The sequence below is a fragment of the Rufibacter sp. JT20002 genome, assembly GCF_056491185.1.
Genome location: NZ_JBSZJY010000003.1, coordinates 173,015 through 288,357, shown reverse-complemented (window position 1 = coordinate 288,357; position 115,343 = coordinate 173,015). Strand labels below are relative to the sequence as shown.

General features: G+C 48.7%; 97 protein-coding genes, 4 tRNA genes and 1 riboswitch (1 of these 102 cut by a window edge). Of the genes, 38 read left to right on the top strand and 63 right to left on the bottom strand.

What is annotated here, in order from left to right; genetic code table 11:
* The 18 genes from fusA to ACW9SV_RS14985 all read right to left on the bottom strand — a co-directional run.
* On the bottom strand, positions 1-1,430 hold the 5' portion of the coding sequence (gene fusA, locus ACW9SV_RS15070; RefSeq protein WP_479557594.1) for an elongation factor G. It extends 670 nt beyond the left edge of the window; only the first 1,430 of its 2,100 coding nucleotides appear in the window; the start codon lies at positions 1,428-1,430; the stop codon falls past the left edge of the window.
* A 2-nt stretch (positions 1,431-1,432) separates the two neighbouring features.
* Complete coding sequence (gene rpsG / locus ACW9SV_RS15065) at positions 1,433-1,900, bottom strand: 30S ribosomal protein S7 (RefSeq protein ID WP_462633475.1); 468 nt, start codon at positions 1,898-1,900, stop codon at positions 1,433-1,435.
* A 13-nt stretch (positions 1,901-1,913) separates the two neighbouring features.
* Complete coding sequence (rpsL, locus tag ACW9SV_RS15060; RefSeq protein ID WP_048919295.1) at positions 1,914-2,330, bottom strand: 30S ribosomal protein S12; 417 nt, start codon at positions 2,328-2,330, stop codon at positions 1,914-1,916.
* A gap of 102 nt (positions 2,331-2,432) precedes the next feature.
* Positions 2,433-2,747, bottom strand: a complete 315-nt coding sequence (locus tag ACW9SV_RS15055) for a DUF3467 domain-containing protein (protein ID WP_149092178.1) — start codon at positions 2,745-2,747, stop codon at positions 2,433-2,435.
* A 1-nt stretch (position 2,748) separates the two neighbouring features.
* Positions 2,749-7,068, bottom strand: a complete 4,320-nt coding sequence (gene rpoC, locus ACW9SV_RS15050) for a DNA-directed RNA polymerase subunit beta' (protein ID WP_479557593.1) — start codon at positions 7,066-7,068, stop codon at positions 2,749-2,751.
* A 123-nt stretch (positions 7,069-7,191) separates the two neighbouring features.
* Positions 7,192-11,064, bottom strand: a complete 3,873-nt coding sequence (gene rpoB, locus ACW9SV_RS15045; RefSeq protein WP_479557592.1) for a DNA-directed RNA polymerase subunit beta — start codon at positions 11,062-11,064, stop codon at positions 7,192-7,194.
* 156 nt (positions 11,065-11,220) lie between these two features.
* On the bottom strand, positions 11,221-11,601 hold the full coding sequence (gene rplL, locus ACW9SV_RS15040) for a 50S ribosomal protein L7/L12 (protein WP_149092175.1): 381 nt from the start codon (positions 11,599-11,601) through the stop codon (positions 11,221-11,223).
* A 38-nt stretch (positions 11,602-11,639) separates the two neighbouring features.
* The gene (gene rplJ / locus ACW9SV_RS15035; protein ID WP_479557591.1) at positions 11,640-12,167 is read right to left on the bottom strand and encodes a 50S ribosomal protein L10; all 528 of its coding nucleotides are present in this window, start codon (positions 12,165-12,167) and stop codon (positions 11,640-11,642) included.
* A 9-nt stretch (positions 12,168-12,176) separates the two neighbouring features.
* Positions 12,177-12,866: a 50S ribosomal protein L1 gene (gene rplA, locus ACW9SV_RS15030; protein WP_479557590.1), complete on the bottom strand. Its 690-nt coding sequence runs from the start codon at positions 12,864-12,866 to the stop codon at positions 12,177-12,179.
* A gap of 11 nt (positions 12,867-12,877) precedes the next feature.
* A complete protein-coding gene (gene rplK / locus ACW9SV_RS15025; protein ID WP_062543970.1) occupies positions 12,878-13,321 on the bottom strand; it encodes a 50S ribosomal protein L11 in 444 nt (147 codons plus the stop codon).
* A gap of 12 nt (positions 13,322-13,333) precedes the next feature.
* Entirely contained in the window at positions 13,334-13,891 is a 558-nt protein-coding gene (nusG, locus tag ACW9SV_RS15020) for a transcription termination/antitermination protein NusG (RefSeq protein ID WP_479557589.1), read from the bottom strand.
* A 15-nt stretch (positions 13,892-13,906) separates the two neighbouring features.
* On the bottom strand, positions 13,907-14,098 hold the full coding sequence (gene secE / locus ACW9SV_RS15015; protein ID WP_479557588.1) for a preprotein translocase subunit SecE: 192 nt from the start codon (positions 14,096-14,098) through the stop codon (positions 13,907-13,909).
* Positions 14,099-14,121: 23 nt separating this feature from the next.
* A tRNA-Trp gene (locus tag ACW9SV_RS15010) sits at positions 14,122-14,194 on the bottom strand.
* Positions 14,195-14,303: 109 nt separating this feature from the next.
* Positions 14,304-15,491 carry an elongation factor Tu gene (gene tuf, locus ACW9SV_RS15005; RefSeq protein WP_479557587.1) on the bottom strand — a complete coding sequence of 396 codons (1,188 nt, stop codon included), beginning with the start codon at positions 15,489-15,491 and terminating at the stop codon, positions 14,304-14,306.
* A 64-nt stretch (positions 15,492-15,555) separates the two neighbouring features.
* Positions 15,556-15,627: transfer RNA gene (locus ACW9SV_RS15000), tRNA-Thr, on the bottom strand.
* 42 nt (positions 15,628-15,669) lie between these two features.
* Positions 15,670-15,742 (bottom strand) — tRNA-Gly (locus tag ACW9SV_RS14995).
* Between the two features lie 74 nt (positions 15,743-15,816).
* Positions 15,817-15,899, bottom strand: a tRNA-Tyr gene (locus ACW9SV_RS14990).
* Between the two features lie 115 nt (positions 15,900-16,014).
* Positions 16,015-18,549 carry a M1 family aminopeptidase gene (locus tag ACW9SV_RS14985; protein WP_479557586.1) on the bottom strand — a complete coding sequence of 845 codons (2,535 nt, stop codon included), beginning with the start codon at positions 18,547-18,549 and terminating at the stop codon, positions 16,015-16,017.
* Between the two features lie 81 nt (positions 18,550-18,630).
* Here ACW9SV_RS14985 and ACW9SV_RS14980 point away from each other — a divergent pair, with 81 nt between their 5' ends.
* The 3 genes from ACW9SV_RS14980 to frr all read left to right on the top strand — a co-directional run bounded on the left by ACW9SV_RS14980 (position 18,631) and on the right by frr (position 20,602).
* Positions 18,631-19,125, top strand: coding sequence for an acyl-CoA carboxylase biotin carboxyl carrier protein subunit (locus tag ACW9SV_RS14980; protein WP_479557585.1), 495 nt, complete (start codon positions 18,631-18,633; stop codon positions 19,123-19,125).
* Positions 19,126-19,213: 88 nt separating this feature from the next.
* Positions 19,214-19,921, top strand: a complete 708-nt coding sequence (pyrH, locus tag ACW9SV_RS14975; RefSeq protein WP_479557584.1) for a UMP kinase — start codon at positions 19,214-19,216, stop codon at positions 19,919-19,921.
* A 117-nt stretch (positions 19,922-20,038) separates the two neighbouring features.
* Positions 20,039-20,602, top strand: a complete 564-nt coding sequence (gene frr / locus ACW9SV_RS14970) for a ribosome recycling factor (RefSeq protein ID WP_479557583.1) — start codon at positions 20,039-20,041, stop codon at positions 20,600-20,602.
* Between the two features lie 90 nt (positions 20,603-20,692).
* Here the strand turns inward: frr and ACW9SV_RS14965 are convergent, their stop codons facing one another.
* From ACW9SV_RS14965 to ACW9SV_RS14945, 5 genes are all read right to left on the bottom strand, one after another.
* On the bottom strand, positions 20,693-21,109 hold the full coding sequence (locus tag ACW9SV_RS14965; RefSeq protein WP_479557582.1) for a hypothetical protein: 417 nt from the start codon (positions 21,107-21,109) through the stop codon (positions 20,693-20,695).
* A 445-nt stretch (positions 21,110-21,554) separates the two neighbouring features.
* Positions 21,555-22,133, bottom strand: coding sequence for a nicotinate (nicotinamide) nucleotide adenylyltransferase (nadD, locus tag ACW9SV_RS14960; protein WP_479557581.1), 579 nt, complete (start codon positions 22,131-22,133; stop codon positions 21,555-21,557).
* Between the two features lie 2 nt (positions 22,134-22,135).
* Positions 22,136-22,723, bottom strand: a complete 588-nt coding sequence (gene gmk / locus ACW9SV_RS14955) for a guanylate kinase (RefSeq protein ID WP_479557580.1) — start codon at positions 22,721-22,723, stop codon at positions 22,136-22,138.
* Positions 22,724-22,744: 21 nt separating this feature from the next.
* Positions 22,745-23,020: a hypothetical protein gene (locus tag ACW9SV_RS14950; RefSeq protein WP_479557579.1), complete on the bottom strand. Its 276-nt coding sequence runs from the start codon at positions 23,018-23,020 to the stop codon at positions 22,745-22,747.
* 29 nt (positions 23,021-23,049) lie between these two features.
* Entirely contained in the window at positions 23,050-23,646 is a 597-nt protein-coding gene (locus tag ACW9SV_RS14945; protein WP_062543958.1) for a sigma-70 family RNA polymerase sigma factor, read from the bottom strand.
* Positions 23,647-23,810: 164 nt separating this feature from the next.
* On the opposite strand from ACW9SV_RS14945, the gene ACW9SV_RS14940 reads away from it, so the two are divergent.
* Complete coding sequence (locus tag ACW9SV_RS14940; RefSeq protein ID WP_479557578.1) at positions 23,811-25,346, top strand: glycosyltransferase family 2 protein; 1,536 nt, start codon at positions 23,811-23,813, stop codon at positions 25,344-25,346.
* A gap of 94 nt (positions 25,347-25,440) precedes the next feature.
* Here the strand turns inward: ACW9SV_RS14940 and ahcY are convergent, their stop codons facing one another.
* Positions 25,441-26,748, bottom strand: a complete 1,308-nt coding sequence (gene ahcY, locus ACW9SV_RS14935; protein WP_479557577.1) for an adenosylhomocysteinase — start codon at positions 26,746-26,748, stop codon at positions 25,441-25,443.
* A gap of 165 nt (positions 26,749-26,913) precedes the next feature.
* On the opposite strand from ahcY, the gene ACW9SV_RS14930 reads away from it, so the two are divergent.
* Both ACW9SV_RS14930 and ACW9SV_RS14925 read left to right on the top strand, forming a co-directional pair.
* Positions 26,914-28,098: a THUMP-like domain-containing protein gene (locus tag ACW9SV_RS14930; RefSeq protein ID WP_479557576.1), complete on the top strand. Its 1,185-nt coding sequence runs from the start codon at positions 26,914-26,916 to the stop codon at positions 28,096-28,098.
* Between the two features lie 138 nt (positions 28,099-28,236).
* Positions 28,237-28,503 carry a hypothetical protein gene (locus tag ACW9SV_RS14925; RefSeq protein ID WP_479557575.1) on the top strand — a complete coding sequence of 89 codons (267 nt, stop codon included), beginning with the start codon at positions 28,237-28,239 and terminating at the stop codon, positions 28,501-28,503.
* 62 nt (positions 28,504-28,565) lie between these two features.
* Here the strand turns inward: ACW9SV_RS14925 and ACW9SV_RS14920 are convergent, their stop codons facing one another.
* The 3 genes from ACW9SV_RS14920 to ACW9SV_RS14910 form a co-directional block, all read right to left on the bottom strand.
* The gene (locus ACW9SV_RS14920) at positions 28,566-29,192 is read right to left on the bottom strand and encodes a DNA-3-methyladenine glycosylase (protein ID WP_479557574.1); all 627 of its coding nucleotides are present in this window, start codon (positions 29,190-29,192) and stop codon (positions 28,566-28,568) included.
* Between the two features lie 11 nt (positions 29,193-29,203).
* Positions 29,204-29,659 carry a hypothetical protein gene (locus ACW9SV_RS14915; protein WP_479557573.1) on the bottom strand — a complete coding sequence of 152 codons (456 nt, stop codon included), beginning with the start codon at positions 29,657-29,659 and terminating at the stop codon, positions 29,204-29,206.
* A 99-nt stretch (positions 29,660-29,758) separates the two neighbouring features.
* Positions 29,759-30,478 carry a DUF4919 domain-containing protein gene (locus tag ACW9SV_RS14910; RefSeq protein ID WP_479557572.1) on the bottom strand — a complete coding sequence of 240 codons (720 nt, stop codon included), beginning with the start codon at positions 30,476-30,478 and terminating at the stop codon, positions 29,759-29,761.
* 358 nt (positions 30,479-30,836) lie between these two features.
* Positions 30,837-31,037, top strand: a riboswitch (cobalamin riboswitch).
* Positions 31,038-31,141: 104 nt separating this feature from the next.
* Between ACW9SV_RS14910 and ACW9SV_RS14905 the strand changes: the two genes are divergently transcribed.
* The 3 genes from ACW9SV_RS14905 (at position 31,142) to ACW9SV_RS14895 (ending at position 35,420) form a co-directional block, all read left to right on the top strand.
* The gene (locus ACW9SV_RS14905; protein WP_479557571.1) at positions 31,142-33,088 is read left to right on the top strand and encodes a TonB-dependent receptor; all 1,947 of its coding nucleotides are present in this window, start codon (positions 31,142-31,144) and stop codon (positions 33,086-33,088) included.
* Between the two features lie 23 nt (positions 33,089-33,111).
* Positions 33,112-34,182 (top strand): DUF5074 domain-containing protein, encoded by a 1,071-nt coding sequence (locus tag ACW9SV_RS14900; protein WP_479557570.1) that lies wholly within the window; start codon positions 33,112-33,114, stop codon positions 34,180-34,182.
* 149 nt (positions 34,183-34,331) lie between these two features.
* Positions 34,332-35,420 (top strand): DUF5074 domain-containing protein, encoded by a 1,089-nt coding sequence (locus ACW9SV_RS14895; RefSeq protein WP_479557569.1) that lies wholly within the window; start codon positions 34,332-34,334, stop codon positions 35,418-35,420.
* An 87-nt stretch (positions 35,421-35,507) separates the two neighbouring features.
* On the opposite strand, the gene ACW9SV_RS14890 is transcribed toward ACW9SV_RS14895, so the two are convergent.
* A complete protein-coding gene (locus ACW9SV_RS14890) occupies positions 35,508-35,840 on the bottom strand; it encodes a hypothetical protein (protein ID WP_479557568.1) in 333 nt (110 codons plus the stop codon).
* A gap of 235 nt (positions 35,841-36,075) precedes the next feature.
* On the opposite strand from ACW9SV_RS14890, the gene ACW9SV_RS14885 reads away from it, so the two are divergent.
* The 11 genes from ACW9SV_RS14885 (at position 36,076) to ACW9SV_RS14835 (ending at position 45,391) form a co-directional block, all read left to right on the top strand.
* Positions 36,076-36,621, top strand: a complete 546-nt coding sequence (locus ACW9SV_RS14885; protein ID WP_479557567.1) for a hypothetical protein — start codon at positions 36,076-36,078, stop codon at positions 36,619-36,621.
* A 180-nt stretch (positions 36,622-36,801) separates the two neighbouring features.
* Complete coding sequence (locus ACW9SV_RS14880) at positions 36,802-37,431, top strand: thioredoxin family protein (protein WP_479557566.1); 630 nt, start codon at positions 36,802-36,804, stop codon at positions 37,429-37,431.
* Position 37,432: 1 nt separating this feature from the next.
* Positions 37,433-37,756: a hypothetical protein gene (locus ACW9SV_RS14875; RefSeq protein WP_479557565.1), complete on the top strand. Its 324-nt coding sequence runs from the start codon at positions 37,433-37,435 to the stop codon at positions 37,754-37,756.
* Positions 37,757-37,879: 123 nt separating this feature from the next.
* Complete coding sequence (locus ACW9SV_RS14870; RefSeq protein ID WP_479557564.1) at positions 37,880-38,449, top strand: AraC family transcriptional regulator; 570 nt, start codon at positions 37,880-37,882, stop codon at positions 38,447-38,449.
* A gap of 140 nt (positions 38,450-38,589) precedes the next feature.
* Positions 38,590-38,919, top strand: coding sequence for a four-helix bundle copper-binding protein (locus ACW9SV_RS14865; protein WP_479557563.1), 330 nt, complete (start codon positions 38,590-38,592; stop codon positions 38,917-38,919).
* 219 nt (positions 38,920-39,138) lie between these two features.
* Entirely contained in the window at positions 39,139-40,083 is a 945-nt protein-coding gene (locus tag ACW9SV_RS14860; protein ID WP_479557562.1) for a cation diffusion facilitator family transporter, read from the top strand.
* A gap of 108 nt (positions 40,084-40,191) precedes the next feature.
* The gene (locus ACW9SV_RS14855; RefSeq protein WP_479557561.1) at positions 40,192-40,569 is read left to right on the top strand and encodes a four-helix bundle copper-binding protein; all 378 of its coding nucleotides are present in this window, start codon (positions 40,192-40,194) and stop codon (positions 40,567-40,569) included.
* A gap of 355 nt (positions 40,570-40,924) precedes the next feature.
* Entirely contained in the window at positions 40,925-42,001 is a 1,077-nt protein-coding gene (locus ACW9SV_RS14850; protein WP_479557560.1) for a flavin-containing monooxygenase, read from the top strand.
* A 98-nt stretch (positions 42,002-42,099) separates the two neighbouring features.
* Positions 42,100-44,343: a heavy metal translocating P-type ATPase gene (locus tag ACW9SV_RS14845; RefSeq protein ID WP_479557559.1), complete on the top strand. Its 2,244-nt coding sequence runs from the start codon at positions 42,100-42,102 to the stop codon at positions 44,341-44,343.
* Between the two features lie 64 nt (positions 44,344-44,407).
* Positions 44,408-44,620: a heavy-metal-associated domain-containing protein gene (locus ACW9SV_RS14840; RefSeq protein ID WP_479557558.1), complete on the top strand. Its 213-nt coding sequence runs from the start codon at positions 44,408-44,410 to the stop codon at positions 44,618-44,620.
* A 222-nt stretch (positions 44,621-44,842) separates the two neighbouring features.
* Positions 44,843-45,391, top strand: a complete 549-nt coding sequence (locus ACW9SV_RS14835) for a hypothetical protein (protein WP_479557557.1) — start codon at positions 44,843-44,845, stop codon at positions 45,389-45,391.
* A 301-nt stretch (positions 45,392-45,692) separates the two neighbouring features.
* Here the strand turns inward: ACW9SV_RS14835 and ACW9SV_RS14830 are convergent, their stop codons facing one another.
* Positions 45,693-47,252 (bottom strand): protein adenylyltransferase SelO, encoded by a 1,560-nt coding sequence (locus ACW9SV_RS14830; RefSeq protein WP_479557556.1) that lies wholly within the window; start codon positions 47,250-47,252, stop codon positions 45,693-45,695.
* Positions 47,253-47,676: 424 nt separating this feature from the next.
* Here ACW9SV_RS14830 and ACW9SV_RS14825 point away from each other — a divergent pair, with 424 nt between their 5' ends.
* On the top strand, positions 47,677-48,423 hold the full coding sequence (locus tag ACW9SV_RS14825) for a proteasome-type protease (protein WP_479557555.1): 747 nt from the start codon (positions 47,677-47,679) through the stop codon (positions 48,421-48,423).
* Positions 48,420-49,262 carry a transglutaminase-like domain-containing protein gene (locus ACW9SV_RS14820; protein ID WP_479557554.1) on the top strand — a complete coding sequence of 281 codons (843 nt, stop codon included), beginning with the start codon at positions 48,420-48,422 and terminating at the stop codon, positions 49,260-49,262. The genes ACW9SV_RS14825 and ACW9SV_RS14820 overlap by 4 nt, the downstream gene beginning before the upstream one ends.
* 309 nt (positions 49,263-49,571) lie before the next feature.
* On the opposite strand, the gene ACW9SV_RS14815 is transcribed toward ACW9SV_RS14820, so the two are convergent.
* Positions 49,572-52,211, bottom strand: coding sequence for a cation-translocating P-type ATPase (locus tag ACW9SV_RS14815; protein WP_479557553.1), 2,640 nt, complete (start codon positions 52,209-52,211; stop codon positions 49,572-49,574).
* Positions 52,212-52,452: 241 nt separating this feature from the next.
* On the bottom strand, positions 52,453-52,743 hold the full coding sequence (locus ACW9SV_RS14810) for a YciI family protein (RefSeq protein WP_479557552.1): 291 nt from the start codon (positions 52,741-52,743) through the stop codon (positions 52,453-52,455).
* 210 nt (positions 52,744-52,953) lie between these two features.
* On the opposite strand from ACW9SV_RS14810, the gene ACW9SV_RS14805 reads away from it, so the two are divergent.
* A complete protein-coding gene (locus ACW9SV_RS14805) occupies positions 52,954-54,702 on the top strand; it encodes a hypothetical protein (protein ID WP_479557551.1) in 1,749 nt (582 codons plus the stop codon).
* Positions 54,703-54,873: 171 nt separating this feature from the next.
* Here the strand turns inward: ACW9SV_RS14805 and ACW9SV_RS14800 are convergent, their stop codons facing one another.
* The gene (locus ACW9SV_RS14800; RefSeq protein WP_479557550.1) at positions 54,874-55,929 is read right to left on the bottom strand and encodes a DUF748 domain-containing protein; all 1,056 of its coding nucleotides are present in this window, start codon (positions 55,927-55,929) and stop codon (positions 54,874-54,876) included.
* Between the two features lie 247 nt (positions 55,930-56,176).
* On the opposite strand from ACW9SV_RS14800, the gene ACW9SV_RS14795 reads away from it, so the two are divergent.
* Positions 56,177-58,384 carry a B12-binding domain-containing radical SAM protein gene (locus ACW9SV_RS14795; protein ID WP_479557549.1) on the top strand — a complete coding sequence of 736 codons (2,208 nt, stop codon included), beginning with the start codon at positions 56,177-56,179 and terminating at the stop codon, positions 58,382-58,384.
* Between the two features lie 52 nt (positions 58,385-58,436).
* Here the strand turns inward: ACW9SV_RS14795 and ACW9SV_RS14790 are convergent, their stop codons facing one another.
* Positions 58,437-58,970 carry an N-acetyltransferase family protein gene (locus ACW9SV_RS14790; protein WP_479557548.1) on the bottom strand — a complete coding sequence of 178 codons (534 nt, stop codon included), beginning with the start codon at positions 58,968-58,970 and terminating at the stop codon, positions 58,437-58,439.
* Positions 58,971-59,203: 233 nt separating this feature from the next.
* On the opposite strand from ACW9SV_RS14790, the gene ACW9SV_RS14785 reads away from it, so the two are divergent.
* The 3 genes from ACW9SV_RS14785 to ACW9SV_RS14775 are packed head-to-tail and all read left to right on the top strand — an operon-like array spanning position 59,204 to position 63,108.
* Positions 59,204-59,860, top strand: coding sequence for a (2Fe-2S)-binding protein (locus ACW9SV_RS14785; protein ID WP_479557547.1), 657 nt, complete (start codon positions 59,204-59,206; stop codon positions 59,858-59,860).
* Positions 59,857-60,840: an FAD binding domain-containing protein gene (locus ACW9SV_RS14780; RefSeq protein ID WP_479557546.1), complete on the top strand. Its 984-nt coding sequence runs from the start codon at positions 59,857-59,859 to the stop codon at positions 60,838-60,840. Before ACW9SV_RS14785 ends, ACW9SV_RS14780 begins: the two co-directional genes overlap by 4 nt.
* Before the next feature lie 12 nt (positions 60,841-60,852).
* A complete protein-coding gene (locus tag ACW9SV_RS14775) occupies positions 60,853-63,108 on the top strand; it encodes a xanthine dehydrogenase family protein molybdopterin-binding subunit (protein ID WP_479557545.1) in 2,256 nt (751 codons plus the stop codon).
* Positions 63,109-63,207: 99 nt separating this feature from the next.
* On the opposite strand, the gene ACW9SV_RS14770 is transcribed toward ACW9SV_RS14775, so the two are convergent.
* Together ACW9SV_RS14770 and ACW9SV_RS14765 are read right to left on the bottom strand one after the other, a co-directional pair.
* A complete protein-coding gene (locus ACW9SV_RS14770) occupies positions 63,208-64,206 on the bottom strand; it encodes a hypothetical protein (protein WP_479557544.1) in 999 nt (332 codons plus the stop codon).
* A gap of 80 nt (positions 64,207-64,286) precedes the next feature.
* Entirely contained in the window at positions 64,287-64,535 is a 249-nt protein-coding gene (locus ACW9SV_RS14765) for a hypothetical protein (protein ID WP_479557543.1), read from the bottom strand.
* On the opposite strand from ACW9SV_RS14765, the gene ACW9SV_RS14760 reads away from it, so the two are divergent.
* On the top strand, positions 64,507-65,868 hold the full coding sequence (locus ACW9SV_RS14760) for a T9SS type A sorting domain-containing protein (protein WP_479557542.1): 1,362 nt from the start codon (positions 64,507-64,509) through the stop codon (positions 65,866-65,868). The two genes, ACW9SV_RS14765 and ACW9SV_RS14760, sit on opposite strands and share 29 nt — an antisense overlap.
* A 96-nt stretch (positions 65,869-65,964) precedes the next feature.
* On the opposite strand, the gene uvrB is transcribed toward ACW9SV_RS14760, so the two are convergent.
* The 13 genes from uvrB to ACW9SV_RS14695 form a co-directional block, all read right to left on the bottom strand.
* Positions 65,965-68,001, bottom strand: coding sequence for an excinuclease ABC subunit UvrB (uvrB, locus tag ACW9SV_RS14755; protein ID WP_479557541.1), 2,037 nt, complete (start codon positions 67,999-68,001; stop codon positions 65,965-65,967).
* Between the two features lie 175 nt (positions 68,002-68,176).
* Positions 68,177-68,533 (bottom strand): hypothetical protein, encoded by a 357-nt coding sequence (locus tag ACW9SV_RS14750; RefSeq protein ID WP_479557540.1) that lies wholly within the window; start codon positions 68,531-68,533, stop codon positions 68,177-68,179.
* A 55-nt stretch (positions 68,534-68,588) separates the two neighbouring features.
* A complete protein-coding gene (locus ACW9SV_RS14745; RefSeq protein WP_479557539.1) occupies positions 68,589-68,804 on the bottom strand; it encodes a hypothetical protein in 216 nt (71 codons plus the stop codon).
* A gap of 89 nt (positions 68,805-68,893) precedes the next feature.
* Positions 68,894-70,537: an outer membrane beta-barrel protein gene (locus tag ACW9SV_RS14740; RefSeq protein ID WP_479557538.1), complete on the bottom strand. Its 1,644-nt coding sequence runs from the start codon at positions 70,535-70,537 to the stop codon at positions 68,894-68,896.
* Positions 70,518-71,093, bottom strand: a complete 576-nt coding sequence (locus ACW9SV_RS14735) for an RNA polymerase sigma factor (protein ID WP_479557537.1) — start codon at positions 71,091-71,093, stop codon at positions 70,518-70,520. Before ACW9SV_RS14735 ends, ACW9SV_RS14740 begins: the two co-directional genes overlap by 20 nt.
* A 216-nt stretch (positions 71,094-71,309) precedes the next feature.
* Entirely contained in the window at positions 71,310-72,047 is a 738-nt protein-coding gene (locus tag ACW9SV_RS14730) for a shikimate dehydrogenase family protein (RefSeq protein ID WP_479557536.1), read from the bottom strand.
* 36 nt (positions 72,048-72,083) lie between these two features.
* Positions 72,084-72,728 (bottom strand): DedA family protein, encoded by a 645-nt coding sequence (locus tag ACW9SV_RS14725; protein ID WP_479557535.1) that lies wholly within the window; start codon positions 72,726-72,728, stop codon positions 72,084-72,086.
* A 19-nt stretch (positions 72,729-72,747) separates the two neighbouring features.
* Positions 72,748-73,530: a phosphosulfolactate synthase gene (locus ACW9SV_RS14720; protein WP_479557534.1), complete on the bottom strand. Its 783-nt coding sequence runs from the start codon at positions 73,528-73,530 to the stop codon at positions 72,748-72,750.
* Positions 73,531-73,537: 7 nt separating this feature from the next.
* Positions 73,538-74,938, bottom strand: a complete 1,401-nt coding sequence (locus ACW9SV_RS14715) for a tetratricopeptide repeat protein (protein ID WP_479557533.1) — start codon at positions 74,936-74,938, stop codon at positions 73,538-73,540.
* A 77-nt stretch (positions 74,939-75,015) separates the two neighbouring features.
* Complete coding sequence (locus tag ACW9SV_RS14710) at positions 75,016-75,990, bottom strand: NAD-dependent epimerase/dehydratase family protein (protein ID WP_479557532.1); 975 nt, start codon at positions 75,988-75,990, stop codon at positions 75,016-75,018.
* A gap of 20 nt (positions 75,991-76,010) precedes the next feature.
* Entirely contained in the window at positions 76,011-76,763 is a 753-nt protein-coding gene (locus ACW9SV_RS14705; RefSeq protein WP_479557531.1) for a tyrosine-protein phosphatase, read from the bottom strand.
* 5 nt (positions 76,764-76,768) lie between these two features.
* Positions 76,769-79,207, bottom strand: coding sequence for a GumC family protein (locus ACW9SV_RS14700; RefSeq protein WP_479557530.1), 2,439 nt, complete (start codon positions 79,205-79,207; stop codon positions 76,769-76,771).
* Between the two features lie 8 nt (positions 79,208-79,215).
* Positions 79,216-79,956: a polysaccharide biosynthesis/export family protein gene (locus ACW9SV_RS14695; RefSeq protein WP_479557529.1), complete on the bottom strand. Its 741-nt coding sequence runs from the start codon at positions 79,954-79,956 to the stop codon at positions 79,216-79,218.
* 465 nt (positions 79,957-80,421) lie between these two features.
* On the opposite strand from ACW9SV_RS14695, the gene ACW9SV_RS14690 reads away from it, so the two are divergent.
* The 4 genes from ACW9SV_RS14690 (at position 80,422) to hpf (ending at position 83,119) form a co-directional block, all read left to right on the top strand.
* Entirely contained in the window at positions 80,422-81,561 is a 1,140-nt protein-coding gene (locus tag ACW9SV_RS14690) for an acyl-CoA dehydrogenase (protein WP_479557528.1), read from the top strand.
* Positions 81,562-81,645: 84 nt separating this feature from the next.
* Positions 81,646-81,840: a 30S ribosomal protein S21 gene (rpsU, locus tag ACW9SV_RS14685; RefSeq protein ID WP_149092115.1), complete on the top strand. Its 195-nt coding sequence runs from the start codon at positions 81,646-81,648 to the stop codon at positions 81,838-81,840.
* 75 nt (positions 81,841-81,915) lie between these two features.
* Entirely contained in the window at positions 81,916-82,794 is an 879-nt protein-coding gene (locus ACW9SV_RS14680; RefSeq protein WP_479557527.1) for a tyrosine-type recombinase/integrase, read from the top strand.
* A 25-nt stretch (positions 82,795-82,819) separates the two neighbouring features.
* A complete protein-coding gene (gene hpf, locus ACW9SV_RS14675) occupies positions 82,820-83,119 on the top strand; it encodes a ribosome hibernation-promoting factor, HPF/YfiA family (RefSeq protein ID WP_479557526.1) in 300 nt (99 codons plus the stop codon).
* A 75-nt stretch (positions 83,120-83,194) separates the two neighbouring features.
* Here hpf and metK read toward each other — a convergent pair whose 3' ends face one another.
* Positions 83,195-84,499 carry a methionine adenosyltransferase gene (gene metK, locus ACW9SV_RS14670; protein ID WP_479557525.1) on the bottom strand — a complete coding sequence of 435 codons (1,305 nt, stop codon included), beginning with the start codon at positions 84,497-84,499 and terminating at the stop codon, positions 83,195-83,197.
* Positions 84,500-84,791: 292 nt separating this feature from the next.
* Between metK and ACW9SV_RS14665 the strand changes: the two genes are divergently transcribed.
* The gene (locus tag ACW9SV_RS14665) at positions 84,792-85,601 is read left to right on the top strand and encodes a phosphatase PAP2 family protein (protein WP_479557524.1); all 810 of its coding nucleotides are present in this window, start codon (positions 84,792-84,794) and stop codon (positions 85,599-85,601) included.
* Positions 85,601-86,440, top strand: coding sequence for a phosphatase PAP2 family protein (locus tag ACW9SV_RS14660; protein WP_479557523.1), 840 nt, complete (start codon positions 85,601-85,603; stop codon positions 86,438-86,440). The genes ACW9SV_RS14665 and ACW9SV_RS14660 overlap by 1 nt, the downstream gene beginning before the upstream one ends.
* Before the next feature lie 76 nt (positions 86,441-86,516).
* Here ACW9SV_RS14660 and ACW9SV_RS14655 read toward each other — a convergent pair whose 3' ends face one another.
* The 8 genes from ACW9SV_RS14655 to ACW9SV_RS14620 all read right to left on the bottom strand — a co-directional run bounded on the left by ACW9SV_RS14655 (position 86,517) and on the right by ACW9SV_RS14620 (position 101,277).
* A complete protein-coding gene (locus tag ACW9SV_RS14655; RefSeq protein WP_479557522.1) occupies positions 86,517-88,904 on the bottom strand; it encodes a prolyl oligopeptidase family serine peptidase in 2,388 nt (795 codons plus the stop codon).
* A gap of 44 nt (positions 88,905-88,948) precedes the next feature.
* Complete coding sequence (locus ACW9SV_RS14650; RefSeq protein WP_479557521.1) at positions 88,949-90,622, bottom strand: amidase; 1,674 nt, start codon at positions 90,620-90,622, stop codon at positions 88,949-88,951.
* 94 nt (positions 90,623-90,716) lie between these two features.
* Positions 90,717-91,238, bottom strand: coding sequence for a DUF4843 domain-containing protein (locus ACW9SV_RS14645; protein ID WP_479557520.1), 522 nt, complete (start codon positions 91,236-91,238; stop codon positions 90,717-90,719).
* Between the two features lie 12 nt (positions 91,239-91,250).
* Complete coding sequence (locus tag ACW9SV_RS14640; protein WP_479557519.1) at positions 91,251-92,768, bottom strand: RagB/SusD family nutrient uptake outer membrane protein; 1,518 nt, start codon at positions 92,766-92,768, stop codon at positions 91,251-91,253.
* 11 nt (positions 92,769-92,779) lie between these two features.
* On the bottom strand, positions 92,780-95,815 hold the full coding sequence (locus ACW9SV_RS14635; RefSeq protein ID WP_479557518.1) for a SusC/RagA family TonB-linked outer membrane protein: 3,036 nt from the start codon (positions 95,813-95,815) through the stop codon (positions 92,780-92,782).
* Between the two features lie 741 nt (positions 95,816-96,556).
* Positions 96,557-97,660, bottom strand: coding sequence for a DUF6588 family protein (locus tag ACW9SV_RS14630; protein WP_479557517.1), 1,104 nt, complete (start codon positions 97,658-97,660; stop codon positions 96,557-96,559).
* Positions 97,661-97,834: 174 nt separating this feature from the next.
* Positions 97,835-98,593, bottom strand: a complete 759-nt coding sequence (locus ACW9SV_RS14625; RefSeq protein WP_479557516.1) for a sulfite exporter TauE/SafE family protein — start codon at positions 98,591-98,593, stop codon at positions 97,835-97,837.
* 116 nt (positions 98,594-98,709) lie between these two features.
* Complete coding sequence (locus tag ACW9SV_RS14620; RefSeq protein WP_479557515.1) at positions 98,710-101,277, bottom strand: lamin tail domain-containing protein; 2,568 nt, start codon at positions 101,275-101,277, stop codon at positions 98,710-98,712.
* 175 nt (positions 101,278-101,452) lie between these two features.
* Here ACW9SV_RS14620 and ACW9SV_RS14615 point away from each other — a divergent pair, with 175 nt between their 5' ends.
* The gene (locus ACW9SV_RS14615) at positions 101,453-102,442 is read left to right on the top strand and encodes an aspartate-semialdehyde dehydrogenase (protein WP_479557514.1); all 990 of its coding nucleotides are present in this window, start codon (positions 101,453-101,455) and stop codon (positions 102,440-102,442) included.
* An 85-nt stretch (positions 102,443-102,527) separates the two neighbouring features.
* On the opposite strand, the gene ACW9SV_RS14610 is transcribed toward ACW9SV_RS14615, so the two are convergent.
* On the bottom strand, positions 102,528-102,875 hold the full coding sequence (locus ACW9SV_RS14610; RefSeq protein ID WP_479557513.1) for a DUF6970 domain-containing protein: 348 nt from the start codon (positions 102,873-102,875) through the stop codon (positions 102,528-102,530).
* A gap of 402 nt (positions 102,876-103,277) precedes the next feature.
* Between ACW9SV_RS14610 and ACW9SV_RS14605 the strand changes: the two genes are divergently transcribed.
* Both ACW9SV_RS14605 and ACW9SV_RS14600 read left to right on the top strand, forming a co-directional pair.
* Positions 103,278-106,406, top strand: a complete 3,129-nt coding sequence (locus tag ACW9SV_RS14605) for a SusC/RagA family TonB-linked outer membrane protein (protein WP_479557512.1) — start codon at positions 103,278-103,280, stop codon at positions 106,404-106,406.
* A 78-nt stretch (positions 106,407-106,484) separates the two neighbouring features.
* Entirely contained in the window at positions 106,485-107,927 is a 1,443-nt protein-coding gene (locus ACW9SV_RS14600) for a RagB/SusD family nutrient uptake outer membrane protein (RefSeq protein WP_479557511.1), read from the top strand.
* A gap of 139 nt (positions 107,928-108,066) precedes the next feature.
* Here ACW9SV_RS14600 and ACW9SV_RS14595 read toward each other — a convergent pair whose 3' ends face one another.
* Positions 108,067-109,116: a hypothetical protein gene (locus ACW9SV_RS14595; RefSeq protein WP_479557510.1), complete on the bottom strand. Its 1,050-nt coding sequence runs from the start codon at positions 109,114-109,116 to the stop codon at positions 108,067-108,069.
* A 322-nt stretch (positions 109,117-109,438) separates the two neighbouring features.
* On the opposite strand from ACW9SV_RS14595, the gene ACW9SV_RS14590 reads away from it, so the two are divergent.
* Positions 109,439-109,882, top strand: coding sequence for a response regulator (locus ACW9SV_RS14590; RefSeq protein ID WP_479557509.1), 444 nt, complete (start codon positions 109,439-109,441; stop codon positions 109,880-109,882).
* 112 nt (positions 109,883-109,994) lie between these two features.
* Here the strand turns inward: ACW9SV_RS14590 and ACW9SV_RS14585 are convergent, their stop codons facing one another.
* The 4 genes from ACW9SV_RS14585 to ACW9SV_RS14570 form a co-directional block, all read right to left on the bottom strand.
* Positions 109,995-112,904, bottom strand: coding sequence for a WD40/YVTN/BNR-like repeat-containing protein (locus ACW9SV_RS14585; protein ID WP_479557508.1), 2,910 nt, complete (start codon positions 112,902-112,904; stop codon positions 109,995-109,997).
* A gap of 239 nt (positions 112,905-113,143) precedes the next feature.
* The gene (locus ACW9SV_RS14580; protein WP_479557507.1) at positions 113,144-113,959 is read right to left on the bottom strand and encodes an alpha/beta fold hydrolase; all 816 of its coding nucleotides are present in this window, start codon (positions 113,957-113,959) and stop codon (positions 113,144-113,146) included.
* A 56-nt stretch (positions 113,960-114,015) separates the two neighbouring features.
* The gene (locus tag ACW9SV_RS14575) at positions 114,016-114,564 is read right to left on the bottom strand and encodes a hypothetical protein (protein ID WP_479557506.1); all 549 of its coding nucleotides are present in this window, start codon (positions 114,562-114,564) and stop codon (positions 114,016-114,018) included.
* A 192-nt stretch (positions 114,565-114,756) separates the two neighbouring features.
* Positions 114,757-115,011: a hypothetical protein gene (locus tag ACW9SV_RS14570; protein ID WP_479557505.1), complete on the bottom strand. Its 255-nt coding sequence runs from the start codon at positions 115,009-115,011 to the stop codon at positions 114,757-114,759.
* Positions 115,012-115,343 lie beyond the last annotated feature (332 nt).

The window sequence follows — 115,343 nt, the reverse complement described above, 5'->3', positions numbered from 1 at the left end:
TTCAACTCAACCTTGAACTCACGTTTCATACGGTCAATGATGATCTCCAAGTGAAGTTCACCCATACCTCTCAAGATGGTCTGACCAGTTTCCTCGTCAGTATTTACTTGAAGGGTTGGATCTTCTTCTACCAGTTTCGCGATTGCCATACCCATCTTATCTGAGTCAGCCTGAGTTTTAGGCTCGATAGCATATCCGATTACCGGTTCTGGGAACTCCATTGACTCCAATACGATTTTCGCATTTTGGTCGCAAAGGGTGTCACCAGTTTTGATGTCCTTAAAGCCTACTACCGCTCCAATGTCACCAGCACCCAATCTTTCGATTTGGTTTTGCTTGTTGGCGTGCATCTGGAAGATACGGGAGATACGCTCTTTGTTATTGGAACGTGTGTTGAACACGTAAGAACCTGATTCAAGAACACCTGAGTAAGCACGTACGAAGCACAAACGTCCTACGTAAGGGTCAGTAGCAATTTTGAAGGCCAGACCAGCGAAAGGCTCGCTTTCACTTGGTTTACGGGCTACTTCAGCTCCTGTATCTGGGTTTGTACCAATAATGCTTTCTTTATCCATAGGTGAAGGGCAAAGCGCCATCACGTAGTCAAGCATTGTTTGTACACCTTTGTTTTTGAAAGAAGAACCGCAAAGCATTGGCACGATAGCCATGTCAATAGTTGCTTTACGAAGAGCGTTCATGATTTCTTCTTCGGTGATGGTTTCAGGATCATCGAAGTATTTTTCCATCAAAGACTCATCGTAATCCGCTACTGCTTCCAGTAACTTCTCGCGGTACTCAGTTGCTTCCTCCAGCATATCGTCAGGAATTGGAACTTCTCTAAAGGTCATCCCTTTGTCGTGCTCATTCCACTCAATACCTCTGAAGTTTACCAAGTCAACCACACCTTTGAAGTCATCTTCAGCACCAATTGGTAACTGTAGCGCTACGGCGTTGCTGCCCAGCATTTCTTTTACTTGCTTACAAACAGCAAGGAAGTCAGCGCCTGAACGGTCCATCTTGTTAACGAAACCGATGCGGGCTACTTTGTAGTTATCTGCAAGTCTCCAGTTAGTCTCAGACTGTGGCTCAACACCATCTACTGCACTAAACAAGAAAACCAGACCATCTAATACACGCAGGGAACGGTTTACCTCTACGGTAAAGTCAACGTGACCTGGAGTATCAATGATGTTGATGTGGTATTTGTCACCTCTGTATTCCCAGTTTACAGTAGTAGCAGCAGAAGTAATAGTGATACCTCTTTCCTGCTCCTGCTCCATCCAGTCCATGGTGGCAGCTCCATCGTGTACCTCTCCTATTTTGTGGCTAACACCAGCATAGTAAAGGATACGCTCAGTCGTTGTGGTCTTACCGGCATCAATGTGCGCGGCAATACCTATGTTTCTGGTAAATCTTAAGTCTCTAGCCATTCTTAGAATCTGAAATGCGAGAAAGCCTTGTTGGCTTCTGCCATTCTGTGAGTATCATCTTTCTTCTTCACAGCAGCACCTTCTCCTTTGGCGGCGGCGATAATCTCACCAGCCAGTTTATCCATCATGGTCTTCTCACCTCTTTTACGAGCGTAAGAGATCATCCATTTGATACCAAGAGAAATCTTTCTATCCGGGCGTACCTCAGTTGGTACTTGGAAAGTAGCACCACCTACACGGCGGGATTTTACCTCTACACCTGGCATGATGTTGTTCAATGCTTTTTTCCAAGTATCTAACCCGTTCTCTTTAGTTCTTTTCTCAACTAAATCGCAAGCATCGTAAAAAATCTTGTATGCCACACTCTTTTTACCGTCTACCATCAGGTAGTTCACAAAACGGGTAACCAGAGTTTCTTTGTATTTTGGATCAGGAAGAAGAATTCTCTTCTTTGGTTTCGCTTTTCTCATTGTCTTAACTCAATTATTTTTTCTTACCGCCTTTTCCTGCAGCTGCTGCTGGCTGACCTGGTTTAGGACGTTTTGCACCGTATTTAGAACGGGACTGTAGACGGCCATTTACACCAGCAGTGTCCAAAGCACCACGGATGATGTGGTATCTTACACCTGGTAAGTCTTTCACACGACCACCTCTGATAAGCACAATAGAGTGCTCTTGCAGGTTGTGTCCTTCACCCGGGATATAGGCATTGACTTCTTTACCGTTTGTCAAACGCACACGAGCCACTTTTCTCATCGCTGAGTTTGGCTTCTTAGGTGTGGTTGTGTAAACGCGTGTGCACACGCCACGTCTTTGCGGGCATGAGTCAAGAGCCGGAGACTTAGACTTTGATGTTAGCGCTTCTCTTCCCTTTCTTACTAATTGTTGTATAGTAGGCATTTACTAACTTTTTAAACTGATTTCTCTCTTCAAAAAATGGTTTGCAAAGGTATAAAATTCACTTTGCAAATTCAAAGTTTTAATTCATTAATTATTAATGGCTTAGGCTTCGCCAATAGTTCCCCCAAAATTGAGCGGAAAGCTTGGGGCTTCCGGCGTTTGCTTGATAGCCCCAAAACTTTGCTCATATTTTAGGATGTTTTCCTCCAAAGCAGCCAAGAAACGCTTGGCATGCTCTGGAGTAATCACCACTCTTGACTTCACTTTGGCCTTTGGGATACCCGGCATCAGACGAATAAAATCAATCACAAATTCACTGTGGGAATGCGCGATCATGGCAAGATTTGCATACTCGCCCTCGGCAATCTCCTCTGTCAACTCAATGTTGATCTGTCCTTGTTGTTCTGCTGCGGCCATTTTATTTCTCTTGCAATTCGCCTTGTCTTGCTGCCTTTACTCCAGATTGTCTGCTGCTGGTAAGAGCTTCGTACTCTTCTTTGGAGCCGACAATGATTTTTGAGTATTCGCGCAGACCAGTACCCGCTGGGATCAGGTGACCAACGATTACGTTCTCTTTCAAGCCCAGTAATTCGTCTGCCTTTCCTTTGATAGCAGCTTCGCTCAACACCTTGGTAGTCTCCTGGAAGGAAGCTGCCGAGATAAAGCTCTGCGTACCTAAAGAGGCCTGTGTGATACCTTGCAAAGTCGGTCTAGATACAGCCGGTTGTGCGTCACGTACCGTTACCAGACGCAAGTCACGACGCTTCAAGCTGGAGTTCTCATCGCGTAGACGACGAGCCGTCACAATCATACCTGGTTTCATGGCAGTTGAGTCTCCTGCATCTTCCACTACTTTCATGTCAATGATCATGTCGTTCTCTTCCATGAACGTTACCTTATCCACCGTCTGGTTCTCCAAGAAGCTGGTGTCACCTGGGTCAATCACGTTCACTTTCTGCATCATCTGACGAACCACTACCTCTATGTGCTTGTCATTGATCTTCACCCCTTGCAAACGGTATACCTCTTGAATCTCGTTCACTAAGTATTCCTGCACGGCACCTGGACCTTGGATGTTCAGGATATCGTTTGGTGTGATAGCACCGTCTGATAATGGAACACCCGCACGTACGAAGTCATTGTCCTGCACCAGGATGTGCTTGGAAAGAGGCACCATGTACTTCTTCTTCACGCCATCCTTAGACTCGATATAGATCTCACGGTTACCGCGTTTTACGCCGCCGTAAGTTACCACACCATCAATCTCGCTCACTACTGCTGGGTTAGACGGGTTACGGGCTTCAAAGAGCTCGGTAACACGTGGTAGACCTCCGGTGATGTCACGGGTTTTTCCAATCGCACGTGGGATCTTGGCAATGATCTGACCCGCTTTGATACGCTGACCATCTTCTACTGTCAAGTGGGCACCTACCGGAATGTTGTAACCTTTCGGCTCACCATTGGTTGGGTTTACCACAATAGCAGGGTTCTTGGTCTTATCTTTGGTCTCGATGATCACTTTCTCACGGTGACCGGTCTGCTCATCAGATTCCTCACGGAAGGTGATACCCTCCACAATAGATTCGTAAGCAATGGAACCGTCAAACTCAGAAAGGATAACCGCGTTGTATGGATCCCAGTTACATAGCTCGTCACCTTTAGCAACGGTTTGTCCTTCATTCACCAATAAGAATGAACCGTAAGGCACGTGGTTGCTGATCAGGAGTTTTCCAGTAGTTGGTTCTACTATCTTTACCTCACCTGAACGACCCATCACTACTTTCACTGGTTCGCCTTCTGCGTTACTAGTTTCAATGGTCCGAACGTCTTCGAATTCAATCACGCCGTTGAACTTGGCACGGATAGCGGCATCTACGGCAATGTTTGACGCAGTACCACCCACGTGGAAAGTACGAAGTGTTAACTGAGTACCTGGCTCACCGATAGACTGAGCCGCAATAACACCAACAGCTTCCCCTTTCTGCACCATACGGCCAGTAGAAAGGTTACGACCGTAGCATTTCGCACAAATACCGCGCTTGGTCTCACAAGTCAACACGGAACGGATCTCCACGCTCTCGATAGCCGAGTTCTCAATGATTCTGGCTACCTCTTCGGTAATTTCGTGTCCAGACTCATGGATCAGTTCACCGGTGATTGGGTCAATGATGTCATGTACGTTCACACGTCCCAAGATACGCTCAGACAGAGACTCCACGATATCCTCGTTGTCTTTCAAAGCACTTACCTCAAGACCACGCAAAGTACCGCAGTCAGACTCGTTTACAATCACATCTTGAGAAACGTCTACTAAACGACGAGTCAGGTAACCCGCATCCGCCGTTTTCAAGGCTGTATCCGCAAGACCTTTACGAGCACCGTGGGTAGAGATGAAGTACTCAATTACATCCAGACCTTCTTTGAAGTTAGATAGAATTGGGTTTTCAATAATCTCCCCTACTGATCCTTGCAATGATTTCTGCGGTTTCGCCATCAGACCTCTCATACCACCTAACTGACGGATCTGCTCTCTTGAACCACGGGCTCCTGAGTGCATCATCATGAAGATGGAGTTGAAACCTTGGTCATCTTTCTCTAGACGGCTCATCAAAGTCTCAGTGATTTGGTTGTTGATACGCGTCCAGATATCAATTACCTGGTTGTAACGCTCGTTGTCCGTGATAAGACCCATGGAGTAGTTTGCCCAAACAGCATCTACATCTTTTTTGGCCTCTTCCACTAGGATATCTTTCTCCTTAGGGATCACGATGTCACCCAAGCCCATGGACAGACCGCCTTTGTAAGCAGACTGGAATCCTAGGGTTTTGATATCATCCAGGAACTGAGCAGTTCTCGCCATACCGGTTACTTTGAACACGCGGGAGATAATCTGCTGCAATTTCTTCTTAGAAAGAAGTTCGTCTACGTACCCAACTTCCTCTGGCACGAACTGGTTGAAAAGAACTCTACCAGCAACGGTCTCAATAAGTTTCGTTACTAATTGGTTGTTCTCATCCAATACTTTCACCCGCACCTTAATGAATGCGTGCTTAGATAAGCGGCCTTCATTGATGGCAATGATTACTTCTTCGGCAGAGTAGAAAGACATGCCTTCGCCTTGAATTTTCTCATTCTCGGTTGAGCGCTTGCCTTTGGTTACGTAGTATAAGCCCAACACCATGTCCTGAGAAGGTACCGCAATTGGCGCACCGTTGGCAGGGTTCAGGATGTTGTGCGAAGCCAACATTAACATAGAGGCTTCCAGGATTGCAGCCGGTCCTAGTGGAACGTGTACCGCCATCTGGTCACCGTCAAAGTCGGCGTTGAATGCTGTGGTTACTAATGGGTGTAACTGGATTGCTTTTCCTTCAATCAGTTTCGGCTGGAAAGCCTGAATACCTAATCTATGGAGCGTAGGAGCACGGTTCAACAGAACTGGATGTCCTTTCAGCACGTTTTCCAAAATATCCCATACAACCGGGTCTTTTCTGTCTACGATTTTCTTCGCAGATTTTACCGTTTTCACAATACCGCGCTCAATAAGCTTACGGATGATGAACGGTTTGAAAAGCTCAGCTGCCATGTTCTTAGGCAGACCGCACTCGTGTAGCTTCAGTTCTGGACCTACCACGATTACGGAACGACCAGAGTAGTCCACACGCTTACCAAGCAAGTTCTGACGGAAACGTCCTTGCTTACCTTTCAGCATGTCAGAAAGTGATTTCAGGGCACGGTTACCTTCTGCCCGAACAGCGTTCACTTTACGTGAGTTGTCAAACAGGGAGTCAACGGCTTCCTGCAACATCCGCTTCTCGTTACGGAGAATCACCTCTGGCGCTTTGATCTCGATCAGACGCTTCAGACGGTTGTTACGGATGATAACGCGACGGTATAAGTCGTTCAAGTCAGAGGTAGCGAAACGGCCACCATCCAACGGAACTAATGGACGCAATTCTGGTGGAATCACAGGCACCATGCGGATAACCATCCACTCAGGCTTGTTCTCAATTCTGGTTGCGGCATCACGGAAAGCCTCTACTACACGCAGACGCTTTAACGCTTCCGCTTTCCGCTGCTGAGAAGTCTCATGGGCAGCAGAATAACGCAGGTCGTAAGAAAGGTCATCCAGGTTGATGCGCTCCAATAACATTTGAAGGGCTTCAGCTCCCATTTTCGCGATGAACTTGTTTGGATCATGGTTGTCCAACATTTGGTTCTCGCGTGGCAGCTTGTCAATCATGTCCAGGTACTCATCTTCGGTTAAGAAGTCCAGCATGTTCACGCCGTCTTCACCCAAAATACCTGGCTGGATTACTACGTACCGCTCATAATAGATGATCTGGTCAAGCTTCTTGGTTGGTAAGCCTAACAGATAACCAATTTTGTTTGGCAATGATTTGAAGTACCAGATGTGTGCAACCGGTACAACTAGCTCAATATGGCCCATGCGCTCACGACGCACTTTTTTCTCAGTTACTTCAACCCCGCAACGGTCACAGATAATCCCTTTGTAACGGATTCTCTTGTATTTACCGCAGTGGCACTCCCAGTCCTTCACTGGCCCGAAGATCCGCTCGCAGAACAAACCACCCATTTCTGGCTTGTAAGTTCTGTAGTTGATGGTTTCAGGTTTAGTTACCTCCCCGTTAGATCTTTCCAGAATAGATTCTGGAGAAGCCAAAGAGATGGTTACTTTAGAGAAGTCTTGGATTAATTTTTTATTTCTTGCTAACGCCATGTTATGTGTTGCTAGATATGTAAATTTCCTTTTTACTAAACGGCTCAACTAACGCGTAAAAGGGAGATTTCAGTATAGAGCCTTTTGGGCTTCCTTTCCTGAAATCTCCTCTGAAACAGCTTATTAGTCTAGCGTAATCTCCAAGGCCAAGCCTCTGAGCTCGTGAATTAACACGTTGAATGACTCAGGGATATTTGGCTTCGGCAACACGTCACCTTTTACTATGGCTTCGTATGCTTTCGCACGACCGATCACGTCATCAGACTTCACAGTCAGGATTTCCTGCAGCACGTTAGCGGCACCGAAGGCCTCCAACGCCCACACTTCCATCTCACCGAAACGCTGACCACCAAATTGGGCTTTACCACCCAATGGCTGCTGCGTGATGAGTGAGTATGGACCGATGGAACGAGCGTGCATCTTATCGTCAACCAAGTGACCCAGTTTCAGCATGTAGATAACACCTACCGTGATTGGTTGGTCAAAACGGTCACCGCTCAAACCATCGTACAGATAAGAACGTCCGAATTTAGGCAAGCCTGCTTCAGCCAATTCTGCAGAAACCTGCTCTTCAGTAGCACCGTCAAAGATTGGGGTTGCATAGGTGCGTCCCAACTTCAAACCAGCCCATCCAAGAACGGTCTCGTAGATCTGACCGATGTTCATCCTTGAAGGCACCCCTAGTGGGTTCAATACGATGTCCATTGGTGTTCCGTCTTCCAGGAACGGCATGTCTTCCTCACGAACGATACGGGCTACTACCCCTTTGTTACCGTGACGACCCGCCATCTTATCACCCACTTTTAGCTTACGCTTCTTAGCGATGTAAACTTTGGCTAACTGCACGATACCGGCTGGTAACTCGTCTCCTACCTCTAAAGTAAAGCGGTCGCGTTTGAAGCGGGCAGAGATCATGTTACGGCGCTTGGTGTAGTTTTTCACCAGTTCCAACAACATCTTGTTCGTCTGCTCGTCAGCAGTCCATCCTTCCAGGATCAGATCCTTGAACATATTCACCTCTTCCGGAACAGCGTAATTGCTTTCGTCCTTGTAAGGGTTCTTGTCAGGGAAAAGTGCCTCAGAGATGTTCTTCTTGCCAAACTTCGCGCCTTTGGTCAGGATTTCGTCCCCGAAACGGTGACGGACCCCTTGGCTTGTTTTGCCTTCCAGCAAAGTCACCAGCTTCTCAATCATCACGTTCTTCACGGCTTTGAGTTCACTGTTGTATTTTGCTTTCAGCTCTTCTACCTCTTTCTTCGCTTTCGCGCGGAGGTTTTTATCTTTCTTAGGACGAGAGAATAACTTCGTCTCGATTACCACACCATTCAATGAGGGCGGCGCCTTCAAGGAAGCATCCTTCACATCACCAGCTTTGTCCCCGAAGATGGCACGAAGAAGTTTTTCTTCCGGAGTTGGATCAGTCTCTCCTTTTGGAGTGATTTTACCAATCAGGATATCTCCTTCACGTACTTCAGCACCAATTCTGATAATACCGTTTTCATCCAGGTTACGAACGGCTTCTTCGCTCACGTTCGGGATCTCAGAGGTTAATTCCTCTTCACCACGCTTCGTTTCACGAACTTCCAGTTCAAACTCCTCAATGTGGATGGAAGTGAACACGTCATCTCTTACCACACGCTCAGAGATTACAATCGCATCCTCAAAGTTATATCCTTGCCAAGGCATGAACGCCACTTGCAAGTTTCTACCTAAGGCAAGTTCACCTTGGTTTGTAGCATATCCTTCGCACAATGGTTGACCTTTGATTACCCGCTCGTTCTTCTTCACTAATGGAGTCAGGTTGATACAGGTATCCTGGTTTGTGCGACGGAACTTGATTAAGTCGTAGGTTACGTATTCAGCGTCAAAGCTAACCAGCTTCTCTTCCTCTGAAAGGTCATAGCGGATGATGATCTTGTCAGCGTCCACAAAATGAACGTATCCGTCACCTTCGGCTCTCACCAAGGCTCTTGAGTCAAGGGCTGCTCTCAATTCCAGACCAGTACCAACTATAGGAGCCTGTGGCTTCACCAATGGCACTGCCTGGCGCTGCATGTTAGATCCCATCAAAGCACGGTTCGCATCATCATGCTCCAGGAAAGGAATCAACGAGGCGGCTACGGACACGATCTGGTTTGGAGCAACGTCCATATAAGTATAGCGCTCTGGCTCTACTACCGGGAAGTCACCCTCAAAACGACCTTTCACTTTGTCATTCACAAAGTTTCCGTTCTCATCAATGATGGCGTTGGCCTGTGCGATGTGGTGTGTATCTTCTTCTTCGGCGGTCAGGTATTTCACACCATGGTCGATATCTACTTTACCTTCCACTACATTGCGGTAAGGTGTTTCGATGAAGCCCATGCTGTTCACGCGAGCGTGCACGCAAAGAGAAGAGATCAAACCAATGTTTGGACCCTCAGGTGTCTCAATAGTACAGAGACGACCATAGTGGGTATAGTGAACGTCACGAACCTCGAAACCAGCACGCTCACGAGATAGACCTCCTGGCCCCAGAGCAGACACACGACGTTTGTGCGTGATTTCTGCCAGCGGGTTGGTCTGGTCCATGAACTGAGACAACTGGTTAGTTCCGAAGAACGAGTTGATCACAGAAGAAAGCGTACGGGCGTTGATCAGGTCAACTGGTTTGAATTCTTCGTTATCACGTACGTTCATACGCTCTTTGATGGTTCTTGCCATACGGGCCAGACCTACACCAAATTGCGCATATAACTGTTCACCTACCGTTCTTACACGACGGTTACTTAAGTGGTCAATATCATCAACAACTGCTCTTGAGTTGATCAAACCAATCAGGTACTTCACAATAAGAACAATGTCCTCATTGGTCAATACTTTGGCATCCCAGTTTTTGTCAAGACCTAATTTCTTGTTGATTCTGTAACGTCCTACATCACCTAGGTCATAACGCTTATCACTGAAGAACAACTTCTGGATAATGTCACGGGCAGTCTCCACGTCTGGCGCTTCGGTGTTCCGAAGCTGACGGTAGATTTGTTCAACGGCTTCCTGCTCAGAGTTAGAGTTATCTTTCTGCAGGGTGTTGTAGATGATGTTGTAGTCAGCGATGTTTACGTTCTCACGGTGCAGGATGATGGATTTCACACCTGAGTCAATGATCACGTCTAAATCATCCTCTGTTACCTCAGAGTCACGCTCCAACAGAACCTCGTTACGGTCAATAGATACTACTTCACCGGTATCCTCGTCCACGAAGTCTTCTGTCCAAGTACGCAGCACCCTTGCAGCAAGCTTTCTACCTACTACATTCTTCAGGGTCTTCTTATCAGCAGGTACTTCTTCAGACAACCCGAACAGGTCTAAGATGTCTTTGTCTGTACCGTAACCAATAGCCCGCAGAAGCGTTGTAACAGGAAACTTCTTCTTACGATCGATATACGCGTACATTACGTTATTCACGTCTGTCGCGAATTCAATCCAAGAACCTTTGAAAGGAATAATTCTGGCAGAATATAATTTAGTACCATTTGTGTGCTTGCTTTGTGCGAAGAACACACCTGGTGAACGGTGCAATTGAGATACAATCACGCGCTCGGCGCCATTGATCACAAATGAACCCTTCTCTGTCATGTAAGGAATGTTTCCTAAGAAAACTTCCTGTTCAATTGTTTCAAAATCTTCGTTATCAGTATCATTACAGATCAAACGAAGCTTTGCCTTTAACGGCACTGAATATGTCAATCCCCGGTCGATACACTCATCAACTGAGTATTTTGGTGGATCTACGTGGTAGTCTACGAATTCCAGAACGAAATTCTCTCTTGAATCAGAGATCGGAAAGTTTTCAGCAAACACTTTGAAAAGACCTTCTTCCGTGCGGTTCTCGGCAGCGGTTTCCAACTGGAAAAAGTCCTGAAAAGATTGTAGCTGAACGTCCAGAAAGTCTGGGTAGTCTATGACCGACTTAATGGACGCAAAATTGATCCGCTCTGTCTTTTTATTTGTAGCCAAAGTTGTCAGAATTTTACGTTTAAACTTTGTCGTGCCCCTGATTAGTTCGCTCAGAAGCAGAAATTTCTAGAAAAATCATTTCTAGGTACAAACAGGAAAAGACCTGACGAAAATGCCAGGTCTAACCCTTTGTGGTAATGGAAGGTAGTGGGTGGATTACTTAACCTCCACTTCAGCACCAGCTTCTTCCAATTGCTTTTTCAATGAATCAGCTTCATCTTTAGCAACACCTTCTTTCAATGGTTTTGGAGCACCATCAACCAATTCTTTCGCTTCTTTCAAGCCAAGACCGGTAAGTTCTTTCACTAGCTTCACAACTGCTAGTTTAGAGGCACCTGCTGACTTAAGGATTACATCAAAAGAAGTTTTTTCCTCAGCAGCGGCTCCAGCGTCTCCACCGGCGGCACCAGCTACCATTACAGGAGCAGCAGCTGCTGGCTCAATACCATACTCATCCTTAAGAATAGTAGCAAGTTCATTAACTTCTTTAACAGTTAAGTTAACCAACTGCTCAGCGAATGCTTTCAAATCTGCCATTTTTATTAGTAATTAAAAGTTGTTTTAAAATTGAAATGTTATTGTTCTTTCTCTGATAATGTTTTCACCAAGCCAGCCAAGATATTTCCACCGCTCTGAAGTGCAGAAATAACGTTTTTGGCAGGAGATTGAAGTAAGCCGATGATTTCACCAACCAGTTCTTCTTTAGACTTGATCTTGCTCAGGGTATCTAATTGATCGTCGCCTAAGTAAATGCTGGCGTCGATGTAAGCTCCTTTTAAAACTGGCTTCTTAGCGCCTGTTTTGCGGAAATCAAGCAATAATTTAGCAGGTGCGTTACCTGTAGTGGCTTCAAACAAGATTCCTGAAGAACCTTTCAAAGCTACATCTAAAGAAGATGTATCTACGTCTAAAGTATCAAGCGCCTTACGAATCAGAGTGTTCTTGTAAACTTTGTACTCAATGCCTCTATCAAAGCATAGTCTTCTGAATCTGTTGATAGTTTCAACGGTCAATTCTGAAGCGTCTGTGATGTAGACGAAGGAGTTTTGAGCTAATTTCTCACTCAGGTCACGTACAATGATTTCTTTCTCTTCCCGTGTCATCTCTTCTCGTTAAATTGAGGTTTTATCAACTACTACACCAGGACTCATTGTGCTTGACAATGTGATGCTCTTAATATAAGTTCCTTTTGCAGAAGAAGGCTTTAAACGGTTAAGGGTAGCAATTACCTCAGAAGCGTTTGCCGCGATTTGATCTGGACCGAAAGACACTTTACCAATGCTAGTGTGAATGATACCAGTTTTGTCAACTTTGAAGTCAATTTTACCAGCTTTCACTTCTTTCACCGCTTTGGCTACGTCTGTAGTAACAGTACCAGCTTTAGGGTTTGGCATCAGGTTACGAGGTCCCAAGATACGGCCTAATCTACCTACTTTTGCCATTACGGCTGGCATGGTGATGATCACATCTACATCCGTCCAACCTTTTTCAATTTTCTGGATATACTCATCCAGACCTACGAAGTCAGCACCAGCGTCTTTTGCTTCCTGCTCTTTGTCAGGAGTGCAAAGCACCAATACACGCACGTCTTTACCAGTTCCATGAGGAAGTGTTACTACACCTCTCACCATTTGATCAGCCTTTCGCGGGTCAACACCTAAGCGCACATCAATGTCAACGGATGCATCAAACTTAGTGAAAGTGATTTCTTTTACTACGCCTGCTGCATCTAACAGAGAGTACTCTTTTTTAGGGTCGTACTTTGCTAAGACTGCTTTTCTGTTTTTAGAAATTCTAGCCATTTGCTTTTTAATTACTCACTCCAAGGAGCAGTTCCTTTTACCGTGATACCCATGCTACGCGCGGTACCAGCTACCAATTTCATTGCCGCCTCAACTTTGAATGCATTCAGGTCAGGCATTTTGATTTCAGCGATCTCGCGAATTTGATCCCAAGTCACAGAACCTACTTTGTTACGGTTGGGCTCTTTAGATCCGGATTTGATTTTCGCAGCGTCCATCAACAATACTGGAGCGGGAGGAGTCTTAATTACGAAGTCAAACGACTTGTCTGTGTACATTGTAATCAAAACTGGGCATACTTGGCCGGCCTTATCCTGGGTTCTAGCATTGAACTGCTTACAGAACTCCATGATGTTAAGACCTTTAGATCCAAGTGCAGGTCCAATCGGCGGTGCTGGATTAGCGGCGCCTCCCTTTACCTGAAGTTTCAGATAACCTTTTATTTCTTTTGCCATTACTATTTATTACTACTGTTCTTTTTCTACCTGCATGTAGTTCAGTTCTACCGGCGTGTTTCGCCCGAAGATCTTTACCATCACGTTCAATTTGCGGCGCTCCTCAAATACTTCTTCTACCGTACCAGAGAAACCGTTGAATGGACCGTCCATTACTTTTACAGTTTCGCCAACAATAAAAGGAGTCTCTAAAGTTTCCACTTGCTCATCTGTTTCGTCAACCTTTCCTAAGATTCGGTTTACTTCAGAAAGACGCAAAGGAACTGGTTTCTCATCAGCCCGACCATTGCCAGAACCAAGGAACCCAATCACACCCGGAGTACTGGTAATCAAGTGCTCTACTTCCCCATTAGAGATATCAGCGAACACCAAAACATAACCCGGAAAAAAACTACGCTCTCTCACGCGTTTCTTTCCGTTCCGCATTTCGTATACTTTCTCTGACGGAATAAGCACCTGCGGCACCATCTCCGTTAAATTATGACGTGCTACTTCGTTCTCAAGATAAGACTTTGCTTTCTTCTCTTGACCAGAAACCGCACGCACTACATACCATTTTAAATCTGCCATTTTCTCCAGCTTAAATTAGAACTGGTTGTAAAACCATTCCAGGGTGGAGTCGTAAACAAAATCCATAGCACCTACAATGACCGCAAACACAACAGATCCTACCAATACTAGGAGAGAGCTTTTCTGAAGCTCTGAGTAGGTTGGCCAGGTAACCTTGTGCTGCATCTCTTCTACAGCGTCATTGAAAAATTTTGTCAGCTTTCCCATTCTGATGCTATTAACTCTATTTGCACGGGAGGTAGGACTCGAACCTACAACCAATGGTTTTGGAGACCACTACTCTACCAATTGAGCTACTCCCGTAAAAAAATGCACGCCATTCGTTCAAATGGAGTGCAAATGTATTATTCTTTTCTTAAAAAAACAAGTCCGCCCTACATTTTCAGCAAGGCGGACTTATATTTTTAACTAATTAGTCAAGGATTTCAGTTACCTGACCGGCACCTACAGTTCTACCACCCTCACGGATAGCGAAACGCAGACCTTTCTCCATCGCTACTTTGTTGATCAACTCAACAGTGATAGTGATGTTATCACCAGGCATAACCATTTCAACACCTTCTGGCAGAGTGATCACACCAGTTACGTCTGTAGTTCTTAAGTAGAACTGTGGACGGTAGTTGTTGAAGAATGGAGTGTGACGTCCACCTTCTTCTTTAGAAAGAACGTAAACCTCAGCTTTGAAACGTTGGTGAGGAGTTACTGAACCTGGCTTGCAGATAACCATACCACGACGGATATCGGTTTTCTCAATACCACGTAGCAATAGACCTACGTTGTCACCAGCTTCACCTCTGTCAAGGATCTTACGGAACATCTCAACACCAGTTACTGTAGACTTCAAGCCTTCAGCACCCATACCTAAGATATCCACTTGCTCACCAGAGTTGATGATACCACGCTCGATACGGCCAGTAGCTACTGTACCACGACCAGTGATAGAGAACACGTCCTCAACTGGCATCAAGAATGGAAGGTCAGTTAAACGAGCAGGAATTGGAATGTAGCTATCAACAGCTGCCATCAATTCTTCAATGGTTTTCACCCATTTCTCGTCACCGTTCAAGCCACCAAGAGCAGAACCTTGGATAACTGGAATATTGTCACCGTCGAAATCGTAGAAAGAAAGAAGCTCTCTGATTTCCATTTCAACAAGCTCTAACAATTCTGGATCGTCTACCATGTCCACTTTGTTCATGAACACAACAAGAGCAGGAACACCTACCTGACGAGCCAAAAGGATGTGCTCACGAGTTTGTGGCATTGGACCATCAGTAGCAGCAACTACCAGGATAGCACCGTCCATCTGAGCAGCACCAGTAACCATGTTTTTCACGTAGTCAGCGTGACCTGGGCAGTCAACGTGTGCATAGTGACGGTTTTCAGTGGCGTACTCTACGTGAGAAGTGTTAATTGTAATACCACGCTCTTTTTCTTCTGGAGCGTTGTCAATAGAAGAGAAATCTCTTTTTGCGGCTAGACCTTTGCTCGCTAAAACCTGAGTAATAGCAGCAGTCAAGGTTGTTTTGCCGTGGTCAACGTGCCCAATAGTACCGATGTTTACGTGCGGTTTGGAACGATCAAATGTTTCTTTAGCCATTTTAGAAAGTTATTTAGTTCTTGGGTGAAACGGTGTATTGTTTGTTAAAATAAAATACCGCTTGAGCCAACGATGGGAATTGAACCCACGACCCCTTCCTTACCAAGGAAGTACTCTACCCCTGAGCTACGTCGGCATAATGAAATGATGCAGCTTGCGCTGCATCATTCTTTTAAAGAGCGGGAGACGAGGTTCGAACCCGCGACCTACAGCTTGGAAGGCTGTCGCTCTACCAACTGAGCTACTCCCGCTTATTTTCTTTAAAGAGTCAAAAACCTTTTATGAACAACCTGTAACCTTGCCCGGCTTTTGACTTGTGTTGGTGTGGGGAGAGAAGGATTCGAACCTTCGAAAGCTTACGCTAACGGAGTTACAGTCCGTCCCATTTGGCCACTCTGGAATCTCCCCAATACTTGTTTCAAAGAACCCTTTTAACTACTTCCGTTGCCGTTTTCGTTCTTAGGAGCTGCAAAACTAGTGGCTTTTTTTTCCATGTCAAATATTTCTGCAAATATTTTTTCAATCATTTTATTTCGGAGCTCATTAACTGCCCCAATTTTGGGTCTTTTTGGACTAGAATTTGGAGCTTTTCTCTTCGTTCATCAGTCTCGGCCAGGAGCGTAAGCATTTGAAACGCTGATTGTTTTGCTTGCTCTAAGGTCTCTTGTTCCACTATCCGCACAAGGGCCTCCCACCCCCTCTCCTGCCGGTCAATATTTTTTTTCAACAGGAAGGCTCCAAAGCTCTGCACAAAGAAATATAAGTCTCCGCCCCGTAGTTTTCTGCTGTTTTGTAGATACCAACTGTAAAGCTCCTCTTCTTCACTGGTGGTAAAAGCAGAAGCCAGGGCATTCACGACATCCGGGTTTTTGAAAGCCAGGAAGGGCTTTAACCTGTTCAGGTCATGCCCTCCTCGGTTCCAGGCAAAGATGGCTGCACTCACTACTTGGTAGGAACTATCTTGCAACCTGCGCTCAATAATGTCTTGCGGCAATCCGTTCAAGGTGCTCATGACATACGTTGCCGTTGCCCGTACGGCACTGTTCTGGTCTGTCTCGGCCATCTCCTGAATTTGTTCCTGCACCTGGGGGTTCTCCATGGCATTGGTTGCCACCAGTAACTCTAATCCTGTCGCCCGCACTCTCCAGAAAGGATCTTTCATTGCTTTTTGCAGCACTTGGTTTACCAGCACATGGCTGGTATCCCGTAGGTGTTCCAAGGCATTAGACTTTGCTGCATAAGCGGTGCTATGAAGAAACTGGGCAGACCATTCTTCCAAGGATTTCTCATGGGCAATGTTGGCCAGCAATTTTTGCGTAGGATCCACCACCACTGTTTGCGGGGCACTCTGCAGAGGGAAGGTAAACGTCTGGTCAGCTTTCAAAAGCTCTACTTGTTCTTCCTGCCATTTGCCTTCACTTAGAATAGCAATCGTCAGGGGTAGTTTGTACACGGTGGCACGGGTGGTATCCTGGGTTTGGGTTATCTGCACTGCCAAGGCTCCATTCTGATAGGTATGCTGCACTTTCAGTTCCGGGTGGCCTGGGGTTAGGAACCATTGTTGAAAAAACGGCCGTAAATCTCGGCCAGTGATTTCTTCAAAAGCGAGTCTGAGCTTATCAATCTCTACAGCGGTGTATTTGTTTTGGGAGAGGTACAACTGAAGGGAAGCGAAGAAAGCCTCGTCTCCAACCTCCTGCCGAAGCATGTGCAGCACACGTCCGCCTTTGGCGTAGGAGTGGCTGTCAAACATGTCTTCTTTGTCCAGGTAATGGTATCTGATCAAGGGTTCCTGTTTGGTTCTGGCCTCCCCTAAATACTCTAATAACGCGTTTTGATGGGTCAAAGCTGCCTCATCGGGGCCATACCGATGCTCGGCCCACAGATATTCAGAATAATCGGCAAATGACTCGTTTAATGGAAGATTTGCCCAAGACTCAGTGGTCACCAAGTCCCCGAACCATTGGTGAAAGAGTTCGTGGGCTATGATATGGTCCCAGTTCTTATCCAGCAGTTCGCGGCGGTCTTGCTGCACGGCCTCCATAAAGGTGGAAGCAGTGGTGTTCTCCATTGCCCCGGAAACGAAGTTGCGGACCACTACCTGGGCATACTTATCCCAAGGAAAGGAAACGCCTAGCTTTTGGGAGAAAAACTCCAACATGGCCGGGGTCCGGCCGAAGGTGGCTTTTGCGGTACCGGCGTATTCAGACTCCACCCAGTAACTTACTTCTTTGTTCCGCCATTTGTCTTTCACTACGGAGAACTCACCGATGGCCATCATGACCAGGTAAGGCGCATGTGGTTTGGTCATCTGCCAATGGTCTGTTTTCAAGCCGTTTTTCAAATCTTTTGACGAAACCAAGACTCCGTTAGACAAGGTCTTAAATCGGTTTTCCACGGTGATGAACAGGTCCTGTGTCATTCGCTCGTTAGGCTTGTCTATGGTAGGAAACCAGGCCGAGTTCGCCTCTGTTTCGCCCTGGGTCCAGATTTGCTGGGGCAGGCCTTCCTCTGTACCTAGCGGATTGATGAAGTACAGTCCCTTATCGGCTTGAATTGCTTCACTGCCCTTAACCTTTAGCTCATTGGGTTTGGCGGTGTAAGCGATGAAGAGTTGCAGGGTATCGGTGCGGGTATAGGTTTTATCTAACTGTAAGGTTAGTTTCTGCTGATCATATTCGTACTTGAGGGGCAGTTCCTGCTTTCCCTTCCGTAAGGTTACTTTGTGCACGTCAAAGCCTTTGGCATCTAACACCACTTGGTTCTGCGGATAGAAATAAGGCTTGAGCGTAAGGGTCGCCTCACCCAGCAAGTGCTGCTTTGCCCAGTCAAATCGCACGTTCAATCTGGTGTGCACCAAATCCATCAGGCGTTCCGCGGCAGGTTGGTAAGGTCCACGACTGGTAATGGGAGTAACTTCGGCAACGGCGGTGGTATCAGGGGCATTGACGGCAACTTCTGAAGACACGCCAGGAGGTACTGGCTTCTTCACAGAGCAGCCCGCGGTGGCACTGCACAACAGAAAGAACAAGAAGCCGCGCGAAACGATATGATTCATGTAATGATTTATTAACTTTGGGAACTCAAGTTGTGAATTTATCTCACAGGTACGGTACTTACTGTCTATAACCCTGCAAACATGCTACAGGTAAAATCGGCCACTTCCACCTGGCAAGTAGTCCTGGAGAAAAACCAGATTCTTCTCAACAATACTCCTTTTACCTGGGATTTGCTTCCCCTCAGCCCTACTTCTTTCCATATCTTAAAAGACGGACGCTCTTACACGGCCGAGCTGCTGGATGCTGATCCTGAGACCAAAACCTTCCGGATAAAGATCAATGGCAATGTGCATACCCTACAGGTACAAGACCGGATGGACTTGCTGCTGGAGAGCTTAGGCATGGGGCAGGCCCTGGCACATAAGATCAACGACATCAAAGCCCCTATGCCCGGCCTTATCATTGACATCAAGGTTGAACCCGGTCAGGAAGTGAAAAAGGGAGATCCTATCCTTATTCTGGAAGCGATGAAAATGGAGAACATCATAAAGTCTCCCGGCGATGGCGTGGTAAGCGAGGTTAAGGTAAACTTACGGCAGAACGTAGAGAAGAACCAAATCCTGGTTGTGTTTTAAAAATACCGTATTGGGCCTGTTTTGAAAAAGACAGGCCCAATACGTGTCAATACATACGTCAATAACTTTCATTATCTAATAAGTAAGCATGCGATTCAAAAGAATTCTATTGAAGCTCAGCGGTGAGTCCTTGATGGGCGAGCAGCAGTATGGCATTGATACCAACATGCTGGTGCAATACGCCGAAGAAATTAAATCTGCCGTTGACCTTGGCGCAGAGGTTGCCGTAGTAATTGGCGGAGGAAACATTTTCAGGGGCGTGCAGGCCGAGGCTGTAGGGTTGGACCGCGTGCAGGGCGATTACATGGGAATGCTAGCTACTGTGATCAACAGCATGGCGCTGCAAAGCGCACTGGAGAAAGTGGGCATCTTTACCCGTCTGTTATCAGGCATCAACATTCAGCAGGTATGTGAGCCGTACATCCGCCGCCGGGCCATGCGTCACTTGGAGAAAGGCCGCGTGGTGATCTTTGGAGCCGGTACTGGAAACCCGTATTTCACCACTGACTCAGCAGCCAGTTTGCGAGCCATTGAGATTGAGGCCGATGTGGTATTGAAAGGTACCCGCGTAGACGGTATTTACACCGCCGATCCGGAGAAAGATTCTTCTGCCGTGCGGTACAATGACATCACGTTTGAAGAGGTTTTTGAAAAAGGCCTCAACGTAATGGACATGACTGCGTTTACCCTTTGCAAGGAGAACAATTTACCAATTGTGGTGTTTGACATCAACAAGAAGGGCAACTTAGCCAAATTGATCCAGGGCGAGAGAGTTGGAACCTTGGTTTCTATGTAAATAAAGGTCGCACTGCCCCGGAAGTGGATTTTAATAAATTAAATTAGAAATTTGTGCTGCCCTTTGGCGTTTGCTACGGTGGTACCGTTTAGTCATCTTTCTTAATTAGAAAACCCAATGACCGAAGAAATTAACTTTTATTTGAGCGAAGCCGAGGAATCGATGCAGAAATCGGTGCAGCACACTAGTGTAGAATTAACTAAAATCAGAGCAGGCAAAGCCTCTCCTGCTATGGTAGAAGACCTGCGCGTAGATTACTACGGCACGCCTACCCCTATTTCCCAAGTAGCCAACATCATGACCCCAGATGCCCGTACGCTGATGATCAAGCCTTGGGAGAAAAACATGGTGGCTGAGATTGGCAAAGCCATTAAAAACAGTGACCTCGGCCTGAACCCTTTGACCGAGGCTGATGGCATCCGTCTGAACATTCCGGCCTTAACGGAGGAGCGTCGTCGTGATTTGGTGAAACAAGCCAAAAACGAGACCGAAAGTGGCAAAATCAGAGTTCGTAACATCCGGAAAGACGTGAACGACTCTTTGAGAAAGCTTCAGAAAGAAGGTACTTCTGAAGATGCAGTGAAGGATGCTGAAGGCAAAGTACAGAAATTGACTGATGCCTACATTGTGAAATTAGATGAGCTCTTGTCTAAGAAGGAAGCTGAAATCATGACCATCTAAGCAAACTGCGCTTTAAGACTAATTTCTTTAAAACTGCTTAAAAGAGAAGGCCCCGTACTGGTGAGTACGGGGCCTTCTCTTTTCTATCTCTTAACTTAAGATCTTACCTGGGGTGGTAGTCAACCATTCTATGGCTTCTTCCACGCTGTCAAACACTTCAATGCCGGTGGTGTCATAGGTGAAGCGCAACGACTTGTCTGTAGACAGGCGACTGAACATGCTAGGAGAATATACCCAGGCAAAGGAAGTCATACCAGCCTGCCGCATCCGGGGGAACCAGTCAGAACCCACCCACTCAGCTGCGCTGGACCAGATTCCCTGCACATGGGTATTATCATTTAAAATCTTGTAGCACTCAAACTGCCCCATAGATTCCAGAATCCGTTCGCACCCATCCTGCACCGACTGCTTTGTCTGAAAACCCGTCCAGTCGGCGTGGATATGCTGCGATTCTTGGTGATAGGAAATGGATATACAGGAGTCTTGATATATGATGGTATTATTCATTGTCTCAGAAAATCCCTCTGTTGTTGTCTGTCTGGAAGGATGAGCAAATTACATCCCATAGCTGACCTAACCAAGCTTAAATGCAGTAAAAAAGTGGATTATTTAAATACACATAAAAGTGCAACTTCTTGTTAACGAAGATATACCTGAAAGGTTTTCTACATTTTTCCACACCCTGTAATTAGACCTTATGCAGAGCCATTTTTCAAGAACAAAGAGGTGCCAATTATCTGGCCACACTCTTTAATGCTTTAAAAGAAGATTGATGAATAAGGAGAAAAAAATTTCTCTTGAGTAAGAGAAAAATGAGGACCACCCTCAAAACAGAACCGGGCTTTGGGCTTACTTTTCTTAAAGTAAGCCCAAAGCCCGGTTCTGTTTTGTAACTACTAAATGCTCCCCTAAAGAGCAGAATCAAAAATTAGGACATCCGAAAATTGGTTTTCTACAGGTATAACTTCTTGGCTTGCACGTACTCTGCGACAGGCTCGGGAAGCAAATAGCGGGTAGACTTACCTTCTCTCAAACACTGCCTGATAAAAGTTGCGGAGATATCCAGCAGTGGAGCCGGGACTACCGTGATTTTAGCGTGTTCTTTCAACGCATCTGGCACTTTGCCGCTACCAGATCTGGGGTATACTAATACCTCATAGTGCTCCAAAATCTGCTCGTAGTTTTTCCACTTAGGGAGGGTTGCCAAATTGTCTTCCCCCATGATGAGCACGAACTGGTAACGTGGGTACTTTTCCTTCAGATAGGTAAGGGTGTCAATGGTGTAACTGGGCTTGGGCATCCGGAACTCGATGTCAGTGACACCCAAATCAGCGTTATCAGCTATAGCCAAACGCACCATGTGCAGACGGTCAAACTCGTGTAATAGGCTACTGCTGGGCTTGAACGGATTTTGCGGGCTCACTACCAACCAGACAGTGTCTAAGGTGGTATTGGTGGCCATGTAATTAGCCAGGATCAGGTGCCCAATGTGAATGGGGTTGAAAGACCCAAACAGCAATCCTACCCGCATGGTTACAAAATGTCTTCTGCTTGGGTATAAATGAAGTCGCGCACCAGTTTTTCAGCTTTGGCGAAAGCCTCTTCCAGGTTCTCGTTTACAATGACTTCATCAAACTGGTCCTCAAAGCTCAACTCAAACTTGGCTTTGAACACTCGGCTGGAGATGCTGGAGGCTGAATCGGTATTACGGGCCACCAAGCGTTTAGAAAGCTCTTCAATGGAAGGAGGTTTCACGAAAATGGCCAGTGCACGGTCTTTGTAAAAGTTCTTGACGCTAAGACCTCCTTTGACATCCACGTCCAAGATGGCGTGTTTGCCTTCGGACCAGATGCGCTCAATCTCAGATTTAAGGGTACCATAAAAAGCCCCTTCGTAAACTTCTTCCCACTCCACAAATTCATCATTCCCGATTTTCTCGCGGAACTCTTCTGGAGTAATAAAATAATAATCTTTGCCGTTGACTTCACTGCGGCCCCGGCGGTCGCGGGTACAGGCTGAGATAGAAAAACTTAGTTCTGGGAGAACGTTTACTAAATGACGGACAATTGTGGTTTTACCGGCTCCGGAAGGGGCCGAAAAAATAATGATTTTACCTTGCATCCGGGATTTGGAGGCTTAAAACTAAGCGGTTTGGTGGATTCTTGATTTGATGGTGTCTGCTAACGTAGCGGGTGTTCCTGGCCGGCGAAGTGTTGCGTTAAGGAACTGCACAAATAAACGTTGTTTGTCAACGCTTTCAAAACAGGGAGAACATTCATCTGCCCGTTCTGCCAGAAAAGCTTCATCTTCACTAGTGGCTACGCCTTCAAGCCACTTTTCAAACACGCCCTGTACCTTCTCACAATCCGATTCATGGCTCTCATCAGAGGCATTTGCCCCCATCAATTCTTCTGTCATTGTAGTAGTCCCCATCATTTTAATTTCTGTTATCCATTATAACCCATTGACTTTGCGTATTTCTCCAACTTCTCCTTCAGGAAGTGCCGTGCCCGGTGCAAACGGCTTCGTACCGTACCAATAGGAATGTCCAGGATCTTGGCCATCTCCTCATAGGTAAACCCTTCTAAGTCGCATAAGATAATAACGGTTCTGAAGTCTACCGGCAATGAGTTCAAGGCACCTGCCACCTCATCGCCTATCAAGTCCTGCACACTTTCCATGCGCAGGTCAGTAGTACCGCCAGAACTGTCACCCTCCGCGTCCACATCCTCGGAATTGTAGTAGCCTTCCACCTCAGAGTAGTCTACTTTGGCGGGCTGCTTGCTCTTTTTCCGGAAGTCGTTGATGAACGAGTTCTTCAGGATGCGGAACAGCCACGCTTTTGCATTAGTTCCGGGTTCAAAATAATCGAAGAAGCGATAGGCCTTCAGGTAAGTCTCCTGTACCAGGTCGTTGGCGTCATCTTCGTCCAGGGTTAGACGGTACGCGAAGTTGTAGAGAGGCGAAATAACCGGCATCAACTCCGCCTCAAACCGGGCGTCTTTCTCCTCTTTAGTCATTGAATTCGCTCTCTGTTCGCTCATTGGTCTTGATTTTGTACTTTTACACTTGGGATAAAAATACCTATACGCAAATATAGAAATTAAATATACATAGGTACATACGAATATTCGGGCAGATGTTTACATTCCTCTGCCGGAAGGTACCTTTTCAGGCATTGTCTCCCTCCTTTTTGTTTCAGCGCTCCATGCCTCAACCTATCTCTGTTACCATACTTGCCAAGAACAGCCAGGAGCTGCTCCCGCAATGCCTGAAGGCACTGGCGGCCTTCCCGGAGGTGATCTTACTGGACAACGGCTCCACCGATGCCACCGTGGCCATTGCCTCCCAGTACTCCAACGTGAAGGTCTTCCATTCGCCTTTCATTGGGTTTGGTCCCTTAAAGAACCTGGCTGCTTTTTACGCCTCTTATGACTGGGTCTTGTCTATAGACAGTGACGAGGTGCTCACCCCAGAACTAACCCAAAACATCTTAAACCATCCGTTAGAGAACGCCAAGGCTTACCGGTTCTTGCGCCACAACTTCTATGGGAAACGTCTAATTAACGCTTGTGGTTGGGAAAATGATTATGTACTGCGGCTTTTTAACCGCAAATTCACTTGTTTCACCGACCGGGAGGTACACGAAGGCATCAAGACAGAAGGGCTTACCCTTGAAACCTTGCCAGGCATCTTAAACCATTACTCGTTCAAAAACACCGCTGAGCTGCTGCAGAAACTAAACCAGTACACCACGCTCTTTGCCCAGGAGAACCGGTTTAAGAAGAAATCATCGGCCTTTAAGGCCTCTTACAAAGCTAGCTGGACGTTTATTCGCAACTACTTTTTGAAAAGAGGTTTCCTGTACGGCTTTGAAGGATTCCTGATCTCGGCTTGTAACGCCAACGGTGCCTTCTACAAGTATATGAAATTGCACGAGGCGAACCGCTCCATGACTACCAGCCTCATCATCTCTACCTACAATTGGCCCGAGGCGCTAGAAGTGGTGCTAAAAAGCGTGGCGCAGCAAAAGGAATTGCCCGATGAAGTAATCATTGCCGATGATGGCTCCCGCGAAGAGACCAAAGCAGTCATAGAGCGTTTTCAGCAGACTTTTCCGGTACCGCTGCGCCACTGCTGGCACGAAGATACGGGCTTCCGGCTGGCCGCCATCCGGAACAAGGCCATGGCGATGGCTACTGGGGAATACATTCTTTCTATTGACGGTGACATGGTGCTGCACCCCGACTTCGTGAAAAGCCACAAACGCATTGCACGGGCCAACACTTTCATCCAAGGTAAGCGGGTGCTACTACAGCCTGAGCTCACTAATCAGATTCTGAAAAGCAAAGATTGGCACATCACTCCTTTCTCCTCAGGCATCATCAACCGTTTTAACGCTGTTTCCTCAGAAACGCTGGCAAAGCTCGGCTCCAGGAAACGGCAAGACATCAAAGCCATCAGAGGCTGCAACATGGCTTTTTGGCGCGCCGATGTGCTGCGAATAAACGGCTTTAACGAGAACATACAAGGCTGGGGACGCGAAGACAGTGAGTTTGCCATTAGAATGCTGAATGCCGGAATAGAGCGACGCAACTTACCTTTTGGCGGTGTTGGTTATCACCTGTACCACCCAGAGAACGCCCGGACCTCGCTTCCAGAAAATGACAAAATTCTAGCCGATGCCATTGAAATGAAAGCCAACTGGTGTGAGAATGGCATCAGCAAATATTTGAATCAGTAAACCCCAATTTGGATTACAAACAAAACGCCCGACCTCTTTGCAGAAGCCGGGCGTTTTTATGCAGTTTTCCGGAAAAGAACCAGAAAGCGGATGCTTAGTAACGGTAGTACTCTGGTTTGAACGGACCTTGAACCTCAACGCCAATGTAGGCAGCTTGCTCAGGAGACAGTTCTTCCAGTTCAACGCCAATCTTAGCCAAGTGCAGACGGGCAACTTTCTCATCCAAGTGCTTAGGCAGCGTGTACACTTTGTTCTCGTAAGCCTCAGCGTTCGTCCAAAGCTCGATCTGAGCCAAGGTTTGGTTTGAGAAGGAGTTAGACATCACGAAAGACGGGTGACCAGTGGCACAACCCAAGTTTACCAGACGTCCTTCGGCCAAGATGATGATGTCTTTGCCTTCTAAGGTGTAAAGATCCACTTGTGGTTTAACGGTGTCTTTGGTGTGACCGTAGTTCTCGTTCAACCAAGCCATGTCAATCTCATTGTCAAAGTGACCAATGTTACACACAATAGCTTTGTCTTTCATAGCCAGAAAGTGCTCACTGCGGATGATGTTGAAGTTACCAGTAGCAGTTACCACGATGTCAGCCTCAGGAATGGCATTCTCCATTCTCCGAACGGCGAAACCATCCATAGCAGCTTGCAACGCGCAGATTGGGTCAATCTCAGTTACAATCACGCGGGCACCGGCACCACGCAACGAAGCGGCAGAACCTTTTCCTACGTCACCGTAACCAGCAACCACGGCTACTTTACCAGCCATCATTACGTCAGTAGCTCTTCTGATAGAGTCTACCAATGATTCTTTACAGCCGTATTTGTTATCGAATTTAGATTTGGTTACCGAGTCGTTCACGTTGATAGCGGGTATCAACAGAGTGCCGTTCTTCATACGCTCATACAGACGGTGCACACCAGTGGTGGTTTCTTCAGACAACCCTTTGATGCCGGCAGCCAGCTCTGGGTATTTGTCAAACACCATGTTGGTCAGGTCACCACCATCGTCTAAGATCATGTTCAATGGCTTACGGTCTTCGCCAAAGAAAAGCGTCTGCTCAATGCACCAGTCAAACTCCTCAGCGTTCATCCCTTTCCAGGCATACACCGGGATACCGGCAGCAGCGATGGCGGCAGCGGCGTGGTCCTGGGTTGAGAAGATATTGCAGGAAGACCAAGTCACCTCGGCACCCAAAGCCACCAATGTCTCAATCAACACGGCGGTCTGGATGGTCATGTGTAAGCAACCGGCAATGCGGGCACCAGCCAATGGCTGGCTTGCGCCGTACTCCTCACGGATGGCCATTAAACCAGGCATCTCAGCTTCAGCCAGTTTAATTTCTTTTCTTCCCCACTCTGCCAGGGAAATATCTTTTACTTTGTAAGGCAAATACGTTTCTACCATTGTAGTTTAAATTTTTACAGAAGAAACACAAAGGTAGGCAATAAGTTTATCATCCTCAACCAAGTGAGTCACAAGCATTTTGAGCGGTTTCCCGTAAGCCTGCTTTAAAACAGAAATAACCTACGCTGCTACGGCTTCTATACCTCTCAATTTCAAACTTTTCCGATGCCTTTACCGCTTACCCCTCAAGAACGTTCCTTTCTAGAAGAACACTTCTCCGCTGATCCGGCCCAATTGGTCTTACAGGCCAAAAAGTGGCCCCAGGTAGACGTACCCAAACTGGCGCAGCAGATACGAGCAAGGCAGAAGGCGAGAAGCAAGGTTCCTACCTGGGCTGCCAACCTGGACTTACTCTTCCCGGCGAATCTGTCAGTGGAGCAGAGTTCCTCTGAGCTCACGGCGGCCTTTAAAGCGAACTTGATAGCCGGGGAAACGCTGGTAGATTTAACGGGCGGATTTGGGGTAGACGCCTATCATTTTGCGCGGCAGTTCAGGCATGTGACGTATGTAGAGCAGCAACCAGAATTGGCCGGCATTGTCGCTTTCAATTTCACCCAACTAGAGGTGAAGAACATTACCGTGGAAGCTACGGAGGCCGAGACGTTCCTGACCGCAATGGAACATCCGGTGGATGTATTCTTCTTGGACCCCGCCCGCCGGGGCCAAAGCCAGGAGCGGGTGCATTTGCTACAAGACTGCGAACCCGATGTTTTAAGCCTGCTTCCGGCGCTCCTGCAAAAAAGTAAGGCTGTCCTGCTCAAGACGGCTCCCATGCTGGACATAGACCTAGCGCTTCAGCAACTGACCCATGTAGCCCACGTGTGGGTCATCGCTGTGCAAAACGAGTGCAAGGAGGTGCTGTACTTACTTAAACCCGATGCGGCAGGTGCCCCCCTCCTCACGGCAGTTAACCTAAAGCCAGAGCACCAAGAGGAGCCACTCACGTTTACCAAGGACGCTGAGGAAAACGCACAAGTCTCCTTCTCTGAGCCACAACGGTACTTGTATGAACCCAATACGGCCTTACTGAAAGCCGGAGCTTACAAATGGCTTTCTGAGCGGTACAAAGTACACAAACTGCACCGTAACAGTCACCTGTATACCTCCGTCGAGCTACAAGAGTCATTTCCGGGCCGTATTTTCGAAATTACCGCTCAACCGAAGGCTAACGCGAAAGAACTGCACCAACTTCTACCCCAAAAGAAAGCCAACATCACCGTCCGGAATTATCCACTCACGGTGGCGCAACTTCGGGAGAAAATCAAACTAAAGGAAGGCGGAGAAGATTACCTATTTGCCACCACTGACCTTCACAACAAACCCATTCTACTGCTCTGCCGGAAAGTGTGATACAACCAAAAATCCTTGCAAAGCTTAAGACTTTGACATAATAGAGCAATTCACCTTAACTCCTCTTTCACAGTCTCGTACGAAGGAGAGGTGGGCGCCTGTAGAGGGCCTTTATGTTTTACTTTATTGATGAAAGCCATGGCAGAGGAAAAGAATAATGTACCTTCAGGAGGGTTCGGTAGCAATCCTGAGAAATCATTTGAGGATGGAAAGAAAGGCGGCACGCCGGCCACAGAAGTTTCTAACCAGTCATCTGGCGGAACCGGTGGAGGAAGTCATGAGCAAAACAGTGGAACTGCCATGGGTGAATCAATGGCCAGAAAAGTACCTCAGAAGCCAGACCAACGTGGTAGCGAATTAGATCGCCCCATTACTGATGAAGAGCGCGGCGGGCGAAATGCCTAACCTTCACTGAACTTTATAGCAAATAGAAAGCCCCACTAAAACAAGATCTCCGTGGGGCTTTTTTAGACCGTATACTTTGGGTTGGCTTTGCTTACCCAACGGTTGCCTTTCAACGAGAACCGCCAAGGCAAAAGAGCATCTTCCCCGGCATAGGCAACTCCCACCCTTGGGCCTGCCACCAATTGGTTTTCGGGTACATGAACGCCACGGTCCTCAAACCAGATTTCATTCCCGGTAACATTTGTGCCGTTATGCTGGGTAGAGATGCCCAAAGCTTGGGTGACCAACCCGGGACCTGCCGTAAGGCGGGGCTCTATTTTGGTCAAGCCCCGGCGGAGTTGCATTTCTTCTAATCCCTCAGTGGGTTCAAGGCCCCTGATGAGCACGGCATCAGCGGTGCCTTCTGTATTGGTCACAATGTTGAACAAGGCATGAATGCCGTAGATGAGGTACACATACGCGACTCCTCCTTGCTGGTACATGATTTGGGTGCGTTTGGTGCGGCGGCCCAGGTGGGCATGGCAGGCGGCATCGTTCAGGCCAGAATATGCCTCTGTTTCCACCACCATTCCGCCGGTAAGCACGCCGTCAAAGCAGGTGTAAAAGTGTTTGCCAATCAGATCGCGGGCAATGGTAACCGAGTCTGGGCAGGTGAAGAAGTCTTGGGTAAGTTTCTGCTGAACGGGCATGGGCGGGAAGATTACTGGCGAATAAAAACCTCGGTGGCTCCATCGGCAATGACATTGTTAATCACCAAGGTGTTTTCGCCGCAGAACCAGAACTGGTAGCCTACTGGGGGCAAGCTCTGCCCTACCAGCTTAAATGCTTTCCGTTCGCCCTGCAGTTTGCCGTTCACGTACTCCTCGTACTCGCCGTTCTCAAAAAAGGTAAGCGTTTTAGATTCCCCTAACTGCTCTCCGGTCAGAAACTCATCTTCCTGCGCGCCCATGTAATTGGTCTGGATGCCGCGCAACTCCCATTTGCCTTGTAACCAGGAAACGGCAGTGGCGGAATCGGTGCTGGAGAATTCACAGAGAGACACGGTAGGCTCTTTGTTCTCTTCATTGGAGGCCGCCCCTGCTGCCTGATCATTGTTTGCCTGACATGAAGCAAGAAACGCCGCCGCTACCAAGGATGCAGAAAGAAATCTTTTCATAAGAAAGGTTTTAAGAGGATCGGCAAGAACGCAAAAAGAACAGGGGCAGCCAAGTCAAAAGATCTGGTGGCTACCCCTGTCATGTTTATCTATATGTGATTAACGCTTTTTCTCAACCGCTTTCTGAATGTTGAAGTAGACTTCGGTTAGGTTCAGTTTATTGGGCGTCTGCAGGGTTACCATATCGTATTTATTATCCAACAGTTGCGGACGGCCTTTTTGCCGAAGCCCTACCACCGTCAGGAACATATACTCGTCACGAGGGGCATTCAAAACCACGGCGGTTTCTTTGCTTCGGCCGTTGCCGCTGGCTTTGATGGCGGCCATGAGACCTTCAAACTTGGTGAGCCACATCTGACTTTCCACCTTTTTATTCAACTCGCCATAGGCCATGTGCATAAGGTACATCACATCCAGGTTGAAGGGATCTGTCGCCAGCAACTTTTTGCCGGTGGTGATAATTTCTGGGAAACGCTCATACAGCAGCATTTCATTTAGGGCATCAGACTGGTCATTGGGCTTGTACGGATTGTAGCCCGGTTGCAGGGTCCAGCCGTAGTACAAATGCTTGTACTCATCTACCGTCAGGTTAGGGTCATTGGCGTGGTAGCGCTTCAGCAAGGTAGGGTAATACATCTTCGACTTAGAGGAAGTCACCGCCGACTTGATGGCATTGTAGTCAATTTTAGAAACAGTCTGAGTCAGGGAGTTACTCTCTTTGGATACAGACTGGGCTTTGCCTCCTTTGGAAACAGTCTGGGCACTGCCTTGCATAAGGAGGCCCAGGTACAGCAGGCTAATAAAAATGAATTGTTTCATGTGGTGATAAAGGAGAAATTAAGACGATTAGCCCATGGCAAATACAGTGCTAAAAACTACAGGCTTTGTAAAAAGTTACACCAACGGCGCGGCTCCATCTGAACGGCTCTTACATTTCAAGCCTGTTTCTTAGAAAAGAACGCTGAAACACAGCGAATATGCTATGCACATAAAATTTTTACCTCCAGTTAAATCCAGACGTTGAAGCATGATTTATTGCCTTACATGGATTGCAAGATGGATGATTTCCAAAAAAGAAAACTGTCTTGAGTTTTGAGGCTTGCTTTCTGAAAATGAGTCCAAAACCCGGTGCTGGTAAATTTTCTCTGACGCTATAGCACGCTTACCAAACTTCGCGTACCTTTGCCCCGATATTGGTGACAGCCTCGGCCCTCTGCCGATGATGTCTTAAAAGGGAATCAGGTGTAAAACCTGAGCTGTACCCGCAACTGTTATCTTCAGTCACATTCTGTCCTCCACACGCCACTGTCTGTTTACGAGATGGGAAGGCCGGACAGAAGAAGAGAGCCAGGAGACCTGCCAACGTCAAACATTCACCTGGAGGCTTTCGGGAAAAAAAGCAGCAAGGATGGTGGCCTACGTTGGGCCGGCGTTTACGTTTATTTCTCCCTTTGTAGTCTCCTCTGCTGTTAAGCCGAGGACATGGCACGTCGTCTTTTATTGTTTGCGCTGATTTCTGTGGCCACAGAGTTTCTGGGGAGCAAGGAAGGGTATGCCCAACTGAAAGACTCCGTGCAGTTGGCACCCGTGACAGTGGCGGCCCAACGCTACACCCGTTATGCGGCGGGTTCCAGGATACAATCCGCAGACACCCTGCTCCTGCAACGGAGCCCCGGCATCACCCTTTCTGAGGTGCTTCAGCAGCGCAGTCCGCTTTACCTCAAAAGCTATGGCAACGGCATGACCGCAACCGTAGCGTTCAGGGGAACTTCCTCTAGCCAAACGGCCGTGCTCTGGAACGGCTTTAATATTGCCTTGCCCACTTTGGGCATGACCGACTTTGCGTTGTTACCCCCCACAACTAATACTCAGGTGAGCCTTCAGCACGGACCAAGTGGTGCCTTACATGGCAGCGGGGCTGTGGGAGGAGCTGTTCTTCTGGAAAATCCGGTTTCCTTTGCCCCTCAGCAGCAGGTACGGGTACAACAGGAATTAGGCAGCTTCGGGCACCAACGAACAGCCGCCAGCGGTTCATTCGCCAATGGTCGTCTTGCCCTCACCTCCTCTTTCACCCGTTCCGCGGCGGCTAATGATTTCCGGTTTGAGAACACTACCGCCTTTGGCTCGCCGTGGGAAACCCAGCAGAACGCGGCCTTTGACCAAACCAGCTTGGGGCAGGAAATCCATTACCGCCTGGGCGAAGGGCAGCGGCTCTCCGTGCGGGGCTGGTACGTGAAGACGCATCGGCAAATCCAACCCTCTATGGGAAGCGCCAACACCCATGCCCAGCAAGACGATGAAAACCTGCGCCTCATGGCCGAGTGGCAGGGCCAACTGGCCGGAGGCACCACCACCGTTAGAGCAGCCTACTTCAATGATGTGCTGAATTATCAGGACGATGGCACCCTTTCCCTGTCCTCCGTGAACACGTACCAGAGCCAGGTAGAGCACGAGCGCACCTTGCTTCCCCATCTTTTGCTGCAATTAGGGGCCGAGGGCCAGTTATTCAAAGCCGATGTGGGTGGTTATGGCGGGGAAGTGGATGAGCAAAGATTCTCGGCTTACGGATGGCTCCGCTATGATCCCTTCCCAGAGTTACAGCTTAGCCTGAATGTGCGCCAAGCGTGGATACAAGGGTTTAATCCGCCGGTTACACCTACCTTGGGAGCCACTTACAAAATTTCTGAACGCGCAGGAAGTACCCTCTCCGCCAAAGCCAATGTCTCGCGCAGTTACCGGGTGCCCACCTTGAATGATCGTTTCTGGCGCCCCGGCGGAAATCCGGCCTTGAAACCGGAGAGCGGTTGGGGCTATGAAGCTGGCCTAGTGCATCAGTACAAGACCGGACAACTGACCGGTACTACAGAACTTACGGGGTACGCGCTTCAAGTGAAAGATTGGATTCAGTGGCAACCATCTGCTATGGGAGGCTACTCTGAACCGGTAAACCTGCAACGAGTACGTGGCCACGGTGCCGAACTAGATAGCAGGTGGCAGTATGCCCTAGATAATTTCTGGTCTTTGTCAGGGGGCTTGGCGTACGCGTACACCATCTCCCAACAGAAACTGCCCGATGCAGAGGCCCGCTTACAGGACCGGCAATTGTTCTACGTGCCCAAACACAAGATAGCCGGCTGGGCAGAGGCCCGCTTCCAACGCTGGTGGCTTTCTACAGACGCTGCTTTCACCGGCCGCCGTTTCATGGACAATGACAATAATAATTGGCTGCCCGCCTACGCGCTGGTGAACCTTAGCCTAGGGAAAACCTTCAACTGGCACTCCTTTGAAACCCAGGTCATGGCCCAGGTGCAGAACCTTACCAATACCGTGTACCAGACCATGGCCTACCGGGCTATGCCACCCAGAAACTTCCGGGTGGCGGTCTCCTTTTCGTGGGCAAAACTTCAACATAAATCAACACAACCTTAATTCTATTTCAACACACAAACTCTATGAAAGTACCCCAGTTTAAGAAGTACCTCCTGTATGTGCTCCTCGGAAGCAGCACTTTATTCGCTTCTTCTTGCGACAGCGATAATGACGGCGCGCCTACGTTTGAGAACGGAACCTTTGTGACCAACGAAGGTAATTTTGGCACGCCCACCGGAGAGGTAAGCTTTATTTCACCCGATGACAACACCGTTATTCCGGAGCTTTTCACGACCGTAAATAACCGCCCCTTAGGAGACGTGGTGCAATCCATGACCTTCGCCAATGACCGGGCTTACATTGTGGCTAACAACAGCCAAAAGATTGAGATTGTAAACGGACGCACCTTTGCCTCCGTGGGGGTTATTAACGGTTTGGAAATGCCGCGCTACTTTGCCGCCCTCAACAGCCAGAAAGGGTACGTGACCGAGTGGGTAACGTACAGCGGTGCAGGGAGAGTAGCCGTTCTGGACCTATCAGCAAACAAAGTCTCTAAAACCATCACGGTTGGAGTGAACCCCGAGGCGCTTTTGCTTCACAACGGCAAACTGTATGTGGCCAACAGCGGCGGAAACACCATCTCAGTCATCAACACGGCCACTGACCAGGTAGAAACCACCATTACAGTTCCAAATGGCCCTAACAGCTTAGTACACGACGCGGCTGGTAATATTTGGGCTTTGTGCGGTCTTACTTTCTACAACGATGACTATTCTGTAGACCTGACCCGCACTACTAATGGGCACTTGGTGAAATTCAATCCTGCTACTCCAAACAACCAAACGTCATTGGAGTTTCCTTCCAAAAACAACCAGCCTAGAGGTCTTGTGATTAACGGCGCCGGAAACCAACTTTACTACAGATTTGGGAACTCTGTGTACACCTTGCCTACCTCAGCCACCGCACTTTCTACCCAAGCTTTGATCACCCGGTCAGGGTTGTACGGGCTGGGCGTAGACCCTAAAGACAATACCATTTACGTGGGCGCTGGACCTTATAATGCCAACGGAATGGTTACCCTGTTCAGACCTACAGGTGCACCTATTGACTCTTTCCAGGTAAGGGTTCTGCCCAACGGTTTCTCGTTCAGGTAATCTCTTTTAGGTACGTTTTTAAGAAAACCTGCCACAAACACAAAGAAGCCTGCCTCTTCTGAGGCAGGCTTCTTTGTGTTTAAAGTATTTGGGGGTATCCTATTTTTCAGGTTGATGACTGGCATCTGCTAATTTTCTACCTTAGCAGCATGAAATTTCTTTCCCTCACCAAAACAGTACTGGGTAGCCTTTTAGGGGCCGTTATTTTTCTGAACACATCTTGTAAAGAGGAAGAGAAAGTGGTACTTCCGGTGTACGAGGCCGGCGTATTGATTTCCAATGAAAGTCCCGCCGGAGGATCGGGAGGCAGTGTCAGTTTTTACGACCGGGCCACCAGTACCGTAGAGCCAGACCTGTTCAACAAAGTAAATGGCCGTTCCTTAAGCGGGCATGTTAAATCCATGATCACGGCTTTTAACAAGACCTATCTGGTCACCAGTGACAATAGAGTAGAAGTCCTTAACTCCAACACGTTTACTTCTGCGGGGACTATCCAGGGACTTGACGGGCCGCAAAGATTCCTCGCGCTAAATAACCGGTTAGGCTTTGTCACCGACAAAGCCATGTCTCTAGACTTAAAAAAGGTCGTGAGAGGCGTGAGGGTCGTGAATCTGAACACCTATCAGGTAATTGACACTCTTTACCAAGTAGAGGACACGCTTAAAACAAATTGGAACCCCGGATTGATGGCCTTGGTAGGAACCCGCTTGTATGTGGCCAACGAAAACAACAAGATTCTTGTGATCAATACCGCTAATGCCAAACTTGAAGCAACTCTAACGGTAGGTGACAACCCCAACAGCATGTTGGTAGACGGGAGTGGCTTTCTCTGGATCCTTTGCGGCGGAAAAGCAGCCCCCTCCTCTCCCGCCAACAACACCAAAGGCCAGTTATTACGCTATACTACCACTAACCTACAGACTCCGCCCACGATATTTGAGTTTCCGAGTACTGCCTTCCAACCCCAAGGCCTGGCCTTAAGTATCACTAAAAACCGGCTTTACTTTGTTTATGACGGGGTTTACGTAATGGAGACCGGAGCCACGGCCTTGCCCAAAGCACCGCTAATTCCACGCAGGTTCCAAGTCTTGGCCCAAGACCCCACCGATGGAATCCTATACGCTTCCAGAACCTCTGCAGACAAGGCCTCCAGCTGGGTAATCCGGTATCGGACTACCGGTGCAGCCGTAGATTCCTTCCAGGTGCAGGGCATCCCCACGGGGTTTGAATTCAGATAGTTTAAGAACTCTTTTTTCCTAAACAGCCATAAAACAGAAACGCCTGCCTTTTACAAAAGGCAGGCGTTTCTGTTTTATGGCTGTTCTTTAGTTATTATCTCGGTCTTGCGTTCTTTCGGCCGCGCCACCTACGCCTTGGTTGCTAACGCCTGAGTTGCGTTCTCTCACTTTGTTTTCCTGCTGCTCGTAAATGGCCTGGTTAGAGGAATCTGTGCTGACATTGTTGGTAGGGTCCTGGGTTTGGTCAGACAATCCCTCAGGGTTGTTCTCAGTGGGTTCCTTGTCTTTGAAGTCACTTTCTTCCACGTTTACTTGACCTTCACTGGTGCCGGTGCTGCAGGCGGCGGTGCCTAAAAGGAGTGCGCCTCCTAACAGAATAGAAAGAGAAACGCGTTGTATGGGAATGATTAGCTTTTTCATAGTTCTGGTTCAATAGATTAGGAATCACGGACGCTGGTCTATAACCCTGCCCGCTCACAGGATAGTACGGGCATCGTCGGGTTTGAGTTAGCCCGGCTCCTCGCTCCGGCAGTAATTTACTTTCTGACCAGTTCTGGCTAACCTTAATCAACCCTCTCACCGTACAACAGAGAACGCTGGAAGCCTCCGGCTAATCATTTGTATAAGTTTCACCTCAACTAAAGGAGAAAACACCATGACCAAAGGTAAAGGCGAGAATAGCCCAAAGCAGCATAGACAAGACCAAGACAGAAGCTGGCGCGATATCAACAGCCAGGATGACCAGCTCAACAACAGCAACCGCCACAACAATAACCCGCCGTACGAAGGCTCTCCTGAGACCCGCTCCAACCCGGGCACTCCCGGCAGCGGAAACCAGAAATCCAGCAACAATGACCAGGGAGGCATGAGCACCGGTGCGGGCGTGAGTGGCCAGCCTAACAACGAGCACAACCACAACCGCGACCAGGGCACCAATGATCCTAACTTCCAGGATGGTCCGGTAGCCGGCGGTGCCGATAACACTCGTGGCGAGAACGTACCTTCCAGAGAAGGGCACGGCGGCGGTGCCAAGAAAGGCAAGTTTGACCCAGAGCAACACAGCCCGCAAGGCTCAAATTCCAATCCGTCAGACACCCGTGGTTCAGACTCTTCAGACAAAGAGTTCATGAACAACCAGCCCAACGCCAGCACCCTGAAAGGGCACAAAGACAAAGAAGGCTTGGGCAACGAGAAAGAGTAATCCTTTTAACGTAACCAACCCAATGAAAGCAGACGTTTTAACCTGATTTCAGCAAAAGACCCGGGAAAACGCCCGGGTCTTTTGTTTTAGCCGCCGCACCGGGTACGTTTGGGCAAGAAACCTGCTTTGCCGTATCTTAGCGGAACCGTCTGTATCCGCAGACTTTAAACACACTTGCTGATGGAAGCACAACAGAATGAGAATGTCATCACGCCGGAGGTAGTGGCGCAAAGTCTCTCCTATGAGGGATATATAGAGCTGGTGCGTGCGGCAGTAGCGCAAGAGAAAACCACGGGTCTGGAGCAATCCAGCTTTCTGGCCAAGCTGACTAAAGACAACCTAGCCATTATGGAGCGCACTTACCACACGCCTCTGCTGCCAGAACTGGTGCAACTGGTGCAGCACTTGCCTCGTCCACAGTTGTGGCTGGTGCTCACCGAGGGTTGGTGCGGCGACGCGGCTGTGCACGTTCCGGTTTTGGCTTCCTTGGCAAGCCAATCGCCCGACGTTGCGTTCAGGACCATCCTGCGCACAGAGCAGCCCGAAGTCATGGATGCTTACCTGACCAACGGGGGCAAGAGTATTCCCAAGCTCATTGTCCTAGACGCCGAGACGCTCAAGCCCCTAGGCTCGTGGGGTCCCAGGCCACAAGTGCTACAAGAGTACGTCCTGAACCTGAAGAAGCAGGAACTGCCCATGCTTGAATTCATTAAGCAAGCTTTGGGCTACTCAGAAGCCGATAACGGTCAGGCGCTCCAAGCCGAGCTGCAAGAGTTGCTTCCCCAATGGATCAGAACCTCGCTCGCGTAACATGGCCAAAGTAGTAAAAAGGCACCCTTTTCAACGTGATTGGCGCCGCGACCTGTTAATTGTTGCGCTTATCAGTATGCTGCTGGCCATGGCGCTGCTGCTATACGCCTTTGGGCTCACAAGTGACTTCCTGCCCCGGCTTTTCAACGCTTTCATAGGGATTTTTATCTTGGTAGCCGGTACCGCCTTTGTCATTGTGCCCGGCGTGAACTGGGTTTTCATGCGCTTATCCGGAAAGAGGGCCAAAACAGGCAAATCTGCGCCCCCTAGGCAAGCCGTTGCCGCTAAACGGAACCTGCCCAAGACCAACCAGGCCGAAGACTAAAATGAGCCCTACGCCGTAAGGCTTGAGTTGGATGTGTTGGCAATGCCACTCTTTTTGCGTTTACTTTGTTACAAGTAAAACAAGAGCATCTTTACATGTAGGTGCCCAAATTACATACCCGCCATGGAACATCACTTACATATCAAGAACATGGTTTGCCCGCGGTGCATCGCCACGGTCACCGAGGTATTAACGCAACAGGGGCTGGAAGTGCAGGAGGTAAAACTGGGCGAGGCAGTGGTCACTGGTCCAGACGAAGTAGATGCTCCGGCCCTCTCCTCGGCGTTGCAGGCCCATGGGTTTGAGCTGCTGCAGGAAAAGGACGAGCAACTCACCGACCTGATCAAAATCACGCTGCTGGAGTACCAACGCCATCTGGAGGAAGCCTACCAGCCCATCACCACCTCGGTGTATTTGTCTGAAAAACTGGGCTTGTCTTACCAGCACCTGAGCAAGGTTTTCTCGCAGCACACCGGCACCACGCTGGAGAAATACCTCATCCGGCTTAAGATAGAGCGGGTCAAAGAACTCATTTCCTATGGAGAATTGACCTTAAGCGAAATCGCCCATCGGCTGCAGTACAGCAGCGTGCAGCACCTCTCCAACCAGTTCAAGAAAGTAACCGGCGTCTCCGTCACTGATTTCAAGAAAGATCCTTCTGTAGAGCGTTTCCCGCTGGATAAACTGGCTTAAGCTTGAATTTTACACAACAGGGCGTTTCATTTTATAACAACGGCTGAGGCCACAAGGCGTAAAAAGGTACCTGCTTCAGGAAAGAGGCTTTCTTCTTCCTGATTGGCAGGTACTTTTTGTTTCACTTAACCCCAAATCTTATGCAAAACACCCCCAATAGATCCGTTATAGACGCCATACACGACTGTATCCTGGCTTGCGAGAACTGCGCCACCATGTGCCTGCAGGAAGAAGACGTAAAAATGATGGCCCGCTGCATTGCCATAGACCGCGACTGCGCTGATATCTGCCGTCTCACCGCTACTTTGTTGGCCCGAGGGTCAGAACATGGCAAGCACCTCCTCCGCGAGTGCATTGAAGTTTGCGAAGCCTGCGCCGCAGAATGTTCCCATCATCAGGATGAGCATTGCCAACGGTGTGCCGAGGCGTGCCGCAGATGCGCCGAAGCCTGCCGTTCTCTTGCCGCTTAATACCGCCTGCAGGAGAAAGAACAAAACAGCCGGTTTATCCGGCTGTTTCTTTTAAGGCTATTTTCTTAAAACCAGCCTCAAACCCAAATGCCTCTACCAAATTCTATAACACAGTCTTTAAAACCTGTAACAGAAGATGCTCCGCTTTGCCATTTCTTTGAACCGCTACCTAAAGTCTTTTCTTCGGCTACGTAAAAGAAAAAACAACTGACCTTCTTTATGGCGCACTCACATTCTCACGGGCATTCCCATGCGCACCACGGCTACCATCATGGGCACGGCTTACCTGCTTCAGGTCACCTGAACCGGGCCTTTATGTTAGGCATCGGCCTGAATATTTTATATGTACTCGTGGAAGCTGGGGCCGGATGGTGGTACAATTCCCTCGCGCTGCTCACCGATGCCGGCCATAACTTCACTGATGTTATTAGCCTGCTGCTGGCCTTTTTCGCCCTGAAGCTATCGCAGCGCAAACCCACTGATCGGTTTACCTACGGGTATGGTAAAAGCACCACACTGGTCTCGCTGCTTAATGCGGTTTTGCTCCTGTTAGCCGTTGGCGCTATTGGCTGGGAAGCCATTGAGCGGCTGGGCACGGCGCCTGCCCTGAACGGAACCGCCATCTCCCTGGTCTCGGGTATCGGGATTATCATCAATGCGGGCACCGCCCTCCTTTTCTTCCGCGACAAAGACCACGACATCAACGTGAAAGGCGCTTACCTACACATGGCCGCCGATGCCCTGGTAAGTTTGGGAGTGGTAGTAGCCGGCCTGGTTATGTACTACACCGGCTGGTTCTGGGTAGATGCCCTCATGAGTTTGGTGATTGTGGTAGTCATTGTCTGGAGCACCTGGGGCTTGTTGGTAGAATCATTGCGCCTCACCTTAGACGCCGTCCCGCACGGCATTGACTTAGCCGCCATCAGAGCTTATCTGTTAGAAGTACCCGGCGTAGCCGAAGTGCATGACCTGCACGTGTGGGCCATGAGCAGCACCGAAAATTCCCTTACCGCCCATTTGGTAGTGGAAGACACCTACACTGATAATCAACTGTCCCAAATCAGGGCAGACCTCCGCGACCACTTCCATATTCCGCATGTGACCCTGCAGGTAGAACGCGGCCCCGAAGCCCTCACCTGTGCCGAGGCAGGGGTATATCATTAAGCTCGTCACCTGCCATTTCCTTTTCGGCTTCTTTTGGTAAAATCAGTCGAAAACCGTGCCCCTTGCTTGGTTTGGCTCGTATAAAAAAGTTCACCAAACTTCAAGCCTATGCGTACCGAGTATAAACCGGCCATTGACGCGTTACTGGCCTGTATAGCGGCCTGCGACCATTGTGCCACCGCCTGCCTGCAGGAAGAAGAAGTGAAAAAGATGGCGCGCTGTATCCACCTGGACCTTGACTGCGCCGACTATTGCCGCCTCACCGCCTCGTTTCTCTCCAAAGGTTCTGAGCACGCCCGCCTGGTCTTGCGCCAGTGCGTGGAAATCTGCGAGGCCTGCGCCGTGGAGTGCGAACGCCACGCCCACGACCATTGCCAAGCCTGCGCCGCTGCTTGCCGGCACTGCATGGAAATCTGCCAAGAACTAATCCCTCGGTCTGACTTGGTAGCTGAACTACTCTCCGCAGCCCGGTCAGATTCTGAATAAACGCTTTTTGTCTGTTTCCTGAAAATACCCCCTAAACGAAGAAGCTTCCTTTGCTGCGCGCGCGGTGAAGCAAGCTTCTTCGTTTTAATGTAGGGGCAATCCCTTGTGGTTGCCCTTTTCTATTCCGAATGCATAAGACAGGTTCCAAATGGATAGGTGCTACCATTTATTTACCTGTTTACAAGCGTTACCGTTCAGGGCAACCACAAGGGTTGCCCCTACATTTGCCGTTCGCCCGTTCCGAAATAGGGCTTGTCTACAGTCAAGCTAAAATCCTGCACGTCTTCTACAAAATTGTGTAAAGCACTAGGCAGGGCCTCCTGCTAGATTTGCGCATCGACTAAACAGAATAGTGATGCAGCCCCAAAACAAAATCTTACCGCTTCAAGAGAAGCAAAAGGTCTATGATGTGATTGTCATTGGCGCCGGACAGGCGGGATTGGCTATAGGGTATTACCTGCATCTCCAACAAAAGAACTTCCTGTTGGTAGAAGCCGCTTCCCAGCTAGGTCAATCATGGCGAGACCGTTACAACTCTTTGCGCCTCTTCACGCCAGCTGAGTACTGCCAAATGCCGGGCTTTCCACTTCTGCAGCCTGAAGGCTACTATCCTACCAAAGATGAAATCGCCCATTACTTAGAGCAGTACGCAGTCCATTTCAATCTTCCGGTGGCGTTGGGTCAACAGGTAATGTCAGTGACGAAACCAGATGATGTGTTCTACATCGAGACGACTTCTCAAACCTTCAAAGTCAGGCAAGTGGTTGTAGCTACCGGTCCGTTTCAGACTCCGTTTGTCCCTACTTACAACACCGCGCCTTCTAATGAGGTAGTACAATTTCACAGTTCCCAGTACCGCAACCCAACCCATATTCCGGCGGGTAGGGTGCTAGTGGTAGGAGCAGGTAATTCAGGGGCGCAGATTGCGGTAGAGCTGGCCAAAACGCATGAGGTACACCTCTCGGTGAAAAAGGGGCCGAAGTTCTCTGAACTCAGGAAGTTTGGAAAAAGTGTGTTCTGGTGGGGTACCAAAACTGGGGCCATCTATGCTTTCTCTACTTCCTTGCTTGGCAAAAAGGTACTGAAGAACAATGATGTCATTTACGGGCGGGAATTGGAAAAACTGCTGCAAAACAAACAGGTTACCCTTCGGCCTGAAATCTCAGCCTTCCACCAACAGGAGGTACTCTTCAAAGACGGCACCCAAACTTCGTTCAACAGCATCATTTGGGCCACCGGCTTCAAGCCTGATTACCGATGGCTCCAGATTCCGAATGCGGTGGCTGAGAACGGCCAACCGGTACATACGCAGGGCTTGAGTCCGGTGGAGGGACTGTATTACCTGGGGCTTTCCTGGCAGCGCAGCCGAAGTTCCGCGCTACTGCTGGGCGTGGGCCGAGATGCCCGATACATCGCGGAGCGGTTGAAATAAAATTATGTAACACGGAGAATACAATGCTGTAACGCTTCGGGCTGGGGGTCACTTTATCTTTGTATCAGAAATTGAATCTTATTTAAACATGTACCATTATGGCAACCTTAACCAAAGAGATGACGAAACCCGCCATAAAGAATACTTTTCCAATAGACGGGATGAGCTGCGCCGCCTGTGCCGTGAGCGTGGAGTCCATGCTCCAGGCCCAACCGGGCGTACAAAGTGCCGCTGTAAACTACGCCAACAAAACCGCCCTGGTAGAATACGCCCCCGGCACCGACCTTCACCTCCTTCAGAAAGCCATTCAGGACATAGGCTATGATTTGCTGCTGGAAAAAGAAGAAGCCACCCAGGAGGCCCAGGAGGTTCGGGAGCAGGAAGCGTATAGCCAAATCAAAACCAAAACCATCTGGGCCGCCGCCTTGTCGTTGCCGGTGGCGGTCATTGGCATGTTCTTCCACCACATGCCCTACGGCAACTGGATTATGCTGGCGCTTACCCTGCCGGTGGTGTTCTGGTTTGGCCGAAACTTCTACGTAAACGCCTTTAAACAGGCCCGCCACGGCAAAGCCAACATGGATACACTGGTAGCCTTGAGCACCAGCATCGCGTTTCTGTTCAGCGCCTTCAACACGTTTTACCCTCAGTTTTTCCTTTCCCGCGGACTGGAGCCGCACGTGTATTATGAGGCCGCCACGGTCATCATCGCGTTTATTCTTTTGGGCAAACTGCTGGAAGAACGGGCTAAATCCCGCACTTCGGGGGCCATTAAAAAGCTGATGGGTTTGCAGCCGAAAACCGTGAAAGCGGTACGAAACGGCTTGGAGGTGGAACTGCCTATTGAGGATGTGCTGGTGGGCGATGTACTGGTGATTCGTCCCGGCGAGAAGATTCCGGTGGATGGCCGGGTGGTCAGCGGCTCCTCATTCTTAGACGAAAGCATGATTAGCGGCGAGCCGATTCCGGTGGAGAAAAGTGCGGGTGACCAGGTGTTTACCGGCACCATCAACCAGAAAGGCAGTCTGCAGATTTCAGCCGAGAAAGTGGGTACCCAGACGCTTTTGGCCCAAATTATCAAAATGGTGCAGGAAGCGCAAGGCTCCAAAGCGCCCGTCCAGAAACTCACGGATAAGGTGGCCGGCATCTTCGTGCCCATCGTGATTGGGATTGCTTTGCTCAGCTTCGCGGCCTGGTACTTCCTGGACGGCGACAACAACGTGACGCACGCGCTGCTAGCCATGATTACTGTACTTATCATTGCTTGTCCTTGTGCCTTGGGTCTTGCTACTCCAACCGCCATCATGGTGGGCGTGGGCCGAGGGGCCGAAAACGGAATCCTCATAAAAGATGCCGAAAGCCTGGAAACGGCCCATAAACTCACCGCCATTGTGCTGGACAAAACCGGCACTATCACCAAAGGCAAACCAGAGGTGACCGAGGTGGTGTGGGACGTTCCTTCTGAAGCTCAGCCTGCGTTAACCCAAGTGTTGCTGGCCATGGAAAGTCAATCGGAGCACCCGCTGGCGGAGGCTGTTGCCAAGCACTTTACCCAAAACGGGGCCAAAGCAGCCGTGCTGGAGGGTTTTGAAAGTGTGACCGGCCGAGGCGTTCAGGCGCAGTTCCAGGGGCAAACTTACTGGTTAGGCAACGAGAAACTGATGCAGGAAAACAACCTCCGCTTTGCGCCTCATTTAGAGGAAAAGGCCCAGAAACTGAAATCCGAGGCCAAAACAGTGGTTTTTGCCGGAAGACAAGACCAAGTAGTGTCCCTCATCGCCATCGCCGATACCATCAAGGAATCCTCGGCGGAAGCCATCAAAAATTTGCAAAATCTGAGCCTACAGGTATACATGCTCACCGGCGACAACGCCCAAACCGCCGCCGCGGTGGCCAAGCAAGTGGGTCTGCAACATTTCAAAGCCGAAGTGATGCCGCAGGACAAAGCTAATTTCATCCAGGAACTGCAGCGTCAGGGACAGGTGGTAGGCATGGTGGGCGACGGCATCAACGACTCCCAAGCCTTGGCTCTCGCCGATGTGGGCATCGCCATGGGCCGTGGCACCGACATCGCCATGGATGTGGCCAAGGTCACGCTCATGCACTCAGACCTTAAAGCCATTGCTAAGGCCATCAAACTGAGCAAGGGCACGGTGCGTACCATCCATCAGAACCTGTTCTGGGCGTTCATTTACAACGTCATCGGGATACCGGTAGCGGCTGGTTTACTGTATCCGGTGTGGGGATTCCTGCTGGACCCGATGCTGGCGGGCGCAGCCATGGCCCTCAGCTCCGTCTCCGTAGTGACCAACAGTTTGCGCCTCCGGACGTTAAAGCTGTAATATTGCTGATTGTTTATTGCTGTTTGTTATCGGTTCCTAATTCCCCATTTTTAATTCGATAAATATGTCAACTAAAAAATTCAAAACTAACATAAAGTGCGGAGGCTGTATTGCCGCCGTGACACCTTCGCTGGACAACACGCCTGGTATTTACACCTGGCAGGTAGACACCGCCAGCCCAGACAAAGTTTTAACCATTGAAGGTGACGCTTCTTCTGACACCGTCATCCAAGCCGTGGAACTAGCGGGTTACACCGCTACTAAACTTGACGATTAATTAGTTAAAACAGAAAGGCCACTCCAGATGAGTGGCCTTTCTGCTTTACTACCCTTCGGATTGGCTGCTTACCAAGAGCAGGCACAAACTGGTTTACTCAATTCCGACTTGTTTTCTTGACAATACCTTAAAAATAGAAGCGCAGCATTTCGCTTCCGGAAGTCTACGGATTTATCAATAAGTTTACCGGCGCATCGTTTCCAGGTAAACCACTCCATCGGCATGTTCAAACATCTTCTGTTCGGGATTCTCCTTTTCTTCAGTTGTACCTTTTCTACCACATGCCACGCACAAACCACTGTCTCTCTGGCCACGGCCACAGGTAAATACCGCTACCTGCTTTTAGCGAAGGCTGGGACAATATACCGCTTCCGGATTCAGATTGGTGAGTCTATCACCTTCAAGCGTTTCCAGGACAAGAAGCTGCAAACCATGGAAGTGCTGGACATCCGGGGGAATTCTTTTTATGTGGAAGGTCTGGAAGTGCCGCTAAAGGATGTGGAAAAAATCAGGCTTAGAAACCACACCGGTGGCCGGAAGGTAGCTCATTTTATGGGGTCTTTCTTCAAAGCCGGAGGAAGTATCTTTACCCTGGTAGGAGCCGTCAATGTGCTGACAAACCTAAACGACAAACGTGACCGGATGGATGCTTTCCAAACTATGGGCGGCGCTATAGCACTTTACGGCATAGGGGAAGGATTGCACGTCTTACGGAACGGCACTTACAAGATCAATGAAAAATGGACGCTGAAAGTCATTGAAATGTACTAACCTCATTTGACTTCCACGCCCATTTCTGTTTAGGTCTACCTTTCTGAAAACAGCCCTGAAAGGCTATCTTCTCATGTAGGGGCAATCCCTTGTGGTTGCCCTTACTTATTCGTTTCTTACGCATTTGTACTATTATAAGTAGATTGTCGCCGTGTCTCCGTTGTTGGTGTTATCACCAACAACCTAAACTGTGCCTCTCTTGGCTAAGGGCAACCGCAAGGGATTGCCCCTACTATCATCTGCACAAGTAATCATTCCCCTACCCCCTTCAAATGGGGACGGAATACGCGGGTTTCCACCTTTATGAGCTGCAGGACAGCATGGAGCAACCGGCTTTCTGGCTGGCCCAGTCGGGGCGCTTGGCGAAGAACTCATCAAAATTGCGGGAATACGGGTCCTTCATGGCGGCTTGCAGTTTCAGAAATAGCGTGTTCTCCCCGCGTTCCAGTTCTTCTATGGCCTGGTGCAGAAGGTAATTCCGGAGGATGATTCTGGGGTTAGCTGCCTGCATCTTATGAACGGTTTCTTCGCGGGTGCTGGTGTTGGTTTGCAGGCGCGCTTGGTAATCTGTTAGCAGCGTGTGCAGGGTGATGCGCTCTCCTTGTTCTAGCGGTCTGTAGAAACTGTCCTGGAAATAGGCTTCTGTTTCTTCTTCGGTTTTCAGCTCCTGCGGTGCGTCTATGAGCAATTGGAAGAAGATGGTCATATCCAGGTTGAGGGTGTACAGGGTGTTGGTGAAGCGGGTAATTAGTTCCTGGTCACCGTCCTTTACTTCGTCTAACCCTAGTTTATTGGCCATCATGGCATAATACTTCTCATGGAAAATATCGCCGTAGGTTTCCAAGATGGCCACCAGTTCTTCGGTACCGGGCAGCAACGGCGCGATGGCGCTGGCCAGACAACCCAGGTTCCAATAAGCGATAGAGGCCTGTTTCCCGAAGGCGTAACGGCGGCCGGGTAAGTCAGTGGTATTGGGAGTGAAATCCGGGTCGTAGTCGTCCAGGAAGGAGAACGGGCCGTAGTCAATGGTAAGGCCCAGGATAGACATGTTGTCGGTGTTCATGACGCCGTGCACGAAACCTACGCGCATCCAGTCTACCATGAGGCTGGCGGTTCTTTCCATGACTTCTTTAAACCAAGCCAGAATCCGGTTTTCGCCCTGCAGGTGCGGGTAGTAGCGGTCAATGGTCCAGTCTACCAACTTCTGCAAATTCTCGTTTTCACGGCGGGCGGCAGGCATCTCAAAACTCCCGAAACGCAGGAAACTAGGCGCTACACGCATGACAATGGCACCGGGCTCGTAGGCAGGGTTTCCGTTGTAGAACATATCACGCAGCACCTTGTCTCCGGTTGACACCAAACTGAGGGCCCGGGTGGTAGGCACGCTCAAGTAATGCATGGCCTCGCTCATAAGGTATTCCCTCACCGAGGAACGCAACACTGCCCTTCCATCGGCCCGACGGGAATACGGGGTAAGCCCTGGGCCTTTCAGTTGCAATTCCCAGGTTTTTCCGTTCGGGGCTTCCCACTCGCCCAGCGTAATGGCCCGGCCATCGCCTAGCTGCCCGGCCCAGTTCCCGAACTGATGCCCAGCGTAACAGGCGGCGTACGGGTACATAGACGGAGCCACTCGGTTCCCGCCCAGGATGTCGATGTCTTTCTGGTCAGTGGGTTTTTCAATGCCTAGTTCTTGGGCCAGTTCATCAGACCAAGCCAATAGCTCGGGTTTACTCACTGGCGTAGGTATGGCTTTGCTGTACAAGACGCCGGGGGTCTGACGCGGTTTGGTATTGCCGCTGTCATCACCGTCAAAGGCGGCGACAAATTCGTTTTTATATTCTTTTTCGCTTAAAGAGTGCATAGGTTTTGAGTATAAGTGCTCTTACGGCCAATTTCCCTTCTACTGAAGGAGACACTAGCGGAGCTTTCTTTTAACAGAATTAAAGGGAAAGTAGTTGAGTTTAGCCATTATCTTTTTCAGGAAACCGGTTTCTTTTGAAAGATTCTGTCCTAGGCTCTTGCTCCTGTGGTTTACCTGAGGATACTCTTTTAAGCTAAACAATTTTTGGGATTGCCAATGGAGGCAAACTTGTTCTTACTCAATTAAAAATTAAATCTTTAGGCGGGTAGATGTTGCAAAAACATGCGGGTTGCGGTAAATACCTACGCTAAACTTTAGTACCTTTAAATGCCTTACAAGCCTTATTTACAATATTTTAACTTTAACCGGTTTAAAATATCAATTTATCTACAAGAGGCATCAACCGGCAGAAGGGGAGTTTATTATGACGTACTGTTTAGGAATAAAAGTGAAAGAGGGGCTGGTTGCCATCGCAGACACCAGAATTACTGCGGGTTCTGACACCACAGAGAAAAAGAAAATATACATTCAGCAACACGGGCAGCACTCGCTCTTTATCATGACCAGCGGACTGAGGTCGGTGCGCGACAAAGCGGTGCTCTACTTCCAAGAACTCATGGAGGAAGGTGCCGAGTACAACAAACTGTACAAAGCCGTCAATGATTTCGGGGCGCAGGTAAAACGGGCAGCCAAAGAAGACAGAGAAGAATTGGAGCAAGCGGGCCTGCGGTTTAACCTGCATACTATTATAGGCGGACAGTTGAAGGATGACGAAGAGCACAAACTTTTCTTGCTTTATCCTGAGGGCAACTGGGTAGAACTGGGCCAGGGAGCTCCGTTTGTGGTCATCGGGAACTCCGGTCACGGCAAAGCCATCCTTAACCGTACGCTTACCGACGAATCTTCCATGCAATTGGCCTTAAAAACCGGATTTTTATCGTTTGACTCTACCCGCGTCAGCGCCAATGACGTAGACTTTCCTATTGATGTAGTGCTCTACCGTGCCAACAGCTTTGAGATGGTAGAACACCGGTACACCAAAAAAGACCTGGAAAGTATCTCTGAACAATGGGCCTCTGAACTGAAATCTGCCTTAAACAAAATCCCGGATACCTGGATGGAGGCAGCTTTCAATAAGATTCCCGTGCCTACCACCGAAGACCACCTATGAAATTAGCGGTAACTGTCAAGATGAAGTATGACATCATCTCTTCCTCCTCTGTCATCTTGAGCATATTACCCTTCAAATCAGAAACGCAAACTGTGTGGGACGAAGCATTTGAGGCAGTGCCCGGCGTCACCATGCAGGAAGTGCCTGCGGCAGCCGGCGAAAAGCGGATGAAGATTATTCAGGTGCCAGACGCTGGTACGGTCACGTTCGCTTTCTCGGCGAAAGCAGAAAACCAGTTCCAAACCATTCCCAGCGAGCAGTTGGTGGATGTGGCTATTCCGATGATGCCCGCCTCGGTGCTGCGGTACCTGCACCCCAGCCGCTATTGCCAGTCTGATAGGTTGTACAAGTTTGCCCACCATAAGTTCGGGAACATTTACCATGGGTTTGACAAGGTGATGGCCGTGCGCGACTGGATTCATGAAAACGTGGAATACAGCGGTGGTTATACCACGCCGCATACCTCAGCCTTTGACACTATTACCGAACAAGTAGGCGTCTGCCGTGATTTCGCGCACCTGGGAGTAGCCCTTTGCCGCGCCCTCACTATCCCGGCCCGGTACGTGACCGCCTATTCTTACCGACTACAGCCCGCCGACTTTCACGCTTGTTTTGAAGCCTACCTAGGTGGTCACTGGATTCTTTTCGACTCCACCAAAATGGCTCCCCTCAATGGCATGGTGAAAATAGCTTCCGGTGCTGATGCCACTGAAACTGCGTTCGCCAGCACTTTCGGCAACCTCCATTTCCAAGAACATGAAGTAAGTGTAGAACTGTTGGATGATGAGTTTGAGGCCGTAGACAGCGACAGCACCACGCAAGGTTATTCGTTTTCCTGAGGACAGCAGTAGGAACAGCATTGGCAGAGACAGTCAAGAAAACGGCTTTCTATGCTAACTCATATCTTGTTCTAAATCAGGTTCGCACTCCGTCCCCCTTTGAAGGGGGTAGGGGGATGACCAAGACGCGGGAAGAACCAGAAAACAATTCAAGTAGGCGAACAGATGAAGATTCTCGGGAACGCCATTATCAGCAGGAATAATCATCCCCTACCCCCTTCAAAGGGGGACGGAGTGCGTGTAAGGACTTTTGGTTTAGCTAAGAATAGCTCTTTTGCAGAGCATACAAACGAAGCCTTACCTGCTTTCCTAATTCTTAGAAACCCAAGGCATCAATTTCCAGAGTTCCATCAAAATCACAGCACCAACGGCTAAGCCGGCGGCTATTTTCCATTCGTCCCAGCCGAAGTCTGCGGGTATGGTAAAGATGCCTCTAACGCCCGGCAACACGGTCAACCCATACAACCCGAAGCACAGCAACACCGCTCCTATCACGTATTTGTTCTTAAAGAAACCGGCGCCAATGGCGGTTTGGGTGTTGGAACGAGCAGCGAAGGTCTGCAGCGTACGAGCCAAAATCAGCGTGGTGAACGCCATGGCAATGCTCATCTCCTCAGAATGCTGCAGGCCGATGTATTGCGAGATAATCACCGCCACGCCAATCAGAATTCCGCGCATAAGTACGCTCCGCAGGGTTCCGCCCGCAAAGATTCCCTCGTTGATGTCGCGGGGTTTGCGGTGCATCACGTTAGGTTCTGCTTTTTCCACGCCCAAGGCTATGGCGGGCAGAGAGTCGTTGAGCAGGTTGATGAACAGCAACTGAATAGGCGTAAACGGGTTCACCCAGTCCAGCGCCAAAGCGAATAAAATGGCAATGATGGCTCCGAGGTTTCCAGAAAACAGGTAAGCAATGGACTTCTTGATGTTGTCCAGTACAGTTCTTCCTACAGATACCGCACTGATAATAGAGACGAAATTGTCATCCGTCAGAATCATAGCGGCGGCATCTTTAGCCACATCAGTCCCGCTGCCCATGGCTACGCCGATGTCTGCTTGTTTGAGGGCCGGGGCATCGTTTACTCCGTCGCCGGTCATGGCGGTGATTTTGCCTTTCCGCTGCCAGGCACGCACAATCCTGATTTTATTCTCCGGCGATACACGGGCGTACACGGCAATATCTTCCAACTGGCGGTCCAGTTCCTCTTCTGACAAAGCGTCCAGTTCCTGTCCGGTTAAGGCGATGTCGTTTGCATCCATCAGACCAATGTCACGTCCTATGGCCTGGGCCGTGGTTTTATGGTCGCCGGTAATCATGACCGTACGAATGCCCGCCTTCTTGGCTTCCGAGATGGAGGCATACACTTCTTCGCGGGGCGGGTCAATCATGGCGTTCAAGCCTACCAACACCAAATCGTTTTCGTCTTCAAAAGAAACCCCGTTGGCATTGGAAATGGGTTTGTAAGCGAAGGCCAATACCCGAAGCGCCCGGTCAGAAAAATCTTCGTTCTGGTTCTGGATAGTTTCCAGGAGTTCCGGCGTGAGCGGTCGCTCCTCTCCTTCCACCAGCACGCGCGAACAGCGGGAAAACACCACATCGGGACCGCCTTTGGTGAGCATCAGCCGTTGTCCGTCAATAGTGTGCACGGTAGACATGAGCTTGCGGTCCGAGTCAAAAGGCAACTCGGCTTCGCGTTTGTACTTTCTTCTCAGCTCATGGTAAGGCTGCTGTTTCTGGTTGCTGTACGCGATGAGGGCCACCTCAGTAGGGTCACCCACTTCGGCGCCGTCTTCGTTGATTTGCGCATCATTGCAGAGAACGGCTACCTGCATCAGGCGCTGCTCGGAGATGGACCATTGGCTGGGGTCGCTGGTAAATTCCTCAGTGGTTTTGCCGGGCACGTAGAAATCTACTACCGTCATTTTGTTCTGCGTGAGCGTACCGGTTTTATCGGTGCAGATGACACTGGTAGAGCCCAGTGTTTCCACGGCCGGCAACTTGCGGATGATAGCGTTACGCTTGGCCATTTTATTCGTGCCCACGGCCAGCACGATGGTCACGATGGAAGAAAGCGCTTCGGGGATGGCGGCCACGGCTACGGCTACGGCAAACATGAAAGCTTTCAGCAGCGCATTGGTCATATTGCCGGTATCACCGCCCGCCCACACGCGGAAGGCCTCTACTCCGAAAATCACGATACAAAGCGCCAAAATCACCCAGCCCAGTTTCTTGCTGAAATCGGCGAGTTTACGTTGGAGGGGCGTTTGCTTGGATTCTGCGGAGGCGAGCAAACCGGCTATTTTCCCTATTTCAGTTTTTTCAGCGGTGCCGGTCACCACAAATTTTCCGCGGCCGTACACCACCAGCGCACCGCTGAACACCATGTTCTTGCGGTCGCCCAAGGCTACCTCTTCCGGGATTTCCTCGGTTTGTTTTTCCACCGGCACAGATTCACCGGTGAGCATGCCTTCGTCTATGCGTAGGGAGTTGCTTTGCACCAGCCGCCCATCGGCGGAAACGAAATCGCCGGCCTCCAGCACCACCACATCGCCGGGTACCAGTTCGCGGGCCGCCATAGTCTGGGTCACGCCATCGCGCAGGACCTTAGCTGAGGGTGCCGACATTTGCCGAAGGGCATCTAAAGCTCCTTCGGCTTTCTTGGTTTGCACCACGCCTACCACCGCATTCAGGAGAAGTACCGCAAAGATGATAACGGCTTCTATGACTTCGCCCAGCACCAACTGGACAGCCGCCGCAATGAGCAACACAATGACCATAGGGTCCTTGAAAGATTCCAGAAACAGCTTCCAGATGGGGTCTTTGGTTGCTTCTTTCAGTTCATTGTACCCGTATTGTTGCAGCCGCTGCTGCACTTCGGCACTGGTAAGGCCCTTAGCCGATGACTGGAACTCTTCTAAAACTAGGTCTGTGGGGCGCTGGTAGAACTCCATGAGGCAATGGTTTATTGATTGCTAAGTACGCTAACAAGCGAAGCCTCCTCCATCCGTCCCTCCTCCCAAGGCTACTATTCTGGGGTATACGCAGAATCTGACCACGTTTCTACGCTGTTTTGGAAAATAACCCTATAAAACGGAAGCAACCCTCAAACTCTCTGTGGCCGAGGGCAGCACCGTTAGGTTTGATTTTCTGCTTCAGGCTCGCCTTTCTGAAAACAGCCCTAAAGCGGAAAGGTTAAGCTTCAGCTAGGCCGGTGAGCCCTTCTGCGGTTCTGGAAGTGACAAACTCCACAATTCGGAGCTCTACCAAATCCTGGTTCACAAAAGGGTCTTCCTGCATGAGTTCTTCTATTTCGGGTTTGCCCGAGGCTTTGCAGAAAATGAGTCCGCCGTCACGCGGGACTTTGCGGCCCGAGGCAAGGAAGTGTCCGCTGGCGTAGCCCTTCTCCACGAAGGCCATGTGCTCGGCCATGAACGGCTCAATCTCTGAGAAAGGTACTTTATAAGTGAGTTCAATCAGGAACATACACAATGGGTTTGATGAAAAGTAAAGCTACGATTTCTCTCCATTCTGGCCGTTTTCTGGAAAACAGCCCTGAATCATTCCTCTGACAGGTACCGAGAGGACAGAAACTTAATTATACACAAGTCTTACAAAATGATGTTAAACCCCAAGGCATGCCGTGCGTTTTCTTTGTAGCAGAGAAAATTAACCGCAAGTACTGCTTAAAATTCTATGAAAACACTTCTCACCCTTGCCATAGCTTTGTCTTTCGGCCTTTTATCGGCGGAGGCGCAGCACGAGCACCACACCCCGCCACAGGCCAAAAAAGAGACGAAACCGGCCGTGAAGCAAACCGCTCCCAAAAAGACGGTAGCCCCGGCCCCCAAAGTTACGCCTTCAAAAACCCAGCCTGCCCAAAAGAAAGCCGCCCCTAAACCAGCGGTAAAAAAGCAGACGGCCCCAGCGGCAACTAAGGCTAAATCAAAACCGGTTACGCCCGCCGTTGACCACTCACAGCACCACATGCCCGCTACTGACACTTCGCACCAGCACCAAGGCCACCAGATGACTTCGGACAGCCTGAACCGGGCGAAGACTACTGGCCATGAGGGACATTCCATGTCTACGGACACTGCAAAGGGTCATCAACACCACCCCGGCATGAACATGAACCACGGCGCCATTGAGTCTGACACGACCCAGCACGCGGGTATGAACCACGGCATGGGAGGCATGAGTCACTCATTTTCCCGCAATTTGCCCATGAACCGGAACGGCTCCGGTACCTCCTGGCACCCCGATGCCACACCCATGTACGGTTACATGAAACACGCCGGCGATTGGATGCTTATGTTCCACGGTCAGCTTTGGCTGAGATACAACAAGCAGGACATCTTCAACAAAGGCTCGCGCGGCGATTCTCAACTGGATGCCCCCAACTGGTTTATGGGGATGGCTCAGCGCGAGGTAGGCAGACGCGGCTTGCTGCGCTTCAGTGTGATGATGAGCCTGGATGAACTGACCATGGGCGACCGAGGCTACCCCTTGCTGTTCCAGAGTGGCGAAACGTACGGCGGCGGCAAACGCCTGGTAGACCGCCAGCACCCGCATGATTTGTTTTCTGAAATCAGCGTGGGTTACACGCACATGCTCAACCAGGACATGGACGTGTATGGCTTCTTCGGGTACCCTGGGGAGCCGCCGGTAGGACCACCCGTGTTCATGCACCGCATCTCAGCGTTCAACAACCCCGAGTCGCCGCTTGGCCACCACTGGCAGGATGCCACGCACATTACCTTCGGGGTAGCCACGGTGGGTTTCCGATACAAGCAGTTCAAGATTGAGGGTTCTAACTTCACCGGCCGTGAGCCCGATGAAAACCGCTATGACTTTGACAAAGCCCGCTTCGACTCTTATGCGGCTCGCCTATCCTATAACCCTTCTGAGAACTGGGCATTGCAAGTATCGCGCGGCTGGCTGAAAAGCCCTGAATCGCTAGAGCCCGAGGAAGACGTGACCCGCACCACAGCTTCGGCCTTGTACAGCCGTCCGCTAGCAGGTGGTGGTGACCGCTTCTTCACATCGGCCTTTATCTGGGGCTTTAACGGCGGTGGACACCACAAGGAGCATTCGGCCATTGCCGAAGCCAACCTGCAGATGGACAAAACAGCTATCTACGGTCGCTACGAGTACGTGCAGAAAACGCCCGGCGAACTGGACCTCACCGACCAGTTTGACCACTACGATGTTTTTGACGTGCACGCCCTCACTTTAGGCACTAGCCAACGCGTCGCCAACTTCGCCAATACCTATTTGACCGTAGGGGTGCAGGCCTCTGTTTTCGCGCCAGACAAATTGCTGAAACCGCTGTACGGAAAGACCCCGGTTTCCGGCGAGATTTACCTCCGTCTGAACCCTGGTCTGATGATGGGCAGCAGCCGATCGCGCACTTCCTCGTCGGGAATGCAGCATCAGCATTAAGCACCTGCTAAAGGTCCCTTAAGTAATAACCTCCCGTTTAGAGCCTGGCTTTATATAGCCAGGCTCTAAACGGGAGGTTATTTTATGAGAGGTTTAGTTCTGCCGAATGGCTTCTAGGAGTCTTTTACCAAAACAAACCCTAAAACAGAATCCTTCAGGACTCAGAACTCCTTACAGACTATTTTCTATCCCTTTGCTGAAAGCATCAATGAAGGCGTGTTTGAGTACGTTGATGAAGGTCTTCCAACTGTTGGTCTGTGGGTTGTTGAGATTGCCTTTAATGGGAATTTGGGTAGCAATCTGGTCGCGGGGCTGGTTTTCGGCGGCCTCGGTGAAGACACCAATCACGGCTTCTTTCACGGCGCTCAGGATGCCACCTTCTTTCTTGTCTTTCTTCCAGTTCAGAACCTTTACCTCTTCAAAGAAAGGTTTGATGTAGCCGTCTAGCTTACCATCTGTTGCCTTCAACTCTGCGTACATGTCCAGCTTGCCGCGTTCCACGTCAAACTTGGCGTAGGCTTTGATGAAGTTATTCAGGCTGGTGAGGTTTACGCCCGTTAACTGACAATCGGCATCAAAATCGGGGATGCGTTTGAGGGCGTTCACCTGCATCTTTCCTTTCAGAGTGCCACCGCCAATAGACTTACCGCTTACTGTGACCGAAGAAGGCAGCTTTTTACCTACTTTCTCCACATTGGCCAGGTTGAGGGCTACCAGTTCCATGCTACTGATATGGAACCGGACATCGGGCGAGGCGCTGAAATCCATAAACGCGAACTTACCATTGTGCACCTCATAGCGGTTGATGGTGATAGGCATCAGGTCTTTGACTACTTCAGTCCAATGGTCAAGGCTAGGGTCCTCTTTGGAATTGCCGGTCGAGGAACTGGTCACCATATTCAACACCGGTCCGGTCATGAAAACCTCGCCTACCAGTTTGCCTTTGAACAGTGACTTCCACTCAATGGATAAATCGGTGTGCGGAATGGTCAGGAATGGGTACTTGGGGTTGCCTTTTTCTTCTTTCAAAACCAACCCTTCTATCTGGTACGCCCCCCGAATGAGCGCGATGTCTACGTCTTCCACGTAGCCAGTATAGCCGGGCAGTTCCTCCAAGGTCTTGTTCACGTACTTCTTCACAATGAACGGAAGCGCAATTCTGAAAGCCAGCAGCAAGACCACCACTGCTAGTCCTATCTTAAATGGTTGTGTGAGCCGAATAGCCATTTCTATTTAAGTTATGGTGCTACTTATCTTCTCTCCGCTTTTCGGTGAATACGCAAGCAGACGGAGTGCAGTTAACAGACGGCTAATCAACCCCTGTTTCTGAACTCATCCCCTCCAAAGCCTGTTTCTCCATCAGCAGAGTGGCTTATTTTCCAGAAAGCAGCACGAAATCAAAATTTCTGGTTCAGAACTCTGCATTTAAGACTCAGCACTCTTTCCGTACCTTTGCCCAAATATTAGTATTCCCTTGAACGCCGCTCCTAAAATCCTGCTCATTACGCCGCCGCTTACGCAGCTGAACACGCCTTATCCGGCCACGGCCTACATCAAAGGCTTTTTGTGCGGCCGCGGGTTTGATGTGACCCAAGCCGATTTCGGGCTGGAACTGGTGTTGCGCCTGTTCTCCCGCAAGGGCTTGAACCAGGTGTTCCAGGCCATTCTGGACGGCACCTATGAATTGTCAGACAACAGCCAGCGGATGCTGCGCCTGCGCAAGTCCTACCTGGATACTATTGAGCCGGTCATCCGTTTCCTGCAAGGCCGTGACAGCACCTTGGCGCACCCAATTGCAATGGGTTCTTTTCTTCCGGAGGCCAGTCGTTTCGTGCAACTAGCTGATTTGGAAGAAGCCTTCGGGACTATGGGCATTACAGACCGCGCCCGGCACCTGGCCACGCTGTACCTGGAGGATTTAGCTGATTTGATTAAAGAGACCGTTTGCCCGCACTTCGGCTTCAGTCGTTACGCGGATAAACTGGCCATGAGCGCCACCTCCTTTGACCCTTTGGAGGAGGAACTGCAGACCACGCCTAATCTGGTAGACCAGATGCTGTTGGGTCTACTTGACGAGCGGATGCAAGAAGTTCAGCCCGAGGTGGTTGGGTTTACGGTGCCTTTTCCCGGAAATTTGTACGGGGCATTGCGGCTGGCGCAGTTCATCAAGCAGAAATACCCGCACGTGAAAACCCTCATGGGCGGCGGCTACCCCAATACAGAATTAAGGAGCCTGCGCGAGCCCCGCATCTTCTACTATATTGATTTTATCACCTTAGATGACGGTGAAGGTCCGTGGCTCAAACTGCTGCAGCATTTCCAAGGCCAACGTGACCTGGAGCAACTGCAACGCACGTTCCTGCTGCTTAACGGCGAGGTTCAATATATCAACGGCTCCACTGATGCGGATATTCCGCACACGGAAGTAGGCACGCCTGATTACAGTGACCTGAAATTACACGAATACCTGAGCGTGGTGGAGGTACTGAACCCAATGCACCGCCTTTGGAGCGATGGACGATGGAACAAGCTCACCATCGCTCACGGCTGCTATTGGAAACGCTGCTCCTTCTGCGATATCACCCTAGATTATATCTCCCGTTACGAGACCGCTCCGGCCACCTTGCTGGTAGACCGCATTGAACAGATTATCGCACAGACAGGACAAACGGGTTTTCACTTTGTAGATGAAGCCGCACCTCCTTTGGCGTTGCGTGACCTAGCTATTGAATTGCTGCGCCGAGGCGTGAAAATTACCTGGTGGGGCAACATTCGCTTTGAAAAAACCTTCTCCGCTGATCTTTGTCGATTGCTAGCCGCCAGCGGTTGTATTGCTGTATCTGGAGGGTTGGAAGTGGCCTCTGACCGCTTGCTGGCGAAGATGGAAAAAGGCGTGAGCATAGCCCAGGTAGCCCGTGTGACGCGTGATTTCACCGCCGCCGGCATCATGGTGCACGCGTACCTCATGTACGGTTTCCCTACTCAGACTGCACAGGAGACAATCGATTCCTTAGAAGTGGTGCGGCAGCTGTTTGAACAGAATGTTATTCAGAGTGGGTACTGGCACCGGTTCTCCATGACGGCGCATAGCCCTGTCGGTAAGAATCCAGAGAAATACGGCGTAGTGAAAGTAGGTCCGGAACCAGGTTTGTTTGCGGATAACGATTTATGGCACGAAGACCCGCAAGGTGCCGACCATGAGCTTTTCGGGGCTGGTTTGGCGAAAGCGCTGTATAACTACATGCACGGCATTGGGTTGGAAGAGCCGCTATCATTCTGGTTTGACTTCAAGGTGCCGCGTGCCTCCCACCCAAAGAACATGATTGCCCAAGCCGTGGAAGCCATCGGCAAACCGGATTCAGAGAAGCAGAACCTCCGCGTACTGTGGCTTGGTAATGCCCCGGAAATTGAGTTGGTGACCAAAACAAAGAAAGGCCGCACCTTCCAAAACGCCATCCTCACCTTCACTGAGAAAACTGAGGAGTACGAAATCAGAACCTCACCTGAAGTAGGGCAATGGCTACATACCTGGCTTACCCGCCTGTCGGAGGATTACGGCAGTAAATACTTACTGAAAGATATGGCCGCCGATTACCCCAATGGTCAAATGTTCACCTTCCAAGAGTTCCTGATTATGGATACCTGGCTGGACTTGCGGGAAAGAGGGTTGCTGGTAGTGTAAAGCTAATGGCGTAGACACTCGTAATGTCCGCAGGTCCTACGAGTGTCTATGCTTACACCTCCTCCTGCATGTACAGATCGCGCTGTACGTCTTCGCCTAAGATAAAGGTCAACTCTCCTGCTTCCTTGAAACCGTACTTATGGTAAAACCGGATGGCGCGTTCATTGCTTTCCCATACGGTAAGCCACACCACATCATGGCCGTTTTGCGCAGCGCGTTCTAAGCTCATTTTCATCAAAGTATCTCCTAAACCGCAGCCAGTCCAGGCTTGCAGTAAATACAACCGGCTAATCTGGAGTGGGTTCTTTCCAGAGATTTCAGTTGGAGCCGGTCCTGTGTTCCATTTGATGTAGGCAACGGCCTCTCCTTCTGCTTCAACAATCAGGAACTCCGTGTTGGGGTCCGCTAACTCTGCCGCTTGCAGTTCGGGGGCGTACATGGTGGGTTTAAAAGCAGCCATGTCCTCGGGTTTGTTATAGGCGGCGAAGGTCTCGTCAAAGGTTCGCCAACCTAAATCAGCAAGCAGGTGGGCATCGGCGGAGGTACCGCTGCGGAAAGTAATAGAAGCAGGAAGTGAAGCAGACATTTGATAAAATTTCTGGCAAAGATACGGAAGAAGAATCGGTGATGCCCCGGCCCATGGAAATCTAGCGCAAGAAGCTCGTTCTAAGGCTACTTTTCAGAATTCGGCCCTGAAACCCTTAAGGGCAAAAGCCCTTTTAAACGTGAAAAATGGCAGAATCACACGTTATTTATACACTTTCTAATTGGGTATGTGCGTATACTAGTAGTTGAATTCGTAACCCAACCTAGATTTATATGCCCCAAGATAATTTCCCCGACCAACATCTTCCGGAGGGCGAGGGTGGTCAAACACAACATTCAGACGCACGGCGTACTTTCCTAAAGCAATCTTCCCTTTTAACGGCACTGGCCCTAGCTCCCTCAGCCGCCATCAAAGCCGCTGAACTGAAATTTGAGGAGAAAGTAGCGGCGGTGTTTGAGCAGGTGAAGGTCACCTTGGACATCAACGGCAAAAAGCAGAAACTATCGGTAGAGCCCCGTACCACGCTGCTAGATTTGCTGCGCGAGCAATTGCACCTCACCGGCACCAAAAAAGGCTGCGACTACGGGCAGTGCGGCGCCTGCACCGTGCACGTAGATGGGCAGCGCGTTTTGTCTTGCCTTACTTTAGCCCCTATGGTGGACGGAAAAGAAATCACCACCATTGAAGGCCTCGCCGATGGTGACAAACTCCACCCCATGCAGGAAGCCTTTATCAAGCACGATGGATTCCAGTGCGGGTACTGCACCCCGGGCCAGATTATGAGCGCGGTGGCGTGCATCAAAGAAGGCCACGCCGATTCAGACGATGAAATCCGCGAGTACATGAGCGGAAACATCTGCCGGTGCGGCGCTTACCCCAACATTGTGAATGCCATCAAAGAGGTTAAAAACGGAGGGCACAAAGTATGATTGGTTTTCAATATGTGAAGCCCAGCAAACCCAAGGCAGCCATTGATACGGTAGCCAAGGACCAGACAGCCATGTTCATCGCCGGAGGCACCAACCTGGTGGACCTCATGAAGCGCGGAGTCATGAACCCCGAGAAACTGGTAGACATCAACAAACTTCCGCTCCGGAAAATAGAAAGGGAAAACGGTAACGTGCGCATTGGGGCTTTGGCCTTGAACGGCGCCGTGGCCGAAGACAAACTGGTGCTGGAAAAGCATCCGTTGCTTTCCCAGGCGTTGAACGCGGGTGCCTCGGCGCAGCTCCGGAACATGGCAACAGTGGGTGGCAACATGATGCAACGTGTGCGCTGCCCGTATTTCTATGATACCGCCATGCCCTGCAACAAACGCGAACCCGGTACCGGCTGCAGCGCCATTGGCGGTTACAACCGTATGCATGCCATTTTTGGGCATAGCGACAAATGCATTGCCGTGAACCCGAGCGACATGAACGTAGCCTTGGTGGCGCTAGATGCAACAGTGCTGGTTTCTGGCCCCAAAGGCGACAGAAAAATTCCGTTTGCGGAGTTCCACCGTTTGCCTGGCGACACCCCCCAAATCCACACCAACCTGCAACAAGGTGAGTTGATCATGGCCGTAGATGTTCCGGAAAACCCCTACACCAAAAACGTCAACTACCTCAAGGTACGTGACCGGACTTCCTATGCCTTTGCGTTAGTGTCCGTGGCAGCAGCCTTGGACATGGATGGCAGTAACATCAAATCGGCGAGATTGGCGATGGGCGGAGTGGCGCACAAACCATGGCGTTTGAACGAAGCCGAGCAGTTCCTGGCCGGAAAACCCGCGAACGAAGCCACCTTCCGGCAGGCCGCCGAGATAGCTATGCGTGGCGCGAAAGCATTTGAGCACAATAAATTCAAACTCACTTTAGGTCCTAACACCATTGTACAGGCCCTGAAAAACGCATCGGGCGTTGCTTAACCCTTCTTCCTTATGAAAGATTATTTCTTCCAAGATACCGTTGGTAAGCCGATGGACCGGGTAGATGGCCGCCTGAAAGTAACGGGTGCCGCCAAATACTCCGCTGAATATGAGTTGCCTAACATGGCGCACGCCGTGTTGGTGGGCAGCACCATTGCCAAAGGCAGCATCAAAAGCATAGACACCAAAAGAGCCGAGAATGCGCCCGGTGTTATAGCGGTGCTGCATTACCAGAACTCGCCCAAAGTGCCCGGCTACGCCCAGGAGGCGCACCCCACAGAACCCAAACCGGCAGGCAAACCCCTCCAGGTTTTCATTGACAACAAAATCCACTTCAACGACCAACCCATTGCGGTAGTAGTGGCCGATACCTTGGAACGGGCCATGTACGCGGCAAAATTGGTAAAGGCGCAGTACAACGAAGACAAACACGCCACCGATTTCAACCAAAACGTACCCAAAGCGTTCCTGCCCACTGCGGCCCAGCGCAACCCCAAACACGGGCTCAACGACTACACCCGTGGAAAAGTAGATGCTTATAAAACCGAGCCGCTGAAGATTGAAAGCGAGTACGTGATCCCCACGGAGTTCCACAACCCTATGGAGTTGCAGTCCATCATCGCGCATTGGGAGGCAGACAACAAACTGACCGTTTACGACAAAACGCAGGCGGTTATTGGCACCCAGAACGCCTTTGCCAAGGATTGGGGAATCCCGGTCGAAAACGTGAAAGTGATTGCCACGTTTGTGGGAGGTGCTTTCGGGAACGGGTTGCATACCTGGCCGCACGAAACTGCCGCCATTATTGCCGCCAAGAAAGTAAATCGTCCCGTAAAGCTGATGCTCACCCGCGAGCAGATGTTTACCATGGTGGGCTATCGGCCGCACGCTTGGCAGAAAGTGGGCATGAGCGCCACCAAAGACGGCAAGATCACCGCCATCACGCACGAGGCCATTGGGCAGACGTCTACCTACGAGGAGTTCACTGAGTCTACCCTGCAGCAGACGCGCATGATGTACACCAGCCCCAATGTGACTACCCGTTACCGTATTCTGCCTTTGGACGTGAGTACGCCCATCTGGATGCGCGGTCCGGGCGAAGCTACCGGTGCCTTCGCGCTGGAAAGTGCGTTAGACGAGATGGCGTACGTGCTGGGCATTGATCCGCTGGAATTCCGCTTGATCAACCATACTGATAAAGACCCGGAGAAGAACCTGCCTTGGTCCACCAAGTATTTGAAGGAGGCCATGCAGATGGGCGCCGAGAAGATTGGTTGGAACAAGCGCCAGCTGAAACCTGGACAGGTGAAAAACGGCGAATGGCTGGTAGGCTATGGCATGGGTGTAGGCACCTTCGGGGCGAACCGCGGCCGGGCCAAAGTGAAAGCCACCTTGCACAAAGACGGTACGTTGGTGATGCAAAGCGCCACCACAGATATTGGTCCGGGAACCGGAACCGCCATGGTGCAGATTGCCGCGCAGAATCTGGGCTTGCCACCGGAGAAAATTGTGTTTGAACTGGGTAACTCTCTGTACCCTCCTTCGCCCAGCCAAGGTGGTTCTGCCACAGTAGCTACGGTGGGTTCAGCGGTGCATGCGGTGTGCCAGGTCCTGAAGCAGCGGTTAACCAGCATGGTAGCCGGTAACGCCGATACCAGCTTCAAAGGAGCTACCATGGAAAACCTGACGTTCAAAGACGGGTACGTTTCCGTAACGGCCTCCCCTTCTGCCCGGCTTTCCTTCGCGGATATCCTGAAACAGCAGAACTTGCCAGAAATAGAAGTCACCGAAGAATCTTCCCCTGACGGCAGCCTTCGGCAGAAATACTCCATGTACTCGTTTTCGGTGCATTTTGCCGAAGTGCAGGTGCATCCGTTAACTGGGCAGACGCGCGTAACCAACCTGGTTTCCTGCGCAGACGCGGGTACCATCATCAACGCCAAGACGGCCGGAAACCAGATGATTGGCGGCGCGGTTGGCGGTATTGGCATGGCCTTAACCGAAGGGGCTGTGATTGACCACCGATTCGGGCGGTATGTGACCAAGGATTTTGCCGAGTACCACGTGCCCGTTCACGCCGATGCGCCGAACATCTCGTCTTTGTTCGTGAACAAACCGGACCTCATCAACAACCCGAACGGTACCAAAGGCATCGGGGAGATCGCCATCATTGGTGTAGCCCCAGCCATTGCCAACGCCATCTTCAACGCCACCGGCAAACGGATACGTGAATTACCAATCACGCCGGATAAACTGATGATGACCTAAGTTAAACACAGCTTATAAACAGAAAAGCCGCTCTACTATGCAGAGCGGCTTTTCTGTTTTCGGATTGTTTTGGTCAAAACAGCCCATAACAGGCATTTCTTAGTAGCGGTAGCCAGGAAAATACTTAATGTCTAGAACCATGTAATCTTCATCATGGCCCGTTCCGCTCATGGTATCTCCGCCGTCATCTACTATCTCTTTTACTTCAATAAGTCCATAGATCACCCAAGAATTATCAAAAGGATAATGCGCCTTGAAGGCATACATGTCACCTGCTTTCACTCCAATCATTGAGTAGTCTGCGAGACCATGCTGCTTCATTCCTAAGGCAATCTGGTTGGGTTGATTCCAGTTCTTGGCACCAGCAGGCACTTTCACAAAACTTGCTTGTCTACCACCACTGTTATCCCCGGATGTAAATGCATGGTAAAATGCGTTATCAGACCAACTTCTGGGAGAACTTATGTTTTGGACTAGCGCAAACGGAGACCTACCCTTTTCATTTACCAACGCTTGTCGTGGAAAGTCACCAATTCTGTAATCAACAATAATGAGCGAATTTGCTTCGCTACTCCAATAGTTGTACAGTTTCAAGCCTGTATAAACCAAAGGTTCTGCAATTGTCAGTTTTATTTCAGGAGCCTTGCCGGTAAGTGGGTCTTTGTAGATTGTGCCGTCCTCCTCAACTGCTTCTACCGTCAGGACAATGTCTTCACCAGGTTTGGCTTGCAGTACATAGTTGTTGACTAAGTACTCAAGCGTGTACTCGTTTACCCATACTCCATTCTGCTGCGTGAGTTGACCACTGCTTACCATCAAGTGCCAATCACGTCCTCGGAGATTGTCATAAACTTTAAAGTCTTTTATTCCCTGGTTTGTCTCGAACCGGAAGTTATAGCGGATGGTATCTCCTGTGTACACGCGCATTTCTGTGGCGGGTTTATCTTTGGGCAGATACCCGTCATTGGTGAATTTGGAATAGACCACCGTGGAGGTAAGCTTTGAGTAAGGAACAGGAGCTGGTTCGTCCTCATCTGAACAGGAGCCCATTAATAAGGGCGCGGCCAGAAGCCATAAGAGTTGGAAAAGTTTTTTCATGGGTACTAAGGGTTAGATAGAGCGTTACCTGTCACTTAAATTCCAACTGCATCTGATATGCCCAACCAATTCCACACTCTTTAGACAGGAACTTGCCCAGAGCAAAGACCATTCCAGACGTATTTACCCCTAGCTTCTTCGTTAGCATTTTTATCCCCTTCTGTCACCTGCTTCAACAACAAACTGAAATACAGATAACTATGCATTAAAAAAGCAAAAGGAAACTTGCTTCTCCTTGCAACCTCTTTCTTTTCTCCGGAATCTCCTTTATAACACAACCCTTTGCCAATCGCTAACGCTATGAAATCCTTGCTGGCATTTATCTTCATTTTAGTCTTGTTTTTGACAAAAGCGACTGCACAGGCTGTCTGGACTCCTAGTCCGCCTCTTAGCTCCACTTTCGCCAACACCACCAGCATCGCTATTAGCCCGATAAATGATAAAATTTTCATTGGGTCTACCGATGCGGGTATCCTTACCTCTGACGATGGCAGAACCTGGCAGCAGGTATTGCCGCACGCAGTAGTTAGTATCCTGGCCAAAGCAGACGGAACCCTGTTGGCGGGCGGAAAAGGAGTTGTTTACCGCTCCACAGACCAAGGCCAGAACTGGAGCTCTCACCGGATTGGCAGTGAGTACTCCATCAGGAAAATTGTTGCTGACAGTGAGGGAACGCTGTATTTGGTTACCGGAGACATGGGCGAAGACGGCAGTGAGGAAGAATTCTACGTAGGCGATGGGGTGTTCACCTCTACTGATAATGGCCAAACCTGGACGAAAGCTAACCAAGGCATGACGGGTACCTTTAGTGCCTGGACCTTGGCTGTGGGTAAGAATGACCAGGTGTACGTGGGTACCCATGACGGAAACGGACGGCAAAACACTAAGATAGGTTTATATACCCGCCAAAAGCGGCAAACCACCTGGCAACCCGTTGACATAAAGTTTAGGGAGATTGACAATTTCAATGTGGCGTACCTGCATTCCATTGCGGTAGATGAAAATGACAGCCTGTATGTTGGGGTGTCTGGAAGTTCGGGTAGTTTGGCGGTGGAAGGCACCCTAAAATCGGCGGACAGGGGTCAGACGTGGCGTCCTTTGTACCTCACCCACAATACCACTTGGAATTACTGGCACCAACCCGTGGCCCACAGCTTTTACGTGAGTAAAAACGGCACCCTTTGGACCAGCAACTGGCCCAGCCGCGGAATCCTGATTTCCAAAGACAAAGGATTGACTTGGGAAAGGGATATGCAGAATATTGGAACCCCGCCTTATGCCTCCAGTCTGCAGCATTTCCAGTTTGCCGAAAACAGAAACCACCGAATTTTCGCCTTACAGCCTTTTGATAATGTGGTGTACTCCAAAATCTACCTGTTAGGCTCTGATAAACCTTCTGATGACCATTCGTTTTCTCTGGAGGCTTTTCCTAACCCGTTCCAAGACAAGTTGAATTTACGGTTTACTCTTCCGGTGGCTTCTGTTGTACAAATTCAGGTGACAGATGCCAAAGGAGCTATGGTTTGCAAACAAGAGTATAAAGTACCTGCCGGAGTCAATACCCTGCATTGGAAGTCTCCTCAGTCCGTCCCTGGTATCTATCACGTTTCTCTGAAAACCGACACTTTCCAGAAAACCAGAAAGGTTGTTCTACTGCCTTAATCCCGGAACCCACACAAAAAGCCCCACCTGTTTCAAAGCCGATTTCATAGAAATGACTTCAAAACAAGTAGGGCTTTCTTTTACGTTTAACCAAGCTTAGTCGCGCTTGCTTTTCAGCAGCTTGCGCAGCTCAGCTAACTCGTCGCGGTACTTGGCAGCTTGCAGGAAGTCCAGCTCTTTGGCGGCAGCTTCCATCTGCTTCTCAGTTTTCTTGATGACCTTCTCCAACTCGTCTTTCTTCATGTACTGCACCACCGGATCGGCGGCAACCGACATCAAGCTTTCATCTGGTCCAGCGTACACCTTCGGCTCTTTAGTTCGGTTAGAGTCTGCTACAGAGGTTTGCTCCATAATCGCTTCCTTCGACTTCAGGATGGTTCTTGGCGTGATGCCGTGCTCCAGGTTGTATTCCATCTGTACCGCACGACGGCGGTTGGTCTCGTCAATGGCACGTTGCATAGAGCCTGTCATTCGGTCAGCGTACATGAGCACCTTGCCGTTCTCGTTCCGGGCGGCGCGGCCGATGGTCTGAATCAAAGAACGTTGGTCACGCAGGAAACCTTCTTTATCGGTATCCAGAATGGCCACCAAACTCACTTCCGGTAAGTCAAGACCCTCGCGCAGCAAGTTTACGCCTATGAGCACGTCAATAATGCCCAGACGCAACTCACGCAGAATTTCTACCCGCTCCAGAGACTTCACCTCAGAGTGGATGTACTTCACCTTAATGTTGAGGCGCTCCATGTATTTGGTCAACTCCTCGGCCATGCGTTTGGTCAGAGTAGTTACCAAGACGCGGTCACCACGTTTGATGCGGTTATCCACTTCGTCCAGCAAATCGTCAATCTGGTTTTGACTAGGCCTGATCTCAATCTCCGGATCCAACAAACCGGTTGGGCGGATGATCTGCTCCACCACCACGCCTTCAGATTTCTGGATCTCGTAATCGCCTGGCGTGGCGCTCACGAAGATAACCTGGTGCATCACGCTCTCAAACTCATTGAAGGTGAGCGGACGGTTGTCCATGGCGGCAGGCAGACGGAAGCCGTACTCCACCAGCGCGGTCTTGCGCGAGCGGTCACCGCCCCACATGGCGCGCACCTGCGGCAGCGTGGCGTGGCTCTCGTCAATCACCATCAGGAAATCATCGGGGAAATAATCCAGCAAACAGAACGGGCGGGCACCAGGCTCCCGGCGGTCAAAATAACGGGAGTAGTTCTCAATACCGGAGCAGTAGCCCAATTCGCGAATCATCTCTAAGTCAAACTCGGTACGCTCTTTTATACGCTTGGCTTCGTTATCCCGACCCTCCTTCAGGAAGTACTCGTGCTGGGCCACCATGTCAAACTGAATCTCGTTGATGGCCTGGTTCAAGGTGTCTTTGCCGGTCACGAAGAGGTTGGCAGGGAACAGGGAAATGCCTTCTTCATCGGCAATCTTCTTTCCACTTTGCGGGTCAATGCGCTGGATAGACTCAATCTCATCGCCCCAAAAATAAATTCTGTAGGCGAAATCAGCGTAAGCCGGATAAATATCCACAGTATCGCCTTTCACCCGGAAGGTTCCACGTGTGAATTCCACCTCGGTGCGGCTATAAAGAATAGACACAAACTGGTACAACAGGTTGTTGCGGCTCACTTTCATGCCCGGGGCCAACGGAATCACGTTCTTCCCAAATTCCTCTGGGTTACCAATACCGTAAATGCAGCTCACCGACGCCACCACAATTACATCTCTTCTACCAGAAAGCAAGGCCGAGGTGGCGTGAAGCCGTAGCTTCTCAATCTCCTCGTTGATGGCCAGGTCCTTCTCAATGAATACATCAGAAGAAGCAATGTAGGCCTCGGGCTGATAGTAGTCATAGTAGGAGATGAAGTACTCTACCGCATTATTGGGGAAAAACTGCTTGAACTCACCGTAGAGCTGCGCGGCCAGGGTTTTGTTGTGGCACAACACCAGCGTAGGCTTTTTCACCTCCTGGATCACGTTGGCCACGGTAAAGGTTTTACCCGTACCGGTGGCACCCAGCAACACCTGCGCGTGCTCACCCGTCCGGATGCCGCGCACCAACTCCTGGATGGCTTTGGGCTGATCGCCGGTAGGTTTGAATTCTGATGTTAATTGAAAATCCATAGAGGAACTAAATACGATCAAAGGTAACGTATTATAACACCAAGCTGCGCAAGAGAGTTTAGCTTCTTGCTAAATTTACTAGTGTTTGCGGCTTACTTTACTAAAATAAAGCCAGAAACGCCGCTTTGGGCAAAGCGGCGTTTCTGTTTTCTAGGTTGAAAGATGTTGAATATGCTTACTCACATGGGGTCTCGCTAACGGAGAGCAACTTCACATGCGGATAAATGATAGGGATAAAGCCCGGGCAATCTGGCGCATCATCATCTGAAAGTGATCTCATAGTAATATAGAGTCGCTTGCCAGGCACTTGGTACACGGGGTAAAGGTCAAAAGTGTTAACGTACACCGTATCATTGCTAGGCTTGGCATCTACTATACTGGCAGCAGCAGTATCTAAAACGGCCAATACGGTACCGCAGCCTTGGTCTAAGACCACCGCCTCAAAACAATCACTGGTTACTTCCTCTTCTTTACAGCTGGCAAAGGATAATAATCCAGCTAGTCCCAGAAACGCTACTATTCCTTTTCTCATGTATTCTGTTGCTCTGATTTATTGATATTGAAGATACTTTCAGGATTTTGGAGAGTCAAGGCAAAAGTAAAGTATTTCTTTTTATTCTTTTATCTGCCAGTGCTTTCTTTGCTTGTTCTTTCACGGCAGCAATCATGTTTTCTTCTTTTTCGCTTACAACGTCCTTTATCTCTTCTTTCAGCCATAGGGCAGACGTTCCCACATAAAGTGGAACAGAGAATAACAATGCCCATGTTCTTACTACTTTGGGGAGAGAGCAAGTCTTGTTCATAATGGTAAAGAAACTAGGTAAGCGCATGCCTTGTTAGTGAAGACCGCTAAGCAAAGGCATACCCCTACTGCTGTTAAGTAAAAAAGTAATTATTTGGCAAGGCGCCATCTGCCGCCTATACTCACCCCAAGTTGATAAGGGTTGACCTGCTGCTGTTCTTCCCGCACCAAGGGGGTAAGGGAATAAGTAAATTCAGGCGCTATGAGAATACTCATCTTCTTGGTCACGTTGTATCCAACCCCTATGGAGGTTGTAGTTGCCCATTGCAGCGTACGGTAAGGAGAGTCCTTGTCATTGAGACCATAGGAAACCGCCGTTACCTGGTCTGTCTCGGGTACAATAGAGTTCTGCACTAACAGGTTCATGTTCACCCCGCCCGAGAAAAGGGCGTAGGCTTTTTTGATGTTGACCCTATAAGCCAACCTAAGCGGTAAACCCACCTGTTGATATCTGTACTTGGTATTGTATTGGCTGGTCCGGTTCACTACCACCGGCTGGGCTCTGGATTCATCCCTAAAGGCATTGGTCACTAACGGAGCGCTTTTCCCGTCAAGTTCATTTGCGTACCCTGCGGTGTTGGAAGGCAGATACCCTCCAGGGTAAACCAAATAAGACTGAGTGGTCATGGCCTCATTTTGCGTGTACAGAACTCCGGTTTCTACCTGCCACTTGTCATTGATCCGGTAACTGGCTCCTACCAAAGCGGAGTAAGAATAAGTAGGGGTATAGCTTTCATTGTATTCCTCTACCGCCTGTTGGTACTGCTGATACACCTGTGATTGCCCTATTGCCGCGTCGTTCATAGAGGAATTGTTACCGATTTTCACCGGAGCATAAGCATATTGGGGACTATACGCCATAGTTACGCTCCACCTGTAAACGTCAGCATCTTCTGCTTCATTGCCTTTCTTGGCGGGCTGAGTTTGGGCTACACCCGTCACCGAGGCCTCCTTCTGGGCTAAAATGCTTCTCTGAGACGCTTTATCCAAGGAATCAACCTTTATTGGTAAGTTCCTGAGCGAAGGTAGATTGGTTGCCAAAGATCTGGTAAAAGGCTTCTCTGCCCCGCTTTGCGTAAAGGAGTTCCCAAAAGGTGTAGACTCCACAGGTGCCTTTGCTGGTGCTATAGGGGTACTTTCAAGCAGTACTTCTGTAGCAAGCGGAGTTGGTTTAACCTTTTGCAGCGCCACTAATCCTTCTTCTATTTTTCCTTCTTCCGCCGGTACAGAGGAGCTGCTTGTACCTAAAGAGTTCCTTACATCTAAGCCAAGCGGTTTAGAAGGGACTCTGTTTGGGGACTGGTTTTCAGCAAAACGGCTTGAAATAGAAGCTATCTGCCCGTCATCTTCTGTTGATTTTTCTTGAACGGTCACTACAGACTTGCCGACACCAGTAGCTGCGGGCTCCTCAGAAGCAGAGCCAACGGCAGAAGTTTTATCTTTTGGGGTTTGCAAAGTGGCTAAAGTGCCTGCTTGCTGGCCTATCCCTGTTGACTCAGAGTTTTGCTGCCAAAGCACAATACCCGCCGAGATAAGCAGCAACAGGAACGCTGCGGCCAAGGAGCGGTACCATATCACTTGCCGCCGATAACGTTGCAAATCATGGTTTTCCAATTCACGGTCTATGCTCTCCCAAATTCGGGACGGAGGTGCGCTCTCAGCGTCAGAAAAGCCATTCCGGAAGATGTCTTCCACAGACTGGCCTTTTTCGTTCTCAGCCGGTGACTTTTTCATGGTACTGTTGTTTAAGCCGCAACAAGGCCTGCCGTAAGCTGGCGCGGGCGCGGGAATACTGTGACTTGGAGGTGCTTTCAGTGATTTGGAGCATCTCTCCTATCTCTTTATGAGAAAAACCTTCGATGGCGTACAGGTTGAACACTGCCTGATACCTGGGCGGCAGTCCCCGTACTAACTCCAGCAGTTCTTCGTAGGCAAACTGGCTGTCAATGTTGTCGTGCTCAGAAACATCATCCCATTCCTCTTCCTGGTCGGTTACCATCAGGTGCCGGTTCGTGCGTTGGTGTTTCAGGGCCGTATTGATCACAATCCGTTTAATCCAGAACTCCAGCGGGCAATCGCCCTTGAAGTTCCGGAGGTACAGGAAAAATTTTACAAAAGAGTCCTGCAGAATATCCTCCGCCTCAAAATCTGTGCGGGCATACCGTTTACTCACGGCCAGCATCTTGCCTGCGTACCTTTGGTACAGCAAGTGCTGGGCGTCCCGTTTGCCAGCCACAGCCTTTTTGATCAGGTCTGCTTCGCTAGGATCTTTTGGTTTGAAAAGTTTCAACGGAGGGTCACTTAAATGATCTTCTATTGGTAAGAGCCTTTATCTGCCCCATTGGTTGCATGGCATTTCCCGGAAAAGAAAATTTATTTCACGCATCCTCATGGACCTTGTGCGCACAGGAAAGATACCTAGAAAAACAGGCAGATGCCAATAAAGGAAGGAGATTGACTTACGACCGCTTTAAGGCCATTCAAAGTAAACTAGGCTATATACAGATTAGCTATTCCAGATTTGCCAGGCAACCTCGGCTTGGAGGCAAAGCATTTCGTACCCATTTATGATCTTGGCACCCATCTCTTTTCCACGCTTCATGAAAAGAGTCTCGGCGGGGTTGTACACCAGATCATATAGGTAATGATGAGACGAAAGCAGCTCGTATGGGATGGCTGGCGCTTCGTCTTGCTTGGGGTAGGTGCCAACCGGCGTGCAGTTGATGATAAGGGAGACGGAAGACAAGAAACTAGGCGTAAGTTCCTGATAGGTCAGGCAACCCGGCTTTTTCTCCCTTGAGACTACTTTGTAGCTAATGTTCATGTACTCTAGGGCTGCCATCACCGCTTTGGCTGCCCCACCTGTTCCCAGCACCAAGGCTTGTGACAAAGGAAAGCAGGGATAGAAGTTTTGCAGCGACTGCATGAATCCCTGATAATCTGAGTTGTGGCCAACAAGGCGGCCGTTGTCCAACTTCACCACATTCACAGCCCCAATGCGGGCTGCCGCGGGCTCCAACTCATCCAGGAATGGAATGACCACCTCTTTATAAGGAATGGTTACATTCAGCCCCTTTAAGTTAGGATGGGCTTGCAGCAACGCAGGAAACTCAGAAATGGAATCTAACTCAAAAAGGTGGTACACACTATCCTGAATCCCTTCCGTCAAAAACTTTTCTGTGAAGTATTTCTGAGAAAAAGAGTGTGATAGTCTATAACCAATGAGTCCGTATTCATTTTCCATGTCGAAGCAAGCGGTAGGTAGGCGAATGGACTAAGCTTAGTGTCCCTTTGGACTCATCTTTTGCTTCACCAACTCAATGATGGGTGGGATAATGGAAATAAGGATAATCCCGAAGATCACGAAGGAGAAGTTCTTTTTCACCGCCGGAATATTCCCGAAGACAAAGCCTGCTGCCACAAAACCTACTACCCACAAAAGACCGCCAATGACGTTATAGGACAAGAACTTGCTGTACTTCATAGTTCCCACGCCCGCTACGAACGGAGCAAACGTACGAATGATGGGGATAAAGCGGGCAAAGATGATGGTCTTGCCGCCGTGTTTTTCATAGAAAGCCTGTGTTTTCAACAGGTACTCCCGTTTCAGGAACCGGTAATCTCGTTTAAACACCTTGGGCCCAAAGTAATCACCTATGAGGTAGTTTAGGGTATCTCCCAGGAAAGCGGCCACAAAAAGCAAAATCAACAGTATCCAGACGTTCAACACACCAGTGGCCGCAAAAGCGCCGGCGGCAAACAAGAGCGAATCTCCAGGCAGAAAGGGCATAACCACCACGCCTGTTTCCACAAAAATGATGAGGAAAAGAATGGCGTAGGTCCAGGTACCGTAATCAGAGATGATCTGGCTTAAGTGCTGGTCCAGGTGTAAAAACAGGTCGATGAACTGGCGGAGTAACTCCATGAAGGTGTAGGTAGGAAGATTAGATCAATTTGTTCAATAAATCTTTGTCAAGGAAATGGGTGAAAGTATCACCTCTCAGCCCCAGACGGATGGTCTCCAAAGGTACAATCTCATTGGGCGATATGTTTCCTAAGTTCACATTAGCGCCCAACAGTTTGATGAAGAAAACCTGCTGCGCCTTTTGGGGAGCTTCCCAGATAATTTTCTCAAAAGGAATCTTGGTCAGGATTTCCTCTACCAGACCACTTCTCACCTCTCCCGTAGAACGGAAAAGCCCTACGTTTCCTGCCTCTCTGGACTCTCCTATTACTTTCCAGGCACCTGCATCCAATTCAGCCTGCATCAGGCTTATCCACTTGTAGGGTGGTATGATTTTCTGGTCATCTTTAGAACCCACCTCAGACAACACCGTCACCTGCTCGGCCAATTGGCGGATGTACTGACATTTAAGATCATGGTCCATTTCTATAGACCCGTCAGAAATCTCAGCATACGTTAACTTGTACTTGTCCAGCAACCTGCGGTAATCTTCAAACTGCCCCCGCACCACAAATGCCTCAAACAAGGTTCCTCCAAAATACACTGGAAGTCCCGCCGCTTGGTACACTTCAATCTTTTTGTCAAGATTAGGAGTAACAAAAGAAGTGGCCCACCCTAACTTAACGATGTCTACATACTCTCCGGCTACTTCTACAAAATTTTCAGTTTCTCGTAAGCTTAGGCCTTTGTCCATGGCCATGGTGAAACCGCTCTCTCTTGGTTTAGAAGTGCGTTGGGGGAGGTGGGAAAGTTCGTAGTTCATGAATTGGTTATTTGCGATACTGGTCAATCAGCCGGGCCAATGCCCGCTGAGACTCCAGCTCAGGAAAGAAATCAAAGAGAAGCTTATGCTTATCGAAGTCCAAAATTAAAGCATTTTCTAAATAATTATATGCTTGCTTATACTTTCCTGCCGCTAAACTGTAGGCGCATAGCCTGTATTGGAGCTCGGCTTCATCTGGTTGCAGCTCTAACGCGTTCAGAAGAAGGTCAATAGCGCCCTCATAATTTCCCTGTTCGTACAGAATGATAGACCAGTTCAGCCAAATATCTTTGTTTTCTGGAGCGAGGACACTGGCCTGCTCATACGCCTCCACACTGGAAATGATGTTTCCTAGCTGGTATTCTGCCGCAGCCAAAGCCAACCAGTAATCTGCATTCTCGGCATAGAAGGAAATAGCTTTGCGGTAATAATGCACCGCTTCCATCCATTTTCCTTGCAGATCCAAGATAACGCCGATCCCGAACCAGGCCTCGTCCATCTCGGGCGAAAGATCAATAGCTTTTTGGTAATATTTATGGGACAGGTCCCATTGGGAGAGTTTCTCGTAACACTCCCCTATGTTGCAAAGGATATCAGCATTGGGCTCTGTGTGCTCCAACGCTGCCTGAAATGACTCAATGGCTTTTGTAAACTCGCCCAAATACACATAGTTATTGGCGAGATTCACATATGCTGGCGCCAGATCGGGCTGGATAAGGGTTGCGTACTCATACGCGCCCACCGCTTTTTCATGGTTTCCTAGCCTGCTGTACGCCAAACCCAAGTTAAACCAGGCCATGGGCGAATAGGGGTCTTCATCTACAAACCCTTGAAAGAAGTTAATGACGTCTTCTCCTTCCCCAGTAATCTCAAGGCAATAAAGTAGCTCTTGTAGGGCCAATTCATTCTCCATGTTAAGAAGAAGGCTCTTCTTATAGTACTTCATGGCTGCCTTGAACTTGCCCCAGCTTTGGTAAGAAAGACCTATATTGAAATAGATATCGTCTTTCACCTCAGACTGGTCAACCGCTTGTTTAAAGCAGTCAATTGCCAAGGCAAAGTCTCCTTTCTGGTTGAAGATGATTCCTTTCGTCAAAGGAATATCTTCGTTATCAGGCTCCATTTGAGCTACTTCTTCCACTAAATGCAAGGCTTCATCAAAAGCACCCAACATGGCCAACACCTGTGCTTTGTCAATCAGAAGTTCAGTGGAGAAAGGATATTGCGTAATACCCACATCACAAGCTTTCAAAGCCTGGCTGTAGTTAAAGCTATTGGCATAGTAATCTATGATACTCTCGTAATCTGAGAGGTCAAAGAAAACCGTCGTATTAGCCTCCAGCATATTCTCAAACCGTTTTACCAGGTCTAGATCTTCACTGGAGAAATCTTCAAAATTATCGTTCATCTACAAGTAAATCTCAACAAAAGGCTTCCAATTAATAGGCCTTTTCAATACAACACATTCCCCTGCAAAGAAGTGCTTTACAAGGTCCCTGCCTGAGCAAGCGACTCACAACTCCAACGGAGGGTATCTTCCAACGGACGGAACGTTATGCCAGTTGCCGCCTTTACTTTTGAATTGGAATAAAAGTGTTCTTCTTTTGCAATTCTGGCTGTTTCTTTGGTAATCAACGGTTTTGTACCCGTTAATTTACCACGTACACTTTCTACTCTCCAAACAATCTCTGCCACCCAGGAGGGTACCTTAAGGTAAGGCGCTTTTTTACCCATCAAAGTGGCTATTCTCTGAAAAAAATCTTGGTAGGAAGTCTGATGCCCATTAATAATAAAGCGTTCTCCCCAATGGTTTCCGTTCATCAACCGCCACATGGCCTCCACTACATCCCGCACATCTACGAAGTTAACATACCCATGAGTATAGAAGGCACGCTCCTCAGAAATATATTTGAAGAGCTGGGTGCTGCTGCGGTCCAGATCACCCGGGGCCAAGATAACCGAAGGGTTTACAATTACTGCCTGCAATCCCTCAGAGATCCCTCTCCAAACTTCCATCTCGGCATAATGTTTAGAGAAAGCATAGACTGACCTTTCAGCCGCCGGGTCCCACTTCACATCCTCATGGATCATCTTTTCAGACTTCTTCCTGTTGATGGCCGCAATGGAACTGACATGACACAAACGCACTCCAGGTTTAGTTAAACAAGCATCTACTATATTGGTGGTCCCGTCCACATTTATCTGCTGAAGCAGTGCTGCATCTTGGGGAGCATAAGAAACAAAACCAGCGCAGTGATACACCTGCTCTACCTGCTGCACCAACGACCTCACTAAAAGAGGATCTAGAATATCACCTTCTACCCAGTGCAGATTAGGATGTGTTAACCCCGAAACAGTTTGCCTATAGATAGCCGTGACAGTGCACCCCTCCTCCAGCAGACGCTGCAAAAGAAAATGGCCTAAAAGGCCACTACCACCGGTTACTAGTACATGTTTCAAAGAGGTCTTTTTATTAAATCTTAAAGAGTTGCATTTAGAAGCGGAAGCTTTAAGGCTTCCTGGAACAAAGGCTCTGCCACAACTCTTTCCAGCACTTTGATGTGTTTCATGGAATGGGTATCTGTTCCAAGAAACTCTACTGCTTTTCTTTTGATCAGCTGCCGAGCCACTTCCTTGGCTTGTTTAGAATAATATCCGGTTAATGAATTAGTGTTAATCTGGAACAACACGCCCGTTTCTCTTAAGGATAACAGCGCTTCCACACGTCCATAAAAATAGGTATACCGTTCTGGATGGGCCAACACCGGCGTATACCCGGCAGCCTGGGTAGCAAAGATTACCTGACGTAAATGAGGAGGTTCGTTCATATAAGAAGTCTCTATTAGAAGAAACTTACGATCTCCTCCAAAAGTCAAGAGTTCTTCCCCCGCCTGTACTTTGGAGAAAAACCATTCATCCAAGTAATACTCTGCCGCACAAGAAAGCTCTATCTGAAAACCCCGCAGATTGGCTGCTATCTGAAGTTCTTGCAGCTTTTCTCTAATAGTGGCAGGGGTGTTCTTGTAGAAGTCACCCATAATATGGGGAGTCATACAAAGCTTCTTGAACCCCATTTTGTGAAGAGCCTCAAGAAGCTGCATAGAATCTTCCAAAGTAGCTGCTCCATCATCTAGCCCTGGCAGTAGATGCGAGTGCATATCCGCCTGAAGATCAACAAAAGAAGAGGTAGCCGGTTCATCCTTACCCCAGAGTTTCCGAAAACTACCCCACATTCCGCCTATTTAAAAATAGATTTCAATTTGTTTCCAACAGATGGTTTTTCTTCCTCATCATAATACCCCTGCCCATAGCCGTATCCATAGCCGTATCCATAACCGTAGCCGTAACCATACATATTGGCTCCGCTTACATCATTTAAAATCGCAGCCATGTTAGACAAGTGATTTGTACGTACCAACTTGTCAATACCCTTTAAGAAGGTCTTTTTAGAATAATTGGCCCGAACTATGTAAAGAGGAACATCCGCTTTCCGCATGATTAAAACTCCGTCTGTTACTAACCCGACCGGTGGGCTATCGATCAGTATTAAATCATAGATTTGATGCAATTCTTCTAGAACATTATCAAACCTATTACCCATGATCAATTCGGATGGGTTTGGAGGCGTAGGTCCAGCAGAAATAAAATCTAAGTCAGGAATGGAAGTTCTTTGAACACTTTCTGTCACTGAGTGCTTATCAATCAAGATAGTACTCATCCCCTTACTATTATCTCCATCCAAGGCTATATGCACCTTCGGCTTCCGCATATCTAAGTCCAGGATTACCACCTTTAACCCAGACATAGCGATAATACCACCTAAATTTACCGCCACGAAAGTCTTTCCTTCACCACTTATGGTAGAAGTAACTGAGATAATCCTTTTCTTCTTGGAGGCACTCATAAACTCCAAGTTCGTTCTTATAGAACGAATGGATTCACTTAGAGCAGATTTAGGATTCTGATTCACCACCAACTTAGAGAAGGGCATCTTTTGCTTGTCATAAGAAGGTACCACTCCAAGGACAGGAATGGAAGTATTACGCTCCAACTCCCGCACATTAGTAACGGTATCATGCATCAAATACCTAGTAGCAATCAAACCAACTCCTAGAAACAAACCACCTGCAATTCCAATGGCGTAAATAATAAGCCTATTAGGAGAAATTGGACTCGACTCGTCAGGGAGGTTCGCTGGGGATAATATTTGAAAGTCAGGGGTAGTACCAGCCATAGCAATACCATACTCCACCCTTCTGTTTAAAATTTGGGTGAAGAAGCTTTCATACAAACCAAAGATCCGCTCTAACCGTGCCCGTTCTGTTTCCTTTGAAGGAGCCTGCAAGATCTTACCGGTAAGTTCAGCCTGATTTCTATCAATATTTTCAATCTTTGTCTGAACCAATCCTCTGCTGCTAGCTAAAATTCCAGCAATTCTTCTTTGAGAAAAATTTAGTTGTTCTTCAAGAAGGTTGTCAGCTGTAGTGTTTCCTCTACTTGTCAATCTTCTGGTTCTCAACCGAGCTTGCAGATCGCTAAGTTCTGTTAGTTGCTCCGCTAACTCAGGATCTTGGTTTTCCTGCCCCTGAAGACCGGTTACAATCATGCCTAAATCTTCATTCTTCTGAACCTTTGCTTGAATGGTGTTCAGGAGGGACAGTTGAAACCTAAGTTCCAGTTTTTCTTTCTCCAACTCTTGCACTTGGACTAAAGCTTCCTGTAGATTAGACTTGATATCATAAGACTTGTTTTGCCTTACAAACCTTTCAATATCATTCTCTGCTTTCCTAAGGCTATCCTCCGTTTCTTTTAACTGGTCGTTTAAGAAATTAAGCGTTTGTCTACTAGCTTGATTACTTCGCTCAAGTTTATGCTGCAGGTAGACAGCATCTATATTATTTACAATATCGTGTGCTTTGTATCTGTTGAAATCTTTGAAGGCAATCTGAATAGTTTTTGACTCTGGATTAAGGATTGCCGTAGTCAGATTATTATCAATGTACCCTTTTAGATACTGGTCACTGTGCACAATAAAATAATAGGTCTCTCCTACATTAGCACTGGTAAAGGAAGGGGAAGTATTAATAGTGATTCCATTACCAGAGACAGTAAAAGGCACACCTATTGACTGTGAGGATGAGCTTCCTTCTTTGTCTACAGATACTTCAAGCTTACTTGGGGAGCTAAATTTGACATATATCTTCTGATCATACAAGTTGAAGCTGGTAGTATCATACGTAACCAGAAAGGGGCTATTTTTGTAAAGCTCGGCATCTAAAACACGGGCTTCAACATAGTAACTTACCTGCAAAGGCATCGTTTTCTTCAGTCTTTCATATACTATGTTAGACTTTATCAAATCAACTTCTCCCTGGAGTTTGCCAATGCCTGATTCTACCTTCAAGCCATTGTTCTCCAATCCAAGCACACCCGCCTCAGACTGTTCATCTAACTTGATGATGGACGAAGACTCGTATACTTTTTTAGTATATCTTAAATATAGATAAGAGGCAGAAACACCTAACAAAACAAGCAATATAACCCAAGGAATGCTGCGCTTTACTACATGCAGAAGCGTGACAAAGTCAATACTTGCCCCTCCGTCATCTTCTTCATCTTCAACATTACCCAAACGATGATCTAGCTCATCCAGATCATTGGCTGCCTTTACACTCATGAAATTAGTTATTCTGTAATTATATTCCTGATAACAATATAAGAGGTGAGCACATTAGAAAGGGCCCCTACAACTGTTAACACATCCCGCAAAGATTCATTGAACACTCTTCTGACAGGCTCCACATAGATCACATCGTTAGGTTGAACCCTAAGGCTTGCCTTCTGTAATCCTGCAATGGTTGACAAGTCAATCACATGAACAATAGGTTTAGCGGAGGAGACATCCCTGATCAATCTGATATTTTGAGCTTTCCCATTCTCAGGAATACCACCTGCTAATGCCAGCACTTCTACTACATTGATATTTTCATTCGATAATGGAATGACACTACCACCCGTTGCACCCAAGACCACTACTCTTCTACTGATTACCTGTGAATAAACATAGGTGTCTCTATAATAAGTTTCAAAACGGCTTTGGAACAGACTATCAGCTTGCGACACAGTTAATCCCTGTACCGGAATAAATCCGATCATAGGCACCTTCACTTCACCATTAGGCAATACGGTATATTCCTGTCTCTCTTGCTGATTTCCTTGCTGCGCCGCAATATTTCCACCATTTCTGCCGCTACCTTGGGTTAATTCCTGTCGTAAAAAGTTGTTTGGATCAACCAGAATCTCTCCTTTGTTTGTGTAAATCCGAATGTTTAATACATCATTGGGTTGAATCTTGTAGTTCCGGCCAGCCTCAATCATAGAAGCCCGCAGAAGATCAGCATTTACATCGCCATCTGTTCTGAACATGACGTTTTGCCGGTACACATTACAGGAACTCAATTGTGAGACCCCAACTAAAAGGAACAGATAGAATAACGATTTGCGAAAGGCAAAAGACATACTTAGTAAAAGACTCTTGATTTAAATTTTATTTCCACACATGACTAATGCCATGCACAGACAAAGCCAATCACAAAGTAAGGCAAAAGTAACGGCTACGCCAAAATCTGGAATTGCGGAATAAGTCTAATCCGAAAACTTGCTACAAGACTACATAAAATATAGTCTTTTGAAATAGTCATATTACCTCACAAGCCCAGTTTTGTTTAAAAACACCCCCTCCATTGTTTTTAACAAGAATTCTAAAGAAAAAACTTTATTTATTAAAAGCTTCATAGAAGCAGCAAACAAGAATAGCTAACATACGTTAGGCAGGAACCAGTTTTATTGTTACTTTTATAAAAATTAGACCTAAAGCTAACCTATACCTTTATGCAGCTTACCTATAACGAGAACCAGCAGATGATTGCTGACATGATTCGTGATTTTGGCGCTAAGTCCATAAAACCAGACATGATGAAGTGGGATGAGTCTCAAGAGTTTCCTATTGAGGTTTTCAAACAATTAGGTGAACTGGGGCTTATGGGCGTTTTAGTTCCTCAGGAATATGGTGGCTCCGGCTTCGGGTACCTGGAATATGTGACCGCCATTGCCGAGTTGTCTAAGATAGATGGCTCCATTGGTTTGTCTATGGCCGCCCATAACTCTTTGTGCACCGGCCATATTCTCCAGTTTGGAAGTGAGGAGCAAAAAAGAAAATGGCTGCCTAAATTAGCCACCGCTGAGTGGATTGGAGCCTGGGGCCTTACAGAACCAAACACTGGGTCAGATGCAGGTAACATGCGTACAGTGGCAGTAAGAGATGGAGACCATTGGATTCTGAATGGAGCCAAAAACTTTATCACGCATGGTAAATCAAGTAACATTGCGGTGATAATTGCCAGAACTGGCGAGGTGGGAGACTCCCATGGAATGACGGCCTTTGTGATTGAGAAGCCAACTCAAGGCTTCACTGCCGGTCGGAAGGAAGATAAGTTAGGCATGCGTGCTTCAGAAACAACTGAACTGATCTTTGAAGATTGCCGAGTACCTCATGAGAATATCTTGGGCGAGGTAGGAGAAGGCTTTATCCAGTCAATGAAAGTGCTGGACGGTGGTCGTATTTCCATCGCTGCCCTTAGTTTAGGCATTGCCCAAGGAGCGTATGAAGCAGCCTTGGCTTACGCAAAAGAGCGCCAACAATTCAACAAACCCATTGCCCAGTTTCAGGGAGTTGCTTTTAAGTTGGCTGATATGGCCACTGAAATTGAAGCGGCGGCTCTCCTGACGTATAGGGCGGCAGATTTGAAAAACCGGGGCGAAAACGTAAACAAGGAATCTGCTATGGCAAAGCTTTACGCCTCAGAAGTAAGCGTACGGGCAGCCAACGAGGCGCTACAAATCTTCGGGGGCTACGGGTACACGAAAGACTATCCTGCAGAAAAATACTACCGTGACGCCAAGCTTTGCACCATTGGTGAGGGAACTTCAGAAATTCAGAAACTTGTTATCTCAAGAGCAGTATTAAAATAATTAGGAATTAGGTATTGACTGTCAGAATATTTGTCAATATCTTTGCACTCCTTAAAACAACTGACTTTAAAATCAATCTATTATATGATCATCATCAACGTAAAGGATAACGAGTCTGTAGACAAAGCCTTAAAAAGATTCAAGAAGAAATTCGAAAGAACTGGAGTATTGAAGCAATTGCGTGCTAGAACTTTCTTCCAGAAGCCTTCTGTAGCAAAAAGAAAGCAGAAAGAGAGAGCTATCTACAAGCAACAATTGTTCGCTAACGACAACTACTAGTCGTTATCCCTTAGAATTTACGTGGTAATTCCATAAATTAGTGCGTACTGCTCTCCAGCAGCTACAGACTAGTTTATGGAATTATTTTTTAAGTACCTTCAGTACGAGAAGCGGTTCAGCCCACACACCATTATCTCTTATAAAACTGACCTTCAACAATTTAAAGAATACATAGAGGAGGTGTATGAATTGAACTCCATAGAGGTGGCCGACCATGGTATTATCAGATCTTGGGTGGTTACGCTGGTCCAAAAGGAGTTGGATAGCCGCACCATCCACCGGAAGATTGCCTCTCTTCGCTCCTACTTTAAATTTCTGGTGCAGCGCGGTCTGTTGGAAAATAATCCTACGGTTCGCATAAAAGCACCCAAACTTGCCAAAAAGCTCCCGGCCTTTATTCCGGAAGAAGCCTTTACTCAGCTTCTTGACCAAAGCGAATTCTCTGAAGATTTCAAAGGCCAACGAGAAAGGTTAATTCTGGAACTACTCTATGGCACGGGAATGCGCTTAGCGGAACTCACCAATCTTAAATTAGAGGACATCAACCTCTCGGCCAGCACCTTAAAGGTGTTAGGCAAGGGAAACAAGGAGCGCGTGCTTCCGCTGAACCCATCTTTGGTACAGGCTTTGTCGCTTTACCTGCAAGCCCGAAAGGCTACTTTTCCTAATAACAATTCTTCTTTTCTCTTCGTTACGGATAAAGAGGCTCCCCTCTACCCCAAGTATGTATACCGGGTGGTAACAAAGTATATGGGTTCTGTGTCTACTGCCAGCAAAAACAGTCCGCACGTACTCCGTCATTCGTTTGCTACCCATTTACTTAACAGAGGGGCAGATCTGGGGGCTATCAAAGAGTTGCTGGGTCACTCCAGTTTGGCGGCCACGCAAGTCTACACCCATAATTCTATTGAGAAGCTCAAAGCCGTCTTTGAGAAGGCTCATCCAAAAGCTTAATTCGTAACACCTAAAGAAGTAAACTATGAAACTGCAAATCAGATCTGTACACTTCACCGCAGACCAAAGTCTGTTAGATTTCCTTCAAAGAAAGCTTGACAAGCTGGATACCTATTTTGACAGAATAGTAAGTGGCGAAGTGGTCTTGCGTGTGCTAAAACCAGAATCTCATGACAATAAATTAGTGGAAGTGAAATTGTTTGTACCAGGTGCCACCTTGTTCTGCTCAGAAGAAGCCGGAACCTTTGAGACAGCTACTGACAAAGCAATGGAAGACATGAAAAAGCAGCTGATCAGATACAAAGACAAGTTGACTACTCACTAAATCGTTTATAGCCTGTATAAATAAAAAGAGCCCCAAAAGGGGCTCTTTTTATTTATACAGGCTATAAACTTCCAATTATAAATTGAAGGCAGCTTTTATTTTGTCAACGTAGTCAAGTTTCTCCCAAGTGAAGGTCTCAAACTCTCTGGTTTCAGCTTTCCCGTTTACCTGGTAGGTTACTTTTTTCGCCCCAGACTCTCTACCCATGTGTCCATAGGCAGCAGTCTCAGCGAAAATTGGGTTCTGCAGGCCAAAGCGTTTCACAATGTCATATGGACGCATCTCAAACAACTCATTTACTTTGTTTGCAATCTCGCCGTCAGTCATAATCTCACCGTTGGCGCCTTTCACTTTCGTAGTGCCATAGGTAGTCACATATAAACCTACTGGTTCAGCTACCCCAATTGCGTAAGCTACCTGTACCAAGGCCTGATCTGCCACACCGGCGGCAACCAAGTTTTTGGCGATGTGACGGGCAGCATAGGCAGCAGAACGGTCCACTTTTGAAGAGTCTTTCCCAGAGAAAGCTCCCCCACCGTGGGCACCTTTACCACCATAGGTATCCACGATGATCTTACGACCAGTCAAGCCAGTATCTCCATGCGGACCACCAATCACGAATTTACCTGTTGGATTGATGTGGTACGTAATATCATCAGCAAACAAGTCGGCTGTACGTTGCGGCAATTTGCTTTTTACTCTAGGAAGTAGAATGTTCAGAACATCTTCCTTTATTTTAGCTACCATTTTCTCTTCGGCTTGCTTAGAGGCTGCGCGGTCGTTCGCATCAGAGCTTTCAAACTCATCGTGCTGCGTTGAAATCACGACTGTGTCTATTTTCTCTGGCACGTGCGTATCTGAGTAACGGATCGTTACCTGAGATTTAGCATCCGGACGCAGGTAGGTCATTTCCTTACCTTCTTTCCGCACCGCGGCCAGCTCTTTTAGAAGCAAATGAGAGATCTCAAGCGCCAAAGGCATGTAGCTATCGGTCTCGTTAGTGGCATACCCGAACATCATGCCTTGGTCACCGGCTCCTTGGTCTTCTGGATTCTCCCGCTCAACCCCTTGGTTGATATCGCCAGACTGCTCATGAATGGTAGAAATCACACCGCAGGCCTCTGCATCAAACTTATACTCTGACTTGGTATACCCAATGCGGCGGATTACGTCACGGGCAACTTTCTGCACGTCAACGTAAGCGTCTGATTTTACCTCGCCACTTAGCACCACCAGTCCGGTAGTCACCAAGGTTTCACAAGCAACTTTAGACTGGGGATCCTGCTTCAGAAACTCATCTAGCAGAGCGTCAGATATTTGATCGGCTACTTTATCCGGATGTCCTTCCGATACCGACTCAGATGTAAAGAGATAAGGCATTATCTAAGGTATTATTTCTACAACTTGGCAACCCACCATTTGGGTAACTAGGAACAAATTTAGCTTAATTGGTGAAGATGCAAAAACTTGCTTCACAAATGCGGGATTTCACCTGAAGTTTCTTTTAACCCCAGTCTGCTGATTTTAGACAACTTTCTGTTTTAAACCCTGCTTCCGCAAACGGACTTGTAAACACATTCTCACCATTCACATCAAGTAAAAACCTTTTGTACCTCTACCCGTTTCAAAAACATCTCAGAATCCATATTTATTAATCCTATTCTACTCACCTATGAAAAAACATCTTTGTACGCTCATTATAAGCTTTTTTGCCTTTACCCAAACCTTTGCCCAATCAACTTCTCCTTATAAAACTTCTTTCAAGGTAGATGCGCCTGTTACGGTGGTGGGGGCTGGCCTAAGCGGACTAGGCTTGTACTTGATGCAGCAGAAAGACCCTTTCACGCAGGAAGAAGCTTTAGCTTTGAGAAAAAGCGATGTCAACAGCTTTGATCGTTTCTCAGCAGGCAACCACAGTGAAAGCGCCAAGAAAGTAAGCGATGTGATGTTGTACGGGTCTCTGGCAGCTCCAGCCTTATTGCTTTTTGACTCCAAGATAAACGATAACACCGGCCAGCTACTGGCGCTCTATGTAGAGACGATGTCTGTAACTGGCGCCATCTTCACGCTAAGCTCTGCCGCTTTCCCCAGGGCACGGCCTTTAACGTACAGCCCAGAGGTGGAAATTGGCGAAAAAACCCGGGCAAACTCCCAAAATTCCTTCTTTGCCGGACATACGGCGGCGGTATCTACCGTTTCTTTCTTCACAGCCAAGGTCTTCCATGACTATAACCCAGACTCCCCAGCCCGCCACTTTGTATGGGCCGGAGCAGCTATTGTGCCCGCTGCCGTTGGCTACTTACGACTGGAGGCTGGAAAACACTTCCTCAGTGACAACTTGGTGGGGTACGGAGTTGGTGCAGCCGTTGGTATCTTGGTGCCACAGCTTCATAAGAAAAACACCGGACTATCTATATCACCTAGTGTGATTCCAGTGCTTGGGCAGAACTTAGATGGGGTAAGCCTTCAGTATAAATTCTAATGAACCGTTTGTCTACATCTTACCGGTACGTGTTGGCCCTTGTGGCTTTGATCCAGTTTGCCTCGGCTTCAGTACAGGCGCAAACAACAGAACGCCTGTATCACACCAGTCTGCTGCGTGACGGGTTGATTACGGCCGGAGGAGTAACTATGGCGGTAACAGGTTCCACGCTCCTCACAAACAAAAGGCAACTAACAGAGGCAGACCTGATGGGATTGGATAAGAGCCAGGTAAACAAGTTTGACCGATGGGCCGCAGGCAATTACAGCAAGAAAGCCAAAGATGCCAGCGATGTCTTTTTCTATACCTCCTATGGCCTGCCATTGCTTTTTTTAGCCGATAAAGCCGCCACTCCGCACGCCAAGGACATTTACTTTCTTTATGCTCAAACCGTGTCTCTGGCCGGAGGGGTGTATGCCCTTACCGCCGGGCTCACCAACCGGAAACGACCAAACGTGTACGCCACGGATGCTCCCTTGGATGAACGACTGCACAAGTACGCTGAGAATTCCTTCTTCGCAGGGCACACAGCAGCCACGGCCAGTGTGACGTTCTTCACGGCCAAGGTCTTCCATGACCTTCATCCGGGATCGCCCTGGCGGCCGGTGGTGTGGGGAGCCGCGGCAGCTTTTCCGGCCACGGTGGGCTACTTAAGACTGAGGGCAGGAAAACATTTCCTAAGCGATAACATAGTGGGGTACACCGTAGGGGCCGCCATTGGTATACTGGTTCCAGAACTTCATAAAAGGAGTACCGAAACTAGTTGGAGACTTGTTCCAACCACAGAGCGATTAGCCGGTGACTATATGCAAGGTGTAGGGTTGACCAAACGCTTTTAGTCTATTTCATTTGAAACGCCTCTAAAACAGAAAGGACGTCTTATAAAAGACGTCCTTTCTGTTTTAGAGGCGTTTTCTATTTTGTATCCGTTTTGTTTAAATTAGCTTCAAAAAGCTTCAAGATACGTTTGTACTCGTCGGTCCAGCTGCTTGGCTCCACAAAGCCGTGGTCCTCTATGGGGTAAACGGCTAATTCCCAATTCTCTTTCCTAAGCTCGATCAAGCGCTGCGACAATCGCACAATGTCCTGAAAATGCACGTTGGTGTCTACCATGCCGTGGCACATCAAAAGGGCTCCTTTCAGACCTCCAGCAAAATAGATAGGTGAGCTACGGACATAGGCGAGACTGTCGTCCTGCGGTTCGTTCAGGATGTTGGAGGTATAGCCGTGGTTGTAATGGGCCCAATCGGTGACAGAGCGCAAGGCAGCCCCGGCGGCAAATATATCAGGTTGGGTAAACATGGCCATGAGGGTAATGAACCCACCGTAGGAGCCGCCGTAAATCCCGATTCTTTTAGGGTCAACTTTGTATTTTTCCACCAGCATCTTGGCGCCATCTACGTGGTCACTCAGGTCTTTTCCGCCCATGTGCCGGTAAATGCCGGTGCGCCAATCACGACCATAACCAGCGCTTCCGCGGTAATCGATATCCAGAACCGTGTAGCCTTTGTCTACTAGTAGGTTATGGAACATGTACTCTCTAAAGTAGGTGCTCCACCATTTGTGGGCGTTCTGCAGGTACCCTGCCCCGTGCACGAAGATCACTGCCGGACTAGTTGCGGTTGCGTTCTCCGGACGATATAACCGGGCGTGCACATCGGCTCCATCGGCTGCTTTATAGGTGATCACTTCCGGCTCGCGCCATGGATAGGCATTAAACTCCTGGGTGGTGGAACGGGTAATTTGCACGGGCTTGGCGCCAGGCTTATTGTCCATGAGATACAACTCCCAAGGCTTGTTTGAATAAGAGTACCTGATGGCCAGATGCTTTTCATCCGGAGACATCGTGACCTCATGCGCCCCTGTCATCTTGGTGATTTGCTCCATTTTGCCGCCTTTCAAGGGCATTCGGTAAAAATGCTGCTCTCCGGGGTGTACTTGGTTTGTGCTGAGATACCAGTACTTTTTGTCCTGGCTCATCTGGATACTCTGCACCTCAAACTTACCGCTGGTCAGAGAAGCTTTCTTGCCTGTATTGGCATTCACGGTGTACAAGTGTGCATAGCCACTTTCCTCAGAAAGAAACCACACAGTCTCGTTATCGGGCATCCAACCAATCTCACCGGCGCCGTAGCCATTGATCCAAGCCTCGTCATGCTGCCGATCCAGTGGCTTGATTTCCCTGGTAGCCGGGTTGAAGGCCATGATCCAGCGGTCTTTGTTGTCATGTGACCGGGCTACCAGAACAGCCTTTTTGCCATCCGGCGAATAATACGGCCCAAACATCATCACCCTTCTTGAGTCAGAAGAGGGCGCAGCATTGGGTTGGGAGGTTTTCTGTTTCTCCTGTATATAGGTTGGCCTATCCTGAATACCCGGCAGCGTTTTGAAGGAAATGGCAAACGTAGTGTCAAGTTGCAGGTCATAGAGCGCCAACTCGTAAGTTGCCTGGTCATCTCCTACTTTGGTTCTGGTGGGGATTTCCTCGGTGTAGCCGGTTGCGGTCACATAGTTGGGAACCTGCGCTATTTTGCTGTTAGCGGGCCGGGCTACTAAGCGGTAAGTGATGTAGCGTTCATCGGGGCTCAGGATGATGTTATCTACTGTTTTGTCTTCAATGTAAATCTCCTTGGGCCTGTTTCTGGCAGTTTCTTTCTGAGCCAGACGCTGCTGCCTGCGGTCTTCTTCCCTTTTCTGGATAATCTGCAACAGCTCTGTTTGCTGCTCCCGCAAAAAGCGCTCTTGTTGGTCTTTGGGTTGGTCTGGGTCCGCTGGCTTTCTTCCTTTCCTGAAGTCGGTGAGCTGTCTTACTTGCCCATTGGCCAGGTTCCAGGCGTACAGGTTGCTGTCTTTGATGAACGTTATTTCCTGCTCATCAAAGGCAAAGAAAGGCGCAGACTCGCGCTCCACAGTCTTGGTGATCTGCCGCAGCTTACCGTCTTTTACATCTACCAGAAAGATGTCTCCGCCCCGCTCATATACTCTGCGGGTCCTCTTCTGATTATACACTCCGCCGGGAGTAAATAGCCGTCTACGGGCCACCGCCGATACTTTGTTTGCCTTGGTACCGTTTACGGCCACCGCATACAACGAATCGCGCTTGGCACGTTCAGGGTTCCATTGGAAGTACACCTGCTTACTGTCATCAGACCAATAGATATTGCTGGGAGAAGTCCCTATCCATTGGGCTGGGTCCTGCATGATTTTGTCTACCGTTAGGGTAGGTTTGGTTTGGGCTTGGGCAGACAACAAAGGTATCAGTACCATTGCTACTGCGGCCGATGCTGTTTTAATAAAACGCATTTATGGGCTGTTTTAAGAGGAATGGGTTAAAAATGAAGTAGAGACTAGAAAGCCAAAGAAGGATGTTTCTTGTGGAAAGTGGTAGCGTCTTGGTAGGATTTCGTATAGGCCAGCAACTCTGCTTCGCCAAACAGCTTCCCGATGAAAGTAATGGTGGTGGGCAGGTTGCGGTTATTGAAGCCATTAGGCACTACCACACACGGGTGCCCGGTCAAATTGGTCACTACCAGGTTGCTGCTGGCAAACGAAGGCGATACGTACACATCTACCTTTTGCATCATCTTATGCATTTCCTGGATCAACTGATACCTTACCCGCTGGGTCTGGAGGTACTCCACTGCCGGAATGAACCGGGCACTGAGGAACGTATTGGGCCAAGCGTTTCGGTCCTGGTTCACCATCAAATCTACTTTGCCGTTGCGGGTAATCTCATCAAAAGCCGCCCCTCCTTCCACGGAGATGGTCATGATCAAATCATTTACGGGCATCTTAGGCAATTCAATCGGGATGAGCTCATGGCCAGCTTTGCGCAGCACCTCTAAGGTAGCTTGGTCCTGGGCTTTGGTAGGATAGTCTCGGTCGAAATCGGTTTTCAGGTACCCAATGCGCAGTTTCTTCAAGTCCTGCTTGGCGTCATAGTTAAAAGGAGCATCATACAAGGTTTGGTCCTTTCCGTCTGGTCCATAGATAGCGTTGAACACAATCGCGCAATCTTCCACTGTTCTGGCAATGGGCCCTATCTTGTCCATAGACCAGCTTAAGGCCATGGCGCCATGGCGGCTTACCCTTCCGTAAGTAGGGCGCAAACCGGTAGTACCACAGGCTGTGGAAGGAGAAACAATGGAACCCAAGGTCTCGGTACCAATGGCAAAAGGAAGCAACCCTGCCGCCACCGCCGAGGCAGAACCCGCCGAGGAACCGCTGGAGCCTCTGGTAATATCCCAGGGGGTCTTTGTTTTTCCGCCGTACCACACATCGCCCATCGCCAGTTCGCCCAGGGTCATCTTAGCCACTAGTACCGCCCCTGCTTCTCTCAGCTTTACAACCACGGTGGCATCTTCGTCTATCACCTGATCTTTATAGGGCACCGAGCCCCATGTGGTTTTATAGCCTTTTGTGCTTAACAGGTCCTTTACGCCAAAAGGGATACCATGTAGAAGTCCTTTGTACCGCCCTTTCTTGATCTCGGCATCGGCTTGTTTTGCCTGCTCCAAGGCGAGTTCCTCTGTGAAAGAAGTTACACATTGCAATTTGGGATTGTACTTCTTCAGTCGTTCTATAAAAAATTGCGTCAGCTCCACAGAAGTAATCTTCTTCGTTCTCAGAAGCTCAGCCAGCTCCCTTACCGAATAGAATGCTAGATCTTCTTTGCTAGCCGGGACCTCCACCTTACCCAGAGATGAGGGCTTAAACTTTTCTCTTTCCCGTTCAAAGGTAAACCTTACAGGAATAGGGTTAAACAAAAGCGCTGGTGGTACGCTGTTCTCCAGTTTCACCTCTCTAAGCCGGGTATAGCTGGTGCGCAGGTCGGTGAGTTCAGTAAGGGCTGTATCTAGCTGCGCGTTGGTGAAGGAAAGCCCGAGGAGCTTTTGGGCACTCTGCACCATTGGAACCGTAATCTTCTCCATTTGGGCCTGTTTTCCGAAAAACGCCCCTGAAATAAAGATGAGCACACCGGAAGAAACCAGCGTTAAAACCTTAGTCTTTTGTTTGGACATGCGTAGGGTGAGTTAAAAGCTAATTGGAATCCTAAGTAACTAAAAAAGCCTCAGAATATCTCTGAGGCTTTTTTCAAGGTGATTTTAACAGAACTTATTTCTGATTGATGCTTACACCAATTCTTCTGTAGTTCTCATTAGGAGCAATCTCTCCGTTACCATCAAGTTCCAGAACTAAGGTAACCGGTACATCAGAACTTACACCTGGGTCCAGTACCTGAATCTCAACTTCACCGAAGCTTGAGTTGGCTGGGATCGTCACTTTACCACTAAGAGCAGTATAATGAGTACCTGCCACAGCTGTTGATTCAGAAGTCAGGACTTTGTAGTTAAGTTCTTGGGCGGTGCTTCTTTGCGCACCCACCAGGTTAACTCTTAATTTGAAGGCACCAGTAGTTCTTGTAATGCTTGGTCTGGCAGTTGTTACGGCCGCGCCATACGCTGGTACTCTGGTAAGCAGGGTGTAGTTTTTAGCCACGCCACCTACCACTGATTTGGCATTGTAAGTAGCAGCGTCAAATTCTACAACAGCTTTTTCATAAACGATATCATCGTTCTCTATACAAGAGTTCAGGAAAAATACCGCTAAGGCAAAAATATAAAGTAGGTTCTTCATTTCTAATAACAATTAATAACCGCTGTTTTGCTTCAAGTTAGGGTTTCCGTCAACATCGGCCTGAGGTAATGCGGGCAGGATCGCATCTTCTGTGAAAGCAACTGTTGCACCTGTAGCAGGCTTCAGGATATCCATTCCTAAACGCTTCAGGTCAAAGAATCTGTGGCCTTCAAACGCGAACTCTACTCTGCGCTGCAGGAGAATCTCATTTTTCAAGTCCTGACCAAGTGCAAGTGAAGCCTCTAATCCTCTGCTGGTTCTGATCTTGTTAACGTCTAGCAAAGCGTTTACATCACCCAGGTCAGAATTCGCGTAAGCTTCAGCTCTGTTCAAATACATCTCCGCGATACGGATCACCGGAATGTTATCTACGTTGATGAACCCGCTTTTTCCTAAGAACTTGGTAGTCTCTACATAAGGAGCACCTCTACCCGCAGTTCCTAATTCAAACAGTAGGTTTCTCACATCGGAAGAACGAGCTGTGATGGCTGCATTAGCAGTACCGTTACCGGTTACTGTAATACCTAAAGCAGATAAAAGCGATGAAGAAGGAACAAGGTCACCGAATCCGCCGGTCTGGCTACGGTTTCCTCTCTGAACCAAAGTAGTGAAAGCAGTCTGCAAAGACTCGTTCACCCCGTTGCTTTCTGCTTGAGCAGAAAACTGGACTTCAAAGATGGATTCTGGATGCACAGCACCACCCCAGGCAGCAACATAGTTTCCGGCATTGGTCAAAGAAGCACCTCTGGCATCAATCACCGCGGTAGACATCTCAATTACCTTAGGATAATCCTTTCTGTATAAGGCTACCCGTGAGTACAATGCTTGTACCGCAACTTTAGAAGCTCTACCTGGTGTAGAAAAAGCACCACCAGCAGTACCGTATTTGGCAATGGCATCATCCAAATCAGCGTAGATGGCAGTGTACACATCCTCAATAGCTGGTCTGGTTGGTTTGAATTCCAACGCCGCTGCCGGAGTTTTGAAGGCAGTAGTAACAACAGGAACCCCTCCTCTGTTTTTAGCATCAACCACCGCTCCTGGAATGTAAGCATAAGCTCTTACCAAGTCAAAGTGATACAATGCTCTTAAAAACTTCAGCTCAGCTATATAACCGTTCTTCAGATCTTCTGTAACGGTAGCTCCTTGCAAGGTTGGGATAGCATCCAGAATGTAGTTAATTCTGGCAATAGCGTTGTAAGAAGTAGTCCAGTGGGTAAAATGGTTGGCTGCTCCTCTAATGTTTGCAGCTTCGTTTACCAAGCGGCCAGACTTACCAGTGGCTACACCATTGTCAGCCAATGCTTCTGGCAAAGTAATCAATCTATTACCGTACTCAGTTAGGCCTTTCAATGGGACGTAAACACCTGTAATAGCAGCTTCTACGTTTTCTCTTGTGGTAAGCGCGCTATTGGCGTCGATTGCTGTTTCTGGATTGATTTCAATCAACTCATCGCAAGAGATGGTAGAGAAAGAAATACACGCCGCAAGAGCAATCGTATTTATTTTATATAAAAAACTCTTTTTCATTTGAAGAAATATTAGAATCCTAATTGAACACCAACGGTGACGTTTTTACCATTAGGGATGATCCCTAAAGCGGTAGAATAAAACTCTGGATCGTACCCAGGGAAATCTGTGTAAGTGTACAGGTTTGTACCTTGTACATATACTCTTCCGCTTGTTAAGAATCTAACTCTTGAGATCAGACTTTCAGATAGGTTATAGCCAAACTGAACATTTTTCAATCTGATATAATCTGTTTTCACGTAGTTGCGAGAAGAAGCAGTAACGTGGTTGTTTCCTTGAGCCTCAGCTCCATTCACGAATGGTCTTGGCACATCCGTGATTTGGCCAGGAGTGGTCCATCTGCGATCGAAAAGCTCTTGCAAACCATTGAAGGCTCTGTTACCATTCTCCATTAAGAACGCATATTGCTGATCAAGTTCTTTTCTTCCGTATTGGTACTGGAATAAGAAAGTGAAGTCAAATCCTTTGTAAGAGAAGGTGTTTTCTACACCGCCTGTGTGCTTAGGACGAGTAGTACCAATGTTTCTTCTGTCTGTTGACGCATTCAAGGCATAAGTAATGTTACCGTTACCATCATACCACATTGGTCTACCAGTTGCTGGGTTTACACCAGCGTACTCATATGACCAGATAGTTCCGATATCTTCACCAACCCGGATACCAGGTCTACCAGGTAAAACTTCATTACCACCGTATAATCTGGTTACCTCATTTTCAATATAAGTGTAGTTGAGGTTTGTTCTCCACTGGAACCCGCCTAGATCAAGGTTTACTGTGTTCAGTTCAACCTCCAAACCTCTCTGCTCCATAGCACCTACGTTTGTCCATACGCTGGTGAAACCAGTGGTAGACTGAAGTGGCTGCTCAAACAAAAGGTCATCGTTCTCTTCAATGAAGGCACCCAAAGTACCAGTCACTCTGTTTTTCAGGAAGGCGAAGTCAATACCCATGTCCAACATGGTACGTACTTCCCACTTCAGGTCTTCGTTAGCAAGGCCAGTAAGGGCAATGCCTGGAGCACTGCGGTAGATACCGGCAGTTCCATAAAGCGGACGGGCCAAGAAGTTATCAATACCGTCACGACCGTTTTTACCCCAGCTAGCTCTCAGCTTCAAAGAGTTGATCCACTCTGCATCTTTCAGGAAGTTTTCCTCAGAGATGTTCCACGCCGCGGCAACACCTGGGAATACACCCCAACGGTTGTTGATACCGAAACGAGAAGAACCGTTATAAGAAATCACCCCTCTTAATGAGTACTTACCATTGAACAGGTAGTTCACTGAACCAAACACGGCATTTCTCTTGTAGCCAGTGAAGCCTGAGCTTAAGCTTACTGGGTTAGCAGCTGCACTCAAAAGTCTGAACTCTGGCGAAGGGAAACCTGTACCGCTAGATGACATGTTTCTGCGTTGCTCGTTTCTCCACTCAAAACCAGCCTGGGCATCAACCTTGTGGATTTCGTTGAAGGTTTTAGTGAAGTTCAATAACTGCACTGTCTGGAAGTTAGTGTTCCAATCTGCCGCAGCAAAACCGTAACCTCTTACGTTGAAACCATCAGCAGTTCTTGGGTCATAATAGAAGTCAGACTGGATGTTGCTGTAGTCTAAGCTATAAGATGAGCGGAAAGACAAACCAGGAACAATCTTGTAAACAGCAGCAATAGAACCAATTACGGAATTAGTTCTCTGCGTACCGCCAGACCACTCGTTTACTGCCAATACGTTTTGGTTCAAGATACCGGCAAACACCTGGCCGCTTCCTGTTAAACCATAGTAAGTACCGTTTTCATTTCTGAATGGGTTACTAGGCAGGATCAAGCTACCCGCAAAAGTAGGGCTACCAATGGTTGAACCGCTGGTTACGTAAGGGGCAGTCTGATGGAATGAGCTTAAGTTCAGTCTGGTTTCAAAGCTCAATTTATCTGAAGCATTGTGGTCTAAGTTAAGACGCAGGGTTCCTCTTCTAAAGTCAGCAGCGGTTACGATAGCCTCTACTTCATTATAACCACCAGAGATGAAGAAAGATGTTTTGTCGTTTCCACCGCTAGCTGAAATCTCGTAGTTATTTACTTTACCACGCTGGAACAACTCACTCTGCCAATCATAAGTAGGCAATGACGCTAATTGGTTATCAGTTGCCGTTGTAGGCAAGCCTACCTCTGCTAGCGTGTTAGTTCTGGCTGCAGCTGGAGTGCTTCCAGAGTTAACCCTTGCTTCATATCTCATCTGGTAGTACTCCTGAGTATTTAGCACGTCGTATTTTCTAAGTGCCTCAGAGAAACCAGTGTAGTAGTTAGCAGTGAATTTGGTTTTACCGGCTTTCCCTCTTTTGGTAGTGATGATAACCACTCCGTTAGCCGCCTGTGAACCATAAACAGCAGCAGTTGCCGCATCTTTAATTACCTCAATTGACTCAATGTCATTTGTGTTGATAGAAGCTAGTGGGTTAGTCTCAGTATAAGATACCCGGCCCCCACCGGTACTCACCTGCACACCATCAACAATATAAAGAGGTTGCGTGCTCGCGTTCACAGAACCAATCCCCCGGATCTGTACGTTCACGGCACCACCTGGCAACCCGTTGTTTGACTGCACAATCACACCCGCAGCTCTTCCTTGCAAGGCTTTGTCTAAAGATGGGATCGGCTGATTTTGGATAGAAGCACCGCTTACCTGAGCAATGGCTCCTGTTACTTCGCGCTTCTCCTGCACGCCGTAACCAGTTACCACGATCTCAGAGATTTGGCGGGCATCTGTTGCTAAGCGAACATTCACGGTAGACTGGCTACCAATGGCCACTTCCTGGTTTGTGTACCCGATGAAAGTGAAAACAAGTGTTCCGCCTGCATTAGGCACCCCGATTGAGTAATTTCCATTTACATCCGTTGGAGCGGCTGTACTGGAACCCTTGAGTTGAACTGTCACACCAGGCATTCCCTCTCCTGTTTGTGCGTCAGTCACTCGTCCTGTTACAGTTCTGGATTGAGCCCATGCTTGAGTTACAAGCATCAGCAACAAAGCAAAACTGAAGAGTAAAGCTTTCTTCATGTGTTTTGTGGTTTGTTTGTAGAGATTATAATTGATTGATAACCAAATTTAACCGCAAAAGATATATTAACAAACTCTTAACATAATTTTTCCTTAAAATTCGCAAACCCTTTCTGACCTGATTCGTAAAATCATGCTCAAAAAAGCATAAGAATTATTCAATATTTAAAAAAGATTCTTTTTCAAGCCTTTCACTTTAATAAAGTACTAACAACAATTAGTTTTATTTAAAGAATACACAATCAAGCATACAATTCCTTATCCTTTTCATTCTAAGAAACTTTTTCAACTTGTCAGGCCTGAGCAGCTTAGTTCGCATGCAAGACAAGCAAGGGAAAGAAAAGCAGGGAAGACAGCGCTAGATTTTGCATAGCCTTCAAGAATAATTCAATAGTTCCAAAAAGAGGTTCTAAGCTTTCAGAACTCCTTTAGAATTGCATTCTGCACAATCCACAACTGAAACAAAAGCCTACAACACATTGAACAACTACTACTTACAAATAAGTAGCAGTAACACCGCTATGGATTATGGTTCAGTAAAAACACGTAATACCCTAACAAGGCAGCCTTTTATAACCTCTACCACCTTTCTGTTGTGCAGTTTAGGCAGGGGAAAAGGTCAAAGACTCACCTTTTACAGATGGAAAGCCCGTTTTGAAGGGCTCAAAAACAAAAGGCCCATAAACAGGAAAGCCTCCTTCAAAAATATGAAGGAGGCTTTCCTGTTTATGTTAGCACCGATTAATTGAAACCTATGCCAATGCCTGCGGTTGCCGTTGGGTATTTGGCCAGGGTATACTCTCCATATAAAGAGAAGACCAATAACTTTAGACGCAGACCTGCGGTAAGGCCCCACTGGCTGTCCTTCATATTTAACAGGACAGGATCAGTGATGTCTTCAACATACTTGCTGTAAGGGGGCGTTGAACGGTAAGCGGCAATAGGGTATTTGCCTTCCACATTCAAATCTGTTTCAACATTGCTGTAACGCACGCCTGCGTATCCGGTAAGGACACTGAACGTCTTAGACGCAACCAAGCTTCCTGTCCAGGCTTTGGTGTTCAACCGTACTGCCTGTCCGTCATAATAAGAAGCCTGCTGTTGCTGAGAAGTGGCATACGGACGGTCTTCATCGGCTAACTCCACATTGATTCCGGTGTACGAGCTTTTCAAGTTGGTGTACCCACCAAACACGGTGATGTCAAAACCAGGAATCATGCTGATGACCGGAATCCATTGTTTGATGCCATGTTTAACGCCAAAGCCCAGGAGGTTGCCCTCAAAGTCATCGTGCTTCACTTTGGGCGAGTATCTTACCGCAATCTCGGTGTCCTTGATAAGACCCAGGCTTACCTGCGCCATTGGAACAGGCAAGAAGCTGTAGCCAGAACCCTGGGGGGCATTGATGGTTGCCACCTTTTCCTGCTGCTTGGTTAAGGGGTTAGTAACATAAAGCGTAAGTTCAGGCCCTTCTTCGTCTTTCCCGAAAATGGTGGGCGTAATCGTTGATTTGGTGTTGTCATACTTTACCTGGGAGCTTAACCCAAGCTTGGCAATATCAAAAGATTTGTCCTCATCAGGGGCGATGGCGGCCGTGGCAAAAACCCGCACGTCAAAGCGGCCCAGTTTCATGGCTTTTCCAGAGTTGAACCATCCGCCGTTTAACCCGTGACCAAAAGCCTTGCTGGCGGGTTCGGTATACGCTCGCAGCAGTTTCGCGGCATCGGCTTGGCCTGTTCTTACAAATTCCCCTATTTCCTTCTGCGCCTTAGCTTCTGGCGCCGCCAGAAATACACCAAGGGCTGGCAATGCCCAGAAAGAGATCTTTAGCAGTGATTTCTTCATTCTACCCGTATTTATAAATCAGTCTTTTACTTCTATATCTAATACAATCTTCAAGCAATCTGCCTGCGAACTTCACTATAATAGAGCAACTTTCAAATACCTCCTTTTCAGATTACTTATATTTAAGTAGCCGTTTATAGCCTCCTATTCAGAAATAGGATCTTAAACAGAAGCTCAGGAGAAAGTGTCGTAGGCAAACTTGAGGATGATCCCGGAAACGACCACCAGAAACAACTTCCGGACAAACCCCGATCCTTGGGTAAGCGCAATGCGGGTACCCACCATAGAACCTACAACGCTACTGATAGCCATGGGAATACCTATATGGTACAGAATATAGCCCTTATAGCCGAAATAAAGCAGCGCCGACAGGTTGGTCGCCACATTCACCACCTTGGCCGACGCCGAGGAGGTCAGAAAGTTGAACCCGAAAACACCCACGAAGATGAACATGAGAAAGGAACCGGTCCCGGGCCCGAAAAATCCGTCATAGAAGCCGATTACCAAACCCACACCCACTCCGTACCAGATTTCCTTTGAAGGGGCTAATCGTGGTGCGTGAATCGCCCCAAAGTCTTTCCGGAAGAAAGTGTACACGGCTACCGAGATCAGCAGGACCAAGATAAGGGGGCGCAGCAGGTCGGCATCAAAATGGCTGAGTGCCCGGGCTCCCAAGAACGAAAACACAAAAGCGGTGATGGCTGCGGGCAACAAAGCCCGCCAGTTGATCTCCACGTTTCTGGCGTAGCGCCACATAGACACCGATGTGCCCGCAATGCTGGAAAGCTTGCCGGTCCCAAACACCGTAGGCACCGGTACATGGGGCAAAAAAACAAAAAGGGCCGGCAACTGGATAAGCCCACCACCACCTACTACAGAATCAATCAGGCCCGCCAGAAAGGCAAAAAGGCACAGGTACAGAATATCCAACATGGAAGACGCAAGCCGGCTTTGCGGCTAATGAAACTACAAATATTCTGAAAATGTGCGGGTTAATCAAACCCCCAAAGCGGGAAGAAAGGATTTAGGCCTATTTACCTAAAAACGCCTTAAAAACGGCCACCCACCACCGTGGTTTGCTTTAAGACTTCTTTTTGGCCCTGCACGTTAAAAAGCTCTACCAGCACGACATAGTACCCGATGGCAGCTTTAGACCCGGTATCCGTCAGGCCGTCCCACTGCAGCACGCTTTCGGCCCCTAGCAGGGTATTGGCAGAAAGCTTGCGCACGTATCTGCCATGCGCGTCAAAAATAGTGACCGAGGCCACGAAACCAGCCTGCGGTAACTTAAACAGCAGAAGCAACGCATCATCCACGCCGTCTCCGTCTGGTGTGATGGTTTTAGGCTGCAGCGTCAGTTTTTCACTCGAAGCCATCATGGCCCTGCTCTGGGAATTCTCGTACCCCGGCGTGGCTTTCACGTCGGTAGCCGCTGAGTAGAAATTTGCTGCCGTTGATGGTCCAGTTAGGGAGATACGCTCCAGAGAAATTCCTTCCGGATCAGAGATCAGCCTAAAATGTTGGCTGCTTTGGTAGCTCACTTCATCCATGATCGTCTCATCAGGCAAAAGTAAGACCACCGTACCAGCCTCATCTGGGTAAGACGGCAGGGAAGAAACCTCCAAGAGCCGTTCTTCGTGGCCACTTGGATACTCGCTTTTCAAGGCAGATGGACTGGAAGTCAGCACCAGGTATTCACCGGGGGCTAGCAACAGGTGTTCACCGCTAATTGCCCGGACATTTGCGACTACCCCATTCGCCCGGTTGGCTATTTTCCAATTCCGTAGATCAAGGTACTTGGCAGAGGCGTTCACTATTTCCACAAAGTCCACTCCGGAGGGCCTGGGATTGAACAGGATTTCATTGATCACGACATCCCCTTTCTGTGGGGTAGCTGGCAGCACCAACGATTGCTGCTGCGGCGCAGATTTGTTGCCAGCACAATCAGCAAGTTCCTGCACCGAGACCGTATATCGCACGTTTTCCCGCAAAGGGGTGGTAAGCGTTAACTCCACTTCAGTTAGAGAAGGCAGCACCCGCACCTGCTGGATCACAATTCCGGAGGATATAGTGTAGCGGTTTCCTTGGGCGGCCTCCAAGCTATCCAAAGGTTCCTGAAAGGAAAGCAGCACCTTATCGGCAGCGTTTGCCACCACTTGCTGCAGGAGGGGTGGCATTTGGTCTACCTCCCGTACCGAGTTGGCTTGGCCCGGGGTTCCGCCTTTGGGGTCAACGGAGGCTTTCCACTGTGAGGCTCCGGCACACCTACTATTCACATCCAGTAACTCCAGGCTCCAGCCTCCCTCCTTTTTAGCACCATCACGGTACCAATTGGACGTATACCGGACCATGTCCAGCAACGCCCCATTTGCATCATAAATCTCGACGGCATCTCCGCTGTCATTAAGCGAAGGAAAGATGGAGAGTCCTACTACAGGACCGTACGAACGGTAAAGGACCGTGTCTGCCGCTGCACACAGAATCAGGTAAGCCCCGGGGCGCAACAAATAACTGGGCAATGTGCCCGTGGCTGCGGTGGCATCTGAGTACTGCCAACCCTGCAGGTCAAAGGTTTTGTCACTCCTATTATATAGCTCAATAAATTCTGCCGCCGGCAAGTCTTGCGAAGGATTGATATCGGCGTAGATCTCGGTGATTCGGATGTCACCTGGCTGGGCTACTGGGCTGTAGGCATAAGTCCCCGTTAGGTTCTGGGTGACGTTGCCATTCTGATCCGTGACTCGCAGCACGTTGATCTGGTTTGTGCCGGTTCTAAAATCTTGATTGAATTGCAAGATCACTACTTGCGGGGCACCAGCTTGCCACGTGGCCGCAACCGGAGGCAGGTTTCCGTTAAGTTGATAATTAGCTATGTTTTGGGCGTCAGTTTCAGAAATCGGCTTAGAAAACGTTAGCTCTACTTCTTTAGGGCCTGTAGCCGCTGCCTTCACTAAGCTTATGCCTCCAATTTCTTTGACCGTGAAATCATCAAAGAAAAGCCTTTGGGCATTGGCTTGGGAGTACCTAAATAGAATTCCAGCGTAAGCGGAGGCGGTATACCGGGCATCGTGCCCCGTTCCTTGCACCTGGTAGTTTTGCCTTGTGCCCGTAACATCCAACTCAAGGCTCCAGTCATGGGTTGCCGAGCGGGTGACGCGCACCCATACTTTATTATCAGTAGAGGCGATGGTTTTGTCTGGCCCGTCAATGACCTTAGTGGCATTGTTGGAATCCCTCCGGAACAGGCTCACTTCATCCTCGGTGCCGCCCACGCGCACAAAGTAGCCTTGCAGGGCACCTTTTAGGTCAGGCAAATCGGAAACAAGATACACCTCCGCTAAGTTACCAGAGGAAGTCGCGAAGCCTAATTGCAGGTAGAACTCCCACTGGGCCGCCACAGCCAAGCGGTTAGGGGTTGACAAATGAAGGGAAGTTCCGGTAACGGCAGGGCCTTGGCTTTGCAGTTGGCCCGCGCTATTGACCTGAAAAGAAGCGACATCACCTGCCCAAACAGGGTCTTGGGTGAAGTCTCCGTCAGTAAAAGACTCCTGAATTTGGGCCTGCAGCACCTGTAAAACAGCTAACCATAGAACAAATACAAGAAAGAATTGCCTCATGATTAGCCTGTACTTTAATTATCGTGAAAAGTTGGCTTACTTTGCAAGCGGTAGGTGTGTTTTCTGCCTGATTCTCAGAAAACAAGTGAAAAGCGCCCCTACCTTAGTTTCCGGAGAAAGCTACCCCACCCGTTCCTCTCCGGTCATCGTTTTTACATCATTTTACAACCTTTACATGAAAGTAGCTGTAGTAGGCGCCACCGGCCTAGTGGGTGGCGAAATGCTGAAGGTCCTGGCGGAGCGTAACTTCCCAGTTGACGAATTGTTGTTAGTAGCCTCTGAGAAATCGGTGGGCCAGAAGATGGAATTCCGGGGCAAGGAATACACCGTGATCGGAATGGAGGAAGCCATTGCGCAGAAACCCCAGATCGCGATTTTCTCTGCCGGCGGAAGCGTGAGCAAAGAGATGGCTCCTAAGTTTGCCGAAGCCGGTACTACCGTAGTAGACAATTCTTCTGCCTGGCGCATGGACCCAACCAAGAAACTGGTGGTGCCGGAAATCAATGCCTCTGAGCTTACCCCTGAAGATAAAATTATAGCTAACCCTAACTGCTCTACCATTCAGATGGTGGTAGCTTTGAATAACCTGCACAAGGCTCTTAAAGCCAAACGCATTGTGGTGAGCACGTACCAGTCTGTGACCGGCACCGGCAAGAAAGCCGTTGATCAGTTAATGAATGAGCGCGCCGGAAAAGAGGGCGAGAAAGCCTATGCCTACCCGATTGACCTGAACGTGATCCCGCACATTGATGTTTTCACTGAGAACGGCTACACCAAGGAGGAGATGAAGATGGTGAACGAGACCAAGAAGATCATGGGCGATGACTCCATCAGGGTAACGGCTACCACCGTGCGCATCCCGGTTATTGGCGGTCACTCAGAGTCTGTCAACGTGGAGTTTGAGAACGACTTCACCCTGGAAGAAGTGTACCGTTTGCTGCAGGAAACCCCGGGCGTAGTAGTGGTAGATGATGTGGCTAACCTGAAGTACCCAATGCCAAAGGACGCCCACGGGAAAGACGAGGTACTGGTAGGACGCATCCGCCGCGATGAAACCCAAGACAAAACCATCAACATGTGGATTGTAGCTGACAACTTACGCAAAGGCGCGGCCACCAACGCCGTACAGATTGCCGAATATTTAGTTGAACACAAACTAGTGTAATCCTATTTAAAGGATACTATATAATAAGGAAGGCCCCTCCGTTGAGGGGCCTTCCTTATTATATAGTTGGTAAAAACATTCAGCGTTACTTTCCATTTCTCCAGACCACCTTCAATCCTTCTACTTCTCTAAAGAAGTCAGGGCAGGTTTCATCTCCGCCGTAGCACAGCAGATTTCCGTCACAGTCATACACAGAGCTGATGGAATTGATGTAAGGCTCACAATTCCCTAGCACAAAAACTGTCCTGCCTTTCCAATGGCCGGCCTGCACATACTGGCAGTATTCAGATTTCTTCAACTGCTGGACTTTGGCCTTCAGCCAGCCTATCTCCTGCACAGGATTTGCCACCATGCAGGTCTTATACACCGCCTCCTCCTCACAGGAGGTAAAAGCCAGAAGGCAGAGCAAGCAGAAGGCGTACAAGGTTTTCATTTGAACTGGGCTTTCTTGGTAGATACCCTAAGGGCTTGAAAGGTTGCTTCACCCTTATCTCTTTTCTTTCAACCTCTACAATTCAGTTTCACTTAGAATCAAGAAAAGCTTCCTAACGCTCGTTATTTCAGGGAGATACTTATTACGTCTTTGATGTAAATACATAAAATGTTGAAAAATATTTTTTTAACATTTCCTTAACATTTGCTCAAGGATACCGCCCTGCAACTTATAAGTTTTATTAAAATTTTATTTTTAATATATAAAACTTTCAAAGTACTTGGTTTCATTGGCTTTCAGGAATTTAAACCCAAAGCTCCTTGCCAGTTTCACATCTTGGTTGGTGATTCTTTACAATTATATTTAAGGATCAAACCTAATTCCAAACTAACCAACAACCACATGATGAAATCTTTACTATTCAGCTTCGTGCTGATGCTGACACTTGCCGGGCAGGTGTGGGCACAAGAACGAACGGTGACAGGGCGGGTGACTGACGCAGCGACAGGCGAGACAATGCCTGGCGTGACGGTGCAACTAAAAGGCACTAGCACCGCTACACCAACGGATGTCAACGGAGCCTACTCCATTGCTGTCCCTGCTACAGGAGGATCGCTGATCTTCACTTTTATTGGGTATTCAAACCAAGAAGTAGCCATCGGATCACAATCTTCTATCAACGTACGCCTTACTAGTGATGCACGCGCCATCAGCGAGGTAGTGGTAACAGGCTATGGGGTACAGCAATCACGGCAAGAATTTACCGGGGCAGCCTCCACCGTCACCGGGAGCGAAATCCAGGACCGTCCTGTACAGAGCTTTGGACAGGCCCTGACAGGGAAAGCCTCTGGGGTGAACATCATCCAGCCAAACGGTTTATTGAACAACCCTCCTATTATCCGGGTTCGTGGCATCAACTCTATCTCATTGAGTTCTTTTCCACTGATCGTATTAGATGGTATTCCAATTTCAAGTGACGAGATTGGTGATAACAGTGCGGCTAACAACGTATTGTCTACCATCAACCCCTCAGACATTGAGTCTATTGATATCTTGAAAGACGCTGCTTCAACGTCTATCTACGGTTCAAGAGCCGCAAACGGGGTATTGGTGATTACCACGAAAAAAGGCAAAAAAGGAAGCGTTAGAGTGAACTATGATGGATGGGTAGGAGTAAACCAGGCCACTAGATTGCCAGACTTGCTAAATGCCCAGCAATACATTGACCATAAGAACAGTGCTTTAAGAAATACTGCTACACCAAGCGCGCCGGGTTTCTTCCCTTCTACCAACCCAGATGGCTCCATGGTTGATACCGATTGGTTAGACCTTATCTACCGTAGAGCGGTTTCTCACAACCACGCCTTGTCTGTTTCTGGCGGTACTGACAAAACCACGTATTACTTCTCTACCGGCTACTCAGACCAGGAAGGATTCATAAAGAAAAACGAATTCCAGCGGAAATCTGCCCGGTTAAACCTAACCCAGAAAGTAACCGACTGGTTTAGCCTAACTGGAAACATCAACTATACCAACGGGTTTAACCAAGCTCCTAACAGCGGCTCACTTCCTGGCGCAGGGTTCTCTGTGGCTGGTCTGGGACGTATCGGGTTTGTATTAGCACCAAACGTTTCTCCTTACAACGCAGATGGAAGTTATAACCTAAACGGAAATGCCTTGGGCAATGGTGCAAACATCAGCCCCTATGTGCAAACCTATTATAACCCAATGGTGCTCTTAGACAGAGACCTTCAAACTTCTGAAACCAACAGAATGGTGGCCAACATTGGAGGTAATTTCACAATCTTCAAAGGCTTAACCTTCAAAACCACTTACTCTTATGACTTAAGCAACACTGAGAGTAAACTGTTTTACAACCCTATCAATGGTGACGGCTTCAACCAAGGCGGTCTAGCTACCAACTCCAACTACAGAAGAGAAAACTGGAACTGGATCAACACCTTGCAGTACCAGACTTCCATTGCTGACAAACATAACATCTCTGTACTGGTAGGTTCAGATGCTCAGCAACAAGATGACAATTACTGGTGGGCAACCCGGCAGGGCCTTTCAGTTGCTACCTTAAATGACTTCCAAGCTTCTTATGGTACCAACACCGCCGGCGGAGGTATTGGCAAAAGGGTGTATGAAGCGTATCTGACCAGCGTTTCTTATAACTACGCCAATAAGTACTTCTTCAGCGCCAACTACAGAAGAGATGGAAACTCTGCTCTTGCCAACAGAGTACGTTGGGGTGACTTTGGTGGTGCGTCTGTGGGCTGGGCCGTGGCAGAGGAGGAATTCTTCAAGAACTCTAACATCGCCAACACCATCTCTAACCTTAAATTTAAAGGTAGCTGGGGCCGGGTTGGTAATGGTAACCTAAACTCTGACTATGCTCCTTATACGCTTTACTCACCTGGCTTATATGCCGCAGCACCAAGTTTGCAGTTCACGCAGGCAGGCAATGAGGAGTTAGCTTGGGAAACCAGTAAACAAACCAACATTGGCGTTGAAGTAGGAGTATTGAACAACAGAGTTAGCCTGGAGGTAAACTACTACAAAAACGATATCGACGGTTTAATTTTGGGAGTGCCACAGGCTCCTTCTAAAGGTATCCCGGGCAACTCTATCTTGCAGAACGTAGGCTCTATGTACAACAAGGGCTGGGAATTCACCTTGAATGCAACTCCTGTAGAGTCTGGCAAATTCAAGTGGAATACGAACTTCAACTTCACCTTAAACAAAAACGAAGTAACCTCCCTGGTTGATGAAACTACGCCTATCATAGGCTTAACCAGCGATACAGAAACCACTAACATCACCAGAGTCGGTCAACCAGTAGGTAGCCTTTATGTAGTAAAAACAGGTGGTGTGAACCCTGAGAATGGCCGTAGAATCTTCATCAACAGAGAAGGCCGCGAGGTACAATACTCCCACGGAGCCGCTATTCCATGGACGTACCTTGATGGAACCCGCGCCCCTGCCGTTTCTGGCGCTGATGCCCAACTTGCCGGCAATACCCTGCCTAAATGGTACGGTGGCTTCACCAACAACTTCTCTTATGGCAATTTTGACCTGAGTGTATTGCTTACTTACTCTGGTGGAAACTACATCTACAACGGAACCCAAGCTGGTTTGAGAGATCAGCGCATCTGGAACAACTCAACCGATGTGTTGAGAGCCTGGACCCCAGAAAACCCTAACACCGACATTCCTCGTGCGGTTTATGGTGATAACGTTTCCAACGGTTCTTCTTTCCCAATTGATGCCAACGTACAGAAAGGTGACTTCCTTCGTCTGCAGAATGCCGTGTTAGGTTACAGATTACCTACTGCCCTGTTCGGGAAAACCGGTATCAGCTCTTTGAGAGTGTATGCCCAGGTTGACAACGCGTTCTTGATCACAGACTACAAGGGTTCTGACCCAGAAATTTCCACCAATGGTTCGTCTAACATTGCTCCAGGGGTTGAACGTAACTCAGTGCCACAAGGCAGAATGTTCACTTTTGGTGTTAACCTAGGCTTCTAATTAATTCGCTATCTAGAAATGAAAATATTCAATTCAAACCCAAGCAAGAAATACCTAATCAGGCTTGCGCTTTTCAGCATGCCTTTAGCTTCTGTCCTGTCCTCTTGCGGAGACGATTTCCTGGATGCAGTACCCGAGACCTCTGTTTTTGAAGGAAGTAACTTTGATACTCCGGCTCTGGTGGTGGCGCAGGTAAACGGTCTGTACGCCACCCTGAAACATGCCCGTATCTTAGGCGGCCGCTATCAGATTTACAATGACGTACGCACCGAGGAATTTGTGAACCGTACCTCCAACGGGGTGACCGCTTTACCGGTATACAACTTCACCGTGGGGGCCGATGACTCTTACATCGCAGATTTGTGGTCTAGAGGGTACTCGGCCATCAACCGCGCCAATATCTTCTTAGAAGGCCTGGCAGCAAACACAGACAAGGTGGCGGCGGCTGATGCTACCGCCTACGCAGCAGAAGCAAAGTTTGTGAGAGCACTGGCTTACTTCTCTATGGTGCAGATGTTCGCGAAGCCTTACGTGGCAGACAACGGGGCCTCTCCCGGCCTACCGCTCAGACTTCAGGCCGAAACCTCCAGCGCCAACAACGCTTTGAAAAGAAGCACCGTTGCTGAGGTATATGCCCAAATTCTGAAAGACTTGAATGAGGCGGAAGCAGGTTTGCCAGGCGCATTCGCGAACGCTACGCTAAACACCACCCGTGCCCACAAAAGCACAGCTATCGCCCTGAAAAGCCGGGTGTATTTAGCCATGGGCCGTTACACCGATGTGATAACTGAGGCAAACAAGATTGTATCTGCTACTGCTCCGTTCACGGCGCCCGCCACTATTGGCGGAGCTGCTTCGGTGGCGCATCAGCTGCAACCAAACATTGCAACCGTATTCACTAACTTCATCACCACGGAATCCATCTTATCGGCACCTTTCACCGACACGGATGCTCCTGGTACCCAGAACCAGTTAGGTTACTACTACAATGCTGGGAACGTTGAGTATTATTTAAATGCCACCACCGGTATTTACGCCAATCCTCAGTTCAGAGCAACTGATGCCCGTAAAACGGCATTGACGGCAACATATAACATTGGTAGCACGGCAGCTCCAAACAATGTGCCCATCTTAACCAAATGGTCTGCAGTTTCTCCTTACACCAGCTGGGTACCTCTTATCCGCTACTCAGAGGTGTTGCTGAACCTGGCAGAGGCCGAAGCCAGAGTGGGAGATCAAACCCGTGCCTTAGCCTTGCTTTTAGCGGTACACCACCGTTCAGACCCTACCTGGGTGTATGTTCCAACCAGCCAAGAAGACCTTATCAACACCATCTTAACCGAGAGAAGAATTGAGTTACTAGGCGAAGGTTTCCGGTCAAATGACATCTACAGAACCGGTCAGCCTATCATGTCAAGAGGGGCTGGTTCTGCCACCGCATTGGGCACCATTCAACCAACCGACACCCGGTACATCATTCCAATTCCAACCACAGAGGTGCTGACGAACCCAGCCCTATAAGCTAACAATCCTCTCCCCTTGTTGAAAAAGCAAGGGGAGACTAAGTCAAAAAGAAAGGGAGCCCACGTTGTGGGCTCCCTTTCTTTTTGACTTAGTTTTTTTGAAATAGTTCTTAAACGCTTACTTGTTTACAAGTCTATTATTGATACTGGATGTACATTGGTTTAGGCGAAAGGGCCAATACTTCTTTAGGCGTGTAAAGCTTAGAGCCCTTCTTCTTGGTGTCATTGTAATAGAAGATCTTGAAACCGGTGTACTGAACGGGCTCTTTCTTGATGTACGCCAGATAAGTGCTTTTCTTCAACACTCTGTCGCCCCAGCCATCCATGTGCATGACAAACTGCACATTGGGCCGCAGCTTAATGTTCTTGTAATTGGTCACCATGCGTTGCGTGAAACGGTGCACCACCAGAATCTTTGGCGGCAAGTTATACTTTACGGCAATATCGTTCAAGAATTGGGTAGCATAGTTGATTTCACTTGCATCCAGGGTACCTATTTTGCGGCCCGGGATGGCTCCGTTCTTCATCGCGAACTCTGGGTCAATGCCCAAATGCACCTGTGGCAATTTCAGCCATTGCTCCAAACGTGGTAATTCAGCTTCCACGGTGCTGCGTCCAATCTGAATGTCAAGGAACACAATGGCGTTTCTTCTGGCAGCCCAGGCAATGACAGTATCAGCCAGGTGATCGCTCATGCGCAGGCGGTAAGTACCGCCTTTTCCGGGAGCACCTTGGGCGGTCACAAACACCAGGTGAAGGGCCGGCTGCACCGGAATACTAGGGTCTGCCGCTTGCCACGATTTTACTTCGCCGTCAAGTCTAGCCAGCATTTGATCCCGGGGAATCTCGCCCAAAATACCCATCCGTTTAGAGAGCGGATTTCCATAATAAGCCACAATCCGTTTATGGGGCAGAATGGCCCCTGGCTTGTTGGCAGCTTCATCTTTTACCACAAACTCTGCCGGGCCGGTTGCCGTGGTAGAATCTCCGGCAGCGGTAGAATCCTTAGCAGGCGTAGCAGAAACTTTCTTGGCGCTATCGGCGGTAGCGGCGGCACTGTGACTAGGTGCAGCCGAAGCGGCCTGTGCTCCGTTTCCTTCTTTTTTTGTTCCTTCAGAATTACAGGCGGTAAACAACCCTAAACCCAGCGCGCACAGTAGCTGCAGGCGGGTAGCTTTCCTCATCATTTTTAAGTTCATGTACTTCTAACTAGATTGATCAATTGCGCGGTTTCCCACTTTACGGACTGGAAGATACTCTTTTTCATTTGCTTCTCCGCAGAGAAAAATCGGGGACATTCAATTCGAACCCTGTGCCGCTTGCCAAGAAGGGGAAAATGCTGCTTTGCGGCTCTACAGTATCGCGGGAGAATGCGCCAGTGACCTACTATACAGAACCATACGCCTAGATGTTAGCCTCTTCCAACTTTTCACAAAGATTAACTCCCACTTACTTGCCTTTCTTTTTTACGTATACAGTACCTTTATCGGAATTTAAGCGCTCCCTACCATGGAAAAAATAAACCGTGTCTTGTTGATTGACGACGACGATATTACCAATTACATGAACAAGCGCGTGCTCAACAAAGCCGAGATCGCGCAGCAGATTGATGTGGTAACTGATGGACAGGCAGCCTTGACATACCTTAGCGGACCAGAGCACCTGGAGGCAGAATTCCCTCTGGATTTGATTCTGGTGGATATTAAAATGTCGGTGATGGATGGGTTTGACTTCTTGGAACGTTACCAGCACCTGGCCCCTGAACAGAAGGCGAAAAAGCTGTTTGCCTTGTCTTCCTCGGCCAGCTTCTATGACCTGCACCGCCTAAAGGAGTTCCCAGATGTGGATGGCCACTTGTCTAAACCGCTTACCCAAGCCGATGCCCTTCACTTGATCAAGGAACATTTTGGGGCCTCAGAGGGTAGTTCTGCTTCCTCTTCGGAGGATTTATAGCCTTTCAGCCCAACGGCTGAGTTCAGTTATCCAAAAAAGAAGCTTCCGCTTTAAGCCCGTTTTCAGTAAAACAGGTTCAAAGCGGAAGCTTTTAGTTTAAGGGAGCACAAGCTTATTCTCTGCCTCGGCGCTCAGGGGCTTTCAAGGTAAACTCCTGCGAGGTTTTGTTTCCGTTGGCTTCAACTTCCACCACGTATTTACCTGGGCGCAGGTACAGTTGCTCATTGGCGGATTTGGTCACTTTTACCGGATCACCACTCTTGCGGCCTTCGTTCAACGCTTGCTCGTAGGCAGCCGAGTTGGCAGGTTCTAAGGTTAGGTCATACGCTACGTAGTTCAGGCCGCGTTCGCTTTGGTCTTTCAATTCTTTCAGTACTTGGCCTTTGTCGGTTTTCACGCGCACGGCGGCAGTGCCAGCCGCATTCACGAAGTAAGGGATGGTTAACGATGGGGTCATAGGCTCGTTCCAAGCCCCGAACTTCTGCCCCCAACGCTCAGAGTATTGCGGCGGGGTGATCTGGAAGACATGAACTCCCTTCTGCTGAACAGCTGGCGTGAGTTGCTGCAAATGCGTCACGTTACCGATGTAGATGGAGCGGCCGTGCGTGCCTACTACCAAGTCATTCTCTCTGGGGTGGATGGCCAAATCATGTACCGCCACTGAGGGCAATACATCACCGCCCATCGCCTGGAAGGTCTGGCCTTTGTCAAAGGACACATAAAGTCCGTTGTCAGAACCTACGTACAGCACGTTAGTATTCTTGGGATCTTCCCGCACTACGTTTAGCGGCTCTTTTGGCAAATCTTTGCCTATTTGCTTCCAGGTTTTTCCGTAGTCGTTGGACACAAACAGGTAAGGATTGAAGTCATCCCAACGGTAACCATTCAAAGTCGCGTAAATCGTTCCTTCGTTTTCTGCCGAGGCAGCTAGGCCACTGATCCACATATCTTGCGGAAGCTTATCGGATATCTTCGTCCAGGTGTAGCCACCGTCACGGCTGATGTGGATGAGGCCATCGTCTGAACCAGTGTACAGCAAGCCAAACTTCTTAGGAGATTCTTCTATAGTGGTCAAGGTGCCGTAGCCTACATCGCCTTTGCGGCCGCCTTTGGTCAAATCACCAGAAAGCGCTTCCATGTTCTCGCCTTTGTTCAATGAGCGGTGGAATTTGTTAGACCCGAAGTACAGCACATCCTGGTTATGGCGCGACAGTAAAATCGGGCTTTCCCAGTTAAAGCGGAGCGGACGTTCGCCCAATTGGTGTTTAGGCTGAATGGACAAACGCTGTCCGGTGGCTTTGTTCAGGCGGTAATAAGCGCCGTACTGCGAGCCGGTGTAAACAGTGTTATTGTCGCGGTAGTCTACCTGCACCATCATGCCATCGCCCCCGCCTAAGCGCTGGTAGGGGTAACGGCCGTTATCGGTCCAGGCGGAACTTGCCTGGTAGGTGCTAGGGCCGCCCCACACGCCGTTGTCCTGCAATCCGCCGTACACGTTGTAAGGCTGCGCCATATCAACGGTCACAGAGTAGAACTGCCCTACCGCCGGAGAATTGGCCTTGAACCAGGATTTCCCATCGTCGTACGTGATGTTGATGCCGCCGTCGTTGCCATTCACTAAGTGCCCAGGACGCGTAGGGCTCACCCATAGGTCCTGATGGTCTGAGTGCACATTGTCGCCTCCAATCTCACGCCAGGTTTTGCCCGCATCTTCAGATTTCAGCAACGGCACGCCCAAGATGTAGACGTGGTTCGCGTTCAACGGCGACACTCGGATCACTCCGAAGTAATAGCCGTAGGTATAATACAGGTCATCAATGTAGCCCTCGTGCGTTTTCTTCCAGGTTTTACCAGCATCGTCTGAGCGGTAGACCTGCGCACCCGTTACCGGCGTCTCAATCATCATGGAGTTGGCATCCACCAGAAAATCTGATAACGCCACTGGTCTGATTTTATCAGTGCTCACCATTTCCTTCACCGTTTTGGCCGTGTACTGGCGCGGGAAGTTGTTTTCTTCCAGGAAGGTATTGATAGCGGCATCGTCCATCTTCAGGAAATCTTCTTTGGAGAAATCCTTGAATTGCTCTTTGCGCAGCTTGTTGCCCGTAGCCACCGCAGGTTTCACGTCCTTTCGGAGGTCCTGGTTATCCACGCTGGCGTAGATGATGTTGGGGTTCTGCGGGAAAATGCTCAGGCCAATCCGCCCGATACCTTCCGTAGCCGGGAAGCCGCTGGTACCGCCCGTGATGCGTTGCCAGGTATTTCCGCCATCAGTGCTTTTGAAAACGCCGGAGGTGCTGCCACTCTCCACAAAGTTCCAGGCGCGGCGCTCGCGGTGCCACATGCTGGTATATAGAACATTGGGGTTGGACGGGTCAATGACCAAGTCGACGGCTCCGGTGTTGTCATCGCCGCCTTTCAAAACGTGCTTCCAGGTATTACCACCATCGGTGGTTTTGTAAACGCCGCGTTCTGGGTTAGGCGAATACAAGTGACCCAAAGCCGCTACCCAGGCTGTGTTAGGGTCTGTAGGGTGCTGGATGATACGCCCAATGTGGTGCGACTCTGGCAAGCCTTTGTACTGCCAGGTTTTGCCGCCATCGGTGCTTTTGTAGATACCCACGCCCGAATAAGAAGAGCGGCTGGAGTTGGCCTCGCCGGTTCCCAGATAAATGGTGTTAGTTTTCCAGTCAACGCTGATATCCCCGATGGTAATCACAGTCTCATTGCTGAAAAGCGGCTCAAAGGAGATGCCGTTGTTGGTGGTGTGCCACAATCCGCCGGAGGCGTAGGCCACGTAAAAATTGGTGGGGTCTGTCGGGTTTACGTCTACATCTACCACGCGCCCACTCATCACAGTTGGTCCCACGTTGCGGAACGGCAGGTTACTCACTAACGAGTTTTTCTGCAGTTGTAGCCGTTGCTGATACCCTTCCATCCGGGATTTGGAGGAAGTGGCCGCGGGCTGTTTGTCTTTGTTTTTCTGGGCCACTGCCGGAAGGCTCAAAAGCCCTATCAGCATGAGTGGATACAAGGGTTTGCGTAGCATAAAGAGCAGAGAAAGTAGGTTTGTTCGCGTTAGGAATAGGTTTTAAAATCTGAAAATAGCGTAAAAACGGGAGTTACGGAAACGCCCTGTTGGTTTTGTCTCTCTCTTGCCCTGAAAACCGATTTACACCAAAACAGAAGCGCCGCTTTGAGGCTGCTTTCTAAAAAACAACCTCTAAACGGCGCTAAAAACCAGGTAACTATTTCAGCGGATTAGAACGAATTGGCAGCCCGGTATTTCTGGGCATCGGCGGGGTACAGGGTCTCGGCAAACTTGAGCAAAGCCTGTCGCGTGAGTGCTGTATTCTCAAACATACCCATGTGGCCCACATGCCCCAGAAAGTAGGTCATGCTGTTCTCGGGCAAGTGGCATTGCTGCAAAGTAGCTTCTACAGGTACCGCCGGGTCTTCTTTGCCTGCAATGAAGAACACCGGAATTGCCGTGGTTTTCAGTACCTCCGTTCTGTCAGGGCGGTCGCGCATGGCTTGCAGGCAGCCCAGAACGGTTTCCTGAGGGGTGGCTTTGCCGATGGCCTGCATCTTCTCGATGGCGTCTGTACAGGAAATCCGATTGCTTTCGGCGAACAGAGGGGCTACAAACGTGTCCATGAACTTGTCAATGCCGTGTTTCTGCACAAAGTCGGCGGTTTTGTCCCGGGTTTCCTTTTTCTCTTCAGAATCAGGCAAGGCGCTGGAGTGGAACAGGCAAAGGCCGTAGAGCAACTCAGGAAACAACTCAGCCAGGGCCATGCCCACGTAACCACCCATGGAGTGCCCCACTAGCAGGCATTTTTCTATCTGCAGTGTTTGTAAGGTTTCCTGCACTTGTCGGGCCTGGTTTTCCATGGAAAAATCCTTAGTCCCGGGGCTTTCGCCGTGGCCGGGCAGATCTACTGTGATAATTCGGAACTGGTGCTGCAGCGGCTTGGTGAAATCGGTCCAGAGCTCTTTGCTTTCGCAGAATCCATGTAGGAAAACAATGGCGGGGCCGGAGCCGATTTCAGTATAGGCAAGGGTGGTATTGGTCATGGTTCAGGAACGTTTAAGACCTGTTTTACGGAAAGGATGGCAAAAGAAGTGTTCTTTTAGTGGATACAGCCAATGTACATCTCTGTTTTTACCACGAAGGCTCCACGCGCAGCACTTTTCAATACCTGCAAGGCAGAATCTGCACTGGTTTTCTTCTCATAGATTCCTGAGACCAAGGCAATGGTTTTATTTCCGGCCTTCTTCTGATACAAATCCAGGTACTCCAGGCTTAGGTTTGCCTCCGGATTCCTTCTCGGGTAGTAATCCCCGGCAAACAAATCGTCCTCGTCATTCTCAGGCAAAACAATCATGTTTTTCTTGGTGTCAAAATACCGCCCCATGGTATCAATTGGTAATGGCAAGGCTTGGGACAATGCTATCATCTTTTCCCGCAGGGGGTAATAAGACTTTCCGGTATCCGCAATGGTGACGTAGTAAGTAGCATATTCTTCATAATCACCTTTTTCTCCTTTTACAAATTCACTCTCCGGCTCTGGCGCGCTGTTATTGGTTCCAACAGCAGAAGTAGTTACCACTGTTGTACTTACCTTAGAACTTGATGCTTCTGCGGTTTTCTTTTGAATCACTACTGGGTCATCTTGCACAGCTTTAGACCCACAAGAAAACAAGCAAAGACAAAATGAGAGCAAGACTAGATTTTTCATAGACAGAGCGTTCTGCAGGGAAGATAGCAAATTTGGATAAATAAAAACTCACTATGGTTTTCTCCAAAGTGAGCATATTAGTTGAAGAGGAATTTGATAAAGTAGATTTACTCCCGTGCCTTGTAGAAGCTTTCAATGTCCGGCCAGAGCTTTGGTTTTCTTCTTGATATTGTTCACCGACATAAGCACCGTAATGGCCACAATGAAAGGTGCTTTCTTGTAAAATTGAAAGTGGGTTATCAACTCTGAAAAGCCTACTTCTTCTCCAGTCAGCAGCTTTTTAGCAGGCACGTACAGATCAATCACCAGGTAAATAGCCAAGGTTAGAAGCAAGGACAAAAGGCAAATTTTAAGCTTCTCTTTTAAGGGCAAGGTGGGTTCAGGCATGGAAGACAGGTTCTTTGGCTTAAAGGTAAGGATTTGTTTCTTGGTGGTTCTGCCCCATTAGTTGCACGGCAAGATTCAAGGTTACTTTATTGCCCCCCTTTGAAAGGGGTAAGGGGGATGATTCTCCTGCTGATCATGGCGTTCCCGTCATTTTAGGAGCAATTCCTTGTGGTTGCCTTTGCTCTGTGGCGAAACCTTTTGGGTTCTTCAAATTGCTTTATCATCCCCCTACCCCCCTTCAAAGGGGGACTTGTTCTGATTGCCCGATATAAGATTGAAACTGCTGCTCTCCGTTTTGAGGCTGTTTTCCTTAAATTCAGCCCAGAAACAAA

Excerpts from the sequence above, each read along its gene's own strand:
- ACW9SV_RS14940 (WP_479557578.1), top strand. The coding sequence starts at position 23,811 with ATGCCTCAACCTATCTCTGTTACCATACTTGCCAAGAACAGCCAGGAG.
- ACW9SV_RS14880 (WP_479557566.1), top strand. The coding sequence starts at position 36,802 with ATGGAAGCACAACAGAATGAGAATGTCATCACGCCGGAGGTAGTGGCG.
- rplJ (WP_479557591.1), bottom strand. The coding sequence starts at position 12,167 with ATGACACGGGAAGAGAAAGAAATCATTGTACGTGACCTGAGTGAGAAA.
- ACW9SV_RS14840 (WP_479557558.1), top strand. The coding sequence starts at position 44,408 with ATGTCAACTAAAAAATTCAAAACTAACATAAAGTGCGGAGGCTGTATT.
- ACW9SV_RS14580 (WP_479557507.1), bottom strand. The coding sequence starts at position 113,959 with ATGACCAATACCACCCTTGCCTATACTGAAATCGGCTCCGGCCCCGCC.
- ahcY (WP_479557577.1), bottom strand. The coding sequence starts at position 26,748 with ATGGTAGAAACGTATTTGCCTTACAAAGTAAAAGATATTTCCCTGGCA.
- ACW9SV_RS14600 (WP_479557511.1), top strand. The coding sequence starts at position 106,485 with ATGCCTTTAGCTTCTGTCCTGTCCTCTTGCGGAGACGATTTCCTGGAT.
- gmk (WP_479557580.1), bottom strand. The coding sequence starts at position 22,723 with ATGCAAGGTAAAATCATTATTTTTTCGGCCCCTTCCGGAGCCGGTAAA.
- ACW9SV_RS14920 (WP_479557574.1), bottom strand. The coding sequence starts at position 29,192 with ATGCCCGTTCAGCAGAAACTTACCCAAGACTTCTTCACCTGCCCAGAC.
- ACW9SV_RS14680 (WP_479557527.1), top strand. The coding sequence starts at position 81,916 with ATGGAATTATTTTTTAAGTACCTTCAGTACGAGAAGCGGTTCAGCCCA.
- rplK (WP_062543970.1), bottom strand. The coding sequence starts at position 13,321 with ATGGCAAAAGAAATAAAAGGTTATCTGAAACTTCAGGTAAAGGGAGGC.
- ACW9SV_RS14870 (WP_479557564.1), top strand. The coding sequence starts at position 37,880 with ATGGAACATCACTTACATATCAAGAACATGGTTTGCCCGCGGTGCATC.
- ACW9SV_RS14630 (WP_479557517.1), bottom strand. The coding sequence starts at position 97,660 with ATGAAGAAATCACTGCTAAAGATCTCTTTCTGGGCATTGCCAGCCCTT.
- rpsU (WP_149092115.1), top strand. The coding sequence starts at position 81,646 with ATGATCATCATCAACGTAAAGGATAACGAGTCTGTAGACAAAGCCTTA.
- ACW9SV_RS14900 (WP_479557570.1), top strand. The coding sequence starts at position 33,112 with ATGAAAGTACCCCAGTTTAAGAAGTACCTCCTGTATGTGCTCCTCGGA.
- ACW9SV_RS14950 (WP_479557579.1), bottom strand. The coding sequence starts at position 23,020 with ATGACAGAAGAATTGATGGGGGCAAATGCCTCTGATGAGAGCCATGAA.
- ACW9SV_RS14635 (WP_479557518.1), bottom strand. The coding sequence starts at position 95,815 with ATGAAGAAAGCTTTACTCTTCAGTTTTGCTTTGTTGCTGATGCTTGTA.
- ACW9SV_RS14695 (WP_479557529.1), bottom strand. The coding sequence starts at position 79,956 with ATGTTCAGAACAGATGGCGATGTAAATGCTGATCTTCTGCGGGCTTCT.
- ACW9SV_RS14810 (WP_479557552.1), bottom strand. The coding sequence starts at position 52,743 with ATGTTCCTGATTGAACTCACTTATAAAGTACCTTTCTCAGAGATTGAG.
- ACW9SV_RS14590 (WP_479557509.1), top strand. The coding sequence starts at position 109,439 with ATGGAAAAAATAAACCGTGTCTTGTTGATTGACGACGACGATATTACC.
- hpf (WP_479557526.1), top strand. The coding sequence starts at position 82,820 with ATGAAACTGCAAATCAGATCTGTACACTTCACCGCAGACCAAAGTCTG.
- frr (WP_479557583.1), top strand. The coding sequence starts at position 20,039 with ATGACCGAAGAAATTAACTTTTATTTGAGCGAAGCCGAGGAATCGATG.
- pyrH (WP_479557584.1), top strand. The coding sequence starts at position 19,214 with ATGCGATTCAAAAGAATTCTATTGAAGCTCAGCGGTGAGTCCTTGATG.
- ACW9SV_RS14705 (WP_479557531.1), bottom strand. The coding sequence starts at position 76,763 with ATGTGGGGTAGTTTTCGGAAACTCTGGGGTAAGGATGAACCGGCTACC.
- ACW9SV_RS14655 (WP_479557522.1), bottom strand. The coding sequence starts at position 88,904 with ATGCGTTTTATTAAAACAGCATCGGCCGCAGTAGCAATGGTACTGATA.
- ACW9SV_RS14625 (WP_479557516.1), bottom strand. The coding sequence starts at position 98,593 with ATGTTGGATATTCTGTACCTGTGCCTTTTTGCCTTTCTGGCGGGCCTG.
- ACW9SV_RS14825 (WP_479557555.1), top strand. The coding sequence starts at position 47,677 with ATGACGTACTGTTTAGGAATAAAAGTGAAAGAGGGGCTGGTTGCCATC.
- ACW9SV_RS14905 (WP_479557571.1), top strand. The coding sequence starts at position 31,142 with ATGGCACGTCGTCTTTTATTGTTTGCGCTGATTTCTGTGGCCACAGAG.
- ACW9SV_RS14765 (WP_479557543.1), bottom strand. The coding sequence starts at position 64,535 with ATGAAGATAAATGCCAGCAAGGATTTCATAGCGTTAGCGATTGGCAAA.
- ACW9SV_RS14820 (WP_479557554.1), top strand. The coding sequence starts at position 48,420 with ATGAAATTAGCGGTAACTGTCAAGATGAAGTATGACATCATCTCTTCC.
- secE (WP_479557588.1), bottom strand. The coding sequence starts at position 14,098 with ATGGGAAAGCTGACAAAATTTTTCAATGACGCTGTAGAAGAGATGCAG.
- ACW9SV_RS14665 (WP_479557524.1), top strand. The coding sequence starts at position 84,792 with ATGAAAAAACATCTTTGTACGCTCATTATAAGCTTTTTTGCCTTTACC.
- ACW9SV_RS14835 (WP_479557557.1), top strand. The coding sequence starts at position 44,843 with ATGTTCAAACATCTTCTGTTCGGGATTCTCCTTTTCTTCAGTTGTACC.
- ACW9SV_RS14865 (WP_479557563.1), top strand. The coding sequence starts at position 38,590 with ATGCAAAACACCCCCAATAGATCCGTTATAGACGCCATACACGACTGT.
- ACW9SV_RS14770 (WP_479557544.1), bottom strand. The coding sequence starts at position 64,206 with ATGAAAAAACTTTTCCAACTCTTATGGCTTCTGGCCGCGCCCTTATTA.
- ACW9SV_RS14760 (WP_479557542.1), top strand. The coding sequence starts at position 64,507 with ATGAAATCCTTGCTGGCATTTATCTTCATTTTAGTCTTGTTTTTGACA.
- ACW9SV_RS14745 (WP_479557539.1), bottom strand. The coding sequence starts at position 68,804 with ATGAACAAGACTTGCTCTCTCCCCAAAGTAGTAAGAACATGGGCATTG.
- ACW9SV_RS14890 (WP_479557568.1), bottom strand. The coding sequence starts at position 35,840 with ATGAAAAAGCTAATCATTCCCATACAACGCGTTTCTCTTTCTATTCTG.
- ACW9SV_RS14725 (WP_479557535.1), bottom strand. The coding sequence starts at position 72,728 with ATGGAGTTACTCCGCCAGTTCATCGACCTGTTTTTACACCTGGACCAG.
- ACW9SV_RS14885 (WP_479557567.1), top strand. The coding sequence starts at position 36,076 with ATGACCAAAGGTAAAGGCGAGAATAGCCCAAAGCAGCATAGACAAGAC.
- rplA (WP_479557590.1), bottom strand. The coding sequence starts at position 12,866 with ATGGCTAGAATTTCTAAAAACAGAAAAGCAGTCTTAGCAAAGTACGAC.
- ACW9SV_RS14775 (WP_479557545.1), top strand. The coding sequence starts at position 60,853 with ATGAAAGATTATTTCTTCCAAGATACCGTTGGTAAGCCGATGGACCGG.
- ACW9SV_RS14645 (WP_479557520.1), bottom strand. The coding sequence starts at position 91,238 with ATGAAGAACCTACTTTATATTTTTGCCTTAGCGGTATTTTTCCTGAAC.
- ACW9SV_RS14965 (WP_479557582.1), bottom strand. The coding sequence starts at position 21,109 with ATGAATAATACCATCATATATCAAGACTCCTGTATATCCATTTCCTAT.
- ACW9SV_RS14620 (WP_479557515.1), bottom strand. The coding sequence starts at position 101,277 with ATGAGGCAATTCTTTCTTGTATTTGTTCTATGGTTAGCTGTTTTACAG.
- ACW9SV_RS14860 (WP_479557562.1), top strand. The coding sequence starts at position 39,139 with ATGGCGCACTCACATTCTCACGGGCATTCCCATGCGCACCACGGCTAC.
- rpsG (WP_462633475.1), bottom strand. The coding sequence starts at position 1,900 with ATGAGAAAAGCGAAACCAAAGAAGAGAATTCTTCTTCCTGATCCAAAA.
- ACW9SV_RS14740 (WP_479557538.1), bottom strand. The coding sequence starts at position 70,537 with ATGAAAAAGTCACCGGCTGAGAACGAAAAAGGCCAGTCTGTGGAAGAC.
- ACW9SV_RS14910 (WP_479557572.1), bottom strand. The coding sequence starts at position 30,478 with ATGAAACAATTCATTTTTATTAGCCTGCTGTACCTGGGCCTCCTTATG.
- ACW9SV_RS14640 (WP_479557519.1), bottom strand. The coding sequence starts at position 92,768 with ATGAAAAAGAGTTTTTTATATAAAATAAATACGATTGCTCTTGCGGCG.
- ACW9SV_RS14610 (WP_479557513.1), bottom strand. The coding sequence starts at position 102,875 with ATGAAAACCTTGTACGCCTTCTGCTTGCTCTGCCTTCTGGCTTTTACC.
- ACW9SV_RS14595 (WP_479557510.1), bottom strand. The coding sequence starts at position 109,116 with ATGATGAGGAAAGCTACCCGCCTGCAGCTACTGTGCGCGCTGGGTTTA.
- rpsL (WP_048919295.1), bottom strand. The coding sequence starts at position 2,330 with ATGCCTACTATACAACAATTAGTAAGAAAGGGAAGAGAAGCGCTAACA.
- ACW9SV_RS14850 (WP_479557560.1), top strand. The coding sequence starts at position 40,925 with ATGCAGCCCCAAAACAAAATCTTACCGCTTCAAGAGAAGCAAAAGGTC.
- ACW9SV_RS14780 (WP_479557546.1), top strand. The coding sequence starts at position 59,857 with ATGATTGGTTTTCAATATGTGAAGCCCAGCAAACCCAAGGCAGCCATT.
- uvrB (WP_479557541.1), bottom strand. The coding sequence starts at position 68,001 with ATGGATTTTCAATTAACATCAGAATTCAAACCTACCGGCGATCAGCCC.
- ACW9SV_RS15055 (WP_149092178.1), bottom strand. The coding sequence starts at position 2,747 with ATGGCCGCAGCAGAACAACAAGGACAGATCAACATTGAGTTGACAGAG.
- ACW9SV_RS14925 (WP_479557575.1), top strand. The coding sequence starts at position 28,237 with ATGGCAGAGGAAAAGAATAATGTACCTTCAGGAGGGTTCGGTAGCAAT.
- ACW9SV_RS14585 (WP_479557508.1), bottom strand. The coding sequence starts at position 112,904 with ATGCTGATAGGGCTTTTGAGCCTTCCGGCAGTGGCCCAGAAAAACAAA.
- nadD (WP_479557581.1), bottom strand. The coding sequence starts at position 22,133 with ATGCGGGTAGGATTGCTGTTTGGGTCTTTCAACCCCATTCACATTGGG.
- rplL (WP_149092175.1), bottom strand. The coding sequence starts at position 11,601 with ATGGCAGATTTGAAAGCATTCGCTGAGCAGTTGGTTAACTTAACTGTT.
- ACW9SV_RS14895 (WP_479557569.1), top strand. The coding sequence starts at position 34,332 with ATGAAATTTCTTTCCCTCACCAAAACAGTACTGGGTAGCCTTTTAGGG.
- ACW9SV_RS14845 (WP_479557559.1), top strand. The coding sequence starts at position 42,100 with ATGGCAACCTTAACCAAAGAGATGACGAAACCCGCCATAAAGAATACT.
- ACW9SV_RS14790 (WP_479557548.1), bottom strand. The coding sequence starts at position 58,970 with ATGTCTGCTTCACTTCCTGCTTCTATTACTTTCCGCAGCGGTACCTCC.
- ACW9SV_RS14830 (WP_479557556.1), bottom strand. The coding sequence starts at position 47,252 with ATGCACTCTTTAAGCGAAAAAGAATATAAAAACGAATTTGTCGCCGCC.
- ACW9SV_RS14715 (WP_479557533.1), bottom strand. The coding sequence starts at position 74,938 with ATGAACGATAATTTTGAAGATTTCTCCAGTGAAGATCTAGACCTGGTA.
- tuf (WP_479557587.1), bottom strand. The coding sequence starts at position 15,491 with ATGGCTAAAGAAACATTTGATCGTTCCAAACCGCACGTAAACATCGGT.
- metK (WP_479557525.1), bottom strand. The coding sequence starts at position 84,499 with ATGCCTTATCTCTTTACATCTGAGTCGGTATCGGAAGGACATCCGGAT.
- ACW9SV_RS14875 (WP_479557565.1), top strand. The coding sequence starts at position 37,433 with ATGGCCAAAGTAGTAAAAAGGCACCCTTTTCAACGTGATTGGCGCCGC.
- ACW9SV_RS14805 (WP_479557551.1), top strand. The coding sequence starts at position 52,954 with ATGAAAACACTTCTCACCCTTGCCATAGCTTTGTCTTTCGGCCTTTTA.
- ACW9SV_RS14690 (WP_479557528.1), top strand. The coding sequence starts at position 80,422 with ATGCAGCTTACCTATAACGAGAACCAGCAGATGATTGCTGACATGATT.
- ACW9SV_RS14815 (WP_479557553.1), bottom strand. The coding sequence starts at position 52,211 with ATGGAGTTCTACCAGCGCCCCACAGACCTAGTTTTAGAAGAGTTCCAG.
- ACW9SV_RS14650 (WP_479557521.1), bottom strand. The coding sequence starts at position 90,622 with ATGTCCAAACAAAAGACTAAGGTTTTAACGCTGGTTTCTTCCGGTGTG.
- ACW9SV_RS14915 (WP_479557573.1), bottom strand. The coding sequence starts at position 29,659 with ATGAAAAGATTTCTTTCTGCATCCTTGGTAGCGGCGGCGTTTCTTGCT.
- ACW9SV_RS14980 (WP_479557585.1), top strand. The coding sequence starts at position 18,631 with ATGCTACAGGTAAAATCGGCCACTTCCACCTGGCAAGTAGTCCTGGAG.
- ACW9SV_RS14605 (WP_479557512.1), top strand. The coding sequence starts at position 103,278 with ATGATGAAATCTTTACTATTCAGCTTCGTGCTGATGCTGACACTTGCC.
- ACW9SV_RS14700 (WP_479557530.1), bottom strand. The coding sequence starts at position 79,207 with ATGAGTGTAAAGGCAGCCAATGATCTGGATGAGCTAGATCATCGTTTG.
- ACW9SV_RS14720 (WP_479557534.1), bottom strand. The coding sequence starts at position 73,530 with ATGAACTACGAACTTTCCCACCTCCCCCAACGCACTTCTAAACCAAGA.
- ACW9SV_RS14800 (WP_479557550.1), bottom strand. The coding sequence starts at position 55,929 with ATGGCTATTCGGCTCACACAACCATTTAAGATAGGACTAGCAGTGGTG.
- ACW9SV_RS14660 (WP_479557523.1), top strand. The coding sequence starts at position 85,601 with ATGAACCGTTTGTCTACATCTTACCGGTACGTGTTGGCCCTTGTGGCT.
- ACW9SV_RS14855 (WP_479557561.1), top strand. The coding sequence starts at position 40,192 with ATGCGTACCGAGTATAAACCGGCCATTGACGCGTTACTGGCCTGTATA.
- ACW9SV_RS14785 (WP_479557547.1), top strand. The coding sequence starts at position 59,204 with ATGCCCCAAGATAATTTCCCCGACCAACATCTTCCGGAGGGCGAGGGT.
- nusG (WP_479557589.1), bottom strand. The coding sequence starts at position 13,891 with ATGGCAGATTTAAAATGGTATGTAGTGCGTGCGGTTTCTGGTCAAGAG.
- rpoC (WP_479557593.1), bottom strand. The coding sequence starts at position 7,068 with ATGGCGTTAGCAAGAAATAAAAAATTAATCCAAGACTTCTCTAAAGTA.
- ACW9SV_RS14615 (WP_479557514.1), top strand. The coding sequence starts at position 101,453 with ATGAAAGTAGCTGTAGTAGGCGCCACCGGCCTAGTGGGTGGCGAAATG.
- ACW9SV_RS14730 (WP_479557536.1), bottom strand. The coding sequence starts at position 72,047 with ATGGAAAATGAATACGGACTCATTGGTTATAGACTATCACACTCTTTT.
- ACW9SV_RS14930 (WP_479557576.1), top strand. The coding sequence starts at position 26,914 with ATGCCTTTACCGCTTACCCCTCAAGAACGTTCCTTTCTAGAAGAACAC.
- ACW9SV_RS14985 (WP_479557586.1), bottom strand. The coding sequence starts at position 18,549 with ATGAATCATATCGTTTCGCGCGGCTTCTTGTTCTTTCTGTTGTGCAGT.
- ACW9SV_RS14750 (WP_479557540.1), bottom strand. The coding sequence starts at position 68,533 with ATGAGAAAAGGAATAGTAGCGTTTCTGGGACTAGCTGGATTATTATCC.
- ACW9SV_RS14945 (WP_062543958.1), bottom strand. The coding sequence starts at position 23,646 with ATGAGCGAACAGAGAGCGAATTCAATGACTAAAGAGGAGAAAGACGCC.
- ACW9SV_RS14570 (WP_479557505.1), bottom strand. The coding sequence starts at position 115,011 with ATGCCTGAACCCACCTTGCCCTTAAAAGAGAAGCTTAAAATTTGCCTT.